Genomic DNA, 95,182 nt, shown 5'->3' with positions numbered 1-95,182 from the left:
GGGCGGGTGGGCGGGGGGAACCTCCCCCGCCCCGCCGGCACGTTCGGCTCAGCCGGCCGGCGTCGTACGCGGTCGCGGCTCGAACCCCGCCGCCCGGTACGACGCGTCGATCAGCCGCATCGTCGCCAGGGCGTCGTCCGCGTCCAGCGGAAGCGGGCTGTCGCGCCGGATGTGGGCGGCGAGCGCCTCCAGTTGGTAGGTGTACGACGAGCGGGTGCCGAGGCGTTCGGTGCGTTCGCCGTCCGGGGTGCGCACGACGAGGCGGTCGTCCAGGTGCGGCAGGACGAAGTTCGGCGCCAGCGCCTCGCCCCGGGAGCCCACCACGCGGCAGCTCATCACCACATCGTCGTACGCCATGTGGCAGCGTGTCGACGCGGTCGCACCGCCGGGGAACTCCAGGTCGGCGTCCAGCCACTCGTCGGTGCCGGGGGCGCCCGCCCGTTCCCCGCCGCGCGCCGAGACCAGACTTGGCGCACCGCCCGCCCAGGGCGCGAGCATCCGCACCGCGTGCAGGCTGTAGCAGCCGAGGTCCATCACGGCGCCGCCGGCGAGCGACAGCGACCAGCGCGGGTCGGCGTCGCCGGGGGCCGGGATCGCCACCAGTGTCTCCACCCGCCGGAGGTCGCCCAGTTCGCCGCTCTCGAGGATCTCGTGCAGGCGCCGGGTCACCGGGTGGAAGAGGTAGTGGAACGCCTCCATGAAGACGCTGCCGGACTTGGCGGCCGCGTCCCGTACCTCGGCCGCCTCCTCGGCGTTGCTCGCCGACGGCTTCTCCGTCAGGACGTGCTTGCCGGCCGTGAGCGCGGCGAGGTTCCACGGCCCGTGCAGGCCGTTGGCGAGGGGGTTGTAGACCACCTCGACCTCGGGGTCGGCGAGCAGGTCGGCGTAGGAGTCCACCACCCGCTCCACGTCGTGCTCGTCGGCGAACGCCGCGGCGCGGGACCGGTCGCGCGCGGCCACCGCCACGAGGCGGTGGCCGGTCGTCCGGGCCGGAGCGACGAGAGAGCGTTCGGTGATGCGTGCCGCGCCCAGCACGCCGATGCGCAGTGGTTCCCGGCCCGAGTCGTTCATCCCTGCCGTACCTCCTCGATCGTCACCGGACGGTGCTCGTGCAGGGACAGTGTGCAGGCGTCGGCGATCCAGCCCGCCTCCAGAGCGTCCTCGATGGTGCACGGGGAGGGCCTGGTGCCGGCCACGACCTCGGTGAACGCGGTGAGTTCGGCGCGGTAGGCGGCGGTGAAGCGGTCCATGAAGAAGTCGTGCGGGGTGCCCGCCGGGAACGTCACGCCGGGCTCGACCGAACGCAGCGGCAGCTTGTCCTCCAGGCCGACGGCGATGGAGTCCGTGAAGCCGTGGATCTCCATGCGGACGTCGTAACCCCGGGCGTTGTGACGGGAGTTGGACACCACCGCGATCGTGCCGTCGTCCAGGGTGAGGATCGCGCCGGTGGTGTCGGCGTCGCCCGCCTCCTTGATGAAGTCGGCGCCCTTGTTGCCGCCGACGGCGTAGACCTCCCTCACCTCGCGGCCGGTGACCCAGCGGATGATGTCGAAGTCGTGCACCGAGCAGTCCCGGAAGATGCCACCGGAGGCGGCGATGTACGCGGCCGGCGGCGGCGCCGGGTCCAGCGTGGTCGAGCGCACGGTGTGCAGCTCACCCAGCTCGCCGCTCCGCACGGCGGCGCGGGCGTTGACGAACCCGGTGTCGAAGCGCCGGTTGTAGCCGATCTGGATCGGTACGTCGCTGCCCTGGACGGCCTTGAGCACCTCGACGCCCTCGGCCATGGTCTTCGCGACCGGCTTCTCGCAGAAGACGGGGATGCCGGCCTCGACACCGGCCAGGATCAGCGCCGGGTGGGCGTCGGTCGCGGCGGCGACGACGATGCCGTCGACCCCGGCCGACAGCAGGGCCTCGGGCGAGTCCACGACCTCCGCGCCGAACCGCTCCGCGGCGGCCTTGGCGGCGTCCGCGAACGGATCGGTGACGACGAGGGAGTCGACCGCGTCGAGTCCGGAGAGGGTCTCGGCGTGGAAGGCGCCGATACGGCCGAGGCCGAGGATGCCGATTCGCATGGGTGTTGCTCCTTGAGATTGATGCGGGGGCACTGCAGCGCCCTCAGGGGCGCGGGGCTGTGTCGATCTGCGGCTCCGCCGCGTGGGCGCGACCGGCCACGACGCTGCCGCGGACGACCGACGGCACGTCGCGGCGACTCCTCAACTCCTCAGTCGAGTCCTCCCAGCACGTTCTGGTCCCAGTCGATCACCGAGCCGGTGACCACCCCGGACCGTTCCGACAGCAGGAAGACGACGAAGTCGGCGATCTCGTCGGGCTGGCCCAGCTTGCCCATCGGCAGCCTCGCCGCCGCCTCCTCACGCCAGTCGTCCCCGGCCCCGTGGAAGGACCTCTGCGTCGCGTCCTCGCCCTCCGTGGCCGTCCAGCCGATGTTCAGGCCGTTGATCCGGATCCGGTCCCAGCGGTGCGCGTGCGCGGCGTTGCGGGTCAGCCCGATCAGGCCGGCCTTGGCGGAGACGTACGGCGCGAGGAACGACTGCCCGCCGTGTGCCGACGACGTGATGATGTTGACGATCGTGCCGGGCGCCTTGCGGGCGACCATGTCCGTGACGGCGGCCTGCATGGCGAAGAACGGCGCCTTCAGATTGATCGCGATGTGCTGGTCGAACAGCTCGGGCGTGGTGTCCAGCAGCGTGCCCCGGGACGTCAGCCCCGCCGAGTTGACCAGGCAGTCGACCCGCCCGAAGGCGTCGACGACCTCGGCGACGGACGCCTTCGCCTGCTCGGCGTCCGACAGGTCGGCGCGCACGAACACGGCTTTGCCACCGGTGGCGGCCAGCTCGGCCACCAGGGCCTCACCGGGTTCCGGGCGGCGCCCGGTGACGGCCACGACCGCCCCCTCGCGGACGGCCGCCCGCGCGATGGCGGCGCCCACACCCTGGCTGCCGCCGTTGACGAGGACGACCTTGTCGTCGAGAAGTCCCATGTCTTTCCGGGTCCTTTCAGCTCTGATCAGCTCTGGCGCCGCTCGGCGCCGGCCCGCAGCTCGTCGCGCAGCGCCTCGGGAGTCCAGGCCCCCTCCAGCGCGCGGCGTAGGACGTCCGCCTGCGAGGGCGGCGCGAGGCCGTCGACCGGCGGGTCGCTGTCGAGGTTGGTGGGGAAGGGGTAGCCCTCGGCGCTCGCGGCGATCACGTTCGCCGTCCACGCCCGGTCCGCTCCCTCGCTCGCACGCCGGAGCAGCACGGGGAACACGGCGTTCGCCACGGCCTCCCGGTCCACGGTCTCCATCGCCCGGCCGAACGCGGAGGACACCTGGAGCAGGTTGGCCATCCGCCGGATGTCCGCGGACCGGTTGGTGCCGGCCGCGTGGAACAGCGCCGGGTTGAAGAACGCCGCGTCGCCCTTGGCGAGCGGGAGCTGGACGTGGTGCGCCCCGAAGTACTCCTGGAACGCGGGCAGTCGCCACGCGAGGTAGCCCGGCTCGTACGTCTGTGAGTACGGCAGGTACATCGTCGGCCCGGACTCCACCGGCATGTCGCAGTGCGCGACGGCGCCCTGCAGGGTGAGCACGGGGGACAGGCGGTGGACGTGGGCCGGGTAGGCCGCGGCGACCTCGTTGGAGAGGAAGCCCAGGTGGTAGTCGCGGTGCACGCTCTGTGCCGCACCGCCCGGGTTGACCACGTTGACCTGCGAGGTGACCTGATAGCCGGGCCCGAGCCAGGCGGTCGAGACCAGCGCCAGGATGTCGTTGGCGTAGTAGTCGGCGAACGCCTCGGGGTCGTGGAGGGCCGCCTTCTCCAGCGCGTTCCAGACCCGGTCGTTGGCGCCCGGCCTGGCGAAGTGGTCCCCGGCCGTCGCGCCCGAGGCGCGCTGCTCGGCGATCAGGGCGTCGAACACGGCGCTGAGCCGGTCGACCACGCCGTGGTCGGTGAAGGCGCCGTGGAAGACCACGATGCCCGGCCCGTCGGTCAGGGCGCGGGCCAGCTCGGCCCGCACCGCCCGGTCGTCCTCGGCCGCGCGCAGCCGGTCGCTGTCGTAGACCAGGACTTCGCGCTCCACGGCGGAGGCGTGGGGGTAGTCGGCCAGGTCGGTCGTCCGCTCGACCCGTTCACGGAAGTCTGCGAGGTCGCAGTCGTGCTCGGACAGCCAGGCCCGGCGGTGTACGGAGGTGAAGGACATCGGTGTCCTCTCGGTGACAGGGGCGACTCGGCGATGCCATTCTTGTCATGACAATCCCGTCGAACAACCAGCAGGCGACCATCAAAAACCCCTCAAGGAGCCGTCGCATGGGCCACCCCTTCCCGATCCGGGAGATCGCGCGTCAGGCGGGCCTGAGCGAGGCCACGGTCGACCGGGTCCTCAACGGCCGGGGAGGGGTGCGGGAGAGCACGGCGCGGGAGGTCCAGCAGGCGATAGCCGACCTGGACCGGCAGCGCACCCAGGTGCGGCTGGTGGGCCGCACCTTCATGATCGACATGGTGGTGCAGGCGCCGGAGCGGTTCACCACCGCCGTACGCGCCGCCCTGGAGGCCGAGCTGCCGTCCCTGCACCCGGCGGTGGTCCGCTCCCGCTTCCACTTCCGTGAGACCGGGCCGGTGCCGGAGCTGACCCGGACGCTGGACCGCATCGCCCGGCGCGGCTCGCAGGGCGTGATCCTCAAGGCCCCGGACGTCCCCGAGGTGACCGCGGCCGTCGGCCGGCTCGCCGAGGCCGGCATCCCGGTGGTGACCCTCGTGACGGACCTGCCGGCCACCGCTCGCCTCGCCTACGTCGGCATCGACAACCGGGCCGCGGGTGCCACCGCCGCCTACCTCATGGGCCAGTGGCTCGGCGACCGTCCCGGCAATGTGCTGACCAGCCTCAGCAGCGGCTTCTTCCGCAACGAGGAGGAGCGCGAGATGGGCTTCCGCAGCGCCATGCGCACCCTGCACCCCGACCGCACGCTCGTCGAGATCGCCGAGGGCCAGGGGCTGGACGCCACGCAGTACGACCTCGTCCGGGCCGCGCTGGAACGGGACCCGGACATCCGTGCCGTCTACTCGATCGGCGGCGGCAACATCGCGACGCTGCGGGCCTTCGAGGACGCCGGCCGCGAATGCGCCGTGTTCATCGCGCACGACCTGGACCAGGACAACACGCGTCTGCTGCGGGAGCACCGGCTGTCCGCCGTACTGCACCACGACCTGCGGCAGGACATGCGGGAAGCCTGCCACGCGGTCATGCGGGCGCACGGGGCGTTGCCGCCGGCGGGGGTGACGGTGCCTTCGGCGATCCAGGTGGTCACGCCGTACAACATGCCGGGGTAGCTCGTCGGGCGGGTGCGGGTGCGGGTGCGGGTGCGGGTGCGGCGGGGCCGGTCGCGCCCCCGCGGCGGAGCGGCACGTCGAGACAGCCCCGCGCCCACGTGGCGGAGCCGCGCATCGACGACAGCTCCGAGCCCACGTGGCGAAGCCATAGGTCGACACAGCCCCCCGCTCCCGTGGCGGAGCCGCGCATCGACGACAGTCCCGAGCCCACGTGGCGAAGCCATACGCCGACACAGTCGCGAGCCCACGTGGCGGAGCCGCGCATCGACGACAGCTCCGAGCCCACGTGGCGAAGCCATTCGTCGAGGCAGCCGCAAGTCCAGGCGGCGGAGCCCCGCATCCACACAGCCCCGCGCCCCTCAAGGGCGTCGCGCGCCGGGGGCTTGATCCCGCGCCGGCGTCCGATCTCGTCCCTCACCCGAAGGGCGGCGATCCGGTCGGCGGGAGGGCGGAGTGGTGTTCTCAGGTGTCATGCCGGCACCTCCACGTCCACCCAGGAGCCGCGTTCGGCGGACCGGGACATGGCGTCCAGCACGGAGGCGCTGTGCACGGCGTCCGCGAGGGTGGCGCCGTGCGGGGTGCCCTCGGCGATCGAGCGCAGGAAGCGGTACGCCTCGATCACCTTCAGGTCGTCGTAGCCCATGCTGGTCGCGGCGCCCGGCTGGAACGCGCCGTACTCGCCCTGCGCCGGGCCGACGTAGAGCGTGCTGACCGGCTGGTCCTGGTAGCCGGTGCCCCGGCTGATGCCGAGCTCGCCCATGCGGCGGAAGTCCCAGAAGACCGCGCCCTCGGTGCCGTGCACCTCGAATCCGTAGTTGTTCTGCTCGCCGACCGAGACCCGGCAGGCCTCCAGCACGCCGCGGGCGCCGGAGGCGAAGCGCAGCAGGCAGTTGACGTAGTCCTCGTTCTCGACCGGGCCGAGGTCGCCGGTGGCGAGGGTGTGCCCGGCGGTGGCGCCGGTCGGGCGGGCACGCTCGGGCACGAAGATCGCGGTGTCGGCGGTCAGCGAGGCGATGTCGCCGAGCAGGAAGCGCGCCAGGTCGGCGCCGTGCGAGGCGAGGTCGCCGAGGACGCCGCTGCCGCCGCGCTCACGCTCGTAGCGCCAGGTCAGTGCGCCCTGCGGGTGGGCCGCGTAGTCGCTGAACAGCCGGATGCGGACATGGGTGACGGTGCCGATCTCGCCGGAGGCGATCAGCTCGCGGGCGGTCTCCACGGCGGGCGCGTTGCGGTAGTTGAAGCCGACCGCGCTCTGCACGCCGGCCTTCGCCGCCGCGCCGGCCACCGCGCGGGCGTCCTCGGCGCTCAGACCGACCGGCTTCTCGATCCAGACGTGCTTGCCGGCCTCGGCCATCGCCACGCCGATCTCCCGGTGCAGGAAGTTCGGGGCGGTGATGCTGACGGCCCGCACACTCGGGTCGGCGGCCACGTCACGCCAGTCGCGGGTCGTCGAGGCGAACCCGAACTGCGCGGCGGCGTCCTCGGCCCGGCCGGGCACCTCCTCGGCGACGGTCAGGAGCCGCGGACGCAGGGGCAGTTGCGGATAGTGGTACGGGACGCGGGCGTACGCCTGGGTGTGCACCCGTCCCATCCAGCCGAATCCGACGACGGCGACGCCGAGCGTGTCCACCATTGCAGCCCCTCTTTGGACCGGTCCATTTTCCTGTCCAGGTCACCTTGGGTTCCGCCTGCGACCGCTGTCAACCCCCTCGGATCGCCTCCGGCTCCCTTTGACAAGGGTGGATGCCTGTGGAACGGTCCATCTCCATGAGACCACCGACCATCCGTGACGTCGCCGACCGCGCCGGCGTCTCCAAGTCGCTGGTCTCGCTCGTGCTGCGCGGCTCGGAGCAGGTACGCCCGGAGAAGCGGGAAGCCGTCCTGCGGGCCGTGACCGAACTCGGCTACCGCCCGAACGCCGCCGCGCGCAGCCTCAGCGAGCAGCGCACCCGCACGGTCGGCGTCCTCCTGAACGATCTGCGCAACCCCTGGTTCGTGGACATGCTGGAGGGCCTCAACTCCCTCCTGCACGACAACGGCCTGCACATGCTGCTGGCCGACGCCCGCCTCAACCGCCGCACCGGCCAGGATCCCGCCGGGCCCTTCCTGGACCTGCGGGTCGACGGCCTGGTCGTGGTCGGCACGCTGCCCGACCCGGCCGCGCTCGGGGCGGTCGCCGAACGGCTCCCGGTGGTGGTCGCGGGCGCGCGCGAGCCGGCGCTGCCGGGCGTGCCGGTCGTCGCCAACGACGACGAGCGGGGCGCCCGCCTGGTCACCGAGCACCTGATCGGGCTGGGGCACCGGCGCATCGCGCACATCGCCGGCTACGGCGCGGTCGGCGAGCTGCGGCGGAGCAGCTTCGAGGCGACGATGCGGGCGCACGGCCTCGCGGACGAGGCCGTCGTCGAGTCGAGCGACATGACGGAGGAGGGCGGCTACCGCACGACGGTCCGGCTGCTGAGCCGCACGGACCGGCCGACGGCCGTGTTCGCCGTGAACGACATCGCCGCGATCGGCGCGCTGTCGGCGGCCGAGGAGTCCGGGCTGCGGGTGCCGCGCGACCTCTCCGTCGTCGGCTACGACAACACGAGCATCGCCCGCCTGCGCCACGTCTGGCTCACCACCGTCGACAACGCCAGCCACGAGGTGGGCCGCCGGGCGGCCCGGTGCCTGCTGGACCGGTTCGAGGGCGCGGCGGGATCGGGCGAACTCCAGCTCGCGCCGCCCACCTTGGAGATCCGGGGCTCGACGGCGCCGCCGCTCACAGATTGATCGAGTAGGCCTTCCGCAGCGTCTCGTGCACCGTCCACGTCGTCCGGTCGCCCTCGCGCAGCACGGCCATGTCGCCGGGACCGATTTTCAGCGTCGGCCCGTCCTCGACCTCGACGGTGGCCGAGCCGCTGATCACGACGAACAGCTCGTCGGCCTCGGTGTCGGTGACCACGCCGGGTGTGATCTGCCAGATGCCCCGCACCTGGCGGCCGTCCTGCGACTCCCACACCACCTTTCCCGTCACCTCGGGCGTCCCGGCGAGGATCTGTTCCGGGTCGAGGGGCTCGGGTTCGAGGTCGGCGTCGGGGATGTGCAGTACGAAGCTGTGCGTCATGCGGCCGACCCTAGCCGGGGCGGGCGGGGCGGCGGCCTGGACAGAGTGTGCGGTGTCGGCGGGGTCGGACGGACACATCGTCGCCGCCGACCCTGAACTGTGTGCCCAATACGGCAGACAAAATTGTTGACAATTCTGTTTGGCTAGATTTACGTTCGACAGGCACTCACTCAGGGAGGGCACATGCCGAACGAAGCCCGTCCGGGCACCGGAGAGCAAGCCAAACAGCATGCGCTCGCGCAGCTGCGGCAGGCGATCCTGCACGGCGAGATGGCACCGGCCCAGCGGCTGGTGGAGAACGAACTCGCCGAGCAGTTCGGTGTGACACGGGCCAGCATCCGCGCGGCACTCATCGATCTGGAGGCTCAGGGACTGGTCGAGCGGATCCGCAACCGTGGCTCACGGGTGCGGGTGGTGACCGTGGAGGAAGCGGTCGCCATCACCGAGTGCCGCATGGTGCTCGAAGGACTCTGCGCGGCCAAGGCCGCGGTCGCCGCCAGCGACGAGCAGCTCACCGTGCTGGCGGAGCTGGGTACGGCCATGACCAAGGCCGTCAACGACGGCGAACCCATGACGTACTCCGAGCTGAACCAGGAACTGCACGCGCGGATCCGTGAGTTCTCCGGCCAGCGCACGGCCGTGGAACTGCTGGAACGGCTCAACGCACAACTGGTGCGCCACCGCTTCCAGTTGGCGCTCAGGCCCGGCCGCCCCCAGCACTCCCTGAACGAGCACCTGGCGATGATCGAGACGATCCGCGCCAGGGACCCGCAGGCGGCCGAGGCGGCCGTCCGCGCCCATCTCACCAGCGTGATCGAGGCGTTGCGCGACTGACGCACACGCAGCGGACGCGGGGGGAGGCGGGCGCCCACCTGTCCATCGAGGAGATTGCACCCATGACCCAGGCCAACGCGCCCGCCGTCCCACGTTCCACCCTCGTCATCACCGCGCACGCCGGCGACTTCGTGTGGCGGGCGGGCGGCGCCATCGCCCTGGCCGCCTCCCGGGGCGAGAAGGTCACCATCGCCTGTCTGACATTCGGAGAACGCGGCGAGTCCGCGAAGGCCTGGCGCGAGGGCCGGAAACTGGCGGAGATCAAGGCGATACGGCGCGACGAGGCCGAGCGCGCCGCCGCCACCCTCGGCGCCGAGGTCCGCTTCTTCGACGCCGGCGACTACCCGCTGCTGCCCACCGCCGAGCTGACCGACCAACTCGTCGCCGTCTACCGCGAGACCCAGCCGGACGTCGTCCTCACCCATCCGACCGAGGACCCGTACAACGGCGACCACCCGGCCGCCAACCGCATGGCCGTCGAGGCCCGGATCCTCGCCCAGGCCATCGGCTACCCCGGCGACGGCGACATCATCGGCGCCCCGCCCCTGTTCTACTTCGAGCCGCACCAGCCCGAGATGAGCGGCTTCAGGCCCGAGGTCCTGCTCGACATCACCGAGGTCTGGGACACCAAGCGGGCGGCCATGGAGTGCCTCGGCGCCCAGCAGCACCTGTGGGGCTACTACACCGACCTCGCCGTCCGCCGCGGCGTCCAGCTCAAGCGCAACGCCGGCCCCAACCTGGGCCTCGCCCACAAGACCATGGCCGAGGCGTACATGCGCCCCTACCCGCAGATCGCGAAGGAGCTGGCATGAGCGGCGTCATCGTCACCAACCCCCCGAAGGCGGAGCTGAAGCACGTCGACGCGCTGGCCGGCTTCGGCGTCGCCACCGTGAGCGAGGCCATGGGGCGGACCGGGCTGCTGGGCCCGGCAATCCGTCCCGTGCAGCAGGGCGTACGGGTCGCCGGCACCGCCGTCACCGTGCTGAGCTGGCCCGGCGACAACCTCATGATCCACGCCGCGGTGGAGCAGTGCGGCGAGGGCGACCTCCTCGTCGTCACCACCACCTCCCCGTGCATGGACGGCCTGTTCGGCGAGCTGTTCGCGACCGCCCTCAAGCAGCGTGGGGTGCGCGGGGTCGTCATGAACACCGGCATCCGCGACACCCAGGAGCTGCGCGACATGGGCTTCCCCGCCTGGTCGCGTGCCGTCTCCGCGCAGGGCACCGTCAAGGCCACCGGCGGCTCGGTCAACGTGCCCGTCGCGATCGACGGCCAGGTCGTCCGTCCCGGCGACGTGATCCTCGCCGACGACGACGGGGTCGTGGTCGTCCCCCGCGAGCGCGCCCGGGAGACGGTGGAGAGGTCCGAGGCCCGCGAGGCCAAGGAGGCCGCGACCCGCGCCGCCTTCCTCGACGGCCAACTCGGCCTGGACCGCTACGGGTTGCGGGAGACGCTCGTACGCCTCGGCGTCGTCCACAAGTCGTACGACGCGTACGTCCGTGACGAGCGCGGCGGCGCGCGACGCGACGGGGAGCCGTCGTGACCCGGCGGCCCGCCGAGGTCCGCTGCATGCTGATGCGCGGCGGCACCTCCAAGGGTGCCTACTTCCTGGCCCCGGACCTGCCCGACGATCCCGCGGCCCGCGACGAACTGCTGCTGCGCGTCATGGGCAGCCCGGACGAGCGGCAGATCGACGGCCTGGGCGGCGCACACCCCCTCACCAGCAAGGTCGCCGTCGTGTCACCCTCGGCCGACCCGAGCGCCGACGTCGACTACCTGTTCCTCCAAGTCGCCGTGGACCGCGCGGAGGTGAGCGCCCGTCAGAACTGCGGCAACATCCTCGCCGGAGTCGGCCCGTTCGCCGTGGAGCGCGGACTGGTGCCGGCGGGGGAGAAGGAGACCTCCGTGCGGATCCGCATGGTGAACTCCGGCGACCTCGCCACGGCGACCTTCCCGACCCCCGGCGGGGCCGTCGAGTACACCGGCGACGCGGAGATCTCCGGCGTACCGGGCAGCGCGGCCCCCGTGGTGATCGAGTTCCCGCCGGGCGCCGGGAAGCTGCTGCCCACGGGCCGGGTCCGCGACACGCTGGACGGCACCACCGTGACGTGCGTGGACAACGGCATGCCGACGGTCCTGATCACCGCCGCGTCCCTCGGCGTCACCGGCCACGAGACGCCCAAGGACCTGGAGGAGGACCTGGCCCTCGCCGACCGGCTCCGCGAACTCCGGCTCGCGGCGGGGCACTTGATGGGGCTGGGAGACGTCTCGGACGCCACCGTCCCCAAGCTCACGCTCCTCGCCCCGCCCCGCCACGGCGGCGCGATCACCACCCGCACCTTCATCCCGGTCCGCTGTCACACGTCGATCGGTGTGCTCGGCGCGGCGAGCGTCGCCGCGGGTCTGCGCGTCGAGGGCGGGGTCGGCGCGGACCTCGCCCGCCTCCCCGACCACGGCGACCGCATCCGCATCGAACACCCCACGGGATTCCTGGACATCGAGAGCAGCCTCGTCACCGACGCAGCGGGTCTTCCCGCCGCCCGCCGCACGGCCGTCGTGCGGACCGCCCGCAAGATCTTCGACGGCACCGTCTTCCCCAGGTCCGCCGAGACGGCCCCACTGCCCGCACCCACCCCCGGAGGCCCCCGATGACCCCGCCGCTCGGCGACATCGCCCACATCGGCCACGCCCAGCTCTTCACCCCGGACCTGGACGCCAGCGTCGCCTTCTTCACCGACTACCTGGGACTCACCGTCAACGGCCGGCAGGGCGACACCGTCTACCTGCGGACCTACGACGACTACGAGCACCACAGCCTGGTCCTCACGGCCCGGGAGCAGCCCGGCCTCGGCCGCCTCGCCCTGCGCACCTCCAGCGAGGAGGCACTGCACCGCCGTGTCGAGGCCGTGGAGGCGGCGGGCGGCAGCGGCAAGTGGGTCGAGGACGAGCCGGGACTCGGCAGGCTGTACCTCACCACCGACCCCGACGGACACGAACACGCCCTGTACTGGGAGAGCGAGTACTACCGGGCCCCCGAGGAGCTCCGGCCGGCGCTGAAGAACCAGCCGCAGGCCAAACCCAACCGGGGCGTCGGCGTACGGCGCCTGGACCACGTCAACTTCCTCGCCTCCGACGTGCTCGCCAACGCCGAGTTCCAGGAACAGGTGCTGGGCGCCCGGCCGACGGAGCAGATCCGGCTCGACACCGGGCGCGTGGCGGCGCGCTGGCTGACGTACACCGACAAGTCGTACGACGTCGTCTACACCTCGGACTGGACCGGCTCCAGCGGCCGGCTGCACCACATCGCCTTCGCGACCGACACCCGCGAGGACGTCCTGCGCGCCGCCGACCTCGCCATCGACTCGGGTGTGTTCATCGAGACGGGCCCGCACAAGCACGCCATCCAGCAGACGTTCTTCCTGTACGTCTACGAGCCCGGCGGCAATCGCATCGAGCTGTGCAACCCGCTGACCCGTCTCGTGCTGGCCCCGGACTGGCCGCTGATCACCTGGACCGAGGCCGAGCGGGCCAAGGGACAGGCGTGGGGCCTGAAGACGATCGAGTCCTTCCACACCCACGGGACACCCCCGGTCGCCTGACACGGCGGCCCGCTGCGCCAGGCGCTTCCCCAGGAGTCCAGGAGTCCAGGACCGCACAGGCCCTGGATTGTCGCTGAGATTGTTGACAAAACTGTTGACTCTCTGGAATCCGCTCCTTAGCGTCTGGCGCACAACGCACGAGAGGAAAACAAGGATGTCCTCCTCCCCCTCCCCGTCCGCTCGCGTCGGCAGACTGGCCCTGGTGGCCGTCGGCCTGTGCTGGCTGGCCGTCCTCTTCGACGGCCTGGACATGTTCATCTACGGCTCGGTACTGCCCCACATGCTGGCCGAGAAGGCCCTCGGCCTCACCCCCGACCAGGCCGGTGACCTGGGCAGTTACGCGACCTTCGGCATGCTCGTGGGCGCTCTCACAGCAGGCACCGTCGCCGACCGGATCGGCCGCAGGAAGCTGATGGTGGCCTGCGTCGCCCTGTTCTCGCTGGCGTCCGCCCTGTGCGCCATGGCGGGCAGCGTCGCGGTGTTCGGCCTCGGCCGGACCCTCGCGGGCATCGGGCTCGGCGGTCTGCTGCCGACTGCGATCAGCATGGTCTCCGACTACGCCCCGCGCGGCCGCGGCGCCCTCACCATCGGCATGCTGATGACCGCCCACCACGCGGGCGGCATCCTCTCCGCCTACGTCGCCCTGTGGGTCGTCGAACCCCTCGGCTGGCGCGCCGCGTTCTGGTTCTGCGTGCTCCCGCTGCTGTTCGTACCGGTGCTCGTCCGGTTCCTGCCCGAGTCGCTGAGCTTCCTGGTCGCCAAGGGCCGCACCGAGGAGGCGCGCGAGCTGGCCGGCCGCTACGAGGTCGAACTCCCCGCCGCCCAGGCCGGCAAGGAGACGGCGGGCGACCGCCGGCACGCCCTGGTCAGCCTCTTCCGGGGCGGCGAGTGGACCCAGACCCTCCTGTACTGGCTGGCCTCCTTCGGCGGACTGCTCCTCGTCTACGGCGTCGCCACGTGGCTGCCCACCCTCATGCGCAGCGAGGGCTACAACCTCGGCTCGGCACTGACGTTCGTGGTCCTGTTCAACCTCGGCGGCATCGTCGGCATGCTGGTCGCCGGACGCGCCTCCGACCGGTTCGGCGCCCCGCGGATCTCCGCGATCTGGTTCGCGCTGACGGCCGCCGGGGTCTTCCTGCTCAGCGTTCACATGCCGCTGGCACTCACCTTCACGGTGGTCTTCCTGACGGGCGTGTTCCTCAACAGTGCGCAGACCATGATCTACGCGACGGTCTCGATCCGCTCCCGTCCCGAGAATCGCGCCACCGCCGTTGGCTGGACCTCGGGCATGGGCCGCTTCGGCGCGGTCTTCGGGCCATGGCTCGGCGGCCAGTTGCTCGCCGCGAACAAGGGCGACTGGGGCTTCACCGCCTTCGCCCTCGCGGGCCTGTCGTCCATGGTCTTCATAGGGATCGCCGCGCTGCGCGGCTCGAAGCGGACCGCCTCCCCCGGCAGCGAACAGGAACTCGTCGGCGCGCACTGACCGATGGGCGCCGGGCCCCTGGGGGAGGGGTGGCGCCGCCGTTCGCCGCGGTGAATGCGGCGAGCGGCGCCCGTCATATCAACTGGCCCGTCATATGTACTGATGGTCCGAACTGGGTTATACGACGGTCTCGCGTATTGTTGCGTCATATGCCCGCTGTGACGCGTGGCGGCTCTCGGGACGTCGGGGGCAAGTGAGTTGAACGTGAAGGGGGACGGGGGACGTGGTGGCATTTCTCGCAGTGGTGGCCGTCGTCGGATACATGGCAAAGGCCGGTCTGCCCTGGTGGGTGGTCGCGGCGGTGGCCCTGCTGACGGCGGGATTCGCCGCGGGGGTGTCCGGGGGTCCGGCCCGAGGTGCCAGAAGTACGACGTCCGGCCCGGCCGGACGGCAGGCCGGGCCCGCCCCGGCCGACCGGGAAACGGCAGACTCGCCGGTCGCCGTGAACGTGGGTGCGGCGGCCCCGGACGGATGGGACGCGCCGGCGCCGACGGCGGAACCGGACCGGGCCCTCAGGTGAGGCGACCGCCCGTGGCCTCCCGCAGATGCCGCGCGATGAGCAGGTAGACCTCGCGCGCCTCGGCGTCGTCCTTCCCGTCGTACCCGTGATCGAAGCCGGCCACGTCGTGGTGCTCGACCAGCGCCCCGGCCGTGCGCAGCCGCTCGGCGTAACGCTCGCCCTCGGCCCGGAGCAGGTCGTACTCGGCGGTGATCAGCAGCGCCGGGGCGATGCCCTTCAGATCCGCGGTGTCCGAGGGGTGCGCCGGGGAGACGAGCGGGTCGGCGCGCTGCCGGACGTCCGGGACGTACGCGGTGTCGAAGACGTCGGCCATCCAGGGCCGCAGCATCGGCCTGGCGATGGCGGCGCGCTTGTCGCGGGCGTCCGTCGCCAGATCCAGCGGGGGATAGTGCAGCACCTGGAGGGCGATCGGGGGCCCGCCCGCCTCCAGTGCCTGTCGCGCCACGGCCGCCGCCAGCCCGCCCCCGGCGCTCTGTCCGCCCACGGTGAGCCGCCGGCCGTCCCAGCCCTGCTCGATGCCGTGCTCCGCCACCCACCGGACGACGTCGTACGCCTGCCGCGGCGGTGCCGGGAACGGATGCTGCGGGGCGACGGCGTAGTCCACGTTGATCACGACCGCCCCGGCCTCGGCGGCGACCAGGCGGCACAGCGGGTCGTCGACCTCGGTGAGCGTCATGACGAAGCCGCCCCCGTGGAAGTTGACGTGCACCGGCGGGGCGGGCTCGTCGTTCGGGGGCAGGTACACGGTGGCGCGGGCGGGCGTGACCGACGACGGGATCGTCAACTCGCGTACCTTGCGCGGATATTCGGGAAACCGTGCGTGCCAGGACGGGACGGCGCCCCGCCCGGCGGCCCGGCGTTCCGCCGCCACACTCGCACGCTGCATCACCTTGGCGACCAGGGCGGCCACCGGGGGCCGGGCCAGCACAGACATACCGCTCCGATCGGTCGCGGCCCGTGGGCCTGCGCACTCCAGCGCGAGCTCTGTTGAGTCAGGCAATTATAGGTGTCGACAATGATCGGTCAAGAGCTGAGCCGCGTCGGGGCGGGTGCATCGATGAGGTAGGGTTGACCTGCGTGATCACGCGGTACGCCGCGTGACGGGCACCGGGACGTGGCGCAGCTTGGTAGCGCACTTGACTGGGGGTCAAGGGGTCGCAGGTTCAAATCCTGTCGTCCCGACGGTGCGAAGGGTCTTCACGGACGACAGTCCGTGAAGACCCTTTTCGTATGCTGCCGGCCTCAGGTCGACGGCAGTTCCGCCCAGTGGCTGGTGCCGCCCGTGTGTGCGTGTACTCCGCAGCGGGACGCCAGGGCATTGACGATGTCGAGGCCGCGTCCGTGTTCGTCCGGGTCGATCGCGGGCTCCGGAGGGGCCGCCGGGGCGGCCGGGCCGAGGTCGGTCACCTCGACGCGTACCGTTCCGCAGCCGTCCGTCAGGCTCCGCGAGAGCCGGAGCGTGGCCGGGGGCAGGGCGTGCACGATGGCGTTGGTGAGCAGTTCCGAGACGACCAGCAGGACGTCGGCGGCGCACTCGGCCGTCAGGTTCCAGTCGGACAGGACCGCGCGGACTCGCCGCCGTATGCCGGCGACGGCCCCCGGGACGTGCGGCAGGGAGAAGACGTGTTCGACCTCCCCACGCGGCGCGGCGGTGAGCTGCGCTGTTGTCATCTGTCCTCCTCGAGGGCGGTCCCTGCCGGTCCTGGGTCTGGCTCAGGCGTCATGGAACGCTAAACAAGGAAAATCCACCGGTCAATGAACATCGGTCGGCATTACCGAACGACAGTCCCAAAGCGGAAAAACTGGGACTACCATCGCCTCATGGCCGGCCCAGTCCAGTCCATCGAGCGGGCGGCGGCGATCCTGCGACTGCTCGCCGGTGGATCCCGCCGGCTGGGGCTCGGGGAAGTGGCCTCCTCGCTGGGGCTCGCCAAGGGCACCGCCCATGGAATCCTACGCACCCTGCAGCACGTGGACTTCGTCGAGCAGGACCCGGCGACCGGAAAGTACCAGCTCGGGGCGGCTCTGCTGCACCTCGGCACCAGCTACCTCGACGTCAACGAACTGCGCTCGCGCTCCATCAACTGGGCCGACGCCCTCGCCGCCCGCAGCGGCGAGGCCGTCCGGCTGGGGACGCCCCTGGAGGGCAGGGTGCTCGTCATCCACCACGTCTTCCGGCCGGACGACACCCTCCAGACCCTCGACGTCGGCGCGCTGCTGCCTCTGCACGCCTCCTCGCTCGGCAAGGTCCTGCTGGCCTTCGGAGCGACCCCCGTGGAACCGCTGCTGGAGGACGAACCGGAGGCGTACACCCGCCACACCCTGGTCCACCCCGCGGAGCTGAACCGGGCGCTCGGCGAGATACGGGACCTGGGCTGGGGCGCCGAAGTACAGGAGATGAGCATGGGCGAGGCCGGGATAGCCGCGCCGATCCGGGGCCAGGGCGGTCTCGTGGTGGGCGCGATCGGCGTGTCCGGCGCCGTGGAGCGGATCTGCGACACCAAAGGCCGGCCGCTGCCGGCCCTGATCACCGTGCTGCGGGAGGCGGCACGCGCGATCTCCAGAGACCTGGGCGCGGCTCGCTGGTAGGCCCCCAGCACCTCCGCGACGCACCGGAAGGCAGGGCCGATCATGGTTGAACGGTATGTGATGTCCATCGACCAGGGCACCACGTCCACCCGCTGCATCCTGTTCGACCACGGGGGGCGGCTGGTGTCGGTCGCACAGCGGGAACACCAGCAGTTCTTCCCCCGGCCCGGCTGGGTCGAGCACGACGCCGTCGAGATCTGGCGCAACCTCCAGCGCGTCGTCCCCGAAGCGCTGTCGAACGCCGGGATCGACGCCGGCCAGATCTCGGCGATCGGGATCGCCAACCAGCGCGAGACGACCGTGCTGTGGGACCCCCGGACCGGGACCCCGCTGGTCCGGGCGATCGTCTGGCAGGACACCCGCACCGCCCCGCTCGTCGACGACCTCAGGGACCACCCCGGTGACGACTTCTTCCTCGACCGCTGCCACCTGCCCCCGTCGACGTACTTCTCCGCGCCCCGCATCCGCTGGCTGTTCGACAACGTCGACGGGCTGGAGCGGCGTGCCCGCGACGGCGAGGTGCTGTTCGGCACCATCGAGAGCTGGCTGATCTGGAACCTCACCGGCGGCCCCGACGGCGGCCTGCACATCACGGACGCCACCAACGCCAGCCGCACCATGCTCATGGACATCCGCACGCTGACCTGGGACACGGAACTCATGGACTTCTTCGGCGTGCCACGCGCGATGCTCCCGGAGATCCGGTCCTCGGCGGAGCGCTACGGCGAGGCGAGCGCCCTGCTCCCCGGCGTGCCCATCACGGCCGCCCTCGGCGACCAGCAGGCCGCCCTGTTCGGGCAGACGTGCTTCTCCCCGGGCGAGGCGAAATGCACCTACGGCACCGGCAGCTTCCTGGTGATGAACACCGGCACCGACCTCGTCCGCTCCGAGCACGGACTGCTGACGACCGTGGCGTACAAGATCGGGGACCAGCCCACCGTCTACGCGCTGGAAGGCCCGATCGCCGTCACCGGATCGCTGGTGCAGTGGTTCCGCGACCGGCTGGGCCTGATCCACAGCGCCCCGGAGATCGAGACGCTGGCCCGCACCGTCGAGGACAACGGCGGCTGCTACATCGTCCCCGCGTTCTCCGGCCTGTTCGCACCGCACTGGCGCAGCGACGCCCGCGGCGTGATCGTCGGCCTTACGTCGTACATCACCAAGGGCCACCTCGCCCGCGCCGTCCTGGAGGCCACGGGCTGGCAGACCAGGGAGGTCGTCGACGCCATGAACGCCGACTCGGCGCTCGCCCTGAAGCAGCTCAAGGTGGACGGAGGCATGACGTCCGACCATCTGCTGATGCAGATCCTCGCCGACGTGCTCGACGTTCCCGTCGTCCGTCCCCTGGTCGCCGAGACCGTGTCGCTGGGCGCCGCGTACGCGGCCGGTCTGGCGGCCGGCTACTGGCCGGACCTGCAGATCCTGCGCCGCAACTGGCACCGGGCCGCGCAGTGGCTGCCCGACATGGAGACCGAGCGCCGGGAGTGGGAGTACGAGTGCTGGAAGCGGGCCGTCGAACGGTCGCTGGGGTGGATCCAGCCGCCGAGGCGGCCATGACCCGCCGCCCCCGTGCACATCCCTGCCGGGTGAGGTGATCCGGCCCAGCGGGTCTGCCGCCGACCGCAGACCCGCTGGGTGTCCAGCCCCCCGGCCGGGCGTGGTCCTTCCGTCAGCGGCTGACCAGCAGGCCCCGGCCGCGCAGCACCCGCCGCTCCAGCGGGCTGAAGATCAGCAGGTCGATCGCGACACCGACGAGCAGGATCAGGAGGATGGCCAGGAACACCTGCGACATGCTGCTGTTGTTGCGGCCGTTCTCCAGCAACTGACCGAGGCCGATGCCGAGGTCGGGGGAGGACGCGATGATCTCCGCCGCCATCAGCGAACGCCAGGAGAACGCCCAGCCCTGCTTCAGGCCCGCCAGATAACCGGGAAGGGCCGCCGGCATCACCACGTGCCGGGCCTCGCGCAGACCGGTCGCGCCCAGGGTGCGGCCGGCGCGCAGGAACAGCGGCGGGATCTGGTCGATGCCCGCGACGAGGCCGTTGGCGATGGAGGGGACCGCGCCGAGCAGGATCACGGCGTACATCATCGAGTTGTTCAGACCCAGCCACAGGACGGCCGGCGGCACCCAGGCCACCGACGGCAGGGACTGCAGACCGGACAGGATCGGGCCGATCGCCGCGCGCACGAACCTCACCCGTGCCACCAGCAGACCCAGCGGCGTGCCGATCGCCAGCGACAGCAGGAAGCCCAGCAGACCGCGCGAGACGGACGTCCAGATGTAGTCGAGCAGCGTGCCCTGGAGCCAGGCCTCCCGCACCTCGCCCCACACGTCGGCCGGTGAGGGCAGCTTGTACGCGGGGACGACCTGCGCCCACACCAGCACCTGCCAGACCACCAGCACCAGCGCGACCGCCGTGACGGGCGGCAGCACCTTGCGGGTCAGGGTCTCGCGCAGCGATGTACGGCGCACCTGTACCGAGTCCAGGGCGTCGAGCCCGGCCTCCAGCCCCGCCAGGTCCTCGGCGCCGTTCCTCCTGGCGTCGACCCTGGTGTCGCCCGTGATGGTGACGGCGTCACGGGCCTCGCCCTCGACGTCGACGCCGTTGTCAGTGCCGGCCATGGCGGCGGATCTCCCCACGCAGTTCTTCGGTGATCTCGGCGGACAGTTCGGCCACCGCCGCGTCCTCGATACGACGCGGCTGCGGAATGCCGACCGTCCATTCCCGGGCCACACGGCCCGGCCGCGACGACAGCAGGACGACGCGCTGCGCCAGCCGTACCGCCTCGCGCACGTTGTGCGTCACGAACAGCACGGACACGCCCGTCTCCCGCCAGATACGGGTGAGTTCGTCGTGCAGCACGTCCCGCGTGATCGCGTCCAGCGCCGCGAACGGCTCGTCCATCAGCAGCAGCCGGCTGTCCTGGGCGAGCGCCCGCGCCAGCGCGACCCGCTGCCGCATACCGCCCGACAGCTCGTGCACCCGCTTGCCGTGGGAGCCCTTCAGCCGGACCAGTTCGAGCAGCTCCTCGGCCCGCTCGCGCCGCTCGGCCTTCGCCACCCCGCTGAGTTTCAGGGCGAGTTCGATGTTCTTGCCCGCGGTCAGCCACGGGAACAGGGCGTGCTCCTGGAACATCAGCGCGGGCCTGCCGTCCGTGCCGATCGAGCCGGCGGACGGCAGGTCGAGCCCCGCGACCAGGTTGAGCAGAGTGGACTTGCCGCAGCCCGAGGCCCCCAGGAGGGTGACGAACTCGCCCGGCGCGACATCGAGGGTGATGTCGTCGAGGACGAGTTGCTGCCCGGCGGGGCCGGCGAAGGACTTCGAGACGTGCTCGAGCCGGGCGGCGTACGGCACCGCTGTGGCGTCCTCGGTGACCTTGGCGGTCGTGGCCGTGGCGGCCATGGTCGTCACCTCCTGGGAACTCTCGGAACGGTGGTCACTCGACGCCGAGACCGGCGTCGTCGAACGCGTCGTGGCCCTCGGCCTTCAGGACCTTGTTCAGCGGCGCGAGGTCGTAGATGCCCTTCAGGTCGGGCTGCTCCAGCAGACCGGCCTTGACCGCGTGCTCCGCCTGGGAGTCGAGGGTCGCGGCCAGCGGATCGTCGAGGAAGGTGATCGACTTCCAGGCAGGGTCGATGACCTCGGCGGGCAGCGCCTTGCCGGAGAGCTTCTCCAGGGCCTTGTTGGCGGATGCCTTGGCCTGGTCCGGGTTGGCGTTGATCCACGCGTTGGTCTTCACGGAACCGCGCAGGACGGCCTCGACGACGTCCGGGTGCTCCTTCAGGAAGCTCTGCGACACGATGATGTTCGTGATCACGAACTTCTTGTCGGGCCACAGGTCGCCCTCGTCGAGGAGCACCTTGCCGCCCTCGGCGACCAGCTTGGACGCGGTCGGCTCGGGCACCCACGCACCGTCGATCGAGCCCGACTTGTAGGCGTCGGGCGTGATCTTGTTGTCCGTGCGGACCACGGAGACGTCGCCCTTGCCGCTCTCGGCGTCGACCTTCCAGCCCTGCTCGGAGACCCAGTTGAGCAGCGCCACGTCCTGGGTGTTGCCGAGCTGCGGGGTGGCGATCCTCTTGCCCTTGACGTCCTTGACGGACTTGATCTTCTCCGGGTTCACCACGAGCTTCACGCCGCCCGACGCGGAACCGGAGATGATCCGCAGGTTCTTGCCGGCCGCCTTGGTGTAGCCGTTGATGGCGGGGGAGGGGCCGATCCAGCCGATGTCGATGGAACCGGAGTTCAGCGCCTCGATCTCCGACGGACCGGCGTTGAAGGTCGACGCCTTGATCGTGGTGCCGCCGAGCTCCTTCTGGAACAGGCCCTTTTCAACGCCCACCAGGGCGGTGGCGTGCGTGAGGTTGGGGAAGTAGCCGATCTTCACCTCGTCGACGGAGAGCTTCTCGGCGTCCGCGGCGACCTCGGCCTGCTTGCCGTCGTCGGTGGACTCGGCGCCGTAGCCGCAGGCGGTCAGCAGCAGGGGGAGCGCCGCTATGACGGCGAAGGTGCGCAGGGTCTTGAGCGGTCTTGCGGCAGACACGGAGGTGTCCTCTCGGGGAAGGCCATCAGGAAAGGTGATCAAGGGCTGCGACGCGGGCGAGGCGCGCGTCGGCGTGCACGGCACACCGCTCGCCCGCCGTCCGGATGGGACGGCAGGGAGCGCAGCGGTGTGGGGGGACGCGTGGGGGGTTTCCGCGGAACGTCTCAGACGCGGCGACAGATGGCGCTGGACGTGCGCCCGAAGTCGATGTGGCGACGCGAGGTCAGAAGTGACGGCGGCAGGACCGCGTGGTCGCGCGTTCTCATGGCCACCCCACCCCACTGATTCCTAGTTTTCCTACCTGGTTGATGGGGATCGTGGCAGAAGGTTGCGCCCACCCCAAGAGGCTGTTCACATAGTGGACGCAGTTATCTCACTGGCTGGGAATGGAGTTCTCAGAGCCCGGAGCAGGGTGCGGGCAATCGCGTCATTCTGTCGGAAAGCGGGCGCGTTGGTGTGAGGTCTGGCGAAGGCGGCGACGGCTCGGCCGTTGGTCGGAGCGCCGAGGGCGATGCGGCGGGGATGGCCGCCGCCCAGGGAAGGGTCGACGACACGGCCGTCCGCGGGGGAGACGGCGAGCAAACCGGAACGGTGGGTGTGGGTGGCATCGGCGATGACCTCCTCGGTCAGTGCCCGGGCCCGGCGCAGCGCGCGCAGGAGCGGGTCCTCCGTGCGGTCGAGGGAGGGGGTGGGCAGATACGCCTCGATCAGCGCGGTGGCGTGGACGGTGTGACCGGAGACGGTGGGACCGGTCGCGGTGAAGGTGCCGGTGCCCTCGTCGGTCCCGACACGGACACCGGCGCCCAGGAAGTGGACGATCCCCGCGCGGGACAGGGCGAGCAGCTGGCGCAGCCGGAAACCGGGCGGGCCCGAGGCCAGGAAGCTGAAGAACCCGTGCCACCAGCCGTCCAGGTCCTCGGCGACGGACCGCGCGGTCAGCCGTCCCGCGGCGACCAGGCCGGGCACCTGCCCGTACACCGAGAGCAGGGCGAGGAACGCCCCGAGGTCGGCGCTGAACTCCGGGTCCTCACGGCGGCTGACGTCCCGTTCGATGTGGTCGCGCAGATGGTCCTGGAAGGCGTCGGGCGTGGCGAAGGCCAGGCCGTCCAGCGGGTGGTCCAGGGTCTCGAAGTCCAGACGGTCCGCCGGGTCGGGTACGGCCGCGGCGACCAGGGCGGCCATCTCGTCGCCGTACCAGTCCAGTCGGTCGTAGGCGGCGACGAACCTCGGCCACGGCAGGGCGGTGCGCTCGGGGTGGGCATGGAAGAGCTCGTGGTAGTGGCCGAAGCCGATCTCCTTGGCCATCAGCGGCCAGACATCGCGGCGCAGGTCCAGCGGGCGCTCCAGGGCGAGCAGCGCGTCGACCTGGGCCGCCCCGAAGTGGCGCGGCAACGGCGGCCGCGGGCCCCGCAGTCGGTAGCGCGTCTTGGAGTGGTACGGCACTCCGCGGCGCGATCCGACGTGCAGCACGGGTTCGCGGCCGGAGGGGAGGTAGGTGAGGGTGCCGTCGGCCTCGGTGCGGAAGGCGCCCCCGCGGCCCTCGGTGAGCAGGGACATCAGGTCGACGAAGGCGAGCCCGAAGCCGCGCAGGACGACATCCTCGCCGGGGCGCAGGGCGGACAGGTCGGCGTCGGCGGAGAACGCCGGCGGAAGATGGAAAAGGCCGTGGCGGCGGGCGAAGGAGGCGTGCGCACGGTGCTCGGCGGCGGGCGTGGAGCCGAGGTGCCCCTGAGCCAGGACCACCAGATCGGCGGTGAGCGGGCCGGCGCGGCCGGCGAGGCGCACCTGCTGCGGACCGTCCGGGGGGCCGGTGACGGAGGTCGCCGTGGTGCGGTGCCACTCGACCGTGACGGTGGGCGGCAGTTGGTCCAGCGCCCGGCGGAACACCCAGTCCAGATAGGCGCTCTGGGCGCGGCGGGTGGGGAAGTCGGCGCCGTCGAGCGCCCGCAGTTCGGCGAGCACCTGCGGGTCGGCGGGCTCGGCTCGCGGGGTGTGCAGCGGCCTCCGGCCGGAGAAACCGGCCGCCCACTCGGCGAGCGAGGGTCCTGGACGGATCGGGCCTTCGACGGTGGACGACTCGTCGGTGAACATGGTGACGTCCTCGGCCATGGAGTTCATCCGCAGCAGCGCGGACTGCTCCCGGCGCCAGACCCGCCCCGGCCCCGGCGGGTGCGGGTCGACCAGATGGATGCACAACTCCCGTGTGCCGTCCCACAGTTCGGGAGCGTTGGCCGCGATGCGTTCCAGCAGACCCGTGGCGCGCGGACCCGCGCCGACGACGACCAGGACGGCCCTGGCAGGGGCGGGGGCAGGGGTGGGCGTGACTTCGGACGGCGTGAGCATGGGGAGGCTCTCCGGGGGAGGGAAGGCGGACGTGGACGACCACCCGGGGGCACTCGTGGGCGCGCGGCACGGCGCGGGCACGGTGCGGTCGGATGGGGCGTCGTCACGGAGCCGCGTCCCTCAACGCGGCCGGAAGGGCTGCCGCGTGGCGCGGGCCCGGTCCGTCATCGATCGTATGCGCCCACCGCGCGGCTGTGTCAACGACGGGTGAGCGGCGCCGGTCGGGGCGGTCCGGCATCCGGGCGATGCTTGACGCGCAGCACGATGTACTGCTCAATTACTCGCATGCATGCCCAGCGGCGCTTGGTCTCGCGCGGTCACATCGACTTCTGTCGAGTGTGGTCCGCGGCGTGTTGCGTCTGACTCGGCAGCGGGCCGTCTGACCGGCCCTTCCCTCCCTCGGTGACCCCGTCGCGGGCCGAGCTCCCCCTTCGCGCGCTGCCGCAGCACCGCCTCGCGTCCTCACCGGCGCCCGGCGTCGTCACGCACGTACCGAACCCATCGGTCCCTCCCTGATGACCCGTCATCTGTGCTCGGGCGCACGGCATCCCGGTCATGCCCGCCCCGCACCGCATCGCCCGAAAGGTCACCTCCATGCCCGTGGAGTTCCTAGGCATCGCCGCCACCGACGACGGCTCCGAAACCACGCCGCGCTCCGGCGCCGCCTTCGACAAGGACTACACGCTCCGGCTCGCCCGGGCGCACGAGGACCACGGCTGGGACCGGGTGCTGTTCGCCTACGGCTCCGGCTCCCCGGACCCCGCACCGGCCGCCGCGTACATCGCGAGCAAGCTGGACCGGCTGCAGATCCTGCTCGCCCACCGGCCCAACGTCTCCTACCCGACCTTCGCCGCCAAGACCTTCGCCACTCTGGACCGGATCAGCGAGGGCCGGCTGACCGTGCACTTCATCACCGGCGGCAACGACCACGAGCAGGGCCGCGAGGGCGACACCCTCACCAAGGACGAGCGCTACGCCCGCACGCTGGAGTACATCCGCGTCGTCAAGAAGATCTGGACCACCCACGAGCCCTTCGACCACGAGGGCGAGCACTACCGCTTCCACGACTTCGTCAGCGATGTCCACCCCGTCCAACAGCCCCGCCCCGGGGTCTCGTTCGGGGGCTCCTCGCCCGCCGCGTACGCGGCCGGCGGCGCCGAGGCCGACATCTACTGCCTGTGGGGCGAGCCACTGGCGAGGACCGCCGAACAGATCGAGAACGTGAAGGCGGCAGCGAGGGCCGCGGGCCGCACCGACGTCCCCCGCATCCAGGTCGCCTTCCGCCCGATCATCGCCCCCACCGAGGAACTGGCCTGGGAGAAGGCCCGTCGCACGGTCGGCGCGATCAAGGCACGCAGGGAGAAGGGCGAGCCGGTCACCAGGCGCCACAACGCGAACGACCGGCCGCAGAACACCGGTTCGCGGCGGCTGCTCGCCATCGCCGAGGCGGGAGAGCGCTACGACCGCGCCCTGTGGACCCCCACCGCCGCCGCGACCGGCGGTGCCGGCAACTCCAACGCCCTGGTCGGCACCCCGGAGACGGTGGCGCAGGCACTCCTCGACTACTACGACCTCGGCGTCGACATCCTCTCCGCGCGCGGCTACGACCTGCTGGGCGACGCCATCGACTTCGGACGTCATGTGATCCCGATCGTCCGCGAGGAGGTCGCCAGGCGCGACGCCGAGGCCGGGGGCGCCCGGGTCGGAACTCTCTGATGTGCGGCCGTGCAGGCGTCATCCGCGTGGCCACCGATCCCGCCGTCTTCCGCCCCGTCCGTGTCCAGACGGCAGGTGCCGCACGGCCGCACCTGGTCGGGAGGGGGAGGGATCGCGCGGGTCGACGTCAGCACCGACGGAGGAGTGCGCCGGCGACCGGCCCGGCTGCACGACCGGCCCCGCGCCGACACCTGGACCCGATGGTCCGTCACCTGGAAGCCCGACACACCCGGTGCCACCCACCTGCTGGCCCGCGCCACCGACACGGCCGGCCGCAGCCGGCCGGATGTCGCCGAGGCCAACACACCGGGCTACCTGTTCGACGCGGTGGTCCGGCATCCGGTCACCGTGACCTGACCGGGTCCTCTCACGCAGCCCGCGGGACCGGCCGCCGCGTCCGCGCGGGCGAACCGCCGCAGCCCACCTGGTACTCCTGAAAGGTCCACCCCATGGCCACCATCCTCTCCGTCTCCGGCAGCCCCTCCGCCACCTCCCGCACCGCCCGGCTGCTGCGTCACCTGGACGACCGGCTCACCGCCCAGGGACACGACGTGATCCCGCTCGACGTCCGCACGCTCCCCGCCGAGGCGCTGCTGCACGCCGACTTCCGGCACCCGGCGGTCGTCGGGGCCACCGCCCTCTTCGAGCGTGCCGACGGCATCGTGATCGGCACCCCCGTCTACAAGGCCGCCTACTCCGGCCTGCTGAAGTCGCTGCTGGACCTCCTCCCGCAGTACGCGCTGGCGGGCAAGACCGTCCTTCCGCTGGCGACCGGAGGCACCACCGCCCACGTCCTGGCCATCGACTACGCCCTGCGCCCGGTGCTGAACTCCATGGGGCCCGCCCACATCACCCCGGGCTGGTTCACCCTCGACAAGGACATCAGCGTCGGCGACGACGGCAGCCTGGCCGTCGCGCCGGGCCCGGCCGAGGCACTGGCCCAGGTCACCGACCAGTTCTCGCTCGCGCTGGGCGGCCGTCCGACCCTGCTGGCCGCCACGGGCTGAGCGCCGCCGCCGGCGCGCTCTCCCGGCACTCGATTCCCCCCGCCCGCACCGTCCTCGGCCCCACGCCCGACCTTCCACCGGAGACCCCCATGACCCTCACCTTCCACTGGTTCCTGCCCACCAACGGCGACAGCCGCGACGTCGTGGGCGGCGGTCACGGCACCCCGGCCACCGTGTCCGGGCGGGACCGGCCGCCGACGGTGGCCTATCTGAGCCAGATCGCCCGCGCCGCCGAGGACCTCGGATTCGTGGGCGCGCTCACCCCCACGGGCGCCTGGTGCGAGGACGCCTGGCTGACCACCGCGATGGTCAGCCAGAACACCGAGCGCCTGAAGTTCCTGGTCGCCTTCCGGCCCGGCTTCGTCTCGCCGACCCTCGCCGCGCAGATGGCGTCCACCTTCCAGCGGCAGAGCGGCGGACGGCTGCTGCTGAACGTGGTGACGGGTGGGGAGAGCCAGGAGCAGCGGGCCTACGGCGACTTCCTCGACAAGGACGACCGTTATCGCCGTACGGGTGAATTCCTGCAGATCGTCAGGGGGTTGTGGGAGGGCAAGACCGTCGATCTGGTCGGTGCCCACCTCCAGGTCGAGGGCGCGAGGCTGGCCCGGGTGCCCGACCCGGTCCCCGAGGTCTACTTCGGCGGCTCCTCTCCGATCGCCGGCGAGATCGCCGCCCGGCATGCCGACGTCTACCTCACCTGGGGCGAGCCGCCGGCCGCCGTCGCCGAGAAGATCGCCCGGATCAGGGCGCTCGCCGAGCGGGCCGGCCGCGGCGTCCGCTTCGGCATCCGGCTGCACGTCATCACCCGGGACACCGCCGAACAGGCGTGGGCGGAGGCGCGGCGGCTGCTGGCGGGCTTCGACACCGAGACCGTACGGGCCGTACAGGCCGGTCTCGCCCGCAGCGAGTCCGAGGGGCAGCGGCGGATGCTCGCCCTGCACGGTGGCGGTTCCGACGGACTGGAGATCCATCCGAATCTCTGGGCGGGCATCGGGCTGGTGCGGGGCGGCGCGGGCACGGCGCTGGTCGGCAGCCACGACGAGGTCGCCGAGCGGATCGAGGAGTACCACCGGCTGGGCATCGACGAGTTCGTGCTCTCCGGGTACCCGCACCTGGAGGAGGCGTACTGGTTCGGCGAGGGCGTCCTGCCCCGGCTGGGGGCGCGGGGGCTGTGGCGGCACCCCTTCGGCCAGGGGGCGAACCCCTCCGCCCGGATTCCCTTCGCCGATGCCGGGACCGTGCGCTGACCCACCTCCGACGCAGCCGGCCGCGGTCGTGAACTGGCCGGACAGGAGTGCGAATCGGCCAGAGCGGACCGTCATCCCTAGTTTTCCTACCGAATTACTAGGGAAGTGTTGACCCCCGTCGACGGAGCGAGTGAGGATGACGCCATGACCATCGCCCCTCCGGCCCCGGCCGCTCCGTTCGGCGACCCCGGGCGGGATGCCGTCGTCCCGTCGGTGGACGGGCCGGCCGACTGGCTGCACATCGCCCGCGAACTCGCCGACGACCTCGCCACGGACGCGCCCGCGCGCGAGGAGGCCGGCAAGCCGCCGCTCGACGAGGTGGGGCGGCTGCGCGAGTCGGGTCTGCTGACGTTGCTGGTGTCGGCCGCGCACGGCGGGGCGGGCGAGGACTGGCGTGTCGCGTACGCCGTCGTCAGGACCGTCGCCGCCGCCGACGGAGCCGTCGGACACCTCCTGGGCAACCACTACTTCCTGTCCCACAGCGCCCGGTTCTTCGCCGGGCCCGAGCGCGCCGCCCGCATCGAGCGGGCGTCCGCGGCGGGCCAGTGGTACTGGGGCGGCGGCATCGCCTCGCAGGAACCGCCGCTCATGCTCACCCCGGCGGCACACGGCTACCTGCTGGACGGGCATCAGCGCTACGGCTCGGGAGTCGGCGTCGCCGACCGGCTGCTGGTCCGCGCCGCCGTGCCCGGCACCGGAGAGCCGCTCGCCGTGCTCGTCGACCCCGCACAGGCCGGCCTGGTGAGCGGCGCAGGCGGCGACACCTTCGGGCAGCGGCTGGCGGCCGCGGGCGCCGTCACCTTCGACTCGGTGCCGGTCGCGCGACACGACGTACTCGGCTCCCTCTCCTCCGACGACGGCGCCCTGTCGCCCTTCGCCGGCCTCGCCGCGCCCACCGCACGGCTCGTCTCCGCCCAGTTCTGTCTCGGCGTCGCGGAGGGGCTGCTCGGGGAAGTCCGCGAGCACGGACGGGCCGTGCAGTCGCCCTGGCACGCGACCACACCCCAGCCCTGGCCCGGGAACCCGGCGCAGGATCCGTACGTGCTCGCCGCCTACGGTGAACTCGCCGTCGCCGCGCGCGCCGCGTCCGCCCTCGCCGACCAGGCGGTGGACGCCCTCACCCGCGGCCTCGACCGGGGCGAGGACCTCGACGACGAGGAGTGCGCGCGGATCGCCGTCCTCGCGAGCGCGGCCGAGGCCGCCGCCTCCCGGGCCGCGCAGGAGATCACCAGCCGCGCCCTGGAGGCCGTCGGCGCGCCCGCCGCCCTCACCCGGCACGGCCTCGACCGCTTCTGGCGCGACACGCGCACCCACACCCTGCGCGAGCCCGTCGCCCACAGGCTGCGCGAGGTGGGGGACTACTTCCTGAACGGCGCGCATCCGCCGTTCAGCCTTCCCGCCTGACCGAAGCCGCCGACCGGTGAGGACCGGCGCGGCGGTGAGGGATAATCCCAGCATGCGGATCTCGGCCAGAGCGGACTATGCGGTGCGGGCGGCGTTGGAGCTGGCCGCGGCAGGAGACGACACCTCACTGAAGGCCGAAGCCATCGCCGACGCGCAGGGCATCCCGCACAAGTTCCTGGAGGGCATCCTCGGCGATCTGCGCCGGGGCGGCCTCGTGGTCAGCCAGCGCGGCGGCAAGGGCGGCTACCGGCTCGCCCGTCCGGCGGACTCGATCGCCATCGCCGAGGTGATCCGCGTCGCCGACGGCCCGCTGGTCTCGGTGCGCGGCGTCCGCCCGCCCGACCTCTCCTACATCGGCCCCGCGGAGTCCCTGCTGCCGCTGTGGATCGCGGTGCGCGCCAACGTCCGCAAGATCCTCGGCGAGGTCACCCTGGCCCACGTGGCCGCGGCGAAGCTCCCCGACGACGTGCTGAGCCTCGCGGACGATCCCGAGGCGTGGACGAATCCCTGACGAGGGCCTCGCCGAGCGGCCACCCGGCTCTCGGCTCCCGCCCGGGAGCGGGCGCGACGCTCAGCCGGCCGGCTTCTCCCACACCGACACGTGCTTGCCGCTCTCGGCGGTGAACGGCTCGCGCGTCCAGTCGCCCCACCGGTCGCGCAGCCGCAGGCCGGCCAGGCGTGCCATCAGGTCCAGTTCGGCCGGCCACACGTACCGGAACGGGATCGACCAGTGCTCGGCACGGCCGTCGACGATGGTGACGTAGTTCGAGCTCATCGCCTGCGTGGCGACGTCGTAGGTGTCGAACGCCCAGCGGGTGTCGCTGATGTGGAACGGCACGGCGCTCTGCCCGGGCGGCAGCAGCCGCAGCTCGGGTACCCCCACCTCGACGACGAAGCAGCCGCCGGGCCGCAGATGGGCGGCGGCGTTGGCGAAGCAGTCGACCTGGGCGTCCTGGGTGGTCAGATTGCCGATCGTGTTGAACACGAGGTAGGCGAGGGCGAACTCGCCCGCCACCCGGGTCGTCGCGAAGTCCCCGATCGTCACCCCGACGGCGTCCCCGCCGGGTTTCGCGCGCAGCCGCTCCACCATCGCCCGGGACATGTCGATGCCGTGCACCGGAATCCCGCGGCCGGCCAGCGGCAGCGCGATCCGGCCGGTGCCGACGCCGAGTTCGAGCGCCGGGCCGTCGCCGGCGAGTTCCGCCAGCAGGTCCACCGCCGGGTCCACCACGTCCGCGCGGAACATGTCCGCCGCTGAATCGTCGTACCCGGCCGCGATGGTCTCTCCGAAGTAGCCGTCGTCATCGCTCACGCCGGGACGGTACTGCCGGCCCTCGCACCGGGGCACCCGAATTTCCTGGCGCCCCGGTGCCCCGGCGCTCACCCCCTCAGGCGAGCGTGACCTTGACCGGCAGCTTCTTGATGCCGTTGACGAAGTTGGAGCGCACGCGCGGCACTTCGCCGGTCAGCCTGATGTCGGCCAGGCGCGGGATCAGCTCCTCGAACATGATGCGGATCTCGGTACGGGCGAGGAGGTTGCCCAGGCACAGGTGCGGGCTGCCCTTGCCGAAGGTGACGTGGTCGTTGTCGGCCCGGGTGACGTCGAAGTCGTACGGGTTGCCGAAGACCTCCTCGTCGCGGTTGCCGGACGCGAACCACATGACGACCTTGTCGCCCTCCCTGACCCGCTTGCCGCCGAGTTCCACGTCCCGCGTCGCGGTGCGCCGGAAGTGGTAGACGGGGGACGCCCAGCGCAGGAACTCCTCGACCGCCCCCGGGATGAGCGAGGGGTCCTCCTGGAGGCGGGCCAGCTGCTCGGGGTGCTGCAGCAGGGCCAGCATGGAGTGGGTGATGGTGTGCCGGGTGGTCTCGTTGCCGGCGACCACCAGCAGCAGGAAGTAGTTGTCGAAGTCCTGCGCGGACAGCGGGACGCCGTCCCGCGGGACCGTGTTGACCAGCTTGGAGACCAGGTCGGTGCCGTCGCCGCCGCGCCGCTGCCGGGCCAGCTCGCGGCCGTACTCGAAGACCTCGACGGACGCGGGGGAGCGGAACGGCAGATCGCGGTACTTCTCGCTCTCGGCGCTGTGCAGCAGCACGTCGGCGTAGTCGGGGTCGGTGTTGCCGATGATCCGGTTGCCCCAGTCGATGAGCTGCTGGTTGTCCTCCGGCGGCACGTCGAGGAGACGCGCCAGGACGTTGATCGGGAAGTCCGCGGAGACGTCGGAGACGAAGTCGAACGTGCCCTTGGCGAGCGCCGCGTCCAGCGTCGTCGCCGTCAGGCCGCGCAGGAAGTCGGCGTAGCTGTTGATGACGCTGGCGCCGAACTGCCGCTGGATGACGCTGCGCAGCGCGCGGTGCCGTACGCCGTCCATCTCCAGGATGGAGGCGCGCTTCTTGATCTGGTCGTCGTCGACCTCCTCCAGGTTGACGAACCTCGTCGAGGTGAAGGTCTCCGGGTCGCGGTCGACACGGGCGATGTCGGCGTGCCGGGTCACCGCCCAGAAACCGGAGTTGGGGGCGTCCTCCGGCTGCCAGTGGACCGGGTCCTCGTGGCGCAGGGTGTGGAACATGCGCCAGGGGGTCACACCGTCGGTGAATATGTCGAGGTCGGTGAGGTCGACGTCGGCGAGCGGCATGGGCTCGGATGCGGAAGTCATCGATGGCTCCTGGGTGTCACAGGGGTCTGCCGGGGTCACAGGTGGTAGGCGTACTCGGTGAACTCCCAGTCGGTGACGTGCCGTTGGAAGCGTTCGACCTCGTTGCGCTTGTAGGTGAGGTAGGAGGTGGTGAAGTCCTTGCCGAGCAGGTCGGCCAGGTCGGTGTCCGCCTCCAGCGCGTCGAGCGCGGCGGACAGGTCGGTGGGCAGCAGCGCGGAGCGCGCGGTGTCGTAGCCGTAGCCCTCCAGCGGGGGCGGGGGCTCCTCGCCGGCGCGGATTCCGAGGAGGGCGGCGGCGAGGGTGGCGGCGATCGCCAGATAGGGGTTGGCGCTCGCGTCGCCGAGGCGCAGCTCCAGGCGGGCGCCGGCGCCGCGCTCGGGCGGGATGCGGACCATGGCGCTGCGGTTGTCCGTGCCCCAGTCGATCAGCCAGGGCGCGAGGGTGTCCGGGCCGAAGCGTTTGTAGGAGTTCACGGTCGGGTTGAGCAGCGCGGCGAGCGCGGGCGCGTGGGCGAGGATGCCGGCGATCGCGTGCCGGGCGACGGCCGACAGGCCGTGGGCGCCCGCGGGGTCGTCGAAGGCGTTGCCGCCCTCGGCGTCGTCGCAGGACAGGTGCAGATGGAAACCCGAGCCGCCCGCGTCGCCGAACGGCTTGGCCATGAAGGTGGCCAGCAGGCCCTCCCGGCGGGCGAGCTCCTTGACGGCGGCCTTGAAGCGGAAGGAGCGGTCGGCGGCGTCCAGCGCGTCGGAGTGGGTGAGGTTGATCTCGTACTGGCCACCGTCGAACTCGTGGTTGCCGGTGATCACGCCGATGCCCAGGTCGCGCAGGTGGCGCAGGGTGCGCAGCAGATGGTTCGAGGGGTCGGCGCGCAGGCCGGCCGTGTAGACGGCGCCGGTCGTCTCGGGGTGCCGACGCCAGCCCGCGGCGGTCTGCTCCAGCAGGAAGTACTCCAGCTCCGGGCCGACGACCGGACCAAGGCCCTGCTCGGCGCAGCGGGCCAGGACCGTGCGCAGCAGGTCGCGCGGTGACTCGGGGGCGGGGGCGCCGGTCGCCGGGTCGGTGACCTCGCCGAGACAGGTGGCGACGCCGGGTTCCCAGGGGAGCGCGGTCAGGGTGGACAGGTCGGGGCGCACGGTGACGTCGGGCAGCCCGGCGTCCAGGCCGCCCGCGACCGGGACCACGTCGCCCTGCGGGGTGGTGTGGTAGACGGCCCGGCAGAAGGCCAGACCGTGCTCGCAGGCCGCCGGCAGATGGTCCACCAGCACGTCACGGGCGCGGTCGGTGCCGATGAGGTCGGGATAGGTCACCCGGACCACGTCCACACCTTCGGCGGTGAGCCGCTCCATGTGCCGGCGGATGTCTGGGTTGTCGTGAGCGCTCACCGATGTCTCCTCGGCGGATGGGAAGGGTGGCGTGCGGACGACCTGAACGGAGGGTGCGGGATGGGGAAGAGGCGACCCCGGGTCGTCGTTTGAACCCGAACGGTATGGAGAGGATTCGTCGTCCCGCAAGGGGGCGGCCCCAAAAATTTATCCACCTGGACAGGTATTGACCAGGGTCGAGCGGCTTCCTATGTTGTTTGAAGCCAAACGAGTCAGGGGTGCGGCTCTCGCACCCCTTTGGCCAAGGGGCCCGGCCGCACAGCCGGCCGGGCCCGCACCCCCTTCACCCCGCTCCGACGCCCTCACCTCCAGGAGGACCGGCCATGAAGGTCGTAGTCGACATGAACAAGTGCCAGGACCACGGCCAGTGCGTCTTCGTGGCCCCCGACGTCTTCTCGATGGACGAGGACGGACACCTCGTGCACGTCTCCGACCCCGACGACGCGCTGCGCGACGAGGTCGAGGAAGCCGCCGACGTCTGCCCGCTCCAGGCCATCCGGATCGAGGGCTGAGCCCCATGACCGGACGCGTGGTCGTCGCCGGCGCCTCGATGGGCGGCCTGCGCGCGGCCGAGCAGCTGCGCGCGGCCGGCTGGACCGGCGCCGTCACGGTGGTGGGCGACGAGCCCCACATGCCCTACAACCGGCCTCCGCTGTCGAAGGAGGTCCTCGCGGGCAAGGCGCCCTTCGCGTCGCTGGCCTTCACCCCGAAGCAGGCCGCCGCCGACGTGGACTGGCGCCTGGGCACCCGGGTCACCGCCGCCCGGCTGGCCGAGCGCACCGTCGCCCTCGACGACGGATCCGAGATCCCGTACGACGGACTGGTCGTCGCCACCGGCATGCGCCCCCGGCGGCTGCGCTGCCCCGGCCCGCTCACCGGCCGCCACACCGTCCGCACCATCGACGACGCCCGGGGCCTGCGCGAGGAACTGACGCGCCCCGGCGCGCGGGTGGTCGTGGTCGGCGCCGGCTTCATCGGGTGCGAGGTCGCCGCGACCGCCACAGCGCTCGGCGTCACCGAGGTGACCGTCGTCGACCCCCTGCCCCTGCCCATGGTCGGACCGCTCGGGGACCTGCTCGCGCGGGCCCTGCTCCGGCGGCACGAGGACCGCGGCGTCCGCTTCGCGCTCGGCACCGGGGTCGCCGGCTTCGAGGGCGAGGAACGCGTGACGGGCGTCGTCCTCTCCGACGGCTCCGTCCTGCCCGCCGACGTGGTGGTCGAGTCGGTCGGCTCCCTCGCCAACACCGAATGGCTGGACGGCAACGGGCTCGACCTCACCGACGGCGTCCTCACCGACGAGCAGCTCCGCGTCGGCGGCCGGCCGGACGTCGTGGCCGTCGGCGACGTGGCCCGCTTCCCCAACGCCCGCTACGACGGCGCCTGCCGCCGCGTCGAGCACTGGTCCATCCCCACCGACACGGCCAAGCACGCGGCACGGACGCTGGCCGCTCATCTCGCGGGCGGCCGGGCCGACCTCGCTCCCTTCGCTCCGCTGCCCACGTTCTGGAGCGACCAGCACGACTTCCGCCTCCAGTCGTTCGGCGCGCCCGCGCTCGGCCTCGGCGACGTACGCGTCCTGGACGGCGACCCCGAAGGCGACGTCCTGGTGGGCTACCACGCCGACGACCGGCTGGTCGGCGTCGTCGCGCTCGGCAGCCACAGCGCCGCCATGGGTGCCGCCCGCTACCGCGCCCAGCTGCTGAAGCAGCCCGCCCTCACCGCGTAAGGAACCCCGTCATGTCCCCAGTCCGTGGTTACTTCCACCCCAAGACCGGCAGCGGTGCCTCGTCGCTGATCCCGTCGCCGCCGTGGCTCTACTCCGGCGACCTGCTGACCGTCGAGTACCGCACCGACCCGGCACGAGTGCGGGAACTGCTGCCCGAGCCACTGGAGTTGGCCGACGAGGATCCCGGGGCCGTCGCCCTGATCTGGGCCGACTGGCAGTCCTGCTCGCAGTCCGGGGCGGAGCTGCTCGACCCGGTGCTGTCCCAGTACAAGGAGGCCTTCGCGGTCGTCCGGTGCAAGTACCGGGGGACGACCTACTCGCGGTGCGTGTACATCTGGGTCGACAAGGACTTCGCCATCGCGCGCGGGCTGCACCAGGGCTATCCGAAGAAGCTCGGGTCCATCCACCAGACGCGGCCGCATCCCTACGGGCCCGCTCCGCGGATCGAGGCGGGGGGGCGGTTCGGGGCGACGCTGGCCGCGGCTGACCGGCGGCTGGCCCAGGCCGTGGTGACGCTGCGGGAGCCGGCCGGGTCGAACGGGTTCGTGAACGCGCATCCGATGGCCCATCACCGGTGGCTTCCCTCCATCGAGAAGGGCAAGGGGCTGGCGCTCGACGAGCTGGTCGAGACGGGGGCGGCGTCCTTCGAGGCGGGTCAACCCTGGGTCGGAGAGGCCGAGTTGGAGCTCTTCGAGGCGCCGACGGAGGAGCTGGCCCGGCTGGAGGTGCGTGAGCCGATCGCCGCGTACTACCGGCAGGTCGGGGTGGTCTGGGACGGGGGGCGGCTGTTGGAGGCCGGTACGTCGGAAGCGGTTGCCGAGTGACTGCCGGTGGCGGGCTGCGAGTCCGTCGTGGCTGGTCGCGCCCACGCGGCGGAGCCGCAAATCGATACAGCCCCGCGCCCCTGGTGGGTCAGATTCCTCTTCGTACGAATGGAGCCCTTCCCATGGTTGAGAAGATCACCGTCGCCGGTGTCTCCGTCGACACCCGGCACTGGATCGGCGGCAGGCGTGTCGCCTCCGGCGCCACCTTTACCGACACCTCCCCCATCGACGGCAGCGTCATCGGTGAGATCGCCCGCGGTGGTCCCGCCGAGGCCGAGGCGGCCGTCGCCGCCGCCCGTGCGGCGTTTCCCGCCTGGGCCGCCACGCCCCGTGCCGAGCGCGCCCGCATCCTGCACGCCATCGCCGACGGCGTCGAGAAGCGGATCGAGGAGCTCGCCGTCGTCGAGACCACCGACAACGGCGCGCTGCTGCGCTCGCACCGCCGGGGCGTCATGCCCCGCGTCGCGCACAACTTCCGCTTCTTCGCCGACTGGTTGCTCACCCTCGACCACGAGGACTTCGAGACGCGCGGGCACACCAACCACGTCTCCTGGGAACCCGCCGGGCCCTGCGTGCTGATCACCCCGTGGAACGCCCCGCTCATGCTGGCCACCTGGAAGGTCGCCCCGGCGCTCGCGGCCGGCGACACCGTCGTCCTCAAGCCCGCCGAGTGGTCCCCGCTCACCGCCTCCCTGCTGGCTGACATCGCCGCGGAGGCCGGCCTGCCCGCCGGTGTCCTCAACGTCGTCCAGGGACACGGCGCCGAGATCGGCGACGCCCTCACCTCCCACCCGGACGTGCGCCGGATCAGCTTCACCGGCTCGGTCCCCACCGCCCAGCGGATCGCCGCGTCCGCCGCCGCGCACCTCACCCCGCTCAGCCTCGAACTCGGCGGCAAGTCACCGCTGCTGGTGTTCGCCGACGCCGACCTGGAGCTCGCCGTCGACCTCGCCGTGGAGCAGTACGACAACGCCGGGCAGGTGTGTCTGGCGGGGACGCGGCTGCTGGTCGAGGAGACGGTCGCCGAGGAGTTCACGCGCCGGTTCGTGGCGAAGGCCGGGCAGTTGACGCAGGGCGACCCGCGCGACGAGGCCACCGACATCGGGCCCAACATCCACCCCCGTCAGCTGGAGAAGATCGACGGGTTCGTGCGGCGGGCCGTCGCCGCCGGGGCCCGGGCGGTCATCGGCGGGCATCGCGAGGACGGGCAGTACTACGCGCCGACCCTGCTCACCGATGTCGCCCAGGACTCCGAGATCGTGCAGGAGGAGGTCTTCGGGCCGGTCCTCACCCTCCAGACCTTCGCCGACGAGGACGAGGCCGTACGCCTCGCCAACGACACCCGGTTCGGGCTCGCCGCCACCGTCGCCACCAGCGACAAGGAGCGCGCCCGGCGCGTCACCGAGCAGCTCGTCGCGGGCACGGTCTGGGTCAACTGCTTCTTCGTCCGCGACCTCCAGGCCCCGTTCGGCGGCTCCCGCCACTCCGGCGTCGGCCGTGAGGGCGGCACCTGGAGCTTCGACTTCTACTGCGACCTGAAGAACACCGTGACCGCCCCGAACGGATGGAGCCGGAGCCATGGGTGAGATCGTCGGGGCCGGGCTGCTCGCCCACGTCCCCACCATCGTGCTGCCGGAGGCCGACCGGCTGGAACTCAACGAGGGCAAGGAGATCACCCTCGTCACCGGCCTGAGGGAACTCCGCCGGGAGGTCTTCGAACGCGACGACTACGACACCGTCGTCGTCCTCGACTCCCACTGGGCCACCACCGTCGAGTTCGTCGTCACCGCCCAGCAGCGCCGGGCCGGGCTCTTCACCTCCGAGGAGCTGCCGCGCGGCATGTGCCGGATGCCGTACGACTTCCCGGGCGACCCCGAACTCGCCCGGAACATCGCGGGGTTCGCGGACCGGCACGGCACCTGGATCACCGCGATCGAGGACGAGTACCTGCCGATCTACTACGCCACCATCAACCTCTGGAAGTTCCTCGGGGAGGGGCTGCCGGACAAGCGGTGGGTCACCATCGGGGTGTGCCAGACCGGCGACATGGAGGACCATCTGCGGCTCGGCCGGGCCCTGGCCGACGGGATCGCGGCCACCCCTGGCCGCCGCGTCCTGCTCATCGCCTCCGGTGCCCTGTCGCACACCTTCTGGCCGCTGCGCGAGCTGCGCGACCACGAGTCCAGCGACACCGCCCACATCTTCACCCCCGAGGCCCGGGCGGCCGACCACGAGCGGATCGCCTGGTTCAAGGAGGGCCGTCACGACAAGGTCCTCGACACCATGGACGAGTTCTGGAAGTACAAGCCCGAGGCGAAGTTCTTCCACTACCTGATGATGGCCGGCGCCCTCGGCGAGCGGTCCTGCGTCGCCGGGGCCCGCCAGTACGGCGCGTACGAGAACTCCATCGGCACCGGCCAGGTGCATCTGTGGTTCGACCGTCCCGCCGACGGCTGGACCGGCACCGGCCTCTCCCAGTCCCCGCGCACCCCTCACAGCCGTAGCTAGGAGCTCTCCGCCATGCCCGAACACCGCCGCATCCTTCTCGACGGCGCCGCCGTCCAGGTCACCGTCGACGGGGACGAACTCGTCGCCGGGGACGGCCGCCGCGTCAAGACCGAGGACGCCCGGCACCTGCCCCCGGTCGTCCCGTCCAAGGTGATCGCCGTCCACCTCAACCACCGCAGCCGGGTCGACGAGTTCCGCATCGACCTGCCCGACACCCCGACCTACTTCCACAAGCCGACCTCGTCCCTCAACTCCCACAAGGGCGCGATCGTCCGCCCCGAGGGCTGCAAGTGGCTCAACTACGAGGGCGAGGTCGCCATCGTGATCGGGCGGACCGCACGGAACATCTCCCCGGCCGAGGCGGGGGAGTACATCGCCGGCTACACGATCGCCAACGACTACGGGCTGCACGACTTCCGCGACACCGACGCGGGCTCCATGCTCCGGGTCAAGGGCTCCGACACCCTCTGCCCGCTCGGCCCCGGCCTGGTCACGGACTGGGACTTCCACGGCAAGCGGCTGCGGACGTACGTCAACGGCGAGGTCGTGCAGGACGGTTCGACCGACGAGATGAAGTGGGACATGCACTACCTCGTCGCCGACATCGCCCGCACGATCACCCTCCACCCGGGCGACGTGCTCCTGTCCGGCACCCCGGCCAACTCCCGCCCCGTCCAACCCGGCGACGTCGTCGAGGTCGAGGTCGAGGGTCTCGGCCGGCTCACCAACCACATCGTCACCGGCCCCACCCCGGTCCGCGCGGACGTGGGCGCCCAGCCGACCGAGTCCGAGGAGGTGCTGTCCACCGCGCTCGGCGGGGACTGGGAGTTCCGCGGCATCCGGCCGCCCAGGCGTTGACCGTGCGCACGGCCGTGCCGGACCCGGCGGGTAAGGTCGCGAACATGACCGCATCCGCCGAGGGAGCCGGCCGGTCCGCCGGGTCGACGGGCTCCGAGGACCCCCAGGGGGACCGCAAGCCACGCAAGCGCATGAACTACGGCGAGGGCCGCGAGGCGCTGCTCAACGCCGCGGTGCGGGTCGTGGCGCGCGGCGGGCTGCGCAAGCTCACCTACCGGGCGGTCGCCCAGGAGGCCGGCACCACGCACGGCCTGGTCGTCCACCACTTCGGCTCCCGCGACGCGCTGATCGAGGAGGCCCTCGCCCACGCGATCCGCACCTCGCTCAACACCAGCGCGCTCGAACCGGGCACCGGCAAGGTCGCCGACTTCTCGGTGGGCGTCTCCGACATGGTCATCGCCGACCCGGACATCCAGGCCTTCCAGTACGAGCTGCTGCTGGAGGCACGGCGCCGCCCGGAGCTGCTGCCGCAGATCCGCGCCCTGTACGACGACTACTTCGACGCCACCCGACGCGAGCTGTCCCGCATGCTCCCCGCGGACGCCGGGCGGCCGCTGACCCGGCTGATCTTCGCGGCCCTGGACGGGCTCGTACTGCACCAGCTCGTGTTCGGTGAGCCCGAGACCACCGACGCCGCGATCGAGGAGCTGCGCGGGCTGCTCCGACTGCTCGTGGCCGACGGCCGCGAGCAGTCGGAGAACGACGGCTGACCTGCACCTTCCAGGACCCCGGGCACCCGTGGCCCGGGGTCCTTCCCTGTTGTCGCGGCAATTCTCGGCGCCACCCCTTGCCAAACGGATAGTTCCAGCCCACCATGGGGCAACTCGTTTGGCCTGAAACGAAATCCTCCTTTCCCCTGGCAGGTGATCCGAGTGGACAGTCAGACGGCGGTCCCGAACCAGACCGCGCCCGACGCCTCCACCGCAGGCAAGCTCAAGCCCAACTCTCTCGGCGTGCTGGGCATCCTCTTCTTCGTCCTCTCCGCCCAGGCGCCGCTCACCGGCGTCGCGGGCGCCGTCCCCATCGCCGTGGCCATCGGAAACGGCGCCGGGGCCCCGGCCGCCTATCTCGCGGCCGGTCTGATCACCCTGCTGTTCTCGGTCGGCTTCGTCGCCATGGGCCGGCACGTGGTGGACGCCGGAGCCTTCTACCGCTACATCGGCAAAGGGCTCGGCCGGGACCTCGGCCACGGCAGCGCGGGCATCGCCCTCTTCGCGTACTGCGCGGTCCAGGCCGCCATGTACGGGCTGTACGGGGCCACCGTGAGCGGGCTGCTGGCGCACTACGCCGGCATCGACGTGCCCTGGTGGGTGTGTGCCCTGGTCACGATGGCGATCGTGCAGGTCCTCGGCGCCCTGGGCATCGAGATGGGCGCGAAGGTGCTGGCCGTGTTCGTGCTGGCCGAGTTCAGCATCCTCAGCGTCTTCGCCGTCGTCACCTTCGCCAAGGGCGGCGGGCCCGAGGGCCTCGGCTTCGCCGACACGTTCTCGCCGGGCGCGGCCCTGGAGGGGGCACCGGGCGTGGCGCTGATGTTCGCCGTGGCGTCGATGATCGGCTTCGAGGCCACCGCGATCTACGGCGAGGAGGCGCGCGAGCCGCGCAGAACGGTGCCCCGGGCGACGTACGCGGCCGTCGCCCTCGTCACCGGCTTCTTCGCCTTCGCCTCCTGGATGCTCATCTCCTCCTACGGCGCCTCGAAGGCGGCCGGCGCGGCGGGCGCGGCGCTGGAGAGCGGTGACTCGACGGCATTCGTCTTCGCGCCGATCGCCGCCCAGTTCGGCACCTGGGTCAACGACGTGCTGCCGATCCTGCTGGCCACCTCGCTCTTCGCCGGCATCCTGGCCTTCCACAACTCGGCCAACCGCTATCTGTTCTCGCTCAGCCGTGAGGGACTCCTGCCGCGCGGGGTGTCGGCGGTCAACCGCCGGCACTCGCCCGGTGTCGCGGGCTTCGTGCAGACGTCGATCGCCGTCCTGCTGGTGATCCCGTTCGCGCTCGCCGGCAAGGACCCGGTGCTCACCCTGTTCTCGTGGGGCAGCGGCATCGCCGTACTGGCGATCATGCTCCTGTACTTCCTGACCTCGGTCTCGGTCGTCGCCTTCTTCCGGCGCGAACGCCTCGACACCCGGCCGTGGAACACACTGGTCGCCCCGCTGCTGGGGGCCGTGGGGATCGCCGGGGCGATCTGGCTGATCGTGGAGAACTTCACCACCCTCATCGGCGGCGACCGTACGACCGCCCTGTGGCTCCAGGCAGCGGTTCCGGCCGTCCTGGTGCTGGGCGTCGTCACCGGCCGTCTGACGCGCTCGGCCCGCACTTAGGCCGGTGGGGCCACCCCTGTCGTCCGGTCGGGGCCGAGGAGCCGTCGGCCGGACGGCGGGTGAGTGCCCGACGGGGGAGGCCCGGCGGCGCCCGGCCCCGACCGTCTTCTTCGCTATCGAACGTCATCTGGAGGTTTTCGCATGCCGGCCGTCACCCACGAAGAGTGGCTGCGTCGCGCCAAGTCCCTGCACCTGTCCGGCGCCCATCACATCGACGGCGCCGACGAACCCGGCGCCGGAGGGACCTTCGCGGCCGTCTCACCCCGGGACGGGCAGGTGCTGACGCAGATCGCCGACGCGGGCGCCGCCGAGGTGGACGCGGCCGTCGCCGCCGCCCGGCGCGCCTTCGACACCGGGCCCTGGCCGCGCCTCGCCCCCGCCGAGCGCGGCCGGGTGCTGCTGCGGCTGGCCGAGTTGCTGGAGGAACGGCGGGCCGAACTGGCCCTGACGGTCAGCCTGGAGATGGGCAAACCCGTCACGGACGCCCACGACATCGAACTGCGTGCCGCCGTCAACACCTTCCGCTGGTACGGCCAGCTCGCCGACAAGCTCACCGACGAGTCCCCGCACACCGCCCCCGATGCCCTCGCCCTGGTCACCCGGGAACCGGCCGGCGTCGTCGGCGCGGTCGTTCCCTGGAACTTCCCCCTGACCCTGGCGGGCTGGAAGGTCGCCCCGGCGCTCGCCGCGGGCTGCACGGTCGTACTGAAGCCGTCGGAGAACTCCCCGCTGTCGGCGTTGACGCTCGCCCGTCTCGCCACCGAGGCGGGACTGCCGCCCGGTGTGCTCAACGTGGTGAACGGCGAGGGCCCCGTCGCCGGGCGGGCCCTCGGACTCCACCCCGACGTCGACGTCCTGGCCTTCACCGGCTCCACCGCCGTCGGCCGGCACTTCCTGCGCTACGCGGCCGACTCCAACCTCAAGCGTGTCTGGCTCGAACTCGGCGGCAAGTCACCGAACATCGTCCTGCCCGACGCCCCCGACCTCGACCGGGCCGCCGCCACCGCGGCCTGGGGCATCTTCTTCAACCAGGGCGAGATGTGCACGGCACCCTCCCGGCTGCTCGTGCACTCCTCCGTCGCCGAACGCGTCACCGAGGCCGTCGTACGCCGCGCCCGCGAGCTGCGGATCGGCGACCCCCTGGACCCGGCCACCGAGATGGGCGCCCTGGTCGGCGAGGCCCACCTCGGCCGCGTCCTCGGCCACATCGGGACCGGCCGGGAGGAGGGCGCACGGCTGCGGACCGGCGGTGAGCGCGTCCTCACCGAGACCGGCGGCACCTACCTGGAGCCGACCGTCTTCGACGGCGTCGAGCCCACGATGCGGCTGGCCCGCGAGGAGATCTTCGGCCCGGTCCTGTCCGTCCTCGCCTTCGACGACCTGGACGAGGCGGTACGGCTGGCCAACGCCACCGAGTACGGCCTCGCCGCCGGCCTGTGGACCTCCGACCTGTCCACCGCCCACCGCGTCTCGCGTGCCCTGAGGGCCGGCACGGTCTGGGTCAACTGCTACGAGGAGGGCGACCTGACCGTCCCCTTCGGCGGCATGAAGCAGTCCGGGAACGGCCGCGACAAGTCCGCGCACGCCCTGGAAAAGTACACCGAACTCAAGACGACCTGGATCCAGCTGTGAGACGTCCCCTGATCGCCGTCCCCGCCCGTTTCTCCGCCACCACCTCGGCCCTGCGGTACGCCGCCGAGGTCAACGCCCGGGCGCTGATCGAGGCGGTGTGGCGAGCGGGCGGCGAACCGGCGAGCATCCATCCGGCCGACCCCGCGCACGCCGACGTCGCGGACCGGCTCGCCCGCTTCGACGGCGTCCTGCTCCCCGGCGGCGGCGACCTCGCCCCGCACCGCTACGGCGCGGCCGACACCCACGCGGCCGTCTACGACGTCGACGACCTCCAGGACGCCTTCGACCTCGAAGTCGCGCGGCGCGCACTGGACCTCGGCACCCCCCTGCTGGCGGTCTGCCGCGGCCTGCAGGCCGTGAACGTCGCCCTCGGCGGCACGCTGGAGCAGGACATGGGCGGCCCCCAACGCGAACACCGGCACCTCGTGCACCCGGTGGCGGTCGAACGCGGCACCCTGCTGGAGCGAGCCCTCGGCGCGGAGAAGGCGGAGGCCTCCTGCTACCACCACCAGCGCGTGGAGCGCCTCGGCACCGGCCTCACGGTCACGGCCCGAGCCGCCGACGGAACGGTGGAAGGGCTCGAACTCCCCGCCGCGCAGGGGTGGTTCACGGCCGTGCAGTGGCACCCCGAGGACACCGCCGACCGTGACCCGGCACAGCAGGCGCTCTTCGGCGCCCTGGTGGAAGCGGCACACGGGCGGCGCTGAGCGAGGGGCGGGTCCTCAGCCGTCGGACCTGGCCCGGCGTCCGCTGCGGCGAGGCGCCGGTTCGGCTCCGTCGAGCAGGGTCAGGCGGCGTTCCTCGCCCTGCTCCTCGACCTGCAGGACCACCCGGCGCAGGCCCTCCGCGACACTGCGGCACTCCTCGTCGCTGAGCTGTCCGGCGACGAACGCCTCCTCCTCGTTGAACGCCGGGAACAGCCGGCGCATCAGCTCCTCGCCCTCCTCGGTGAGGCTGAGCAGCACGAGCCGGCCGTCGCTCGGGTGCCCGGCCCGCTTCACCAGCCCGCGCCCCTCCAGCGTGCGCGCCACGCCGGTCAGCGTCCCCTTGGAGATCCCGGCCTCCTCCGCGACATGCCGCGTCTCCGACTCACCCCACACCCAGACCACCCAGAGCACCACGAACGCCGTCCAGGTCAGATCGGCCCCGCGCAGCACGGAGTTCTCCAGGTGCTGGCGGACCGTCGAGGCGGCGCGATAGATGTTGGCGACCACGGCCATCTGCTCCCGGTGCAGCGGGATACCGCCGAGCTTGGCCTCGGCCAGCTTCTCGGCGGCGGTGATCGATCGTTGGCCGGGCATGGCACTCTCCTTTGGCCGCACTGTCGGACAGGCGGTGTCGGACGGGGAGCGGACAATTTTCGTTCGGGTTCAAATTGTACGGAAGGGACCGCCGCTTCTCGGGCCCGCTTCCCCGACTCCGCTTCCCCGACCCCGCTTCCTCGACCCCGCTTCCCCGACCCCCCTTCCCGGTCCCTGGACGCCCTCTTGACGCCGGCCGCGGGCGGGCCGACACTCGATCAAGATTCCTAGTGAATTGGTAGGGAAACATGGGGCGTCTTGAGCCGGTCACCGTTCGCGTGATCCGTACGCCCCTTCTCACGTCCCGCCGTCACATCGATCTGCTCCGCGTATGCAGCGCGATCAGCCCTCGGGGCTGAACCCCCACGTCGCCTTCGCCGACCGCGCACATCCACACGCCTGCCCCGGGGAGAGTCATGTCCGTCACGCCGTTGGCCGCTCACGTGTCCACACAGTCCGCCGCCTTCAGGGGCCGTATCGGCCGGGACGCGCGCAGCGGCCACTACGCCGTGCCGCGCCGCTACCGCCTCCACCTGTCGACCGCATGCCCGGACGGCCTGCGCATCGCCGTCGCCCACGCCCTGCTCGGCCTCGACGACAGCTGTCCCGCGACCTTCCTGCCCCCGATCCCCGACTGCACCGACGGCGGGCACGCCGTGCTGCGTCCGCTGTACGACGCCAGCGCCCACCGGTACGCCGGACCGGCCCTCGCCCCGGTGCTCAGCGACGACTGGTCCGGACGCATCGTGAGCACCCACGCGCCCGACATCACCCGGGACCTCGCCCGGCGCTTCGCCTGCGGGCGGCCGGACCTCTACCCGAGCGGCGCGGAGTCGGAGATCGAGGCCGTCGAGCGCATGTGCGCGCAGGGCATCGAGGAGGCCGCCCAGGGTGCAGGGGCGCCCGGCGCCCGGCCGGCTGAGCGAGACGAGGCGCTGGGCACCCTGCTGCGTGCGCTCGGCGCGCTGGACCGGTGGCTCGACGGGCGAACCCACATGCTCCGGCATCAGATCACCGCCGCGGACGTCGAGTTGTGGGTCACCCTGGTCCAGCTCGACACCGTCCACCGGCACCACCTGGACGCGGCCGCGGTCCAGCGTGTGGCGGCCCACCCCGCGCTGTGGGACTACGCCCGCCGGCTCACCGCCGACCCCGCGTTCGGCGCGCACCTCGACCTCGACGCCATCGCCCGCCGCCACCACGCCCGTTGCCAGGGCCTGGAGGCCGCCGGAGCCGCCGTCCAGATCCTCGACTGGACGGCCCACGCGGCGGCCGGGACCGAGGCCAGGCCGCGAGTCCAGGGGTACTGAGCCGTTCCGCACCCTTGCGGGGCAACGCCGGCGTGGGCGGACGTCACCCTCCCCCGAAGGTGGCGTCCGCCCACTTTCCCCGGCGCCGGACTGTGGACTTGTCCCGTCCGCGTGCGTCAGCGGCTGTGTGCCGTCACCAGCACATGACCGCCGTCTCCCCCGAACCCCAGCCGGCGTAGAGGCGCACCCGGACGACATAGCGGCGGCCCTTGACCAGGCGCGCCTTGAGTGTGGCGTTGTGCGGGGTGCCGCCGTCGTCCTGGCCGGTGAGGTAACGGGGCTCCCCGTCACGTTCCTCGAAGACCACGACGACGGTGTCGCTGTCGCCGAAGGTGCCCACCGTGTACGCGCGGGTCTCCGGCGGCTCGACGACGAAGTCGGCCTGCTCCGCCGGGCCGAGCCGCAGCGGAACCGAGCGGAAGGGCACCAGCTCGCGCGGGCCGGGTGCCTGGGCGGGCGGGTACCAGCGGCGGACGAACTCCTTGTCGGCCCGGGAGAGCACACCCGGCGGATTCAGTCCCCCGCGGAACTGCTCCGGCTCCAGGATCAGCCCGCCCGAGAACGGGTACTCCATGATCGACTGCGGGTCCCAGACGGAACCGTTGACCTCGTTCGCGTCGAGCTTGCGCAGGATGTTGAAGAACGTCTTGTCCCGGCTCCAGAAGTTCGGCGGGCCGGCCAGATCGGCGTACACGGCCTCGTCGTCCCAGTGGATGCCGGCGAACGGGCTCTGGTGCTCGTGCAGCATGCCGAGCGCGTGCCCGATCTCGTGCAGCGCCGTCCCGCGTTCCCCGGGCACCGTCAGGTCCCAGCCGAAGTTCATGGTGCGCTCGTTCAGACCGACCCGCAGCGCGTCCTTGCCGACGGTGGACCAGGAGCCGTCGCCGGTCTGGAACCCGATGCGCAGCTCGGCCTCCGACCGGTCGCCCACCTCCACGAACGACAGCCCGATGCCCAGGCCCTGCCACTCCTGGAAGCACTCGCGCACGACATCGCGCTGTTCCTTGCCGCCGACCCACGAGACATGCCTGCTCTCGCCGGTCTCCGGGTCGGGGATCGAGGACCCGTCGGAGTCCCGGTCGAAGAAGTGGAAGTGCAGCACGGTGCCGTTGACCCACATCCGGCGACCGCCGATGAGCGCACTGAGCCGCTCGGCGGCCAGCCCCGGTGCGAAGGCGGGGGCCGACTGCTGCGCGAGGGAGCAGTAGCGAGCGGTCATGCGGACAGGTTGCCGTGAGCACGCTGCCCGCGCCTGAGTCGGGGGCTACTCAAGTACCCGTGTATCAGAAGTGAGTCACCGCGCTCCTATTGCCGTGACGACCTACGTACGCGACGCGAAGACCCTGGAACTGCCCTGGCCGTTCACCGGCCGGGAGGAGGAACTGGAGCTGGTCCGAGGTGCCCTGGCCGCGGGCCGGCACGGCATAGTGATCACGGGCCCGGCCGGCAGCGGCAAGACCCGGCTAGTCACCGAGGCCGCCCGCGGCACCGACTGCGCCCGGGTGGCCGGCACCCCCGAGACCCGCCGTATCCGCTTCGCCGCGTTCGCGCACCTCGTCCCCGACTCGGCCTCCCTGCACGGCGCGTTCCAGCACCTGTCCGGCGTACGGCTGCTGCTCGTCGACGACGCCCATCTGCTCGACGACGCCTCGGCCGCCCTGGTCCACCAGCTGGCCGTGCACGGCCGCACCCGGCTCCTGGTCGTCACCACCGACGGCGCCGCCGTCCCCGGCGCGATCTCCCGGCTGTGGACCGGCGAACTCCTGCCCCGTCTCGGTCTGGAGCCGCTGCCCCGCGAGGACACCGCCCGCCTGCTGGCCGCCGAAGCGGCGGGCGACGGCCTCGAACCGCTCACCGTCAACCGGCTGCACGGTCTGTGCCGGGGCGACCTGCGGCTCATGCGCGACCTCGCGGGCGCGATACGCGACCGAGGGCTGCTCACCCGCGTCGAGCGGACACAGGAGTGGGCGTGGCGCGGCCCCGTGCCGATGACGCCGACGGTCCGTGAACGCGCCGCGCACGTCCTGGACCGCTCGTGCGCCGCACAGCGCGAGGTCCTCGAACGCCTCGCCTTCGCCGAGCCGTTGCCGCTGGACCTGGACGCGGACCGGCTCGATCTGCGCGCGGTGGAACACCTGGAGGCCGACGCGCTGGTCCAGGTCGACGATCACGGCGCCGTCCGCCTCGCCCACCCCCTGCACGGCCCCGTGCTGCGGGCAGCGGCCGGCCGGCTGCGGGCGAGGCGGCTGTCCCGTACGCCCGAACAGTGCGGCGCCGCCCTCGACGCCGAGCGGGCCGCGCTGAGCCGCCGTATCGAACGGGCGGACGTCCGGCAGGCACCGGCACCGGTGGGGGAGTGGCTGGTCGCGGAGGGCGCACCGGTACCGGCCGGATACGCGGCCGTACGGGCCCGGTTCGCGCGCCTGCGCGGTGAGCTGCGGGAGGCGGCCGCCTGGGCGCGGGAAGGGCTGTCGGCCGGCGCCGACGATCCCTCCTGCCGTCGCGAACTCGCCCTCGCCGAGGCGCAGTCGGGCGATGCCACGGCCGCACACGAGATCCTGGGTGGCCGCCCCCACGGGGGTGGGGCGGTCACCCGGCCCACGGCGGCCCGCGCCGACGCCACCGGGACGCTTGCGGCTGCAGGCGGCGACGGTCGGAGGGGCGCAGGGGTCGGCGGTGGCGGTGGCGGGGCGGCTGGGGCGGTCGGCGGCGAGGGCCGGAGGGGCGCCGGGGCCGGCGGTGGCGGGGCGGCCGGGGCTGCTGGCGGCGACGGTCGGAGGGGCGCAGGGGTCGGCGGTGGCGGTGGCGGGGCGGCTGGGGCTGCTGGCGGCGACGGTCGGAGGGGCGCCGGGGCCGGCCGTGGCGGGGCGGCTGGGGCGGTCGGCGGCGAGGGCCGGAGAGGCGCCGGGGCCGGTGGCGCTGGTGGGGCGGCCGGCGGTGTGGGTGGGGTGGCCGAGGTCCTCGACGGTGTCGCTGGGGTGGGCGGGGCGGTCGGTGGTGACGCCTACGACGCCGTCCGTCTCGGTGACCCCGAGCGTGCCGTGGGCCGTCTGACCGGTGTCTTCGCCGCGCACGCGGACGCGCTCGCCCGGGCCGACGGCCCCGCCCTCGACCAGGTGGCCCGACAGCTCCAGGACCGCGGCTTCCTGCTCTTCGCGGCCGAGGCGCACGCCCAGGCCGTACGGGCGCACCGCAACCCGCGGGCCGCCCGAACCTCACGCACCCGTGCCGTCGCGCTGGCCCGCCGCTGCCAGGGCGCGCGCACCCCGGCGCTGTCCGGGCTGGTCCTCGGCGAACTGACCGCCCGGCAACGGCAGATCGTGACGCTCGCGGCCACCGGGCTGAGCAACCGGCAGATCGCCGAGAAGCTCACCCTGTCCGTACGGACCGTCGGCAACCATCTCTACAGCGCCTACACGCGCCTCGGCGCCAGTGACCGCGGCGCCCTGCCGTGGCTGGTGGAACTGCCGGCGTGAGTGCGAGTGCCGGTCGGGACGCGCGGTGCCGCAATCGGTGCGCGGCTGCCGCCGCGCGGTCGCGGCCCGTCGCAAGGGGGCCGCGGACGACGGGCGACTCGTCGAGGCCCGTCGAGAGGCGGCCGTGGACGACCGCCGGTCCGTCGCGGCCCGTCGCAAGGAGGCCGCGGACGGACGACCCGTGCGACCCGCTGCGACGAGGCCGCGTACGACCGTCGGCCCAGCGCGACCCGTCGCAAGGGGGCCGTGGGCGACGGACGACTCGTTGCGGCGCGTCGCATGGAGGCCGCGGATGACCGGCGGCCCGGCGCGACCCGTCGCAAGGGGGCCGTGGGCGACGGACGACTCGTCGCGGCGCGTCGCATGGAGGCCGTGGGCGACCGGCGACCCGTCGCGGCCCGCCGCAACGAGGTCGTGGACGACCGGCGGCCCGTCGCGGTGTTTGCCGCGCGGTGTCGCCGGGGGAGCGTCACGCCGCGCCGAAGGCCGAGAACGCCCACCCCGTGGCCCGGTGCAGCGCGTCGCCGGGCAGTGCCGCTCGCGCGTCGCGCAGGGCCTCGGCGAGGGACAGCCCCTCGCTGAGCCCCTTGTGCAGCGCGAGCATCAGCGGCACCACCGCGGCGTCGTTGACGGGTGCCGTGCACGCCACCACCCCGGCCGTGCCCAGCGGCAGCAACGCGGTGACCAGGCCGAGCAGTTCGTCGGCGCCGACGGAGGCGAACCGTGCGGTGTCGCAGCAGGACAGGATGATGCGGTACGGGCTGCGGTCCAGGCGCTCGAAGTCGTGCACGATCAGCGGCCCGTCGGCCATCCGCAGCGACGAGAACAGCGGACCGTCCGCGCGGAACGTGCCATGGGCGGCGATATGGGCCAGCGCGGCACCGTCGAGTTCCTCCAGCACCTGCGCCGCCCGCGCGTCGGCGTGTTCCAGGACGACGGCACCGCCGTACCGGCCCGCCAGATGCGGCACCTCCGCGCCGCCGGTGGCCAGGCCCGGTCCGCGCACCAGCACCTGACGGCCGCCCGGCGGCGGCTCGGTCTCCCGGGCGCGCAGCCAGCCGCTGGCCGACGGCGACACGCTGAGCACCCGCTCCCGCAGCGACGGCAGCAGCGCCCAGGGCACCCGGTGCAGCCGGGCGGGCGGCACGACCACCACGGGACCGTCCCCGAGATGCGCCGCCGCCGGGCCCAGCAGCAGCTCCTCCAGCCGCCGTCCCGCGGCCTCCACCACCGGCAGCCGCGCCTCCGCGCCCGGATGGGCCAGCCGCCGCAGCCCGGCCTGGACGTGCTCGGCCTCGGTCTCCGCCTCGGCCAGCAGCCCGGCCTCGAACCGGCGCACCCGCCCCTGCCCGCACAGCAGCACCTGAACCCGGCCGTCCAACACGGCGAGTTCGATCAGCCGTGTGTCGTCGCCCAGCCGCTGAAGCAGCCGGGCCGGGTCGAAGCGGTGGCCGTCGCCGGGTGTGTCACCGCGCAGACGCAGCGTCCTGGACCGGATCTCCCGCTCCAGACGCCGCTGTTCACGCTCGAGGGCCGGCACCGGACGCGCGTCGCTACGGGCCTCCTCCGCACGCGCCGCGATCTCCCGGAACGCGGTCAGGTCGCTCAGCAGCTCCGGGTCGGCCGGCGGCCGCGTCGGCGGCGTCGACAGCGCGGTGGCCCGCCAGCGCTCGCTCCACACCAGCAGCCGGCGCGGGCTGCCGGAGTCGAGGCTGGCCTGCTGGGCCAGCGCGGCCAGTTCGGCGCCCTGCGCGGTGGCACGGGCCCTGAGCTCCGAGGCGCCCAGCGTCATCCGGTGCGCGTCGAGCACGTCGAGGCCGCGCCGGCACGCCTCCAGGACGCCGCGCCCGGACCCGGCCGCCCGTGCCCGCAGCGCCTGCGCCGCCCAGCCCGTCATCCGCGCCAGCGGCGGCCCGTTGTGCCGGCTGCGGGCGGCGACGCCCAGATGCCGCTCGGCGTCCGCCCGCCAGCCCAGGGTGAGCGCGATCCGGCCCGCGAGCAGCGAGGCCTCCGGCGCGGCCGGCGCGCCGAAGGAGGCCAGCCGGTCGGCGACCGCCGCCGTGTCGGCCACCAGCCGCCCCGAACTGCGCCCGGCGGTCACCCGTGCCTCGATCAGCACCAGCCGGGCGTGCGTCTCCCACCAGCTGCGCCGCTGTCCGGCGAACAGCCGCACGGCCATGTCGGCACGGGCGATCGCGGTGTGCGCGTCGCCGGCCAGCCGGGCGGCGCGCGCGGCGGCCAGCAGCAGCTCCGCCTTGCGGGTGGACTGGCCGCCGATGCCGTCGAGGACGGCGATCGCCGCGTCCGCCTCGGCCAGTGCCTCCGGCGCCAGCCCGGCCGCCATCAGCACCTCGCAGCGGCGGATGTTCAGCATGAACGTCGGTGTGCCGAGCTTGGCGTAGCGCTCCTCGGCCTCGTCCAGCAGCCGCAGGGCCGCCGGGATGTCGCCCGACCGGAACGCCGCGAGGCCCCGGCTCTCCACCGCGTCCGCCTTGTCGTGCTCCTGGCCCGTGGTGTCCCACAGCGCCTCGGCGGCCGTGAAGTCGGCGTCCGCCCGGTCCACCGCGCCGAGCGCCAGATGTACGGTCGCGCGCAGGGTCAGCGCCCGGGCCGTCCAGATGACGTCGTCCACCTGCCGCAGCACCGGGATCGCCCGGCGCACGTCCTCCAGCGCCTCCCGGTGGTGGCCGAGGACCCAGCGGGCGTAGGCGCGGCGGAACAGCACGCGGGCGCGTGTGTGTCCGCTGCCGCGCTCGATCCCGCGCTCCAGCGCGGCCAGCCCCTGCTGCGTGCGCCCCGCATGCACCAACGCGACCCCGAGCGCCGCCAGGACGTCCGCCTCCCGGTCGGCGGAATCCGCGCGCGCGGCGAGATCCCGGGCACGCCGCAGATGGTGCAGGGCGATGCGCATGTCGCCCCAGTCCCGCTGCCAGATGCCGATCACCTGGTGGGCGACGGAGGCGTGCAGGGGCGAGGGATCGGCGTCGAGCAGCCCCTCCGCCCTCGCCAGCGCGTCGTTCGGGGCGGCGAACACCATCGGCAGCAGTTCGAGAACCGATTCGCTTCCCGCGGTCACTCCACGGATGGTAGTTGCCCCGGAACCGTGCCACACGGGTTTGGCGCTGTATCAATCAGCGACCAGGTGGCTCAATCTGACGACCGTCGCCCCAGCGGGAGGACACGCCATGGCACCACAGCGATTCCACGAGCAGTTCGAGCAGATCCAGCGCTCCATGCCCGACGTCCCCCTCGCGATGGGACCGGACGACTCCGCGGAGTTCATCTACGAGAAGGGTTACGTGCTGGTCCGTGACGGCGAGGACGCCCGCGTCGTCGAGGACACGGTGCGCGCGCACTTCACCGCCGAGCCCGACCTGGTGCAGGACCATGTGCGCCGCGCGAGCCCGCAGACCAACCGCTCGGGCATCACCCGCATCCAGGTCGGCGACCCGGGCGAGGGCGACCGCGCGGGCGACCGCCCCGTCGCGCACGCCCTGCGCGCCCTGCGGGAGTCGGAGGGCCGGGCCGGCCGGCGGCTGGTCAGCCGCAACCACCTGGTGTCGATCGCGGTCAACTCCTGTCCCGGGGACGAGCCCGGTCCCGTGGCGCGGACCGAGGGACTCAACCCGGCGCCGGCCGAGGGCACTTACGACGCGGACACCGCCATCGGCGTCCTGGTCGTCGACACCGGCCTGATGCACGACTTCCGGTCCTCCCCGCTGCTGGCCCACACCGACGGCGACGCCCAGCTCAAGGAGTGCGACGACGACGGAGTCCTCCAGCAGTACGTCGGCCACGGCACGTTCATCGCCGGACTCGTCGCCGCCGTCGCACCCAACACCGGCATCACCGTGCGCAACTCCCTGAACGACGCGGGCGCCATCCTGGAGTCCGAGTTCGGCGAGAAGCTCTTCGAAGCCGTCGACGCGGGCGGCTGGCCCGACATCCTCAGCCTCTCCGCCGGCACCTCCAACGGCCGCACCGACGGCCTGCTCGGCATCGAGGCCTTCATGCGGGAGCTGCGCGACCAGCGCACGCTGCTCGTCGCGGCGGCCGGCAACAACGGCAGCGCCACGCCCTTCTGGCCCGCCGCCTACGCCGACCAGCCCGACTACCAGGATGTCGTCCTGTCGGTCGGCGCGCTGCGCGGCGACGGAGAGTTCGGCGCCTGCTTCAGCAACCACGGCCCCTGGGTGAAGGTGTACGCCCCCGGCGAGCGCCTCACCAGCGTCCTCACCGGCTTCGACGCACCGGTGCCGTACACCTACCAGCACTCCACCTACGACACCTGCCGGTACGGCTTCGGCTACGCCTGCACCTGTGTGTCCCCGCGCCACACCGGTGTGCTGAGCGAGACGGGCGGCTCCACCAAGCCGGACCAGGTGATGTTCGAGGGGCTCGCGCACTGGAGCGGCACCTCGTTCGCCACCCCCCTGGTCGCCGGTCTCATCGCGGCCCACATGGGCGCGCAGCAGGAGAGCGACCCGAGGGTCGCCCGGTACAAGATGCTCGCCGCGAACTCCGGTTACGCGGAGGTGCGGGGGGCGCACGTGGCGGCGCTGCGCCCCGGGACCTGGCGTCCTGTGCCCGTTCTGCCCCCGGCTCCTCGGTCATGAGGGTCGGAACCATTCCCTCCGCGGCGTACGATGACTTGCCGTACACGAGGGGTGGGGCTGTGGACCGTGCAGATGTCGGCGCGTTGGTCCAGTCCGCCGTCGACGGCGACGCGGCGGCCTGGAAGGCGCTCGTTGAAGGGCTGAGCCCACTGGTGTGGTCGGTCGTGCGCGCGCACCGTCTCAATGACGCCGACGCCCATGAGGTGTACCAGACCGTCTGGTTCCGCTTCGCCCAGCACCTGGGGCGCATCAGGGAACCCGAGAAGGCCGGGTCATGGCTCGCCAGCACCGCGCGGCACGAGTGCCTGAAGGTGCTCAAGAGCTTAAGGCGACTGACCGTCACGAACGATCCCCAGCTGCTCGACCGGGTCAGCGAGGACCGTACGCCCGAACAGTCGGTGCTGGACTCGGAGGAGGCCGCCGCGGAGTCCGAACGCATCCGCTGGATGTGGCAGGAGTTCGAGGAACTGGGCGATCGCTGCCGCCAGTTGCTGCGTGTGCTGATGGCCTCGCCGCCGCCCAGCTACCAGGAGGTGTCCGCCGCACTGGGCATCGCCGTGGGCAGCATCGGTCCGCTGCGGCAGCGCTGTCTGCGCCGGCTGCGGGCCCGACTCGACGCGCGGGGGGCGCAGTGAACGACGACATGCACGACGACGTGACGGGCGACGGGTCCCTGGGCGACGACGGTTTCGACATCGGGCTGCTGGAGGAGGAACTCCGCCAGGCCGCGAGCATCCTGGACCCGGTACCGGCCCAGTTGTGCCAGCTAGCCGTCGAGGCGTTCGCGCTGCACGACCTCGACGCTCGGATCGCCGAGCTGACCTTCGACTCGGTCGAGGACGCCATTCCGGTCAGGGGAGCGACGGACGTGCCGCGGATGCTGACCTTCCGGGCGGGCGAGGTGACCGTCGACGTGGAGGTCACCGCGCAGGGGCTGATGGGGCAGGTGCTGCCCCCGCAGCAGGCGCGGATCGAGGTGCTCGGCGGCCCGCAGACGGCCACCCCGGTCGACGCCGACGACATGGGCCGCTTCGCCAGCGACGCCCCGCCCAGCGGACCGTTCGCCCTGCGGCTGCGGACCGGCGGGGAGGTCGTCGTCACGGAGTGGCTGCGGGCCTGATCAGCGTGTCGCGGCGTCCACCAGCGTCGCCAACGCCCGCGTGAGCCGGGTGAGTCCGGGACCTGCCGGCCCGCCCGGCTCCGCCATGTACGTGTCCCGCCGGATCTCGATCATCAGGGCGTGCACCCGGGGCTCGGTGCCGTAGAACTCCAGCGGGACGTACGTGCCGCTGAAGGGGCTGTCCAGCCCGGTCTCCCCGCACGGGGCGAACGCCTCCCGCGCGGCGTCGAGCAGCCCGGCAGGGGTGTGGAAGGTGTCCGTGCCCAGACACACCGGGGGCCGCGGTCCCTCGCCGTGCAGTTCGTAGGGGAGCCGGGCGGTCGGATAGGAGTGCACGTCGATGATCACGGCCCGGCCGGTGGCGGCGAGCCGGTCGGCCACGGCGTCCGTCATGGCCCGCGCGTACGGCCGGAAGTACCGCTCGATGAGCGGCTCCGGGTCCGATTCGTCGGCCCGCAACCCGGCGCGATGCGTGGTCCGCGTGTACACGGCCCCCATCCCCACGGCTAGCATCTCCTCCCGCTCGTCCGGGAACCGCTCCGGGTCGACGACCAGCCTGGAGAGCCGGTTCACGAACCGCCACGGCCTGCTCTTCGCCACCCCGGCCACCGCCTCGGCGAGCTCCGCGGTGTGCGCGTCGACGATGTGATCCAACTCCCGCTCCAGCGCGTGATCGTCCAGCAGGATCCCGGCCCGGACCGCCGATGGAATCTCCCGCGCGGAGTGCGGCACATGCAGGATGACGGGGGAGTCGTCATCGCCGGGCAGCAACTCGAAGGACGGCGCGGCGGAGGTCATGACGGCTGCTCCCGGGGCGTTGTCAGTGGCGTGGTGCACCATCACAGCATGAACATCAGCAACGAGCAGGTGATCGGGCACCCGTTCCTCAAGGGGCTGTACAGGGACGCCTACTACCCCGACGCGGTGGTGGACCGGGGCAAGGGCATCCTGCTGCGGCTGTGCGAGCGCATCGAGGCCGAGCGGCCCGCCGGCCTGGCCGAGCTATACCGGCTCACCCACGCCGCCACCGACGAGTTCAACGCCCTGCAGGACGAGTTCTGGGCCGCCGGCAGTGAGATCGAGACCGTGGCACGCGAGGAGATGGCCGAGGACTTCTGGTTCGTGGCCGGAGCCTACGGCTACGCCGACGCCGACGTGGAAGAGCTGATCGCCACGCGGGACTGGTGACACCGATGCCCGTCCACGAGCTGACACGGACCGACGCCCGCCGGATCGCCGTGCGCGCCCAACTGCTGGACGCCGCCCGGCCGGACGGGCTGCAGGACGTCGTACGGCGGCTGACCCTGCTCCAGATCGACCCCACCGCCGCCGTCGCGCCCAGCGCCGACCTCGTGGCCTGGAGCCGGCTCGGCGCGTCGGGGTACGCACCGGCCGACCTGACCGCCGCGCTGGGGGACCGGAGGCTGCTGGAGCTGCGGGCGATGATCCGGCCCGCCGAGGATCTCACGCTCTACCGCGCCGAGATGGCCGAGTGGCCGCAGCGAGGGACACCGACGTCCTGGCGCGAGTACCACGGCACGTGGGTCGCCGCCAACGACGCCTGCCGCCGGGACATCCTCGACCGGCTCGGCGCGGCAGGGCCGCTGCCCTCCCGTGAACTGCCGGACACCTGCGAGCTGCCGTGGCGGTCCAGCGGGTGGAGCAACAACCGCAATGTCACCAAGCTGCTGGAGCTGATGGTGCAGCGCGGTGAGGTCGCCGTGGCGGGACGAAGCGGCGGTGACCGGCTCTGGGACCTGGCCGAGCGGGTCTACCCCGACACGCCGGCGATCCCCGTGCCGGAGGCGCTGCGCATCCGGGACGAGCGCCGGTTGCGAGCCCTGGGCATCGCGCGGGCCCGAGGGCCGGAGTGGCAGGTGGAGCCGGTCGACGTGGGGGAGGCGGGCGAGCCGGCCGTCGTCGAGGGTGTGCGGGGCAGGTGGCGGGTCGACCCGGCTCAGCTGGGGCAGCCGTTCGCCGGGCGGGCCGCTCTGCTGTCGCCGTTCGACCGGCTGATCCACGACCGCAGACGCACCGACGAACTCTTCGGCTTCGACTACCAGTTGGAGATGTACAAGCCGGCCGTCAAACGCCGCTGGGGGTACTTCGCGCTGCCGATCCTGTACGGCGACCGTCTGGTGGGCAAGCTCGACGCCACGGCGGATCGCAAGGCCGGGGTGCTGAGGGTCGACGCGATCCACGAGGACGAGGAGTTCGACCGTGCCGTGACCGACGCGGTGGGCCGTGAGATCGAGGACCTCGCGCGCTTCCTCGGCCTGGGGCTCGTGCCGCCCCGGTAGCCCGTGCACATGGCTCCGCCCCGGCCGGGCGGTGCTCGGCCGGGGCGGCGGTTGGCTCAAGAAAGCCTGCCGGGACTCCCTGTCAGGGGCAGCCGCGTCAGCTCAGCGACGCGAGGGCCTCGTTCCAGGTGGCCGACGGGCGCATGACCGCGGCGGCCTTGGCCGGGTCGGGCTGGTAGTAGCCGCCGATCTCGGCCGGCTTGCCCTGGACGGCGTTCAGCTCGTCGACGATCTTCTGCTCGTTCGACGTGAGCGTCTCGGCGAGCGGCGCGAAGGCCTTGGCCAGCTCGGCGTCGTCGGTCTGCTTGGCCAGCTCCTGCGCCCAGTACAGGGACAGGAAGAAGTGGCTGCCGCGGTTGTCGATGCCGCCGACACGACGGGTCGGGGACTTGTCCTCGTTGAGGAAGGTCGCCGTGGCGCGGTCGAGGGTGTCCGCGAGGACCTTCGCGCGGGTGTTGCCGGTCGCGGTCGCGTACTGCTCCAGGGACGGCACCAGCGCGAAGAACTCACCGAGGGAGTCCCAGCGCAGGTAGTCCTCCTTGACCAGCTGCTGGACGTGCTTCGGCGCGGAGCCGCCGGCACCCGTCTCGAACAGGCCGCCGCCCGCCATCAGCGGGACGACCGACAGCATCTTGGCGCTGGTGCCCAGCTCCAGGATGGGGAACAGGTCGGTCAGGTAGTCACGCAGCACGTTGCCGGTCACCGAGATGGTGTTCTCGCCGCGGCGGATGCGCTCCACCGACAGCTTGGTGGCGTCGACCGGGGCGAGGACGCGGATGTCCAGACCCTCGGTGTCGTGCTCCGGCAGGTAGGCGTTGACCTTGGCGATCAGGTTGGCGTCGTGCGCGCGGGTCTCGTCCAGCCAGAACACCGCCGGGTCACCGGTGGCGCGGGCGCGCGTGACGGCCAGCTTCACCCAGTCCTTGATCGGCGCGTCCTTGGTCTGGCAGGCGCGGAAGATGTCGCCCTCGGCGACCGGCTGCTCGATGACCACGTTGCCGGCCTGGTCGACCAGGCGGACCGTGCCGGCGGCCTTGATCTCGAAGGTCTTGTCGTGGGAGCCGTACTCCTCGGCCTTCTGCGCCATGAGGCCGACGTTCGGGACCGAGCCCATGGTCGACGGGTCGTAGGCGCCGTGGGCGCGGCAGTCGTCCAGGACGGCCTGGTAGACGCCCGCGTAGGAGGAGTCCGGCAGCACCGCGAGGGTGTCGGCCTCCTGGCCGTCCGGGCCCCACATGTGGCCGGAGGTGCGGATCATGGCCGGCATCGAGGCGTCGACGATCACGTCGGACGGCACGTGCAGGTTGGTGATGCCCTTGTCGGAGTCGACCATGGCCAGCTCCGGGCCCTCGGCGATCTCCGCCTCGAAGGACGCCTTGATCTCGGCGCCGTTCGGCAGGGCCTCCAGGCCCTTGAGGATGCCGCCCAGGCCGTCGTTCGGGGAGAGCCCGGCGGCGGCGAGGGCCGCGCCGTACTGCTCGAAGGTCTTCGGGAAGAAGGCGCGCACGACGTGGCCGAAGACGATCGGGTCGGAGACCTTCATCATCGTGGCCTTGAGGTGCACGGAGAACAGCACGCCCTCGGCCTTGGCCCGGGCGACCTGCGCGGTCAGGAACTCGCGCAGCGCGGCCACGCGCATCACGGAGGCGTCGACGACCTCACCGGCGAGGACCGGTACGGACTCGCGCAGCACCGTCGTGGCGCCGTCCGCGGCGACGTGCTCGATCCTCAGCGCGCCGGCCTCGGAGATCACCACGGACTTCTCGGTGGAGCGGAAGTCGTTCTGCCCCATCGTCGCCACGTTGGTCTTGGACTCGGGGGTCCAGGCGCCCATGCGGTGCGGGTGGGTCTTGGCGTAGTTCTTGACCGAGGCGGGGGCGCGGCGGTCGGAGTTGCCCTCACGCAGGACCGGGTTCACGGCGGAGCCCTTGACCTTGTCGTAGCGGGCCTGGATCTCCCGCTCCTCGTCGGTCTTCGGGTCGTCCGGGTAGTTCGGCAGCGCGTAGCCCTGGCCCTGGAGCTCGGCGACGGCGGCCTTCAGCTGCGGGATCGACGCCGAGATGTTCGGCAGCTTGATGATGTTGGCGGCCGGCGTCTTCGCGAGCTCACCGAGCTCGGCGAGGGCGTCCGGGATGCGCTGGTCCTCGGTCAGGTACTCCGGGAACACCGCGATGATGCGGCCGGCCAGCGAGATGTCACGCGTCTCCACGGTGACACCCGCCTGCGAGGCGTACGCCTGGACCACCGGCAGGAAGGAATACGTCGCCAGGGCCGGGGCCTCGTCAGTGTGCGTATAGATGATGGTCGAGTCAGTCACCGGGTGCTCCGCTCCACGTCTGCAACATTGCTCGACATCAAGATATCTCGTGATCGACCTCAGCTCGACAGGGGTCCGCACACAGGTGCGGTATGTCGGCCGGCATCTCGGATCCACGCAAACGGATGCAGCTCCTCCGTGCAACCGGATCCGGTGATCGCGCAGTCATGTAGAGAGATCAACCAGTCCCAGGGAGATCACCGATCCGGCGACCGGTCCTGACCACCCGGCCGCCCCAGCGAAAGCGGACCATGAGATATCGCAGCAGAGTGACGGCCCCCGCGGCCGCCCTGATCGGCACCGCGGCGGCCCTGGCCGCCGCTCCCTCCGCCCACGCGGCACCGACGCGCACGGGGACGTCGGCCGCCAGGACCGCCGGCACCCCGGGCCCCGAGACCCTCGGTGACAGCGTCTACCCGGCCCTCGGCAATGACGGCTACCGCGTGTCGGCCTACCACCTCGACTTCTCCTACGACGCCACGACCCGGCTGGTCGACGCCACCGCGACCCTGAGGATCCGCACCACCCAGGCGCTGTCCCGCCTCTCGCTCGACTCCCTCGGCCTCGACATCCGCTCCGTCCGCGTCGGCGGCCGCACGGCGACGTTCGAGCAGGTGGACCAGAAGCTGCGCATCACGCCCGCACGGACGCTGCCGAACAAGTCCTGGGTGACCGTGTGCGTCGAGTACACGGCGGACCCGCGCCGTTTTCCGCAGCCGCGCACCGGCTGGGTCGACACGCTGGACGGGTTCGCGGTCGCCTGCCAGCCGAACTGGGCGCACACCGTCTTCCCGTGCAACGACCACCCCTCCGACAAGGCCGACTTCACGTTCCGCATAACTGTCCCCGGCGGCCTGCGCGGCGTGGCCACCGGCCTGCTCGAACGCACCGAGAACCTCTCCGGCGGCCGCACCGCGTACACGTACCGCTCCCGTGAGCCCATGGCCACCGAGCTGGTGCAGATCACGGTCGGCGACTACGTGATCAAGGAGCGGCAGGGCCCGCACGGCCTCCCGCTGCGCGACGTCGTCCCGGTCGCGCGCGCCGAGGCCCTGGAACCGGCACTCGCGCTGACGCCGAACCTGGTCGAGTGGCTGGAGGCGCGGCTCGGGGCCTACCCCTTCGAGACGTACGGCCTCCTGCCCTGCAACTCCGACGCCCCGAACGCCTTCGACTTCACCGGCCTGGAGACCCAGACCCTCACCATCTACAAGCCGAACTACCTGCTCCAGGCGGAGCCGAAGATCGGCTCGCACATGATGCACGAGCTGGTCCACTCCTACTTCGGCAACAGCGTCAGCCCCGCCTCCTGGGCCGACCTGTGGATCAACGAGGGCCACGCCGACTTCTACGGGCTGCTCTACCGCTACGAGCGCGGCTGGCCGGACTCCCTGGGCCTGACCACCATGGAAGCCCGGATGAAGAACACCTACGCCCAGGGCGACCAGTGGCGTCACGACTGGGGGCCGGTCGCCGCGCCGACCGAGGCGAACCTGTTCGAGGGGCAGCGCTACCTGGGCGGCGTGCTGGTCCTCTACGCGCTGCGCAACCTCGTCGGCGAGAGCGCCTTCAACGCCCTCGAGCGCGCCTTCCTCGACCGGTACCGCAACTCCTCGGCGTCGACGGCCGACTACATCGCCGTCGCCTCGGAGGTCTCCGGTCAGGATCTGTCCGGATTCCTCCAGGACTGGCTGTACGGCACGAAGACGCCGCGGATGCCGGGGCACCCGGACTGGACGGTCACGCCGGTGAACCCGGCGCTCGCCGCGCCGCACAGCCGCAGGCGCAGCCGCTCCCACGACAACTCGGCCACGCTGTAGCAACGGCCCCGCGGGTCAGTCGAGGCGGACGGGGGTCACCTCGTCCGCCTCTCCGGGGATGCGCTGCTGCGGGATCGGGATCGACACCGAGCCCTGCTGGATCGCGACCGTGCGGGTGGGTGCCGGAATGCTGATGCCCTCCCTGCGGTAACGCCGGTGCAGGCGCTTGATGAACTCGTGCTTGATCCGGTACTGGTCGCTGAACTCGCCGACGCCCAGGATGACGGTGAAGCCGATGCGGGAGTCGCCGAAGGTGTGGAAGCGGATGATCGGCTCGTGGTCCGGGAGGGCGCCCTCGACCTCGGTCATCACCTCGCCGATGACCTCGTTGGTCACGCGCTCGACGTGGTCCAGGTCGCTGTCGTAGGCGACGCCGACCTGGACGAGGATCGTCAACTCCTGCTCGGGACGCATGAAGTTGGTCATGTTCGACTTCGCGAGCTCCCCGTTGGGGATGACGATCAGGTTGTTGGAGAGCGCCCGTACGGTCGTCTGGCGCCAGTTGATGTCCTCGACGTAGCCCTCCTCGCCGCTGCTCAGCCGGATGTAGTCACCGGGCTGGACGGTCTTGGAGGCGAGGATGTGGATGCCCGCGAACAGGTTGGCGAGCGTGTCCTGAAGGGCCAGGGCCACTGCCAGACCACCGACGCCCAGGGCGGTGAGCAGGGGCGCTATGGAGATGCCCAGCGTCTGGAGCACCACCAGGAAGCCGATGGCCAGGACCAGGATCCGGGTGATGTTCACGAAGATCGTGGCCGAACCGGCGACGCCGGGGCGGGACTGCGTGACCGACCGCATCACCCCGGCGATCCCGCGGGCCGCCGCCAGCGTCACGACGAAGATGAGCAGCACCGTCAGCGTCTGATTGACGTTGTGCTGGACCGTCCTGGTCAGCGGCAGCGCCGCGCCCGCGGACGCCGCGCCGCCGAGGAAGGCCGACCACGGCACCACGGTCCGCAGCACGTCCACGATGAGGTCGTCGCCGCTCCAGCGGGTGCGGACGGCGTGCTTGCCCAGCCAGCGCATCAGCGTCCGCAGCAGGAACGCCGCGAGCAGGCCCGCGGCCACCGCGATACCGGCGATGACCAGGTCGTCCACGGTGAGCGCTCGGTTCACCGGTCACCTCCGGGAAGAAGAGCTGCGGCGAATCCCTCCGCCGACGGCCGGATGTGAAGTCTCGTCACGTTGTCACCTGCTCGATTCCGCGATGTTCCGTCGCGCCGGTCACCCCGTCCCCCGAGACCGGCACGAGGGCTCATCCTGCCGTATCGGGTACAGGTGTTCGTGCCGGGAGCGTCGGCCGGACGGTCCCATCGACCGCTTTCGGGCATTCTCCCCCGGAGGGCCGCCCTCGCGGAGGGCCGAACGGCCGCACGCCGGGGCCCGGTTGGTGCGCGGGGACGGCACACGGGTCGCACACCGCGGTGCGCGCTCCGACGGGCACATGGGTCGCACACCGCGGTGTGCGGCCTGCCGTTGCCGATCCTCGCCGTGCGCGCCCTGCCGGTCTCGATCCCCGCCGGTGTCGATCCCCGCCGGTGCCGGCCCTCGCGGTGCCGCCCCCGGTGTGCCGTCACATCTCCGTGAACGAACCGTGCCGCCCCGCGCCGGAGGCGAAGCGCGCCGCGCCCTCCATGCTCTCGGCGAGCACGCCCATGCCGTGCGCCAGTTCACCGCGGATCGCGGCCGGCTCGTCCAGCCCGTCCTGTTCGAGCACGGAGGCACGGTCGGAGCGCAGGCACGCCTGCGGGAACCCGGCGATCACGGCGGCCAGTTCCTCCGCCTCGGCGCGGGCGCGTCCCGCCGGCACGACACGGTTGGCGAGCCCCATGTCGTGGGCCTCGCGGGCGCCGACCGGCCGCCCCGTCAGGATCATGTCCAGCGCGCGGCTCGTGCCGATCAGCCGGGGCAGCCGTACCGTGCCGCCGTCGATCAGCGGCACGCCCCAGCGGCGGCAGAACACCCCGAACGCGGCGTCCTCCTCCGCCACCCGCAGATCGCACCACAGGGCGAGTTCCAGGCCGCCCGCCACCGCGTGCCCGGCGATCGCCGCGACGACCGGCTTCGACAGCCGCAGCCGCGTCGGTCCCATCGGGCCGTCGCCCTCCTCGGCCACCCGGTTGCCCCGCTCGGTGCCGAGCGCCTTCAGGTCCGCGCCCGCGCAGAAGGTGCCGCCCTCACCCCACAGCACCGCCACCCTCGCCCCGTCGTCCGCCTCGAACTCCCGGAAGGCGTCCGCGAGCTCGGCGGCCGTGGGGCCGTCGACCGCGTTGCGGACCTCGGGACGGGAGAGGACGACGGTCGTGACGTGTCCCTGGCGCTCGATACGGACCGGCATGGCGGGGCCCCTTCGGTGGGTCGGACCCCGTACGTTACTCAGCGGTCACTTGACCTTCCAGCGGAAGCGCGCCGCCGGATCCGGCGCTCAGATGACCTTGAAGCGCACCAGCGCCCCCAGCGTCAGCGCCCCCGGCAGCAGCGGCAGCCACACCGTGATGATCCGGTACGCGAGCACCACCGCCGTCGCCACCGCGACGGGGCCGCCGGCCGCGACCAGCGCCACTATCAGCGCTGCCTCGACCGAGCCGAGGCCACCGGGGGTGGGCACGAGGGCCACGGCCACGGTCGCCGCGAGGTACGCCAGGGCCACGTGCGCGGGCGGCACGTCCAGGCCGAGCGCCAGCCCGACCAGGACCAGCCCGGCCGCCTGGAGCGCCGGGAAGGCGATCGAGCCGCCCCACAGCGCCAGCGCGCGCGAGGGACGGGTGTGCACCGAGCGGGCCTCGCCCAGCGCGGTGCGCAGGAACGTCAGCACGGCGGTGCGCAGCTTGCGCACCAGGGCGAAGAGGGCGACGACCACGACGACCGCCGCGCCGATGACCAGCAGCAGCGGGCCCCACGCCCCCTCGGGCAGCAGCGGCCCCAGCTGCAGCGCGTGCGGGAAGGCGATGAGCAGCGCGGCCAGCAGACCGACCCGGGCCACGCTCTCCGCCAGCAGATACAGCGCCAGCGCGGCCGAGGACCGGGCGAGCGGCAGCCCGCACACCGTCATGAAGCGCAGGTTGACCGCGCTCGCGCCCAGCCCGGTGGGCAGCAGATGGTTGGCCGAGCCCGCCGCGAACTGCGTGACGAGCAGCCGCAGCTTCGGCAGCCGGTCGACCACGGCACCCTGCCGGGTCACCGCCGCCGCCACCCACGTCAGACAGGTGGCGCAGGCCGCGGCGAGGAGCCAGGGCCACTTGGCCGTCGCCAGGTGGCCGATGCCCTCGGCGAGCACGGCCCGGTGCTGCACCGCGACCAGGATCACGAGGGCGAGCGGGAGCAGGACCAGTATCTGGCGGATCGGGAGGCGCCGGAGCAGGCGTCCCGCGGGGAGTCGTACTGCGGTCACACTGGGAGAGGTTTTCCGCGTCGCGACAACGGCGGGTTGCGGAAGCGGAGACGGCGTCTTACGGACCGGCTGCGGACGGACACCGATCTTCGCGAAGCCGCCGATATTGACCTCAACGCCGCTTGAGGTCCTACGTTCGCTCCCATGAGCATGGAGACCACAGCCTGGACGCAGCTGCACAGCGTCATGAACGCGGAGCGGGAGCGCCGCCCGTTCGCCCGCGCCACGCTGCGCCGCATCGCCGCCTTCGCCCGCCCGCACCGCCGCAGGATCGCGTTCTTCGTCGTGCTGGGGGTGATGACCGCGCTGCTCGCGGTCGCGACCCCCGTCCTGGCCGGACACATCGTCGACGCGATCGTGACGCGGGGCGACGAGGGCACCGTCGTCCGCCTCGCCCTGCTGATCGCCCTGATCGCGATCGCCGAGGCGGCACTCGGGATCCTCGCGCGGCGTCTTTCGGCGGCCCTCGGCGAGGGCCTCATCCTCGATCTGCGGACGGCTGTGTTCGATCATGTGCAGCGCATGCCGGTCGCGTTCTTCACACGTACGCGTACGGGGGCGCTCGTCTCCCGTCTCAACAACGACGTGATCGGTGCCCAGCGCGCCTTCAGCAACACCCTGTCCGGCGTGGTGAGCAACCTCGTCACGCTGGTGCTCACCCTCGCCGTCATGCTCACCCTGTCCTGGCAGATCACCCTGCTCGCCCTCGTCCTGCTCCCGGTGTTCGTGATCCCGGCCCGGCGCATGGGGCACCGGATGGCCGGAATGCAGCGGGAGGCGGCCACGCTCAACGCGGCGATGGGCACCCGCATGACCGAGCGCTTCTCCGCCCCCGGCGCCACGCTCGTCAAACTCTTCGGGCGCCCGCGGCAGGAGTCGGAGGAGTTCGCGCACAGAGCCCGGCGCGTCGCGGACATCGGCGTGCGGACGGCCACCGCCCAGTCGGTGTTCATCACCGCCCTCACCCTGGTGTCCGCCCTGGCCCTCGCCCTGGTCTACGGCCTCGGCGGCTGGTTCGCCCTGCGCGGCACCCTGGAGCCGGGCGACGTCGTCGCGCTGGCGCTGCTGCTGACCCGTATGTACGCGCCGCTCACCGCGCTCGCCGGCGCCCGCGTCGAGGTCATGAGCGCACTCGTCAGCTTCGAGCGCGTCTTCGAGGTGCTCGACCTCAGGCCGCTGATCGAGGAGAAACCGGACGCGCGCCAGGTCCCGGAGGGCCCGGTCTCCGTGGAGTTCGACAACGTCTGCTTCGGCTACCCGGCCGCCGACAAGGTCTCCCTCGCCTCCCTGGAGGAGGTGGCCACCCTCGACACGCGCGGCGGCGCCGAGGTCCTGCACGGCATCTCCTTCCGCGCCGAACCCGGGCAGACCGTCGCGCTCGTCGGCTCGTCCGGCGCCGGCAAGTCCACTGTCGCCCAGCTCCTGCCGCGGCTCTACGACGTCGACGAGGGTGCCGTACGCGTCGGTGGCGTCGACGTCCGTGACCTGAGCGCCGAGTCCCTGCGCGGCACGCTCGGCATGGTGACCCAGGACGGCCACCTCTTCCACGACACCGTCCGCGCCAACCTGCTGCTCGCCCGGCCCTCGGCGTCCGACACCGAACTCCGGGACGCCCTGCGCCGCTCCCGCCTCGACGAACTCGTGACGTCCCTGCCCGACGGCCTCGACACCGTGGTCGGCGAGCGCGGCTACCGGCTCTCCGGCGGCGAACGCCAGCGCATGACCATCGCCCGGCTGCTGCTGGCCCGCCAGCGTGTCGTCATCCTCGACGAGGCCACCGCCCACCTCGACAACACCTCGGAGGCCGCCGTCCAGGAGGCGCTCACCGAGGCGTTGGAGGGCAGGACCGCGATCGTGATCGCGCACCGGCTGTCGACCGTGCGGGCGGCGGACCTGATCCTGGTGGTCGAGGCCGGCCGGATCGTCGAACGCGGCACGCACGAGGAGCTGCTGGCGGCGGCGGGGCGCTACGCCGAGCTCTACCGCACGCAGTTCGAGGAGCGGTCCGGGGGCGTGCCCGAGGTCGAGACGGTGGCGTAAGAGACGTACGGCCGGCGACCCGGGGGCCGGAACCGGCCAAGGTCGTCGGCCGTACTCATCAGGAACACACAAACCTCGACAGCCTCATTGCTTCCCCTGTGTTCTCAACCTAGTGTGCGTTGGGTTTCCGAACAGCACCGCACATGATCTGACGCTCCCTCAAGCCGTGCAGCGCCGTACTGTCGTCCCGAGGAAGGCCACCGTCGATGCCGCTCTCTCCCGCGTCCCCCACCGGCCCGTCCCGCTCGCCGGGCGTGCCGGTCAGTCGCCGCCGTCTGCTGGAGGGAGGAGCCGCCCTGCTCGGCGCACTCGCCGTCTCCGGTTCGTCCGCGACGGTGCACGCGGCCGACGGGACCGCGGCGGCCGGCACCCCGGAGTGGAACGGCCACATCGACCTCTTCCGCATCGGCACCGAGCCGCCGCACACCACGCTCATGCCGTACGCCGACGTCGCACAGGCCCTGGAGGCCGACCGCACCCGCTCGCCGTACCGGCTGAGCCTCGACGGCACCTGGAAGTTCGCCTACGCCGACCGGCCCGACGACCGGGACGCCGACTTCCACCGCACCGACGTCGACGACAGCGACTGGGACACCATCCCCGTCCCCTCCGTGTGGCAGATGCACGGCTACGACCGCCCGATCTTCGTCAACATCACCTACCCCTGGTGGGGCCCCAACGGCCTCGGCGAGGAGGCGCGGCCCCCCGCCGCGCCCACCCGGTTCAACCCGGTGGGGCAGTACCGGCGCACCTTCACCGTGCCGCGCGGCTGGGCGGGACGCCGGACCTTCCTGCACTTCGAGGGCGTCAAGTCCGCGCACTACGTGTGGATCAACGGGGAGCTGGCCGGATACGCCGAGGACTCCTTCACCCCCGCCGAGTACGACATCACCGAGCATCTGCGGCCCGGCACCAACCAGATCGCCGTCGAGGTGTACCGCTTCTCCGACGGCGACTGGCTGGAGGACCAGGACATGATCCGGCTGAGCGGCATCTTCCGCTCGGTCCACCTCTACTCCACGCCGTCCGTGCATCTGCGCGACTTCAAGCTGGACACCCCGCTCGGCGACGAGTACACGACAGCCGAGCTGGCCGTGACCGCGAGCGTGCGCGCGTACGAGGGACCGGGTGAGGACGGCTACTCCGTCGAGACGCAGTTGTACGACGCCGGCGGTCACGCCGTCTGGCCCAGACCGCTCCGGCAGTCCGTCGACCTCGCCTCCGCGCCCGCCGGTCAGGACGTGACCGTCCGGACGAGCAGGGCGGTGCCCGCGCCCCGGCTGTGGTCCGCCGAGCACCCGTACCTGTACACCGCCGTGCTGCGGCTGCGCGACCCGGCCGGCCGGGTGATCGAGACCCTCTCGCACCGCGTCGGCCTGCGCGAGTTCGCGCTCAGGGACGGCCTGATGCGCATCAACGGCAAGCCCGTCTCGTTCCGCGGCGCCAACCGGCACGAGATGCACCCCGACAGCGGCATGGCGCTCACCCGCGACCACATGGTCAAGGACATCGAGATCATCAAGCGGATGAACATGAACTCCGTCCGCACCTCGCACTACCCCAACAACCCGCTGTGGTACGAACTCGCGGACGAGTACGGCCTCTACCTCGTCGACGAGACCAACCTCGAGACCCACGGCATCCGCGGCGAGTACCCCGGCGACCACGCCGAATGGACCAAGGCGTGCGTCGCCCGCGCCCAGGCCATGGTCCACCGCGACAAGAACCATGCCTCGGTGGTCATCTGGTCGCTCGGCAACGAGGCGGGCGGCGGCAGCACCTTCGTCGCCATGCACGACTGGATCAAGTCCTACGACACGACCCGTGTCGTCCAGTACGAGGGCGACGACCGGCCCGGGATCAGCGACATCCGCTCCGAGATGTACGACAGCCCCTCCCGCGTCGAACAGCGCGCGAAGGACACCGCCGACACCCGGCCGTACGTGATGATCGAGTACGCGCACGCGATGGGGAACTCCAACGGCAACTTCAAGGAGTACTGGGACATCGTCCGGCGCTACGACGTCCTGCAGGGCGGCTGGATCTGGGACTTCGTCGACCAGTCCCTGACCTGGCCCGTGCCGGTGCGCAAGCTTCTCACCGAGTCCGGGCCCGGCGCACTGCGCGGCGAGGTGCTCACCGCCGCCGGCACCTTCGACCGCGCCGAGGGCGTCTCCGGCGCCACCGTCTTCCCCCGGGACGCCCGCCTCGACCTCACCGGCTCGTTCACCCTGGAAGCCTGGTTCACCCCGCACCACACCGGCTACCACCAGCCGATCATCGCCAAGGGCGACACCCAGTACGCGCTCAAGCAGTCGGACCGGACCCTTGAGTTCTTCATCCACGGCGACGGCCAGTGGGTCACCGCGAACTGGGCGCTCCCGGACGACTGGACCGGCCGCGAGCACCACGTCGCCGGTGTCTTCGACGCGGACGCCGGCACGCTGACCCTGCACGTCGACGGCGCGGTGAGGGCCACCCGCACCACCACCCGCCGGCCCGCCTCCACCACCGCGCCCCTCGCGCTGGCCACCGATGTCGACAACCCCACCCGGGAGTTCAGCGGCACGATCCGCCGGGCCCGTGTGTACGCGCGTGCGCTGAGCGCCGCCGACCTCGGCTCCGACAGCCGCGGCCCCGGCGACGACGGCGTCCGGTTCTGGTTCGACGCGGCCACTGTCGGCCTCACCGAGAAGCGCCCCCGTCAGAAGACGTTCTTCCCCTACGGCGGCGACTGGGGCGACAACCCCAACGACGGCACGTCCAACGCGGACGGCATCGTCACCGCCGACCGCCGCCACACGGGCAAGGCGGCCGAGATCAAGCGGATCTACCAGGCCGTCCACGCCGCCCCCGCGTCGGGCGGCACACTGGCCGCCGGATCGGCGATCACCCTGACCAACGAGTACCTGTTCACCAACCTCCGCGAGTTCGACGGCTGCTGGGAGCTGGTCGCCGACGGCGAGGTGATCCGGCGCGGAAAGCTGAGCCGGAGCCAGCTGGACGTCCCGCCGCTGAGCAGCAAGGACATCACGGTGCCGGTCCGGCTGCCGGACGACCCGGCCCCGGGCACCGAGTACTTCCTTCAACTCTCCTTCCTCACCAAGGACTCCACCCCCTGGGCGAAGGCCGGCTTCGAGGTGGCCGGGCAGCAACTGCCCCTCGACGCCGACGTCCCGGCCGTGACGCCCGCACCCCTCACGAGCGTGCCCGCGCTGCGGCACACCGACGGGGACAAGGCCGTCACGGTCAAGGGCAAGGACTTCTCGGTCACGGTCGACAAGAGCACCGGAACCATCACCTCGTACGAGGCCCGGGGCGCCCGGCTCCTCACCTCCGGCCCGGTGCCGAACTTCTGGCGGGCACCCACCGAGAACGACCGCGGCAACGGCCAGCACACCCGCAACCAGACCTGGCGCGACGCGGGCACCGACCGGGCCGTGACGGAGGTCAGCACGCGCCCCCTGGGTGACAAGGCCGTCGAGATCAAGGTCGGCGGCACCCTGCCGACGACCGTCGCATCGACGTACACCACCACCTACACCGTGTTCGGCAACGGCGAGATCAAGGTCGACAACACCCTGCACCCGGGTGCCGCGTCCCTGCCGTACATCCCGGAGGTCGGCACGCTGCTGCACCTGCCCGGACCTCTGGACCGGCTGCGCTACTACGGCCGCGGGCCCGAGGAGAACTACGTCGACCGCCACGACGGCACCGACGTGGGCCTGTACTCCGCCACGGTCGCCGAGCAGTGGACCCCGTACATCCGGCCCCAGGAGAACGGCAACAAGACCGACGTCCGCTGGATCGCCCTCACCGACGCCTCGGGCAGCGGCCTCCTCGTCTCCGGCGAGCCCCTGCTGGAGGTGAACGCCTCGCACTTCACCCCGGAGGACCTGTCGTCCGGCGTGCGCCACGAGTACCAGCTGACCCCGCGCGACGAGGTCGTCCTGCGCGTGAACCACCGGCAGATGGGCCTGGGCGGCGACAACAGCTGGGGTGCCCACACCCACGACCAGTACAAGCTGTTCCCGAACCGCGACTACTCCTACACCTACCGGCTGCGGCCGCTGGCCGACGTGAAGGACGCGATGGCGGCCTCGCGCAGGCCCACCGCGGCGGGATGACCGGCGCGACCCGGGTCCGGACGGCCGTCCGGACCCGGGTCAACCAGTGTCCAGGGCACCCACCAGGCTGGCCACCGTCACGGTGTTGAAGACGAACGCGATGGCGGAGTTGGCCGTCACGGTCCGCCGCATCTCGCGGGAGGTCACCGACACGTCCGTGGTGCCGAACGTCGTCATGACCGACAGGGCGAAGTAGACGTAGTCGGCCCAGGCGGCGGACCGGTCGCCGGGGAAGTCCAGCCCCCGCTCGTTCTCCAGCAGGTTGTCGGCCTGGAAGGTGACCGCGAAGGACACGCACACGCAGATCCAGGCCATGGCGACGAGGCCGAGCGCGGTCAGCACCCGGGGCTCCACGGGGAACCGCGAGCCGAGATGCCCGGGACGCCACACGACGGCCACCACCAGCGCGCCCGTCGCGATGAACAGCGACACACCCGGGCCCGGCGCGGTCCCGAGCACGTACCGCTGCAACAACGTGCCCCGGGCACTGCGCTCGGCCCAGCCGCGGATCTGCGCCTCGGAGGCGGTCGAGAAGGCGGGCACCGTCAGGACGAGATACGTGAACAGATAGGAGAACAGCACCAGCACACCCGCGTCCGCCTCCGAGAACGCCGGCAGGTCCTCGTCGAGCGCGGCCACGACCACCAGAGCCACGGCGACGCACACCGCGACGAGGGTGCTCACTCCCGCCCGACGGCGTTCGGAGAGCCAGGAATGCACCGACGGGCTCCTCTGGACGGGTGCTTCTGCGTTGACATCCGACCTTTCGTGCGAATCCGTAGCTTAGTGGTCCGGCGCCGCTTTTCGGCCGCGCGGCGCAGGCGAGGATCCCGTGTTCGAAGGCGATCGCGTCCTGCGTACCCCACGGCAGGCCGCCGTGAAACTCCCGGCGCCGGCGGCGATCGGGATCGGACCCTCAGGAAGACTGAACGCTGTGGGCAGGGGCGGCGAGGAGGACGAGCGGGGCGGGCAACCTCGGTGCGGTCGAGGAGGGCGCAAGTCCCCGCACACGGCCGGTCAGTGGCCGGCAGCGGCCTTCACCAGGGCGACGGCCAGCCCGATCACCGCGTCGAACACGCCGGCCAGGACGGCAGCCCGGATGCTGTTGCCCATCCGTACGCCGCCGTAGCAGCCCCAGGCGAAGAGGCCGGCCACGTTGACCCCGGCCGCGGCGAAGAGGGCGGCTTCCAGGTCCATCACGTCCAGGGCCGCGGAGCCGATCAGGATGAGCGGGCCGACCGCGGACAGCAGCAGCGGGCTGCTGACCCACAGCATCCGGCGCAGCTCCGCACCCGTGGCAATCCGGCCGTGCACCGTGCGGTGGGCCTGCTCGTCGGCGACGAGGGTCGCCAGCCAGAGACCGCCCGCCGCGGCCGCCACGCTCGTCGCGGCCCCCGCGGGGGTGGGGTGCTCGGCGGCCGTCAGGCCGATCACCACGGAGATCATGGTGATCGTTGCGTACAGTCGCTCCTTGAGCCAGTTGAGCCAATCGGCCGTGGTCCGTGGGTCGTTGCCCGCACCGACCCCTGGGCCGCCGGCCGCGGGGGGCCGACGGCCGGCCCCCTCGCTGTCGTCCTGACCCATCCGCTCAGCGTAGGCGTTCGCCCTCCCCTTCCTGACACCACGTCAGGGCGTGTCGCCCCAGGCAAGCGCAGGCCAGAAGGCCGCGCCGGCAGCGCCATCGGTCCCTGGCGGGGCCGGTCATGTGAGGCAGCCTTCGCGCGTACAGAACCCTTGAATCTTGGACGGGCGGGGCATATGACCCAGGACTATCGTTGGAGAGAAGAGGATGAGTCACGGGGCAGCCGATGCGGGCAGCGGGTACACGCTGCCGGGCGCACGGGGTGACTGCATCACGCCGACGCCGTCGCAGACGGCGTGATACGCCTGCCATCCTTGTCAGTTCCGCCGCGAACGCTGCTTCGCTTCTCCTCCTGACCCCCCGACGGATGGAGTTGCCGTGGCTGTCAAAACGATCAACCACCTCGTCCAGCACCAGTCGACCATCGACGCGTCGAAGGGTCAGTGGATCGATCTCTTCGTGCGGGAGCACCAGCCCTCCGGTCCCACGCCGAATCCGCAGGCCGTTCTGATGCTGCATGGCAGGAGCGTTCCTGTACTGGCCGGCTTCGATCTCCAGCACAGCACCTACGGGTGGGGCGAGACGCTGGCCAAGGCCGGCTACAACGTGTTCATGATGGATCTCCAGGGGTCGGGCGGCTCGACACGGCCTCGCATGGAGGATCCGTGCAACGTCAACCCGTCTCTCCACGCCACCTTGATGAAGCCCCCGCTCTCGGGGCCGCGCACGCCCAGCTACCCGTTCCAGCTGAGCAACTCCCAGAGCGACTGGGCCGAGCTGGACACCGTGGTCGAGTACATCAAGGACCGGACGGGCGTCTCGAAGGTCGCGTTCATCGGGTGGTCCGCAGCCTCGTTCCAGATGGGACCGTACGCCATCGAACATCCCGACAAGGTCGAGAGTCTGTTCCTGGTCGCTCCCATGTTCCCTCCCCTGGGCAGGAAGGACCCGCCGGCCGCTCTGCCGGTCCCGGGGTTCCCCACCCATGTGTTCACGAAGGACGGATTCGGCAACTCGTGGGACGACCAGGTGCACTGTGACGACCAGCGTGAACCAGGCATCGTCGACGTGGTGTGGCAGGCGCTGATGGACATCGACCCGATCGGCCGCACCTGGGGACCGATCCAGGCATCCGGAAAGCCGCTGGGCCTCAGCCGCTTCCGGAACGCCCTGTGGTGGGGCTGGAACACCCAGGCCGCAGGGAAGGGCGGCGTGCTCGGCGGGAGCGTGCCGGTGCTGATCTCCTACGGTGAGTACGACACGACGGCCAACACGACACCGCCCAGTGCGGATCCCCTGTTCAACTTCTCCGTCCCCGCGCTGTACAACGCAGTTCCAGGTCCACACCGGCTGCTGGTGAAGATGGCCTGTGCCGGGCACCAGGTCGTCTGGGAGGGCCAGCACCAGAACCTGCACAACATGTCCAAGCACTGGCTGAAGCACAAGAAGGTCGACGGCAAGACACAGGGCATGTTCGACATGGCGGTGGACGGCACCATCAGCCCCTCGCCCTAGCCAACGACCCGCCCGCTCCTGACAGGGGGACCGGCACGGTGCCCGTGTCGCGTCGGACGTGGGGCGGGCGGTCCAGGGTGAGAACGACCGGGCGTTCCTTGCGGTGGGCGGCTGAAGGAGTGGCGGCGCAGTGGCGGACATCACGGGGGCCGGTGAACGCCAGTGCGTAGGCTGGTCCTCGTCGCGGCGACGGGTCCGGGGGTGGAGACTCCTGGAGCCGGGCCGACGATGCATCGGAAGAGTCGGCAGGCCGGTCGGCACGCGTCCTCGCAGAACCCTGCGACGCTGCCCGGGCCCGCACCTCGTCGTACGGTAAGGAACAGCCCTTGACCTGCGAATATGCAGGCAGGGAGCCTAGGTCCGGGAGTGCCTCAGAATGCTGCGCAACATGTTCAAGTCCAAGATCCACCGTGCCACCGTCACCCAGGCCGACCTGCACTACGTGGGATCGGTGACCATCGACGCGGATCTGCTCGACGCCGCCGATCTGCTGCCCGGTGAGCTCGTCCACATCGTCGACATCACCAACGGCGCCCGTCTGGAGACCTACGTCATCGAGGGCGAGCGCGGTTCGGGGGTGGTCGGGATCAACGGGGCCGCCGCCCATCTCGTTCACCCCGGCGACCTGGTGATCATCATCAGTTACGCTCAGATGACCGACGCCGAGGCGCGGGAGTTCGCACCGCGGGTCGTGCACGTGGACGGTGCCAACCGGATCGTGGCCCTGGGGGCCGACCCGTCCGAGCCGGTGCCGGGCTCCGACCAGGAGCGCAGCCCGCAGGCAGTGCCGGTGCCGGTGGCCTGACCGGCGTACTCGGCAGGTGCCGGGGGCGGTGGCCCGACCGCCGTCCCGGCCGCAGACGGAAGACGGACCAGGGAGCGTGCCATGAGTGACATCGAGATCCGCGACGACCGGGCGGCGGGCCGCCTTGAGGCACTCGGCGGCGGCGAAGTCGTCGGCCACATCGAGTACTTCGTCCTCGAGTCCCCGGCGCGCGCCCTCGTCCCCGTCCACACCATCGTGGAACCGGCCCACGAGGGGAAGGGCATCGCGGGTTCCCTGGCGCGCGAGCTGTACGGCATGGCGGCACGCGAGGGCGTCGTCGTGGCGCCGCTGTGCCCGTACGTCGTGAAGTGGGCCGAACGCCACCCGGACGAGGCCCCGGCCGCCGACCCGGAGCTGATCGAGGCGGCGAAGGACTGGCTGCGCGCACACCCCGAGCGGTTCTGACGCCCCGCGGTCACCGTGCGGGTCCGCCGGGGACGACCATGTCCCGACGGGCCCACTCGGGCGCCGTCATTGACGCGGGTGAGTGACTGGTGGCGCGGCCGTCGGGTACGCGGGGGAGTAGTCCAGAGCCGATGCCACGGACTGGCTGGAGGACGCCATGACCAACCCGTATCCGGACCCGGTCCATCCGGGACCGACCCCCGGCCCGGAGCCGCACCCCGAGCCACACCCGGTGCCGCCACCGGAGCCACCGCCGGCTCCCGAGCCGCCCGCACCCGGACCGACCCCGGGACCGCCCCCGACCCCGGGCCCTCCGCCCACGCCGGGACCGCCCCCGCCGTCGCCGGAGCCCCCGGACCCGTCTCCCTCTCCGATCCCGCCGGGACCGGAGCCGGTGCCGAGTCCCGAGCCCGGGCCGCCCCTCACCTGAGCCCGCCGCGCACGGAGGGTGAGATTTCCGCCGCCGGATGACTCCACCGTGTGATGGTCCGGCCCCTGTGGCACGGACACGGCCGGGAAACCGGCGGCGTCTGCCGGGCGCTGTCTGCCGGGCGCCGTGGCGGTTCCCGGCGACGAGAAAACGCCACCCGCCGCTCGCGCCCAGGAGCGCGGGGAGCAGCGCGATCAGCTCCCCGCGCACCCCCGCGCTCCTGGGCCGCACGGCGCGTCCGAGTCCGAGTCCCGGCGCGTGGCCCGCGCGCGCACCTGCACGTCCCCCGCGCTCCTGGGCCGCACAGCGCGTCCGAGTCCGAGTCCCGGCACGTGGCCTGCGCGCGCACCTGCACGTCCCCCGCGCTCCTGGGCCGCACGGCGCATCCGAGTCCGAGTCCCGGCACGTGGCCTGCGCGCACCTGCACGTCGTCGTTCCGGCACCTGGCCCGTGCACGCACCGCACCTGCTCGACGTACTTCCCGCACACGCCCGGCACACGCCCCGCACACGCCCCGCGCACGAACCCGCTCGTCGTCTCGACCCATCCCCCTACGGCGCGATCTCGAACCGAGGTGGCTGGAGTCCCGTCAGGCATGACTTGTTCGGGGCCGTCGGGGAGTTGAAGAAGGAGACCGTGATCGCTCGCGCGCAGGGCGATTCGGCGAAGGCGACGTGGGCGACGTAGGGGACCGTGACGACGGTCGACCGGCTGAGCGTGCGCGCGGCGTAGGCGCCGTTGCTCGCCCCGGTCTGGGCGTCGAACCCCGCCGACATGACGAGCGTCGGGATGCTGCTGCGCGTCACGTTCCGGATCGAGTGCGGGGCCGGGGGGACGCTCCAGGCACGGCAGTCCGCGTGAAGGAAGGGCAGCTGCGGTGCGTTGGCGAGGACCGAGCGGGGGAACGACGGGAAGGCGCGCCGACCGGCCCGGACCACGTCGGCCTCGCTCTCGAAGGGGGTCCACTCGGAGCAGAAGGCCCCGTAGGCGAGCCCGTGGGCGAGTCTGCCGACGGCCTGGGGGCTGAGTTTGCCTCCGGCCCACTGCTCGGCGATGCGCCGCGGGTTGCCGTGGGCCAGCTCGTCGATGGAGCGGGGTACCCCGGCCGCCACGTGGGTGGCGGAGGTCAGCCAGTTCACCAGGACTCCGCCGTCCAGGACGACCTTCACCGGCGCCGGACGGCCCGGCACCGTCACGGTCGTGGTGACCGGCCGGGCCTCGAGCCGGCGGACGAGGCGTTCGAAGGTGTCCGACAGGTGCGGGTAGCGCCGGTTGCAGGCGCGCTGCTGGGCGCAGGCCCTGAACAGCCCGTCGAAGCCCTGGCGGGCCGCGCTCCAGGTCAGGCTCGCCCCGGCGAGGGACGGCGGCAGGACGCCGTCGATGCCGACCGACCGGACGCCCTGCGGGAACTTGCGCATGTAGGTGAGGGCCAGGTCGGTGCCGTAGGAGATGCCGAACACGTTCCACTGCCGGATGCCCAGCGCGACCCGCAGGGCGGCGTAGTCGGCCGCGCTCTCGCCGGTGTTGTAGGCGCTGAGGGCGGCCCCGGTGCGCTTGAGCTGTTCGCGGCAGGTCCGTGTCGCCCGGACGTGCAGCCGCCCGGTGGACGGGGCGCCGTAGACGAGGCCGAGCGAGTCGGCGTTGAACCGGTCGATGTTCGGGCACAGGAGCGCCGGGTCGGCCGAGTACGTTCCGCGCTGGGACATGAAGATCACGTCCCGGTCCCGGTTCAGGCCGCCGTCGATCGCCAACTGGGCCTCGGAGACCGCGTCGTCGCCCGGTCCGCCGGCGAACCACACGATCGGGTCGGCCGCCCGTCTGCTGCCGGCCGCCGCCACGATCGCGACGCCGAGGGTGATCTTTCGGCCCTTGGGCCGGTCATGCTTCTCGGGCACGGTGAGCGTGCCGCAGCGGGCCCCTTCGAGGGCGGGAATCGGGTCCGCGGTCCGCGGGCAGGGGCCGGGTGTGAAACGGGCGTGGCCCACCGTGCGGGCGACCGTGCCGAGGGGTGCGCCGGGGCCGTTCTCGGCTCGGGCGGGCGCGGCGACGACACCGGCGAGAAGGAGGCCGGCCGTGGCTCCGGCGAGCGTGGCCGGGAGCCGTCGCGCGGTGCGCCGGTGGTGGGGCGGACGGACGGGCATCATGCGGTCTCCGGAGTGGGCGTGATGGTGAACGGCTTCGGCGAGAGTCCCGGTACACAGCGGGTGTCGGGGGCGGTCGGACGGGCGAGGAAGGACGCCAGGACGTTCTGCGCGCAGGGCGACTGCGGGACCACCCAGTGGCCGATCCCGGGAATCCGCACGGTGGCCGACTGGGGCAGCGTGCGGGCCGCGTACGCGCCCCAGCGCGCCCCGGTCTTCGCGTCGAAGGTGCCGGAGAGCACGAGCGCGGGCACCGTGCTGACGGTCGTCACACGCTGGACGGCGGTGCGGTCCGGGACGCTCCAGGCACGGCAGACGTCGTGCTCGAAGGGGAGCTGCGGTGCCTGCGCCAGGACCGTGTCCGGGAACCCGGGAAAGGCCCGGCGCCCGGCCCGGAGCAGGTCGGCCCGCGTGTGGCCCGGCACCCACTCGCTGCACGCCACCGACTGCGTGAGGCCGTGCGCGAACTCGCCGAGGACAGGCGTGGCACCGGCGGCGCGCGCCCGCGCGAAGCGGGACGGGTTTCCATGGGCGAGTTCGTCGAGAGCCGCGGGGACGTCGACGGCGGGGACGGCGTTGGCGACCAGCAGATTGACCAGGGCGCCCCCGTCGAGGACCACCTTGACCGGGGCCCCTCCGGCCGGCGGCCGCGCCGTCACCGTGAGGGGGCGCGCCTCCAGTCGCCGGACCTGTTGCGTCAGCACACGCGGGAGGTGCGGGTAGCGGTTCTTGCAGCGCGGCTGCGCCGCGCAGGCAGCGAAGATCGTCCGGATCCCCTCGCCGGCGCTGTCCCAGGTCCACGGCAGGCTGACGATCTGCGGAGGCACGACCGAGTCGATCGCGACCGAACGCACACCCCGCGGGTGCCGGCGCAGATAGGTGAGGGCCAGGTCGGTGCCGTACGAGTAGCCGTAGACGTTCCACCGCTCGATGCCCAGCGCCCGGCGCAGGTCGGCGAAGTCCGCCGCGTTCTCGGTGGTGTTGTACGCGCTCAGCTCCACTCCGCGGGCCGTGACGCGGGTGAGGCGGTGCCGGCACTCCTTCGTCGCGCGGACCAGGAGGCGTCCCGTCGACGGGGCGTCGTAGCGCAGCCCCACGGCTTCGGCGTAGAAGCGGTCGATCTCCGGGCAGGCGAGGTTCGGCCGGGCGTGGAGCGTCCCGCGCTGGGCCATGACGATCAGGTCGCGGTTCCGGTTCAGACCCGAGTCGATCAGGAAGGGGATGTCCCCGATGGCATCGCCGCCGGGACCTCCCGTCATGAACACCACCGGGTCCGCTGCCGGCCGCCGCGCCGACACGGCGGGGATGACCGCGACGGTCAGCCGGATGGTCCGCCCGCCGTGCCGTGCCCGGTTCTCGGGGACTTCGAGGAGCCCGCACCGCCCCGGAATCGGCTCGGGTGCCTTGGGGCAGGGTCCGGGCACGAACCGTGCGGGAGCCACCGGTCGGGGCCCGCCGGGAGGCGCCCCCGCGGCACCGCTCGGTGTCGGGGCGAGCACGGCCAGGAACGCCAGCCCGGCCGCGACCAGCCCCGCCCCGGTACGCGCTCGCCGTCCGCGTCTGGGCGCGTACCCGTACCGCGTCCGTCTCCGTACGGACCCGCCGCCCACGTGAACGGACGGGCCGCGGCCCGCCGTGTTGCCCCATTCCGCCATGTGATCCCGTTTCTCCGACGTCCCGGACACGTCGACGTCGACGACGCCGCGTGGCGCCGCCCGCCGGTACAGGTCTCGGCGGGCACGGCGTACGTCAGCCTGAGCGGGCGGGTGGACGCCCACCACTCGTGGGCGCCAGTCGGAGCAGTCCGGGCTCACCCGGACAGGGGTCCGCCCCCTGCCCCCGGGTCGCGAACCGGGGGCAGGGGGCGGTCACATGACGGTCCCGGCGGGTCCTAGGCGGACACCTCGGAGCGGTCGCCGCCCCACAGCGTGTGGAACGAGCCGTCACGGTCGGTGCGCCGGTAGGTGTGCGCACCGAAGAAGTCGCGCTGCCCCTGCGTGAGCGCGGCGGGCAGCCGCTCGGCACGCAGCGCGTCGTAGTACGCGAGCGCCGCGGCGAAGCCCGGCGTGGGGACACCCTCCCGGGTCGCGGCGATCAGGACCTCACGCCAGTCGTCCTGCGCGGCCGCGATCTCCTGCGCGAACGTGTCGTCCGACAGCAGGCTCGGCAGGTCGGCGCGGGCGTCGTAGGCGGCGCGGATGCGGTCCAGGAAGGCCGCGCGGATGATGCAGCCGCCGCGCCAGATCGCCGAGACCGCGCCCAGGTCGATGTCCCAGTCGTACTCGGCGCGCGCCGCGTCGATCTCGTGGAAGCCCTGCGTGTACGACACGATCTTCGACGCGTACAGCGCCTGCTCGACCCGGTCGGCGAAGGCCGCCGCCTCCGCCTCGCCGAGCGGCGTCGCCGTCGGACCGGCCAGCCCGCGCGAGGCCTCGCGCAGCGCCGCGTGCCCGGACAGGGAGCGGGCGAAGACCGCCTCCGCGATGCCGGACACCGGGACGCCGAGGTCGAGCGCGATCTGCACGGTCCAGCGGCCCGTGCCCTTCTGCTCGGCCTGGTCGACGACCACGTCGACGAACGGCTTGCCGGTCGCCTCGTCCACGTGGGACAGCACCTCGGCGGTGATCTCGATCAGGTAGGAGTCCAGCCGGCCCTGGTTCCAGGTCCGGAAGATCTCCGCGATCTGCGCGGGCTCGTACCCGGCGACGTCCCGCAGCAGCTGGTACGCCTCACCGATGAGCTGCATGTCGGCGTACTCGATGCCGTTGTGCACCATCTTCACGAAGTGCCCCGCGCCGTCCGGACCGACGTGCGTCACGCAGGGCGCGCCGTCCTTGGCCTTCGCGGAGATCTTCTCCAGCATCGGGCCCAGCGAGTCGTACGACTCCTTCGGGCCGCCGGGCATGATGCTCGGGCCGTGCAGGGCGCCCTCCTCGCCGCCGGACACGCCCATGCCCACGAAGTGGATGCCCTGCTCGCGCAGGTCACGCTCGCGGCGGCGGGTGTCGGCGAAGTGCGCGTTGCCCCCGTCGATGATCATGTCGCCGGGCTCGAGCAGCGGCGCGAACTCCTGGATCACCGCGTCGGTCGGCTCACCCGCCTTCACCATGATCACCAGTCGCCGGGGGCGCTCCAGCGCCGCCACGAACTCCTTGGCGGTCTCGGCCGCGATGAACTCGCCCTCGCCGCCGAACTCGTCCACCAGCGCACGGGTACGCGCGGGCGTCCGGTTGTGCACCGCGACCGTGTAGCCGTTGCGGGCGAAGTTCCGGGCGAGGTTGCGGCCCATGACCGCGAGGCCCGTGACGCCGATCTGCGCCGAAGTGCTCATGCCGTTGGCTCCTAGTGATCTCGATATAGCAGCGGTGCCGGTCACGCCCGCCAGTATTGCCCTTCGTCCATCCTGACGTGCCGGAACTCCGAGCGCACATCCGGGTGGCGCGATGTCGCAGGCACATACGCGCGAAACGCCCCCGCGCACTCAGCCGCCCCGCGTGTCGGTCAACGTGCGCCCCTTCCGCGCCACTTGGCGTGAACAGGCGGCTGATTTGCTGTCTTGTCATGGCCTGTTCGCGGCGCTTACTTTTGCCCCTCCTGACGCATGTCAATGGGGGGCTCCTTCATGGCCGTACGCGGCCGGCACCGCCGGTACCAGCCGAACAGGATCAACCGCGCCTCACTCACCGTCACCGCCGGCGGCGCCGGCATGGCGCTCCCGCTCATCGGCACCGGCGTCGCCCACGCGGCCGACGTGGACACCTGGAACAAGGTGGCCGCGTGCGAGTCGACCAGCAGGTGGCACGTCAACACTGGCAACGGCTTCTACGGCGGACTGCAGTTCGCCCAGTCGACGTGGGAGGCCTACGGCGGCACGCGGTACGCGGCGCGCGCGGATCTGGCCAGCAAGGACCAGCAGATAGCGGTCGCGGAGAAGGTGCTGGACGGGCAGGGGCCCGGCGCCTGGCCGGTCTGCTCGGAGCGGGCCGGCCTGACCCGGGGCGGGGACACCCCCGACATACGCCCCGCCGGCACCCCGAACAAGACCCCTGAGAAGACCTCGAAGACCTCGGTCCAGGACGTCCAGCCGCAGACCACCCCCCAGTCACGGGCCGGCAAGGCCGAGATGTACACCGTGGTCCGCGGCGACACCCTCTCGGAGATCGCCGAGTCGCAGGAGGTCAAGGGCGGTTGGCGCGGTCTGTACGCGGCGAACCGCAAGGCCATCGGCGCCGACCCCGACCTGATCCTGCCCGGGCAGCGGCTCGCCGTGCGCGGCAAGGCCGCCACGGTCACCCGGCCGGCGCCCGCCACCAGGGCCACCCCGAAGAAGAGCCCCGCCCAGCCGGAGGAGCAGGCCACCACGAGCACCCGCTCGATGGTCGCCCCGGTGAGCGCGGCCACCGGGACGCCGTACCGCAAGGCCGGCGCCCTGTGGTCGAAGGGCTACCACACCGGTGTCGACTTCGCCGTGCCGACCGGCACCTCCGTGAAGTCCGTCGGGTCCGGGAAGGTCGTGAGCGCCGGCTGGGAGGGCTCCTTCGGCTACCAGGTGGTGATCCGGCACGCCGACGGCCGCTACACCCAGTACGCCCATCTCTCCGCGATCTCCGTGCGGGACGGGCAGTCGGTCGGGGCGGGCCAGCGGATCGGCCGGTCCGGCTCCACGGGCAACAGCACGGGCCCGCATCTGCACTTCGAGGTGCGGACCGGGCCCGGCTTCGGCTCCGACGTCGACCCGGTGGCGTACCTCCGGGCCGGCGGCGTCAGGATTTGACGCGCATCCGGTGCCGGTCGAGCACCGGCAGCGGGACGTACGGGCCGCCGTAGAACGGGCCGTAGAGATGCAGGTGGTCGTGGCTGCCGGGGTGCGCCGGCTCCGGCTCCTCGTGCGGCCCCTGCGCGACCTGCGCCGGGATGAGGATGCCCTCGATGCCGTCCGGGACGACGATCTCCTCGGGGAGCTCCGCGTGCGGCACCGCCACGGCCCGCTCCGCGAGCGGGTCGAGCAGCTCGTCCGCGGGCACCGGCACCGACTCGGGGGCCGGCGGCAGGGCTTCCGCGCCGGTGCGGGCGAGGCGCTCCGTCGTCAGCAGGATCAGGCCACCCGCGGCCACCACGCCGCAGCCCAGCGCGAGCACGGTGCCGGTGGTGCCGTACCGGAAGGTCTCGCCGAACATCGTGATGCCGACCGCGGCCGCCACCACCGGGTTCACGACCGTCAGCGTGGCCAGCGGCGCCGCGAGCCCCGCGCCCCGGTAGGCGGCCTGCGACAGCAGCAGTCCGGCGGTGGCGAAGACGCCGATCGTGGCCAGCGCGGGCACGTCGGCCGCCGACACCCCGCCGTTCCAGTCCACGGCGACGACCTTCGTGAACACCGAGGACATGCCGAAGGCTATGCCGGACGCGGTCGCGAGCAGCATGCTGCGCACCGCCGGGTGCCGGTGGGCCGCCCGGCCCGCGATCATCAGCGTCAGCACGACGCCGCCGGTCACCAGGGCCACGGCCACGCGTTCCGCGGTGTCGAGGGAATGCGACTCGGAGGCGCCGACCAGGGACAGCAGCCCGGCGAGTCCGACGGTCGCCATGATGGCGCCGCGCCAGGCCGTCGACCCGGCCCTGCGGCCCACGAAGAGCGCCGCCATCGGCAGCGCGAACACGATCGTCAGGGCACCCAGCGGCTGCACCAGACTCAGCGGACCGAAAGCCAGCGCCACCACGTGCAGCAGCCCACCGAGGCCGTTCAGCGCGACCGCCGCCCACCAGCCCGGCCGACGCAGCGGCGCGAACTGCTGTCCCGGCGAGGACACCGCGACACGCTCCTGCACGATCGCCCCGCCCGCGTAGGCGACGGCGGAGACGAGCGACAGCAGCACGGACAACGCGAGGGCGCTCATGAGCTGCTCCTCTGCGTGAGGCGGGGGCGCGTACCCCGGCGCGGCGAACGGTCGGCTTTCATAAGCAACACGATGCCCCGAAAAGGGATTCCCGTCGTCGTACCAGAGCACGCACTGTGTCGTACTGCCGATGGAGTACTACGGCGCCGGACTCATCCCCAAGGGGGGTGACCCCGGGCGGAGACCCCCAGGTGAAGACCCCGACACGCCCTGGTACTACTGCTCTTCGTGGATCTCGACCCCGATCTCGCAGCGCTTCGGCCGCTCGGCGGCTTCTTCGTCCTACGCGTGACCGGGGAACCTCTGCGGCCACCCGCGACGCTGGCGCGGACCTACGCGCGGCCGGCCCTCCCGCAGGACCAGGATCCTCTTCGTGTCAGGGTCAGGAAAGTCGGGGACGCCCTGCGCGCCCCCGAGCCCCGCATCGCCGCCTCCGTGGCCCAGCAGGGCCTCGCCGCCCGGCTCTGGTCGGTCACGCTCGGCTGCGCCGCCCTGTACGGCGCCGTCCCCGACCTCGACCCGCGCCTGCTGCGCTGGGACCCCGACGGCAGCGCCCCCGACGACCTGTGGCTCACCGAGGTACGCCCACGGCCCGCGGACGCGGCGACCGTCGCCGACGTCGTCCTGCACGGTCACCTCGAACCGCTGGGCGCCGCCCTGCGCGCCCGGTACCGCGTGGCCGACGGACTGCTGTGGGGCAACGCGGGATCCGCGCTCGCCGGCGCCGCGCGGCAGCTGCACCAGTGGGCGCGCGCCCACGGCCGTGCGGACGTCGCCGCCCGCTCCGGCGCCCTGACCGCCGAGCTCCTCGCCCACCCGCTCCTCGCCCGCACCGGCACCCTCACGGCGGCCGGGTTCCGGCGCCGCAGCTGCTGCCTCTACTACCGGGTGCCGGGTGGTGGCGTATGCGGTGACTGTTGCTTCACACGAGCCCCGCGCTCTTCCCCACGCGCCCCATCTGGGTGACCATGAAAGGGCAACCAGGCGCTGAGAACAGGGGGTTCCGGGTGCGAGTGGGACTGCTGACCCGGGAGTACCCGCCGGACGTGTACGGCGGCGCGGGTGTCCATGTCGAGTTCCTCGCCCGGGAGTTGCGGGATCTCGTCGACCTCGAGGTGCACTGCTGGGGCGAGGGCCGCGCGGTCGGCGTCCTGCGCCACCGCCCCTGGTCCGCCCTCGACACCAGCAACGACGCGCTGCGCACCTTTTCGGTGGACCTCGCCATGGCCGCCGCCCTCCAGGGCCGCGAACTCGTCCACTCCCACACCTGGTACGCCAACCTCGGCGGCCACCTCGCCAAGCTGCTGTACGGCATCCCGCACGTGATGACCGCCCACTCCCTGGAGCCGCTGCGCCCCTGGAAGGCCGAGCAACTCGGCGGCGGATACGCCCTGTCCGGCTGGGCCGAGCGCACCGCGGTCGAGGCCGCCGACGCGGTGATCGCGGTCTCCGGTGCCATGCGCGAGGACATCCTCGGCTGCTATCCGGCGCTCGACCCCGGGCGGGTGCACGTCGTGCACAACGGCATCGACACCACCCTGTACCGGCCCGACCGCCGCACCGACGTCCTCACCCGCTTCGGCCTCGACGCCGGACGCCCGTACGTGCTGTTCGTCGGCCGCATCACCCGCCAGAAGGGCGTGCCCCACCTGCTGCGCGCGATACGGCACATCGACCCGGCGGCGCAGGTCGTGCTGTGCGCCGGCGCACCCGACACCCCCGAGATCGATCAGGAGTTCCGCGACCTCTACCAGGAGCTGAGCCGGGTCCGCGAGGGCGTGATCTGGATCCCGCAGATGCTGCCGCGCCCGGAGGTGATCCAACTCCTCACGCACGCCGCGGTGTTCGTCTGCCCCTCGGTGTACGAGCCGCTCGGCATCGTCAACCTGGAGGCGATGGCCTGCGGGACCCCCGTGGTGGCCTCGCAGGTCGGCGGCATCCCCGAGGTCGTCGAGGACGGCAAGACCGGCCTGCTGGTCCCGCTGGACGACGACTTCGAGGCCGGCCTCGCGCACGCCCTCGACTCGCTCATCGGCGACCCGGAGGCCGCCCGTCGGATGGGGGAGGCCGGACGGGAGCGCGCGGTGGGGGAGTTCGGCTGGGACGCGGTGGCGCGGCGTACGGCGGGGCTGTACCGGGAGATCCTCAAACAGGCTTAGTGCGCGCCACTCAGGGGCAGGCTGGCATCAACCACGGTGAGGGGAGCGGCCATGCGTCGTGGCGGACCTTCGGTGCTCGGAATCGTACTCGCGGGCGGAGAAGGCAAACGCCTGATGCCCCTGACCGCGGACCGCGCGAAACCCGCGGTCACCTTCGGCGGTACCTACCGCCTCGTCGACTTCGTACTCTCCAACCTCGTCAACGCCGACATCCTGCGCATCTGCGTCCTCACGCAGTACAAGTCGCACTCGCTGGACCGGCACATCACCACCACCTGGCGGATGTCCAGCCTGCTCGGCAACTACGTCACCCCGGTCCCCGCCCAGCAGCGGCTCGGCCCGCGCTGGTACCTCGGCAGCGCGGACGCCATCCTGCAGTCCCTGAACCTCGTCCACGACGAACGCCCCGAGTACGTCGCGGTGTTCGGCGCCGACCACGTGTACCGCATGGACCCGCGTCAGATGCTCGCCCAGCACATCGAGGGCGGCGCGGGGGTCACGGTGGCCGGCATACGCGTGCCGCGCGCGGAGTCGTCGTCCTTCGGAGTGATCAGCCCCGGCTCGGACGGGCAGACGGTGGACCAGTTCCTGGAGAAGCCCGCCGACCCGCCCGGACTCGCGGACGACCCCGAGTGCGTGTACGCCTCGATGGGCAACTACATCTTCACCACCAAGACCCTCGTCGAGGCGCTCCAGCGGGACGCCGAGGACGAGGACTCCGTGCACGACATGGGCGGATCGATCCTGCCCCAGCTCACCGACCGGGGCGAGGCCCAGCTGTACGACTTCAGCGCCAACCACGTCCCCGGTGAGACCAACCGGGACCGCGGCTACTGGCGGGACGTCGGCACGCTGGACGCCTACTACGACGCCCACATGGACCTGATCGCCGAGCGCCCCGCCTTCAACCTCTACAACCGCAGCTGGCCCATCTACACCCACTCGGGCCAGCTCTCGCCGGCCCGCTTCAACGCGGGAGGCATGGCCAGCGAGTCGATCATCAGCGCCGGATGCCTGATCCGGGGCCAGGTCACGCGGTCCGTGCTGTCGCCGGGTGTGGTGGTCGACCCGGGGGCGGTGGTGCAGGGGGCGGTGCTGCACGACAACGTGCGCATCGGGCGGGGTGCGGTGGTGCGCGGGGCCGTGCTCGACAAGAACGTGGAGGTGCCCCCGGGCGCGACGATCGGCGTCAATCCGGAGCGGGACGCCGAGCTGTACACCGTCTCCAAGGGCGGGGTGATCGCGCTGGGGAAGGGGCAGCGGGTGCCCTAGCGGTGCGAGGCGTCCGCGGTCCGGGCCGGGATCGGAGACCGGGCGCCGGCGGCCCGCCGCGGGCGGGCCGCCGGGTCGCGTCTCCCGGTCTTCGCGCCGGCGGGTTCAGCGCGTGAAGACCTCGCCCCGGGTGGCGCCGGTGGAGCAGAGCTTCTTCTCGTCCGCCGTCATCTTGCGGGACTTCACCACGACCGCGTTGTGCCTGCCGTCCGTGCCGTTCGGGGCGGGGCCGGTGACCACGTCCGGCACGAACCAGTAGTAGTGGCCCCACTTCGGGTCGTCGTAGTGGGTCTGCCAGGTGCCGGTGATCCGCTGCATCACCTGGGCGCGGGAGATCCAGCCCACTTCTCCCGGCTGGACGCTCACGGTGAAGGTGCTGGTCTCCGTGTGGGAACTCTGCCAGGTGTAGTTGTACGTGGCGGTCACACTGGCGGTGATGATCCCCTCGATGCCCCCGCCGACGGTGACGGAGCCTCCCACCGAGTGGGAGGAGCCCACGGTGTCGGCCCAGGCCATCGACTGGGAGGCGGGCGAGGAGGTGCAGTTGTAGAGCAGCTCCGAGACCTGACGGGGCTCGCCGAGGTAGGCCTGGCCGATCTCCGGGGAGTTGAAGCTGCACTTGCCGTCTCCGGAAGCGCAGTCGGCCATGATCTGCTCGGCGGTGGGCTGCTCCTCGGCCTGCGCGGGGACGGCCGCCGCGATCATCCCGAACGCCGTCGCCGCCAGCACCAGGGTGCGGCCGCCGTACCGCAGGGCGCGGTTCCTCGTCATGGTTGTGCTGCCTCTCGCCGAACGTGGGGGGAAGGTGACGATCCGTTGGTACCGCTGGGGCCGGAGTCACCCGTGGTGCCCACGAGGCTCACGCAATCGACGGCCGAGCTACACCAAGAATTCGTAAAGTTGTACTTGATTCCGCAACTGATGAGACGTCAACCAAGCTCCGGCTGGGCCGAGTTGGCAGGCCGGGGTCCGATCCGGAGTTGTCATGGGCCCCGCATGACCGGGCCGGTCGGGTGGTCGATCACTCGACGGGGCCGGCGGTCATCGCGGGTCCACTGGGCCGAACGGGCTGCCCGCCGGCCTCAGGGGTGCCGGACCATGACGCCTCCCGGGTGACGCACTCGGGATGCCCGGTGCCGCTACCCGTGGTGAAGTGACCTCATATGCACCATGAGTCCCGCCCCTTTCGTCGTGGGGCGGGACTTAATCTGCTGTTAACTGAGCGTAGCTTGATCGTACTTGACTGTAATCGCCCGTGGGCGATTGACTTCTGGTCCACCCGTCGCCGACGCGAGGCAAGCCATTGACTTCTGACCTGCTCGCACCCCTCGACCTGGCGTTCTGGAACATCGAGTCCGCCGAACACCCCATGCACCTGGCTGCACTGGGGGTCTTCGCGGCGCACTCGCCCACCGCCGGGGCGCACGCGGCCGACCTGCTCGCCGCGCGGGCCGCCGCCGTGCCGGGGCTGCGGATGCGCATCCGGGACGCCTGGCAGCCGCGCGGTCTGCTCCAGCCGTTCTCCTTCGGCGGCGCCGCCCGCGAGCCCGCGCCGGACTTCGACCCGCTCGACCACGTGCGGCTGCACGCCCCGACCGCCGACTTCCAGGCGGAGGCGGGCCGGCTCATGGAGCGCCCGCTGGAGCGCGGCCGGCCGCCGTGGGAGGCACATGTGCTGCCGGGCGAGGACGGGGTGTCGTTCGCGGTGCTGTTCAAGTTCCACCACGCCCTCGCCGACGGACTGCGGGCGCTGACGCTCGCCGCCGCGGTCCTCGACCCGATGGACCTGCCCGCGCGCAGGCCCCGCCCCGAGGAGCCCGCGCGCCGCCGGCTGCCCGATGTGCGCCGGCTGCCGGGGCTGGTGCGCGGAGCCCTGTCCGACGTCGGCCGGGCCCTGGACATCGGCGCCTCCGTCGCCGTGTCGACGCTCGCGGTGCGCTCGTCGTCCGCGCTGACCGCCGAGCCGAGCGGCACCCGCCGTACGGCCGGGGTCGTCGTGGACATCGACGACGTACACGTGATCCGCAAGGCCGTCGGCGGCACCGTCAACGACGTCACCATCGCGGTCGTCGCCGGCGCCCTGCGCCGCTGGCTCGACGAGCGCGGCGACGGCAGCGAGGGCGTCGCGCCGCGCGCCCTGATCCCGGTCTCCAGGCGCCGCCCGCGCACCGCGCACCCACAGGGCAACCGGCTCTCCGGCTACTTGATACGGCTCCCGGTGGACGACCCCGAGCCGCTGAGCCGCCTGGCCGCGGTGCGCACCGCCATGGACCGCAACAAGGACGCGGGCCCCAACCGGGGCGCGGGCGCCGTCGCGCTGCTCGCCGACCACGTCCCGGCGATCGGCCACCGGATCGGCGGACCGCTGGTCGGAGGCGCCGCCCGGCTCTGGTTCGACATTCTCGTCACCAGCGTGCCGCTGCCCGGCATCGCCCTGAAGCTCGGCGGCCACGCCGTCACCGAGGTCTACCCCTTCGCCCCGCTGGCCCGCGGCCAGTCCCTGGCGGTGGCGATCTCGACGTACCGCGGACGCGTCCACTACGGGCTCGTCGCCGACGCCGAGGCCGTACCCGACCTCGATGTGCTCGCGCGTGCCCTGTCCGAGGAGGTGGCCGGACTGATCACCGCCTGCGCGCCCTGAGCCCCTGTTCCGCGGCCTGATTCGCCGGATTTTGGAGGAGAGGCCCGACGCTCCGTAGAATTCCGCGTTCGAAAGCAGGCGCGACCGGAGCGCCGCGGGTGATCAGGGAACGGCAGCGGCCATGACGGTGACAGAGGACGGCGCGACGGCGACCACGGCGGACGCCGTGCACGAGCCCGGTGACGAGATCGTGTACGGCCCCGGTATCGACCCCGAGCGGCTCGCCCTGTGCCTGAGCGTGCTGGAGGAGCTCGACCGGCTGGAGGTCGACCACCCCGACGCGATCGCCGTGCGCCGGGCCACCGCCGGCATCTACCGCACCGTCAAGCAGCGCCGCCGCCAGGAGCGCCGGGCCGCCAAGACCGCGCACGACAAGCAGGTCACGGAGGCCACGGCGACCGGCTCCGCCCAGCGCATCGACGACGAGACCGAGGGCCTGCTGCCGTCGTCGAACACCGAGGAGGGCAGGATCGCGGGGATACTCCAGCGCCCGCGCTCCTGCTACACCTGCAAGTCCCGGTACGTCGAGGTCGACTACTTCTACCACCAGCTCTGCCAGGACTGCGCCCGTCTGAACCGCGCCAAGCGCGACGCCCGCGCCGATCTCACCGGCAAGCGCGCCCTGCTCACCGGCGGCCGCGCCAAGATCGGCATGTACATCGCGCTCAGGCTGCTGCGGGACGGCGCGCACACCACGATCACCACGCGCTTCCCCAAGGACGCCATCCGCCGCTTCAAGGCGATGGACGACTCCGGCGACTGGCTGCACCGCCTGGAGGTCGTCGGCATCGACCTGCGCGACCCCGCCCAGGCCGTGGCCCTCGCGGAACAGCTCACCGAGGCGGGCCCGCTCGACATCCTCGTGAACAACGCGACTCAGACCGTACGCCGGCTGCCCTCGGCGTACGCCGCCCTGGTCGACGGCGAGAGCGCCCCGCTGCCCGCCGGTGAGCTGCCCGCCCACCACGTCATCGGCGCGTTCAACTCGGGCGCGGTCGACGGCCTCGCCGCGCTGCCGCTGGGCACCAGCGGACTCGACGCCCAGAAGGTCGCCGACCTCGCCCTGGTCGCGGGCAACGCCAGCGTCGCCCGGCACCTCGACGGCACCGCCATCGACGCGGGCGGCCTCGTCCCCGACGTCGTGGACACCAACACCTGGGTGCAGACCATCGACCAGATCTCGCCGGTGGAGCTGCTGGAGACCCAGCTCTGCAACTACACCTCACCGTTCATCCTGATCAGCGCCCTGCGCCCGGCGATGGCCGACGCGGCGAGGAAGGCGGCCAGCGGGCGCGCCTACGTCGTGAACGTCTCCGCGATGGAGGGCGTCTTCGGCCGCGGCTACAAGGGCGCGGGCCATCCGAACACCAACGCCGCCAAGGCCGCGATGAACATGGTCACGCGCACCAGCGCCCAGGAGATGTTCGAGACCGACGGCATCCTGATGACCTCGGTCGACACCGGCTGGATCACGGACGAGCGTCCCCACTACGACAAGCTCCGCCTGGCCGAGGCCGGCTTTCACGCTCCGCTGGACCTGGTGGACGGGGCGGCGCGGGTGTACGACCCGATCGTGCGCGGCGAGGCGGGCGACGATGTGTACGGCGTCTTCCTGAAGGACTACGAGCCGGGCAAGTGGTAGGCGGGGCCGGCGGGGCGTCCGCGGGCCGTTCGTGACCGGTCGCGCCCGCGCGGCGGAGCCGAGGACCGATGCAGCCCCGCGCCCCTAGGCCGGCCGGTGGCAGCGTAGGTGTTCATGCACGGCGTACGTGGTGGACGGGCCCGCGGAGCGCACCCGCGTCCCCCCGTCCACCAGCAGATCCGCCCCCGTCACCCACTGCGCCGCGTCCGACGCCAGCCACAGCACCGCCCGGGCCACGTCCTCCGGCTCGCCGATCCGTCCGAGCGGCAGCCCGGCGGCGACCTCCTCCTCGCCCGGCTCCCACACGAAACGCGCCATCTCGGTGCGGACCAGGCCGGGGGAGACGGAGTTGACCCGCACCCTCGGGCCCAGTTCGCCCGCGAGCTGCCGGGTCAGGTGGAGGAGGGCGGCCTTGCTGGTGCCGTAGGCGCCGACGCGGGGGCCGACATGGGTGGCGCCCTCCGTGCAGACGTTCACCACGGCGCCGCCGTGCTCGCCCATCCAGGCGTGCCAGGCGCACTGCACGAACCGCAGCGCCGCCTCGACGTTCACGGTGAACGCCTCGCGCCAGGCCAGTGGGTCCACGTCCATCAGGGGGCCGTACGGCAGGTTGGTGGCCGCGTTGTTCACGAGCACGTCGAGGCGGCCGAACTCGCGCAGGGCGAGGTCCACCACGGCCCGGGGGTGATCGGGGTCGGCGACGCTCCCGGCCACGCCGAGGCCGCCCAGGTCGGCGGCCGTGCGCCGGACCTCCTCCGCGTCCCGCGCGGTCACGCAGACCAGCGCCCCGGCGTCGGCCAGCAGCCGGGCGACGGCGTGCCCGATGCCGCGTGTGGCTCCGGTGACGATGGCGGCCCTGCCCCCAAGACGGTACGGCGGCGTCATCGTCGTACCGTCTCATGACGGATCGTCAGTTGGCAGCCCCGAGCGGCGAGTTCCTCGACGCCACCAGCTCCAGTACCGCCCGCCAGTCCTCCAGCACCCCGGCGTCGAACTCCGCGCTGCGGCCCTCCTCGTCGGCCTGGTGCAGGCGCAGCAGGTCGTCGTCGGCCAGGTCGCGGGCCCGGCAGTGCTCGCGGACGAGGCGGGAGACCCGTTCGCCGAGGAGGGGTCGTACCGCGTCCGCCGCGCAGTCGGAGTGGCGCGGGACGTCGCCCGGCCGCAGCAGCGGGCCGATGGCGTGAACGAGCCCCGCGACCTGGAGTTCCTTGTCGGCGGGGCGGGCGCGGCGCAGCAGGGCGGCCGTCTGGAGTGCGTGTTGGTGGAGATCGACCCGGGTGCTTCCGAGGCCCGGGGCGTCCCGGGTGCCCCGGCAGGCGTACAGCAGATCCATCAGCTCTTCGACACTGCGCAGCTCCATGCGTCAGTCCTCCCGCCGGACAAGCCGTTGCCTCCGTCAGCAGATCATGGCCGCCTTGCGAATCGGCCAACGGGACTTGAACTGCGCTGCGTCCATCCGTTCCGAGGCGGGCGACCACGCGCCAGTGACCCGAACGGGTGACACGTGAACGGTGTATTACGTAGGAAAACAACAGATAGCGGGCAGGTGAAAACCGGTCGACTCCGGATAGTTACACGTTGTTTGCAGCCCCATCGAGCGGGCACCCGCTCATTTGGTTAATCTGTAGCGGACGGACAGCAATACAGGGTCCCAACCCACACCCATGGTCCGTCCCGGGACAAGCCGGCGCACAAACGGCCTGCTCTCACGCCAGTTATCCGGCGCCACCGCGTCCGAGTCGACTTCGAGTAAGACCCGAGCGGGCGTCAGGTGCCGGACCGCAGACTGGACCGGCCCCGCCCCGAGGGTGATCCGACACATAAGGAGTGCGCGGTGACACCTGAGAAGACGAATCGCGAGCAGCGCCCCAAGGAACGCACGGAGCGCGCGGGCCGCCGGTCCAACGAGCTCGGCAGTCTCGATGTGTGGGCCAGGTCCGCCCCCATCCGTCTGGCGGGGTACGAGGACGACCTCGCCGAGCCCCACATCCTGCCCAGCGTCGACTGACCTGGCAGAAACCCTTCGCGATCGCCGACGGCATGGGCGTGCCAGACTCACGCCCATGCTGATCAGAGAAGCCGCGGCCGACGACTGGCCGCGGATTTGGCCTTTCTGGCACCGGATCGTCGCCGCGGGCGAGACCTACGCCTGGGATCCCGCCACCTCCGAGGGCGCCGCCCGGGCCCTGTGGATGGACCCGGCCAAGGACGTCTACGTCGTCGAGGACGACGCCGGAACTCTCGTCGCCTCCGCCTACGTCACCCCCAACTACGGCGGTCCCGCCGCCGCTGTGGCCAATGCCGGCTTCATGGTCGATCCCGAGCACGGCGGCCGCGGCGTCGGGCGCGCCCTCGCCGAGCACGTCCTGGCGGTGGCCCGGGCCGCCGGCTACCGGGGCATGGTGTTCAACGCCGTCGTCGAGACCAACCCGGCCGTGGCCCTGTGGACCTCCCTCGGTTTCACGATCCTCGGCACCGTGCCGGACGCCTTCGACCATCCGCGGCACGGCCGGGTGGGGCTGCACATCATGTACAGGGCGCTTCAGCCGCCTGCCTTCACATCCCCGCTTTAGTCACCCTCCTTCATGTCCTGCGCATTTGCCTAAAAGCTTTAGGTGGATGCATACTCGCTTTCGGTAAGCGAGAGGATGGCTATGGCACGCGTAGGGCTGACCACGGAGCGTCTGGTCCGGGCCGGGGCGGAGCTCGCCGACGAGATCGGCTTCGAGCAGGTGACCGCGTCGGAGCTCGCCCGGCGCTTCGACGTCAAGGTCGCGAGTCTGTACTCGCACGTGAAGAACTCCCAGGACCTCAAGACGCGCATCGCCCTGTTCGCGCTGGAGGAACTGGCCGACCGGGCCGCCGACGCCGTCGCCGGGCGCGCGGGCAAGGACGCCCTGGTCGCCTTCGCGAACGTCTACCGCGACTACGGACTCCAGCACCCCGGCCGTGCCGCCGCCGCGCGCATGACCCTCGACCCCGAGACGGCCGCGGCGAGCGCCGGAGTCCGGCACGCGCAGATGACCCGCGCCATCCTGCGCGGCTACGACCTGACCGAGCCTGACGCGACCCACGCCGTACGGCTGCTGGGCAGCGTCTTCCACGGGTACGCCAGCCTGGAGCTGGCCGGTGGCTTCAGCCACAGCGCGCCCGACTCCGAGGAGACCTGGCACCGCATCCTCGACGCCCTGGACGCCCTGCTGCGCAACTGGCCCACCGAGCCCACCCCTTGATCGACAGG

81 protein-coding genes, 1 tRNA gene and 1 pseudogene are annotated in these 95,182 nt (G+C 72.2%); 51 read left to right on the top strand and 32 right to left on the bottom strand.

What is annotated here, in order from left to right:
- Positions 1–48: 48 nt before the first annotated feature.
- The 4 genes from ACGFW6_RS05835 to ACGFW6_RS05820 form a co-directional block, all read right to left on the bottom strand.
- Positions 49–1,071, bottom strand: coding sequence for a Gfo/Idh/MocA family protein (locus ACGFW6_RS05835; protein WP_393505008.1), 1,023 nt, complete (start codon positions 1,069–1,071; stop codon positions 49–51).
- Positions 1,068–2,072, bottom strand: a complete 1,005-nt coding sequence (locus ACGFW6_RS05830) for a Gfo/Idh/MocA family oxidoreductase (protein ID WP_393505006.1) — start codon at positions 2,070–2,072, stop codon at positions 1,068–1,070. The genes ACGFW6_RS05835 and ACGFW6_RS05830 overlap by 4 nt, the downstream gene beginning before the upstream one ends.
- A gap of 149 nt (positions 2,073–2,221) precedes the next feature.
- Entirely contained in the window at positions 2,222–2,998 is a 777-nt protein-coding gene (locus tag ACGFW6_RS05825; RefSeq protein ID WP_393505004.1) for an SDR family oxidoreductase, read from the bottom strand.
- A gap of 26 nt (positions 2,999–3,024) precedes the next feature.
- Positions 3,025–4,191, bottom strand: a complete 1,167-nt coding sequence (locus tag ACGFW6_RS05820) for a phytanoyl-CoA dioxygenase family protein (protein WP_393505003.1) — start codon at positions 4,189–4,191, stop codon at positions 3,025–3,027.
- A gap of 107 nt (positions 4,192–4,298) precedes the next feature.
- On the opposite strand from ACGFW6_RS05820, the gene ACGFW6_RS05815 reads away from it, so the two are divergent.
- Positions 4,299–5,318: a LacI family DNA-binding transcriptional regulator gene (locus tag ACGFW6_RS05815; RefSeq protein WP_393505001.1), complete on the top strand. Its 1,020-nt coding sequence runs from the start codon at positions 4,299–4,301 to the stop codon at positions 5,316–5,318.
- A 469-nt stretch (positions 5,319–5,787) separates the two neighbouring features.
- Here ACGFW6_RS05815 and ACGFW6_RS05810 read toward each other — a convergent pair whose 3' ends face one another.
- Complete coding sequence (locus tag ACGFW6_RS05810) at positions 5,788–6,948, bottom strand: Gfo/Idh/MocA family protein (RefSeq protein ID WP_393504999.1); 1,161 nt, start codon at positions 6,946–6,948, stop codon at positions 5,788–5,790.
- Between the two features lie 134 nt (positions 6,949–7,082).
- On the opposite strand from ACGFW6_RS05810, the gene ACGFW6_RS05805 reads away from it, so the two are divergent.
- A complete protein-coding gene (locus ACGFW6_RS05805; RefSeq protein WP_393504998.1) occupies positions 7,083–8,087 on the top strand; it encodes a LacI family DNA-binding transcriptional regulator in 1,005 nt (334 codons plus the stop codon).
- On the opposite strand, the gene ACGFW6_RS05800 is transcribed toward ACGFW6_RS05805, so the two are convergent.
- Complete coding sequence (locus tag ACGFW6_RS05800; protein ID WP_393504996.1) at positions 8,077–8,421, bottom strand: cupin domain-containing protein; 345 nt, start codon at positions 8,419–8,421, stop codon at positions 8,077–8,079. The genes ACGFW6_RS05805 and ACGFW6_RS05800 overlap by 11 nt on opposite strands.
- 183 nt (positions 8,422–8,604) lie before the next feature.
- Between ACGFW6_RS05800 and ACGFW6_RS05795 the strand changes: the two genes are divergently transcribed.
- The 7 genes from ACGFW6_RS05795 (at position 8,605) to ACGFW6_RS05765 (ending at position 14,857) form a co-directional block, all read left to right on the top strand.
- On the top strand, positions 8,605–9,255 hold the full coding sequence (locus ACGFW6_RS05795) for a GntR family transcriptional regulator (RefSeq protein ID WP_393504994.1): 651 nt from the start codon (positions 8,605–8,607) through the stop codon (positions 9,253–9,255).
- A gap of 62 nt (positions 9,256–9,317) precedes the next feature.
- The gene (locus tag ACGFW6_RS05790) at positions 9,318–10,067 is read left to right on the top strand and encodes a PIG-L deacetylase family protein (RefSeq protein WP_393504992.1); all 750 of its coding nucleotides are present in this window, start codon (positions 9,318–9,320) and stop codon (positions 10,065–10,067) included.
- Entirely contained in the window at positions 10,064–10,798 is a 735-nt protein-coding gene (locus ACGFW6_RS05785) for a 4-carboxy-4-hydroxy-2-oxoadipate aldolase/oxaloacetate decarboxylase (protein WP_393504990.1), read from the top strand. Before ACGFW6_RS05790 ends, ACGFW6_RS05785 begins: the two co-directional genes overlap by 4 nt.
- 26 nt (positions 10,799–10,824) lie before the next feature.
- A complete protein-coding gene (locus tag ACGFW6_RS05780; protein WP_393505118.1) occupies positions 10,825–11,907 on the top strand; it encodes a 4-oxalomesaconate tautomerase in 1,083 nt (360 codons plus the stop codon).
- Positions 11,904–12,854, top strand: coding sequence for a catechol 2,3-dioxygenase (locus ACGFW6_RS05775; RefSeq protein ID WP_393504989.1), 951 nt, complete (start codon positions 11,904–11,906; stop codon positions 12,852–12,854). Before ACGFW6_RS05780 ends, ACGFW6_RS05775 begins: the two co-directional genes overlap by 4 nt.
- A gap of 154 nt (positions 12,855–13,008) precedes the next feature.
- Entirely contained in the window at positions 13,009–14,337 is a 1,329-nt protein-coding gene (locus ACGFW6_RS05770) for an MFS transporter (protein WP_393504987.1), read from the top strand.
- Positions 14,338–14,560: 223 nt separating this feature from the next.
- Positions 14,561–14,857, top strand: coding sequence for a hypothetical protein (locus tag ACGFW6_RS05765; RefSeq protein ID WP_393504985.1), 297 nt, complete (start codon positions 14,561–14,563; stop codon positions 14,855–14,857).
- On the opposite strand, the gene ACGFW6_RS05760 is transcribed toward ACGFW6_RS05765, so the two are convergent.
- Positions 14,850–15,791, bottom strand: a complete 942-nt coding sequence (locus tag ACGFW6_RS05760; RefSeq protein ID WP_393504983.1) for an alpha/beta hydrolase — start codon at positions 15,789–15,791, stop codon at positions 14,850–14,852. The two genes, ACGFW6_RS05765 and ACGFW6_RS05760, sit on opposite strands and share 8 nt — an antisense overlap.
- A 174-nt stretch (positions 15,792–15,965) precedes the next feature.
- Here ACGFW6_RS05760 and ACGFW6_RS05755 point away from each other — a divergent pair.
- A tRNA-Pro gene (locus tag ACGFW6_RS05755) sits at positions 15,966–16,039 on the top strand.
- A gap of 60 nt (positions 16,040–16,099) precedes the next feature.
- Here the strand turns inward: ACGFW6_RS05755 and ACGFW6_RS05750 are convergent.
- A complete protein-coding gene (locus ACGFW6_RS05750; RefSeq protein ID WP_393504981.1) occupies positions 16,100–16,528 on the bottom strand; it encodes an ATP-binding protein in 429 nt (142 codons plus the stop codon).
- Between the two features lie 150 nt (positions 16,529–16,678).
- Here ACGFW6_RS05750 and ACGFW6_RS05745 point away from each other — a divergent pair, with 150 nt between their 5' ends.
- Together ACGFW6_RS05745 and glpK are read left to right on the top strand one after the other, a co-directional pair.
- Complete coding sequence (locus ACGFW6_RS05745; RefSeq protein WP_393504979.1) at positions 16,679–17,446, top strand: IclR family transcriptional regulator; 768 nt, start codon at positions 16,679–16,681, stop codon at positions 17,444–17,446.
- Positions 17,447–17,488: 42 nt separating this feature from the next.
- Positions 17,489–19,003 carry a glycerol kinase GlpK gene (gene glpK, locus ACGFW6_RS05740; RefSeq protein WP_393504977.1) on the top strand — a complete coding sequence of 505 codons (1,515 nt, stop codon included), beginning with the start codon at positions 17,489–17,491 and terminating at the stop codon, positions 19,001–19,003.
- Between the two features lie 112 nt (positions 19,004–19,115).
- Here the strand turns inward: glpK and ACGFW6_RS05735 are convergent, their stop codons facing one another.
- The 4 genes from ACGFW6_RS05735 to ACGFW6_RS05720 all read right to left on the bottom strand — a co-directional run bounded on the left by ACGFW6_RS05735 (position 19,116) and on the right by ACGFW6_RS05720 (position 24,334).
- A complete protein-coding gene (locus ACGFW6_RS05735) occupies positions 19,116–20,069 on the bottom strand; it encodes an ABC transporter permease (RefSeq protein WP_393504975.1) in 954 nt (317 codons plus the stop codon).
- Complete coding sequence (locus tag ACGFW6_RS05730) at positions 20,056–20,850, bottom strand: ABC transporter ATP-binding protein (protein WP_393504973.1); 795 nt, start codon at positions 20,848–20,850, stop codon at positions 20,056–20,058. Before ACGFW6_RS05730 ends, ACGFW6_RS05735 begins: the two co-directional genes overlap by 14 nt.
- Before the next feature lie 34 nt (positions 20,851–20,884).
- Complete coding sequence (locus ACGFW6_RS05725) at positions 20,885–21,991, bottom strand: ABC transporter substrate-binding protein (protein WP_393504972.1); 1,107 nt, start codon at positions 21,989–21,991, stop codon at positions 20,885–20,887.
- A gap of 351 nt (positions 21,992–22,342) precedes the next feature.
- Positions 22,343–24,334, bottom strand: coding sequence for an FAD/NAD(P)-binding protein (locus tag ACGFW6_RS05720; RefSeq protein WP_393504970.1), 1,992 nt, complete (start codon positions 24,332–24,334; stop codon positions 22,343–22,345).
- Between the two features lie 594 nt (positions 24,335–24,928).
- On the opposite strand from ACGFW6_RS05720, the gene ACGFW6_RS05715 reads away from it, so the two are divergent.
- The 6 genes and pseudogenes from ACGFW6_RS05715 to ACGFW6_RS05690 all read left to right on the top strand — a co-directional run bounded on the left by ACGFW6_RS05715 (position 24,929) and on the right by ACGFW6_RS05690 (position 30,219).
- On the top strand, positions 24,929–26,050 hold the full coding sequence (locus ACGFW6_RS05715; protein ID WP_393505116.1) for an LLM class flavin-dependent oxidoreductase: 1,122 nt from the start codon (positions 24,929–24,931) through the stop codon (positions 26,048–26,050).
- Positions 26,051–26,116: 66 nt separating this feature from the next.
- Positions 26,117–26,407: pseudogene (locus ACGFW6_RS05710) on the top strand (sulfite oxidase); the annotation flags it as partial.
- Between the two features lie 92 nt (positions 26,408–26,499).
- A complete protein-coding gene (ssuE, locus tag ACGFW6_RS05705) occupies positions 26,500–27,057 on the top strand; it encodes an NADPH-dependent FMN reductase (RefSeq protein WP_393504968.1) in 558 nt (185 codons plus the stop codon).
- An 89-nt stretch (positions 27,058–27,146) separates the two neighbouring features.
- The gene (locus tag ACGFW6_RS05700) at positions 27,147–28,304 is read left to right on the top strand and encodes an LLM class flavin-dependent oxidoreductase (RefSeq protein WP_393504966.1); all 1,158 of its coding nucleotides are present in this window, start codon (positions 27,147–27,149) and stop codon (positions 28,302–28,304) included.
- 144 nt (positions 28,305–28,448) lie between these two features.
- A complete protein-coding gene (locus ACGFW6_RS05695) occupies positions 28,449–29,708 on the top strand; it encodes an acyl-CoA dehydrogenase family protein (protein ID WP_393504964.1) in 1,260 nt (419 codons plus the stop codon).
- A 52-nt stretch (positions 29,709–29,760) separates the two neighbouring features.
- On the top strand, positions 29,761–30,219 hold the full coding sequence (locus tag ACGFW6_RS05690) for an Rrf2 family transcriptional regulator (protein WP_126898495.1): 459 nt from the start codon (positions 29,761–29,763) through the stop codon (positions 30,217–30,219).
- A 60-nt stretch (positions 30,220–30,279) separates the two neighbouring features.
- Here the strand turns inward: ACGFW6_RS05690 and ACGFW6_RS05685 are convergent, their stop codons facing one another.
- The 3 genes from ACGFW6_RS05685 to ACGFW6_RS05675 form a co-directional block, all read right to left on the bottom strand.
- On the bottom strand, positions 30,280–31,020 hold the full coding sequence (locus tag ACGFW6_RS05685) for a class I SAM-dependent DNA methyltransferase (protein WP_393504962.1): 741 nt from the start codon (positions 31,018–31,020) through the stop codon (positions 30,280–30,282).
- A gap of 76 nt (positions 31,021–31,096) precedes the next feature.
- Positions 31,097–32,365: a cytochrome P450 gene (locus tag ACGFW6_RS05680; protein ID WP_393504960.1), complete on the bottom strand. Its 1,269-nt coding sequence runs from the start codon at positions 32,363–32,365 to the stop codon at positions 31,097–31,099.
- 35 nt (positions 32,366–32,400) lie between these two features.
- A complete protein-coding gene (locus ACGFW6_RS05675; protein ID WP_393505114.1) occupies positions 32,401–33,711 on the bottom strand; it encodes a glutamine synthetase family protein in 1,311 nt (436 codons plus the stop codon).
- Positions 33,712–34,070: 359 nt separating this feature from the next.
- On the opposite strand from ACGFW6_RS05675, the gene ACGFW6_RS05670 reads away from it, so the two are divergent.
- The 10 genes from ACGFW6_RS05670 to ACGFW6_RS05625 all read left to right on the top strand — a co-directional run bounded on the left by ACGFW6_RS05670 (position 34,071) and on the right by ACGFW6_RS05625 (position 44,323).
- On the top strand, positions 34,071–34,259 hold the full coding sequence (locus ACGFW6_RS05670; RefSeq protein WP_393504958.1) for a ferredoxin: 189 nt from the start codon (positions 34,071–34,073) through the stop codon (positions 34,257–34,259).
- Between the two features lie 5 nt (positions 34,260–34,264).
- Complete coding sequence (locus ACGFW6_RS05665; protein ID WP_393504956.1) at positions 34,265–35,473, top strand: NAD(P)/FAD-dependent oxidoreductase; 1,209 nt, start codon at positions 34,265–34,267, stop codon at positions 35,471–35,473.
- A gap of 11 nt (positions 35,474–35,484) precedes the next feature.
- The gene (locus ACGFW6_RS05660; RefSeq protein WP_393504954.1) at positions 35,485–36,297 is read left to right on the top strand and encodes an acetoacetate decarboxylase family protein; all 813 of its coding nucleotides are present in this window, start codon (positions 35,485–35,487) and stop codon (positions 36,295–36,297) included.
- Positions 36,298–36,419: 122 nt separating this feature from the next.
- Entirely contained in the window at positions 36,420–37,883 is a 1,464-nt protein-coding gene (locus ACGFW6_RS05655; RefSeq protein WP_393504952.1) for an aldehyde dehydrogenase, read from the top strand.
- Positions 37,876–38,805 (top strand): 3,4-dihydroxyphenylacetate 2,3-dioxygenase, encoded by a 930-nt coding sequence (locus ACGFW6_RS05650; protein ID WP_393504950.1) that lies wholly within the window; start codon positions 37,876–37,878, stop codon positions 38,803–38,805. The genes ACGFW6_RS05655 and ACGFW6_RS05650 overlap by 8 nt, the downstream gene beginning before the upstream one ends.
- A 12-nt stretch (positions 38,806–38,817) precedes the next feature.
- Positions 38,818–39,663 (top strand): fumarylacetoacetate hydrolase family protein, encoded by an 846-nt coding sequence (locus tag ACGFW6_RS05645; protein WP_393504948.1) that lies wholly within the window; start codon positions 38,818–38,820, stop codon positions 39,661–39,663.
- A 44-nt stretch (positions 39,664–39,707) separates the two neighbouring features.
- On the top strand, positions 39,708–40,373 hold the full coding sequence (locus ACGFW6_RS05640; RefSeq protein WP_393504946.1) for a TetR/AcrR family transcriptional regulator: 666 nt from the start codon (positions 39,708–39,710) through the stop codon (positions 40,371–40,373).
- Positions 40,374–40,535: 162 nt separating this feature from the next.
- Positions 40,536–41,984 (top strand): APC family permease, encoded by a 1,449-nt coding sequence (locus ACGFW6_RS05635; protein WP_393504944.1) that lies wholly within the window; start codon positions 40,536–40,538, stop codon positions 41,982–41,984.
- A 141-nt stretch (positions 41,985–42,125) separates the two neighbouring features.
- Positions 42,126–43,616 carry an aldehyde dehydrogenase gene (locus tag ACGFW6_RS05630; RefSeq protein WP_393504942.1) on the top strand — a complete coding sequence of 497 codons (1,491 nt, stop codon included), beginning with the start codon at positions 42,126–42,128 and terminating at the stop codon, positions 43,614–43,616.
- Entirely contained in the window at positions 43,613–44,323 is a 711-nt protein-coding gene (locus ACGFW6_RS05625) for a gamma-glutamyl-gamma-aminobutyrate hydrolase family protein (RefSeq protein WP_393504940.1), read from the top strand. The genes ACGFW6_RS05630 and ACGFW6_RS05625 overlap by 4 nt, the downstream gene beginning before the upstream one ends.
- A gap of 15 nt (positions 44,324–44,338) precedes the next feature.
- On the opposite strand, the gene ACGFW6_RS05620 is transcribed toward ACGFW6_RS05625, so the two are convergent.
- On the bottom strand, positions 44,339–44,917 hold the full coding sequence (locus ACGFW6_RS05620) for a MarR family winged helix-turn-helix transcriptional regulator (RefSeq protein WP_393504938.1): 579 nt from the start codon (positions 44,915–44,917) through the stop codon (positions 44,339–44,341).
- Between the two features lie 248 nt (positions 44,918–45,165).
- Here ACGFW6_RS05620 and ACGFW6_RS05615 point away from each other — a divergent pair, with 248 nt between their 5' ends.
- Both ACGFW6_RS05615 and ACGFW6_RS05610 read left to right on the top strand, forming a co-directional pair.
- Positions 45,166–45,276 (top strand): putative leader peptide, encoded by a 111-nt coding sequence (locus tag ACGFW6_RS05615; RefSeq protein ID WP_393504936.1) that lies wholly within the window; start codon positions 45,166–45,168, stop codon positions 45,274–45,276.
- A 57-nt stretch (positions 45,277–45,333) separates the two neighbouring features.
- Positions 45,334–46,227 carry a glutathione S-transferase C-terminal domain-containing protein gene (locus tag ACGFW6_RS05610; protein ID WP_393504934.1) on the top strand — a complete coding sequence of 298 codons (894 nt, stop codon included), beginning with the start codon at positions 45,334–45,336 and terminating at the stop codon, positions 46,225–46,227.
- 133 nt (positions 46,228–46,360) lie between these two features.
- On the opposite strand, the gene ACGFW6_RS05605 is transcribed toward ACGFW6_RS05610, so the two are convergent.
- Complete coding sequence (locus ACGFW6_RS05605) at positions 46,361–47,446, bottom strand: M12 family metallopeptidase (RefSeq protein WP_393504933.1); 1,086 nt, start codon at positions 47,444–47,446, stop codon at positions 46,361–46,363.
- A 94-nt stretch (positions 47,447–47,540) separates the two neighbouring features.
- Here ACGFW6_RS05605 and ACGFW6_RS05600 point away from each other — a divergent pair, with 94 nt between their 5' ends.
- Positions 47,541–49,703, top strand: a complete 2,163-nt coding sequence (locus tag ACGFW6_RS05600; protein WP_393504931.1) for a LuxR C-terminal-related transcriptional regulator — start codon at positions 47,541–47,543, stop codon at positions 49,701–49,703.
- 469 nt (positions 49,704–50,172) lie between these two features.
- On the opposite strand, the gene ACGFW6_RS05595 is transcribed toward ACGFW6_RS05600, so the two are convergent.
- Entirely contained in the window at positions 50,173–52,740 is a 2,568-nt protein-coding gene (locus ACGFW6_RS05595; RefSeq protein WP_393505113.1) for a CHAT domain-containing protein, read from the bottom strand.
- Positions 52,741–52,888: 148 nt separating this feature from the next.
- Between ACGFW6_RS05595 and ACGFW6_RS05590 the strand changes: the two genes are divergently transcribed.
- The 3 genes from ACGFW6_RS05590 to ACGFW6_RS05580 are packed head-to-tail and all read left to right on the top strand — an operon-like array spanning position 52,889 to position 55,439.
- Complete coding sequence (locus tag ACGFW6_RS05590; RefSeq protein ID WP_393504929.1) at positions 52,889–54,319, top strand: S8/S53 family peptidase; 1,431 nt, start codon at positions 52,889–52,891, stop codon at positions 54,317–54,319.
- A gap of 59 nt (positions 54,320–54,378) precedes the next feature.
- The gene (locus tag ACGFW6_RS05585; protein ID WP_393504927.1) at positions 54,379–54,954 is read left to right on the top strand and encodes an RNA polymerase sigma factor; all 576 of its coding nucleotides are present in this window, start codon (positions 54,379–54,381) and stop codon (positions 54,952–54,954) included.
- Positions 54,955–54,962: 8 nt separating this feature from the next.
- Positions 54,963–55,439 (top strand): hypothetical protein, encoded by a 477-nt coding sequence (locus tag ACGFW6_RS05580; RefSeq protein ID WP_393505111.1) that lies wholly within the window; start codon positions 54,963–54,965, stop codon positions 55,437–55,439.
- Here the strand turns inward: ACGFW6_RS05580 and ACGFW6_RS05575 are convergent, their stop codons facing one another.
- Positions 55,440–56,237: an N-formylglutamate amidohydrolase gene (locus tag ACGFW6_RS05575; RefSeq protein ID WP_393504925.1), complete on the bottom strand. Its 798-nt coding sequence runs from the start codon at positions 56,235–56,237 to the stop codon at positions 55,440–55,442. It lies immediately after the preceding gene.
- A 48-nt stretch (positions 56,238–56,285) separates the two neighbouring features.
- On the opposite strand from ACGFW6_RS05575, the gene ACGFW6_RS05570 reads away from it, so the two are divergent.
- Together ACGFW6_RS05570 and ACGFW6_RS05565 are read left to right on the top strand one after the other, a co-directional pair.
- On the top strand, positions 56,286–56,627 hold the full coding sequence (locus tag ACGFW6_RS05570; protein WP_393504923.1) for a DUF5713 family protein: 342 nt from the start codon (positions 56,286–56,288) through the stop codon (positions 56,625–56,627).
- Positions 56,628–56,632: 5 nt separating this feature from the next.
- Positions 56,633–57,739: a DNA glycosylase AlkZ-like family protein gene (locus tag ACGFW6_RS05565; RefSeq protein WP_393504921.1), complete on the top strand. Its 1,107-nt coding sequence runs from the start codon at positions 56,633–56,635 to the stop codon at positions 57,737–57,739.
- A gap of 97 nt (positions 57,740–57,836) precedes the next feature.
- On the opposite strand, the gene ACGFW6_RS05560 is transcribed toward ACGFW6_RS05565, so the two are convergent.
- A complete protein-coding gene (locus tag ACGFW6_RS05560; RefSeq protein WP_393504919.1) occupies positions 57,837–60,056 on the bottom strand; it encodes an NADP-dependent isocitrate dehydrogenase in 2,220 nt (739 codons plus the stop codon).
- Between the two features lie 251 nt (positions 60,057–60,307).
- Here ACGFW6_RS05560 and ACGFW6_RS05555 point away from each other — a divergent pair, with 251 nt between their 5' ends.
- Positions 60,308–61,876 (top strand): M1 family metallopeptidase, encoded by a 1,569-nt coding sequence (locus tag ACGFW6_RS05555; protein WP_393504917.1) that lies wholly within the window; start codon positions 60,308–60,310, stop codon positions 61,874–61,876.
- Positions 61,877–61,891: 15 nt separating this feature from the next.
- Here the strand turns inward: ACGFW6_RS05555 and ACGFW6_RS05550 are convergent, their stop codons facing one another.
- From ACGFW6_RS05550 to ACGFW6_RS05540, 3 genes are all read right to left on the bottom strand, one after another.
- Positions 61,892–62,992 carry a mechanosensitive ion channel family protein gene (locus ACGFW6_RS05550; RefSeq protein ID WP_393504915.1) on the bottom strand — a complete coding sequence of 367 codons (1,101 nt, stop codon included), beginning with the start codon at positions 62,990–62,992 and terminating at the stop codon, positions 61,892–61,894.
- A 457-nt stretch (positions 62,993–63,449) separates the two neighbouring features.
- Positions 63,450–64,214, bottom strand: coding sequence for a crotonase/enoyl-CoA hydratase family protein (locus ACGFW6_RS05545; protein WP_393504913.1), 765 nt, complete (start codon positions 64,212–64,214; stop codon positions 63,450–63,452).
- Between the two features lie 87 nt (positions 64,215–64,301).
- Positions 64,302–65,267 (bottom strand): YbhN family protein, encoded by a 966-nt coding sequence (locus tag ACGFW6_RS05540; RefSeq protein WP_393504911.1) that lies wholly within the window; start codon positions 65,265–65,267, stop codon positions 64,302–64,304.
- Between the two features lie 150 nt (positions 65,268–65,417).
- On the opposite strand from ACGFW6_RS05540, the gene ACGFW6_RS05535 reads away from it, so the two are divergent.
- On the top strand, positions 65,418–67,307 hold the full coding sequence (locus tag ACGFW6_RS05535) for an ABC transporter ATP-binding protein (protein WP_393505109.1): 1,890 nt from the start codon (positions 65,418–65,420) through the stop codon (positions 67,305–67,307).
- Positions 67,308–67,513: 206 nt separating this feature from the next.
- Positions 67,514–71,434: a glycoside hydrolase family 2 TIM barrel-domain containing protein gene (locus ACGFW6_RS05530; protein ID WP_393504909.1), complete on the top strand. Its 3,921-nt coding sequence runs from the start codon at positions 67,514–67,516 to the stop codon at positions 71,432–71,434.
- 39 nt (positions 71,435–71,473) lie between these two features.
- Here ACGFW6_RS05530 and ACGFW6_RS05525 read toward each other — a convergent pair whose 3' ends face one another.
- Both ACGFW6_RS05525 and ACGFW6_RS05520 read right to left on the bottom strand, forming a co-directional pair.
- Positions 71,474–72,154: a DUF1345 domain-containing protein gene (locus tag ACGFW6_RS05525; RefSeq protein WP_393504907.1), complete on the bottom strand. Its 681-nt coding sequence runs from the start codon at positions 72,152–72,154 to the stop codon at positions 71,474–71,476.
- Positions 72,155–72,451: 297 nt separating this feature from the next.
- A complete protein-coding gene (locus ACGFW6_RS05520; RefSeq protein WP_393504905.1) occupies positions 72,452–73,018 on the bottom strand; it encodes a hypothetical protein in 567 nt (188 codons plus the stop codon).
- 376 nt (positions 73,019–73,394) lie between these two features.
- Between ACGFW6_RS05520 and ACGFW6_RS05515 the strand changes: the two genes are divergently transcribed.
- From ACGFW6_RS05515 to ACGFW6_RS05505, 3 genes are all read left to right on the top strand, one after another.
- Positions 73,395–74,531 carry an alpha/beta fold hydrolase gene (locus tag ACGFW6_RS05515; protein ID WP_393504903.1) on the top strand — a complete coding sequence of 379 codons (1,137 nt, stop codon included), beginning with the start codon at positions 73,395–73,397 and terminating at the stop codon, positions 74,529–74,531.
- Positions 74,532–74,907: 376 nt separating this feature from the next.
- Entirely contained in the window at positions 74,908–75,336 is a 429-nt protein-coding gene (gene panD, locus ACGFW6_RS05510; RefSeq protein WP_393504901.1) for an aspartate 1-decarboxylase, read from the top strand.
- 81 nt (positions 75,337–75,417) lie between these two features.
- Positions 75,418–75,762 (top strand): GNAT family N-acetyltransferase, encoded by a 345-nt coding sequence (locus ACGFW6_RS05505; protein ID WP_393504899.1) that lies wholly within the window; start codon positions 75,418–75,420, stop codon positions 75,760–75,762.
- A gap of 981 nt (positions 75,763–76,743) precedes the next feature.
- On the opposite strand, the gene ACGFW6_RS05500 is transcribed toward ACGFW6_RS05505, so the two are convergent.
- From ACGFW6_RS05500 to gndA, 3 genes are all read right to left on the bottom strand, one after another.
- Positions 76,744–78,336: an alpha/beta fold hydrolase gene (locus ACGFW6_RS05500; protein WP_393504897.1), complete on the bottom strand. Its 1,593-nt coding sequence runs from the start codon at positions 78,334–78,336 to the stop codon at positions 76,744–76,746.
- Positions 78,333–79,757 carry an alpha/beta fold hydrolase gene (locus tag ACGFW6_RS05495; RefSeq protein WP_393504895.1) on the bottom strand — a complete coding sequence of 475 codons (1,425 nt, stop codon included), beginning with the start codon at positions 79,755–79,757 and terminating at the stop codon, positions 78,333–78,335. The genes ACGFW6_RS05500 and ACGFW6_RS05495 overlap by 4 nt, the downstream gene beginning before the upstream one ends.
- 467 nt (positions 79,758–80,224) lie before the next feature.
- Positions 80,225–81,664, bottom strand: coding sequence for an NADP-dependent phosphogluconate dehydrogenase (gene gndA / locus ACGFW6_RS05490; protein WP_393504893.1), 1,440 nt, complete (start codon positions 81,662–81,664; stop codon positions 80,225–80,227).
- A 291-nt stretch (positions 81,665–81,955) separates the two neighbouring features.
- Here gndA and ACGFW6_RS05485 point away from each other — a divergent pair, with 291 nt between their 5' ends.
- On the top strand, positions 81,956–83,107 hold the full coding sequence (locus ACGFW6_RS05485) for a transglycosylase family protein (protein WP_393504891.1): 1,152 nt from the start codon (positions 81,956–81,958) through the stop codon (positions 83,105–83,107).
- On the opposite strand, the gene ACGFW6_RS05480 is transcribed toward ACGFW6_RS05485, so the two are convergent.
- The gene (locus ACGFW6_RS05480) at positions 83,097–84,227 is read right to left on the bottom strand and encodes a DMT family transporter (protein WP_393504889.1); all 1,131 of its coding nucleotides are present in this window, start codon (positions 84,225–84,227) and stop codon (positions 83,097–83,099) included. The genes ACGFW6_RS05485 and ACGFW6_RS05480 overlap by 11 nt on opposite strands.
- A 210-nt stretch (positions 84,228–84,437) precedes the next feature.
- On the opposite strand from ACGFW6_RS05480, the gene ACGFW6_RS05475 reads away from it, so the two are divergent.
- The 3 genes from ACGFW6_RS05475 to glgC are packed head-to-tail and all read left to right on the top strand — an operon-like array spanning position 84,438 to position 87,658.
- Positions 84,438–85,193 carry a (2Fe-2S)-binding protein gene (locus tag ACGFW6_RS05475; RefSeq protein WP_393505107.1) on the top strand — a complete coding sequence of 252 codons (756 nt, stop codon included), beginning with the start codon at positions 84,438–84,440 and terminating at the stop codon, positions 85,191–85,193.
- 41 nt (positions 85,194–85,234) lie between these two features.
- Positions 85,235–86,386: a glycogen synthase gene (gene glgA / locus ACGFW6_RS05470; RefSeq protein ID WP_393504887.1), complete on the top strand. Its 1,152-nt coding sequence runs from the start codon at positions 85,235–85,237 to the stop codon at positions 86,384–86,386.
- Between the two features lie 51 nt (positions 86,387–86,437).
- Positions 86,438–87,658 carry a glucose-1-phosphate adenylyltransferase gene (glgC, locus tag ACGFW6_RS05465; protein WP_393504885.1) on the top strand — a complete coding sequence of 407 codons (1,221 nt, stop codon included), beginning with the start codon at positions 86,438–86,440 and terminating at the stop codon, positions 87,656–87,658.
- Positions 87,659–87,763: 105 nt separating this feature from the next.
- On the opposite strand, the gene ACGFW6_RS05460 is transcribed toward glgC, so the two are convergent.
- Complete coding sequence (locus tag ACGFW6_RS05460; RefSeq protein ID WP_393504883.1) at positions 87,764–88,429, bottom strand: hypothetical protein; 666 nt, start codon at positions 88,427–88,429, stop codon at positions 87,764–87,766.
- A 532-nt stretch (positions 88,430–88,961) separates the two neighbouring features.
- On the opposite strand from ACGFW6_RS05460, the gene ACGFW6_RS05455 reads away from it, so the two are divergent.
- Together ACGFW6_RS05455 and ACGFW6_RS05450 are read left to right on the top strand one after the other, a co-directional pair.
- Complete coding sequence (locus ACGFW6_RS05455; protein WP_393504881.1) at positions 88,962–90,299, top strand: wax ester/triacylglycerol synthase family O-acyltransferase; 1,338 nt, start codon at positions 88,962–88,964, stop codon at positions 90,297–90,299.
- Between the two features lie 121 nt (positions 90,300–90,420).
- Positions 90,421–91,941 (top strand): SDR family NAD(P)-dependent oxidoreductase, encoded by a 1,521-nt coding sequence (locus ACGFW6_RS05450; protein ID WP_393504879.1) that lies wholly within the window; start codon positions 90,421–90,423, stop codon positions 91,939–91,941.
- Positions 91,942–92,025: 84 nt separating this feature from the next.
- Here ACGFW6_RS05450 and ACGFW6_RS05445 read toward each other — a convergent pair whose 3' ends face one another.
- Together ACGFW6_RS05445 and ACGFW6_RS05440 are read right to left on the bottom strand one after the other, a co-directional pair.
- Positions 92,026–92,826 (bottom strand): SDR family oxidoreductase, encoded by an 801-nt coding sequence (locus ACGFW6_RS05445; protein WP_393504877.1) that lies wholly within the window; start codon positions 92,824–92,826, stop codon positions 92,026–92,028.
- Positions 92,827–92,851: 25 nt separating this feature from the next.
- A complete protein-coding gene (locus ACGFW6_RS05440) occupies positions 92,852–93,301 on the bottom strand; it encodes a hypothetical protein (protein ID WP_393504875.1) in 450 nt (149 codons plus the stop codon).
- A 474-nt stretch (positions 93,302–93,775) separates the two neighbouring features.
- Here ACGFW6_RS05440 and ACGFW6_RS05435 point away from each other — a divergent pair, with 474 nt between their 5' ends.
- From ACGFW6_RS05435 to ACGFW6_RS05425, 3 genes are all read left to right on the top strand, one after another.
- A complete protein-coding gene (locus tag ACGFW6_RS05435) occupies positions 93,776–93,949 on the top strand; it encodes a hypothetical protein (RefSeq protein ID WP_393504873.1) in 174 nt (57 codons plus the stop codon).
- 55 nt (positions 93,950–94,004) lie between these two features.
- A complete protein-coding gene (locus ACGFW6_RS05430; RefSeq protein WP_393504871.1) occupies positions 94,005–94,514 on the top strand; it encodes a GNAT family N-acetyltransferase in 510 nt (169 codons plus the stop codon).
- A gap of 81 nt (positions 94,515–94,595) precedes the next feature.
- Positions 94,596–95,174, top strand: coding sequence for a TetR/AcrR family transcriptional regulator (locus ACGFW6_RS05425; RefSeq protein WP_393504869.1), 579 nt, complete (start codon positions 94,596–94,598; stop codon positions 95,172–95,174).
- Positions 95,175–95,182: the final 8 nt, after the last annotated feature.

The organism is Streptomyces sp. Y7, from assembly GCF_043195415.1.
Classification (GTDB): Bacteria; Actinomycetota; Actinomycetes; order Streptomycetales; family Streptomycetaceae; genus Streptomyces.
This window is presented reverse-complemented; position numbering and strand designations above follow the sequence as displayed.

Excerpts from the sequence above, each read along its gene's own strand:
- ACGFW6_RS05835 (WP_393505008.1), bottom strand. The coding sequence starts at position 1,071 with ATGAACGACTCGGGCCGGGAACCACTGCGCATCGGCGTGCTGGGCGCG.
- ACGFW6_RS05830 (WP_393505006.1), bottom strand. The coding sequence starts at position 2,072 with ATGCGAATCGGCATCCTCGGCCTCGGCCGTATCGGCGCCTTCCACGCC.
- ACGFW6_RS05825 (WP_393505004.1), bottom strand. The coding sequence starts at position 2,998 with ATGGGACTTCTCGACGACAAGGTCGTCCTCGTCAACGGCGGCAGCCAG.
- ACGFW6_RS05820 (WP_393505003.1), bottom strand. The coding sequence starts at position 4,191 with ATGTCCTTCACCTCCGTACACCGCCGGGCCTGGCTGTCCGAGCACGAC.
- ACGFW6_RS05815 (WP_393505001.1), top strand. The coding sequence starts at position 4,299 with ATGGGCCACCCCTTCCCGATCCGGGAGATCGCGCGTCAGGCGGGCCTG.
- ACGFW6_RS05810 (WP_393504999.1), bottom strand. The coding sequence starts at position 6,948 with ATGGTGGACACGCTCGGCGTCGCCGTCGTCGGATTCGGCTGGATGGGA.
- ACGFW6_RS05805 (WP_393504998.1), top strand. The coding sequence starts at position 7,083 with ATGAGACCACCGACCATCCGTGACGTCGCCGACCGCGCCGGCGTCTCC.
- ACGFW6_RS05800 (WP_393504996.1), bottom strand. The coding sequence starts at position 8,421 with ATGACGCACAGCTTCGTACTGCACATCCCCGACGCCGACCTCGAACCC.
- ACGFW6_RS05795 (WP_393504994.1), top strand. The coding sequence starts at position 8,605 with ATGCCGAACGAAGCCCGTCCGGGCACCGGAGAGCAAGCCAAACAGCAT.
- ACGFW6_RS05790 (WP_393504992.1), top strand. The coding sequence starts at position 9,318 with ATGACCCAGGCCAACGCGCCCGCCGTCCCACGTTCCACCCTCGTCATC.
- ACGFW6_RS05785 (WP_393504990.1), top strand. The coding sequence starts at position 10,064 with ATGAGCGGCGTCATCGTCACCAACCCCCCGAAGGCGGAGCTGAAGCAC.
- ACGFW6_RS05780 (WP_393505118.1), top strand. The coding sequence starts at position 10,825 with ATGCTGATGCGCGGCGGCACCTCCAAGGGTGCCTACTTCCTGGCCCCG.
- ACGFW6_RS05775 (WP_393504989.1), top strand. The coding sequence starts at position 11,904 with ATGACCCCGCCGCTCGGCGACATCGCCCACATCGGCCACGCCCAGCTC.
- ACGFW6_RS05770 (WP_393504987.1), top strand. The coding sequence starts at position 13,009 with ATGTCCTCCTCCCCCTCCCCGTCCGCTCGCGTCGGCAGACTGGCCCTG.
- ACGFW6_RS05760 (WP_393504983.1), bottom strand. The coding sequence starts at position 15,791 with ATGTCTGTGCTGGCCCGGCCCCCGGTGGCCGCCCTGGTCGCCAAGGTG.
- ACGFW6_RS05750 (WP_393504981.1), bottom strand. The coding sequence starts at position 16,528 with ATGACAACAGCGCAGCTCACCGCCGCGCCGCGTGGGGAGGTCGAACAC.
- ACGFW6_RS05745 (WP_393504979.1), top strand. The coding sequence starts at position 16,679 with ATGGCCGGCCCAGTCCAGTCCATCGAGCGGGCGGCGGCGATCCTGCGA.
- glpK (WP_393504977.1), top strand. The coding sequence starts at position 17,489 with ATGGTTGAACGGTATGTGATGTCCATCGACCAGGGCACCACGTCCACC.
- ACGFW6_RS05735 (WP_393504975.1), bottom strand. The coding sequence starts at position 20,069 with ATGGCCGGCACTGACAACGGCGTCGACGTCGAGGGCGAGGCCCGTGAC.
- ACGFW6_RS05730 (WP_393504973.1), bottom strand. The coding sequence starts at position 20,850 with ATGGCCGCCACGGCCACGACCGCCAAGGTCACCGAGGACGCCACAGCG.
- ACGFW6_RS05720 (WP_393504970.1), bottom strand. The coding sequence starts at position 24,334 with ATGCTCACGCCGTCCGAAGTCACGCCCACCCCTGCCCCCGCCCCTGCC.
- ACGFW6_RS05715 (WP_393505116.1), top strand. The coding sequence starts at position 24,929 with ATGCCCGTGGAGTTCCTAGGCATCGCCGCCACCGACGACGGCTCCGAA.
- ssuE (WP_393504968.1), top strand. The coding sequence starts at position 26,500 with ATGGCCACCATCCTCTCCGTCTCCGGCAGCCCCTCCGCCACCTCCCGC.
- ACGFW6_RS05700 (WP_393504966.1), top strand. The coding sequence starts at position 27,147 with ATGACCCTCACCTTCCACTGGTTCCTGCCCACCAACGGCGACAGCCGC.
- ACGFW6_RS05695 (WP_393504964.1), top strand. The coding sequence starts at position 28,449 with ATGACCATCGCCCCTCCGGCCCCGGCCGCTCCGTTCGGCGACCCCGGG.
- ACGFW6_RS05690 (WP_126898495.1), top strand. The coding sequence starts at position 29,761 with ATGCGGATCTCGGCCAGAGCGGACTATGCGGTGCGGGCGGCGTTGGAG.
- ACGFW6_RS05680 (WP_393504960.1), bottom strand. The coding sequence starts at position 32,365 with ATGACTTCCGCATCCGAGCCCATGCCGCTCGCCGACGTCGACCTCACC.
- ACGFW6_RS05675 (WP_393505114.1), bottom strand. The coding sequence starts at position 33,711 with ATGGAGCGGCTCACCGCCGAAGGTGTGGACGTGGTCCGGGTGACCTAT.
- ACGFW6_RS05670 (WP_393504958.1), top strand. The coding sequence starts at position 34,071 with ATGAAGGTCGTAGTCGACATGAACAAGTGCCAGGACCACGGCCAGTGC.
- ACGFW6_RS05665 (WP_393504956.1), top strand. The coding sequence starts at position 34,265 with ATGACCGGACGCGTGGTCGTCGCCGGCGCCTCGATGGGCGGCCTGCGC.
- ACGFW6_RS05660 (WP_393504954.1), top strand. The coding sequence starts at position 35,485 with ATGTCCCCAGTCCGTGGTTACTTCCACCCCAAGACCGGCAGCGGTGCC.
- ACGFW6_RS05655 (WP_393504952.1), top strand. The coding sequence starts at position 36,420 with ATGGTTGAGAAGATCACCGTCGCCGGTGTCTCCGTCGACACCCGGCAC.
- ACGFW6_RS05650 (WP_393504950.1), top strand. The coding sequence starts at position 37,876 with ATGGGTGAGATCGTCGGGGCCGGGCTGCTCGCCCACGTCCCCACCATC.
- ACGFW6_RS05645 (WP_393504948.1), top strand. The coding sequence starts at position 38,818 with ATGCCCGAACACCGCCGCATCCTTCTCGACGGCGCCGCCGTCCAGGTC.
- ACGFW6_RS05640 (WP_393504946.1), top strand. The coding sequence starts at position 39,708 with ATGACCGCATCCGCCGAGGGAGCCGGCCGGTCCGCCGGGTCGACGGGC.
- ACGFW6_RS05630 (WP_393504942.1), top strand. The coding sequence starts at position 42,126 with ATGCCGGCCGTCACCCACGAAGAGTGGCTGCGTCGCGCCAAGTCCCTG.
- ACGFW6_RS05620 (WP_393504938.1), bottom strand. The coding sequence starts at position 44,917 with ATGCCCGGCCAACGATCGATCACCGCCGCCGAGAAGCTGGCCGAGGCC.
- ACGFW6_RS05615 (WP_393504936.1), top strand. The coding sequence starts at position 45,166 with ATGGGGCGTCTTGAGCCGGTCACCGTTCGCGTGATCCGTACGCCCCTT.
- ACGFW6_RS05610 (WP_393504934.1), top strand. The coding sequence starts at position 45,334 with ATGTCCGTCACGCCGTTGGCCGCTCACGTGTCCACACAGTCCGCCGCC.
- ACGFW6_RS05605 (WP_393504933.1), bottom strand. The coding sequence starts at position 47,446 with ATGACCGCTCGCTACTGCTCCCTCGCGCAGCAGTCGGCCCCCGCCTTC.
- ACGFW6_RS05595 (WP_393505113.1), bottom strand. The coding sequence starts at position 52,740 with ATGGTGTTCGCCGCCCCGAACGACGCGCTGGCGAGGGCGGAGGGGCTG.
- ACGFW6_RS05590 (WP_393504929.1), top strand. The coding sequence starts at position 52,889 with ATGGCACCACAGCGATTCCACGAGCAGTTCGAGCAGATCCAGCGCTCC.
- ACGFW6_RS05580 (WP_393505111.1), top strand. The coding sequence starts at position 54,963 with ATGCACGACGACGTGACGGGCGACGGGTCCCTGGGCGACGACGGTTTC.
- ACGFW6_RS05575 (WP_393504925.1), bottom strand. The coding sequence starts at position 56,237 with ATGACCTCCGCCGCGCCGTCCTTCGAGTTGCTGCCCGGCGATGACGAC.
- ACGFW6_RS05570 (WP_393504923.1), top strand. The coding sequence starts at position 56,286 with ATGAACATCAGCAACGAGCAGGTGATCGGGCACCCGTTCCTCAAGGGG.
- ACGFW6_RS05565 (WP_393504921.1), top strand. The coding sequence starts at position 56,633 with ATGCCCGTCCACGAGCTGACACGGACCGACGCCCGCCGGATCGCCGTG.
- ACGFW6_RS05555 (WP_393504917.1), top strand. The coding sequence starts at position 60,308 with ATGAGATATCGCAGCAGAGTGACGGCCCCCGCGGCCGCCCTGATCGGC.
- ACGFW6_RS05545 (WP_393504913.1), bottom strand. The coding sequence starts at position 64,214 with ATGCCGGTCCGTATCGAGCGCCAGGGACACGTCACGACCGTCGTCCTC.
- ACGFW6_RS05535 (WP_393505109.1), top strand. The coding sequence starts at position 65,418 with ATGGAGACCACAGCCTGGACGCAGCTGCACAGCGTCATGAACGCGGAG.
- ACGFW6_RS05530 (WP_393504909.1), top strand. The coding sequence starts at position 67,514 with ATGCCGCTCTCTCCCGCGTCCCCCACCGGCCCGTCCCGCTCGCCGGGC.
- ACGFW6_RS05520 (WP_393504905.1), bottom strand. The coding sequence starts at position 73,018 with ATGGGTCAGGACGACAGCGAGGGGGCCGGCCGTCGGCCCCCCGCGGCC.
- panD (WP_393504901.1), top strand. The coding sequence starts at position 74,908 with ATGCTGCGCAACATGTTCAAGTCCAAGATCCACCGTGCCACCGTCACC.
- ACGFW6_RS05505 (WP_393504899.1), top strand. The coding sequence starts at position 75,418 with ATGAGTGACATCGAGATCCGCGACGACCGGGCGGCGGGCCGCCTTGAG.
- ACGFW6_RS05500 (WP_393504897.1), bottom strand. The coding sequence starts at position 78,336 with ATGATGCCCGTCCGTCCGCCCCACCACCGGCGCACCGCGCGACGGCTC.
- gndA (WP_393504893.1), bottom strand. The coding sequence starts at position 81,664 with ATGAGCACTTCGGCGCAGATCGGCGTCACGGGCCTCGCGGTCATGGGC.
- ACGFW6_RS05485 (WP_393504891.1), top strand. The coding sequence starts at position 81,956 with ATGGCCGTACGCGGCCGGCACCGCCGGTACCAGCCGAACAGGATCAAC.
- ACGFW6_RS05480 (WP_393504889.1), bottom strand. The coding sequence starts at position 84,227 with ATGAGCGCCCTCGCGTTGTCCGTGCTGCTGTCGCTCGTCTCCGCCGTC.
- glgC (WP_393504885.1), top strand. The coding sequence starts at position 86,438 with ATGCGTCGTGGCGGACCTTCGGTGCTCGGAATCGTACTCGCGGGCGGA.
- ACGFW6_RS05460 (WP_393504883.1), bottom strand. The coding sequence starts at position 88,429 with ATGACGAGGAACCGCGCCCTGCGGTACGGCGGCCGCACCCTGGTGCTG.
- ACGFW6_RS05450 (WP_393504879.1), top strand. The coding sequence starts at position 90,421 with ATGACGGTGACAGAGGACGGCGCGACGGCGACCACGGCGGACGCCGTG.
- ACGFW6_RS05445 (WP_393504877.1), bottom strand. The coding sequence starts at position 92,826 with ATGACGCCGCCGTACCGTCTTGGGGGCAGGGCCGCCATCGTCACCGGA.
- ACGFW6_RS05440 (WP_393504875.1), bottom strand. The coding sequence starts at position 93,301 with ATGGAGCTGCGCAGTGTCGAAGAGCTGATGGATCTGCTGTACGCCTGC.
- ACGFW6_RS05430 (WP_393504871.1), top strand. The coding sequence starts at position 94,005 with ATGCTGATCAGAGAAGCCGCGGCCGACGACTGGCCGCGGATTTGGCCT.
- ACGFW6_RS05425 (WP_393504869.1), top strand. The coding sequence starts at position 94,596 with ATGGCACGCGTAGGGCTGACCACGGAGCGTCTGGTCCGGGCCGGGGCG.